Annotated in this window: 101 protein-coding genes and 2 pseudogenes (1 of these 103 only partly in view); 48 read left to right on the forward strand and 55 right to left on the reverse strand. The window is 69.7% G+C overall.

The genetic code is table 11. The annotated features are described in order from the left end of the window. Positions 1-123: 123 nt before the first annotated feature. The 6 genes from ABH920_RS42835 to ABH920_RS42860 form a co-directional block, all read right to left on the reverse strand. Positions 124-1,866 (reverse strand): ABC transporter family substrate-binding protein, encoded by a 1,743-nt coding sequence (locus tag ABH920_RS42835; protein WP_370355065.1) that lies wholly within the window; start codon positions 1,864-1,866, stop codon positions 124-126. Between the two features lie 58 nt (positions 1,867-1,924). After that, the gene (locus ABH920_RS42840; protein WP_370355066.1) at positions 1,925-4,216 is read right to left on the reverse strand and encodes a dipeptide ABC transporter ATP-binding protein; all 2,292 of its coding nucleotides are present in this window, start codon (positions 4,214-4,216) and stop codon (positions 1,925-1,927) included. After that, positions 4,213-5,151, reverse strand: coding sequence for an ABC transporter permease (locus ABH920_RS42845; RefSeq protein ID WP_370355067.1), 939 nt, complete (start codon positions 5,149-5,151; stop codon positions 4,213-4,215). The genes ABH920_RS42840 and ABH920_RS42845 overlap by 4 nt, the downstream gene beginning before the upstream one ends. Next, the gene (locus tag ABH920_RS42850; RefSeq protein WP_370355068.1) at positions 5,151-6,131 is read right to left on the reverse strand and encodes an ABC transporter permease; all 981 of its coding nucleotides are present in this window, start codon (positions 6,129-6,131) and stop codon (positions 5,151-5,153) included. Before ABH920_RS42850 ends, ABH920_RS42845 begins: the two co-directional genes overlap by 1 nt. Before the next feature lie 415 nt (positions 6,132-6,546). Beyond that, entirely contained in the window at positions 6,547-7,374 is an 828-nt protein-coding gene (locus ABH920_RS42855; RefSeq protein WP_370355069.1) for a class I SAM-dependent methyltransferase, read from the reverse strand. Between the two features lie 69 nt (positions 7,375-7,443). After that, positions 7,444-8,262 carry an HAD-IIB family hydrolase gene (locus ABH920_RS42860; protein ID WP_370355070.1) on the reverse strand — a complete coding sequence of 273 codons (819 nt, stop codon included), beginning with the start codon at positions 8,260-8,262 and terminating at the stop codon, positions 7,444-7,446. 81 nt (positions 8,263-8,343) lie between these two features. Between ABH920_RS42860 and ABH920_RS42865 the strand changes: the two genes are divergently transcribed. Next, the gene (locus ABH920_RS42865; protein ID WP_370355071.1) at positions 8,344-8,610 is read left to right on the forward strand and encodes an IclR family transcriptional regulator C-terminal domain-containing protein; all 267 of its coding nucleotides are present in this window, start codon (positions 8,344-8,346) and stop codon (positions 8,608-8,610) included. A gap of 56 nt (positions 8,611-8,666) precedes the next feature. Continuing rightward, positions 8,667-9,068 carry a hypothetical protein gene (locus ABH920_RS42870; RefSeq protein ID WP_370355072.1) on the forward strand — a complete coding sequence of 134 codons (402 nt, stop codon included), beginning with the start codon at positions 8,667-8,669 and terminating at the stop codon, positions 9,066-9,068. Here ABH920_RS42870 and ABH920_RS42875 read toward each other — a convergent pair. After that, on the reverse strand, positions 9,037-10,011 hold the full coding sequence (locus ABH920_RS42875; protein ID WP_370355172.1) for a bile acid:sodium symporter family protein: 975 nt from the start codon (positions 10,009-10,011) through the stop codon (positions 9,037-9,039). The genes ABH920_RS42870 and ABH920_RS42875 overlap by 32 nt on opposite strands. 125 nt (positions 10,012-10,136) lie before the next feature. Here ABH920_RS42875 and ABH920_RS42880 point away from each other — a divergent pair, with 125 nt between their 5' ends. The 6 genes from ABH920_RS42880 to ABH920_RS42905 all read left to right on the forward strand — a co-directional run bounded on the left by ABH920_RS42880 (position 10,137) and on the right by ABH920_RS42905 (position 15,861). Further along, on the forward strand, positions 10,137-10,874 hold the full coding sequence (locus tag ABH920_RS42880; RefSeq protein ID WP_370355073.1) for a GntR family transcriptional regulator: 738 nt from the start codon (positions 10,137-10,139) through the stop codon (positions 10,872-10,874). Positions 10,875-10,910: 36 nt separating this feature from the next. Beyond that, entirely contained in the window at positions 10,911-11,867 is a 957-nt protein-coding gene (locus tag ABH920_RS42885) for an STM4015 family protein (RefSeq protein ID WP_370355074.1), read from the forward strand. Continuing rightward, a complete protein-coding gene (locus ABH920_RS42890) occupies positions 11,864-12,868 on the forward strand; it encodes a hypothetical protein (protein WP_370355075.1) in 1,005 nt (334 codons plus the stop codon). Before ABH920_RS42885 ends, ABH920_RS42890 begins: the two co-directional genes overlap by 4 nt. A 68-nt stretch (positions 12,869-12,936) precedes the next feature. Next, positions 12,937-13,839: a serine protease gene (locus ABH920_RS42895; protein WP_370355076.1), complete on the forward strand. Its 903-nt coding sequence runs from the start codon at positions 12,937-12,939 to the stop codon at positions 13,837-13,839. Positions 13,840-13,980: 141 nt separating this feature from the next. After that, entirely contained in the window at positions 13,981-14,913 is a 933-nt protein-coding gene (locus ABH920_RS42900; RefSeq protein WP_370355077.1) for a helix-turn-helix domain-containing protein, read from the forward strand. A 102-nt stretch (positions 14,914-15,015) separates the two neighbouring features. After that, positions 15,016-15,861, forward strand: a complete 846-nt coding sequence (locus ABH920_RS42905) for a carbohydrate-binding protein (protein WP_370355078.1) — start codon at positions 15,016-15,018, stop codon at positions 15,859-15,861. A 202-nt stretch (positions 15,862-16,063) separates the two neighbouring features. On the opposite strand, the gene ABH920_RS42910 is transcribed toward ABH920_RS42905, so the two are convergent. Next, positions 16,064-18,205 carry a RecQ family ATP-dependent DNA helicase gene (locus ABH920_RS42910; RefSeq protein ID WP_370355079.1) on the reverse strand — a complete coding sequence of 714 codons (2,142 nt, stop codon included), beginning with the start codon at positions 18,203-18,205 and terminating at the stop codon, positions 16,064-16,066. A gap of 91 nt (positions 18,206-18,296) precedes the next feature. Here ABH920_RS42910 and ABH920_RS42915 point away from each other — a divergent pair, with 91 nt between their 5' ends. After that, positions 18,297-19,562, forward strand: a complete 1,266-nt coding sequence (locus tag ABH920_RS42915; protein WP_370355080.1) for a Shedu anti-phage system protein SduA domain-containing protein — start codon at positions 18,297-18,299, stop codon at positions 19,560-19,562. Between the two features lie 29 nt (positions 19,563-19,591). Here the strand turns inward: ABH920_RS42915 and ABH920_RS42920 are convergent, their stop codons facing one another. After that, positions 19,592-20,221, reverse strand: coding sequence for a TetR/AcrR family transcriptional regulator (locus ABH920_RS42920; RefSeq protein ID WP_370355081.1), 630 nt, complete (start codon positions 20,219-20,221; stop codon positions 19,592-19,594). Between the two features lie 393 nt (positions 20,222-20,614). Here ABH920_RS42920 and argS point away from each other — a divergent pair, with 393 nt between their 5' ends. After that, positions 20,615-22,435, forward strand: coding sequence for an arginine--tRNA ligase (gene argS, locus ABH920_RS42925; RefSeq protein WP_370355082.1), 1,821 nt, complete (start codon positions 20,615-20,617; stop codon positions 22,433-22,435). Between the two features lie 73 nt (positions 22,436-22,508). Here the strand turns inward: argS and ABH920_RS42930 are convergent, their stop codons facing one another. From ABH920_RS42930 to ABH920_RS42960, 7 genes are all read right to left on the reverse strand, one after another. After that, the gene (locus ABH920_RS42930) at positions 22,509-22,955 is read right to left on the reverse strand and encodes a DUF3224 domain-containing protein (RefSeq protein ID WP_370355083.1); all 447 of its coding nucleotides are present in this window, start codon (positions 22,953-22,955) and stop codon (positions 22,509-22,511) included. A gap of 27 nt (positions 22,956-22,982) precedes the next feature. After that, positions 22,983-23,636 (reverse strand): hypothetical protein, encoded by a 654-nt coding sequence (locus tag ABH920_RS42935; protein ID WP_370355084.1) that lies wholly within the window; start codon positions 23,634-23,636, stop codon positions 22,983-22,985. Then, on the reverse strand, positions 23,633-25,318 hold the full coding sequence (locus ABH920_RS42940) for a putative T7SS-secreted protein (RefSeq protein ID WP_370355085.1): 1,686 nt from the start codon (positions 25,316-25,318) through the stop codon (positions 23,633-23,635). Before ABH920_RS42940 ends, ABH920_RS42935 begins: the two co-directional genes overlap by 4 nt. A gap of 10 nt (positions 25,319-25,328) precedes the next feature. Next, positions 25,329-25,676, reverse strand: coding sequence for a hypothetical protein (locus tag ABH920_RS42945; RefSeq protein ID WP_370355086.1), 348 nt, complete (start codon positions 25,674-25,676; stop codon positions 25,329-25,331). A gap of 122 nt (positions 25,677-25,798) precedes the next feature. Continuing rightward, on the reverse strand, positions 25,799-26,515 hold the full coding sequence (locus tag ABH920_RS42950) for an HAD family hydrolase (protein WP_370355087.1): 717 nt from the start codon (positions 26,513-26,515) through the stop codon (positions 25,799-25,801). Positions 26,516-26,566: 51 nt separating this feature from the next. Continuing rightward, complete coding sequence (locus ABH920_RS42955) at positions 26,567-27,352, reverse strand: ABC transporter permease (protein ID WP_370355088.1); 786 nt, start codon at positions 27,350-27,352, stop codon at positions 26,567-26,569. Beyond that, the gene (locus ABH920_RS42960; protein WP_370355089.1) at positions 27,349-28,068 is read right to left on the reverse strand and encodes an ABC transporter ATP-binding protein; all 720 of its coding nucleotides are present in this window, start codon (positions 28,066-28,068) and stop codon (positions 27,349-27,351) included. The genes ABH920_RS42955 and ABH920_RS42960 overlap by 4 nt, the downstream gene beginning before the upstream one ends. A 70-nt stretch (positions 28,069-28,138) precedes the next feature. Here ABH920_RS42960 and ABH920_RS42965 point away from each other — a divergent pair. Then, positions 28,139-28,828 (forward strand): annotated as a pseudogene (locus ABH920_RS42965) (phosphotransferase family protein). A gap of 24 nt (positions 28,829-28,852) precedes the next feature. Here ABH920_RS42965 and ABH920_RS42970 read toward each other — a convergent pair. Continuing rightward, positions 28,853-29,575 carry a TetR/AcrR family transcriptional regulator gene (locus tag ABH920_RS42970; RefSeq protein WP_370355090.1) on the reverse strand — a complete coding sequence of 241 codons (723 nt, stop codon included), beginning with the start codon at positions 29,573-29,575 and terminating at the stop codon, positions 28,853-28,855. A 73-nt stretch (positions 29,576-29,648) separates the two neighbouring features. On the opposite strand from ABH920_RS42970, the gene ABH920_RS42975 reads away from it, so the two are divergent. Further along, complete coding sequence (locus ABH920_RS42975; RefSeq protein WP_370355091.1) at positions 29,649-31,157, forward strand: MFS transporter; 1,509 nt, start codon at positions 29,649-29,651, stop codon at positions 31,155-31,157. A 165-nt stretch (positions 31,158-31,322) separates the two neighbouring features. Here the strand turns inward: ABH920_RS42975 and ABH920_RS42980 are convergent, their stop codons facing one another. Genes ABH920_RS42980 through ABH920_RS42990 form a run of 3 tightly spaced genes read right to left on the reverse strand, consistent with a single transcriptional unit; the run spans position 31,323 to position 33,109 of the window. Further along, complete coding sequence (locus ABH920_RS42980; RefSeq protein ID WP_370355092.1) at positions 31,323-31,907, reverse strand: TetR family transcriptional regulator; 585 nt, start codon at positions 31,905-31,907, stop codon at positions 31,323-31,325. Between the two features lie 37 nt (positions 31,908-31,944). Further along, entirely contained in the window at positions 31,945-32,484 is a 540-nt protein-coding gene (locus ABH920_RS42985) for a hypothetical protein (RefSeq protein ID WP_370355093.1), read from the reverse strand. A gap of 16 nt (positions 32,485-32,500) precedes the next feature. Next, complete coding sequence (locus ABH920_RS42990) at positions 32,501-33,109, reverse strand: hypothetical protein (protein WP_370355094.1); 609 nt, start codon at positions 33,107-33,109, stop codon at positions 32,501-32,503. Positions 33,110-33,180: 71 nt separating this feature from the next. Between ABH920_RS42990 and ABH920_RS42995 the strand changes: the two genes are divergently transcribed. Beyond that, a complete protein-coding gene (locus ABH920_RS42995) occupies positions 33,181-33,927 on the forward strand; it encodes an aspartate/glutamate racemase family protein (protein WP_370355095.1) in 747 nt (248 codons plus the stop codon). A gap of 234 nt (positions 33,928-34,161) precedes the next feature. On the opposite strand, the gene ABH920_RS43000 is transcribed toward ABH920_RS42995, so the two are convergent. Continuing rightward, positions 34,162-35,334: an aminotransferase class V-fold PLP-dependent enzyme gene (locus ABH920_RS43000; RefSeq protein ID WP_370355096.1), complete on the reverse strand. Its 1,173-nt coding sequence runs from the start codon at positions 35,332-35,334 to the stop codon at positions 34,162-34,164. A 141-nt stretch (positions 35,335-35,475) separates the two neighbouring features. Here ABH920_RS43000 and ABH920_RS43005 point away from each other — a divergent pair, with 141 nt between their 5' ends. The 3 genes from ABH920_RS43005 (at position 35,476) to ABH920_RS43015 (ending at position 38,497) form a co-directional block, all read left to right on the forward strand. Further along, on the forward strand, positions 35,476-37,029 hold the full coding sequence (locus ABH920_RS43005) for an SPFH domain-containing protein (RefSeq protein ID WP_370355097.1): 1,554 nt from the start codon (positions 35,476-35,478) through the stop codon (positions 37,027-37,029). A gap of 191 nt (positions 37,030-37,220) precedes the next feature. After that, positions 37,221-37,547: a hypothetical protein gene (locus ABH920_RS43010; protein ID WP_370355098.1), complete on the forward strand. Its 327-nt coding sequence runs from the start codon at positions 37,221-37,223 to the stop codon at positions 37,545-37,547. Between the two features lie 215 nt (positions 37,548-37,762). Beyond that, positions 37,763-38,497: a hypothetical protein gene (locus ABH920_RS43015; protein ID WP_370355099.1), complete on the forward strand. Its 735-nt coding sequence runs from the start codon at positions 37,763-37,765 to the stop codon at positions 38,495-38,497. A 441-nt stretch (positions 38,498-38,938) separates the two neighbouring features. On the opposite strand, the gene ABH920_RS43020 is transcribed toward ABH920_RS43015, so the two are convergent. Then, positions 38,939-40,087 carry a hypothetical protein gene (locus tag ABH920_RS43020; RefSeq protein WP_370355100.1) on the reverse strand — a complete coding sequence of 383 codons (1,149 nt, stop codon included), beginning with the start codon at positions 40,085-40,087 and terminating at the stop codon, positions 38,939-38,941. Positions 40,088-40,235: 148 nt separating this feature from the next. Here ABH920_RS43020 and ABH920_RS43025 point away from each other — a divergent pair, with 148 nt between their 5' ends. Together ABH920_RS43025 and ABH920_RS43030 are read left to right on the forward strand one after the other, a co-directional pair. Next, positions 40,236-41,498 (forward strand): MFS transporter, encoded by a 1,263-nt coding sequence (locus ABH920_RS43025; protein ID WP_370355101.1) that lies wholly within the window; start codon positions 40,236-40,238, stop codon positions 41,496-41,498. 9 nt (positions 41,499-41,507) lie between these two features. After that, positions 41,508-42,602: a serine hydrolase domain-containing protein gene (locus ABH920_RS43030; RefSeq protein WP_370355102.1), complete on the forward strand. Its 1,095-nt coding sequence runs from the start codon at positions 41,508-41,510 to the stop codon at positions 42,600-42,602. Between the two features lie 94 nt (positions 42,603-42,696). On the opposite strand, the gene ABH920_RS43035 is transcribed toward ABH920_RS43030, so the two are convergent. After that, complete coding sequence (locus ABH920_RS43035; protein WP_370355103.1) at positions 42,697-43,176, reverse strand: YbaK/EbsC family protein; 480 nt, start codon at positions 43,174-43,176, stop codon at positions 42,697-42,699. A 50-nt stretch (positions 43,177-43,226) separates the two neighbouring features. Between ABH920_RS43035 and ABH920_RS43040 the strand changes: the two genes are divergently transcribed. Further along, positions 43,227-43,796: a GNAT family N-acetyltransferase gene (locus ABH920_RS43040; RefSeq protein WP_370355104.1), complete on the forward strand. Its 570-nt coding sequence runs from the start codon at positions 43,227-43,229 to the stop codon at positions 43,794-43,796. Positions 43,797-44,063: 267 nt separating this feature from the next. On the opposite strand, the gene ABH920_RS43045 is transcribed toward ABH920_RS43040, so the two are convergent. Then, positions 44,064-44,606 carry a methylated-DNA--[protein]-cysteine S-methyltransferase gene (locus ABH920_RS43045; RefSeq protein ID WP_370355105.1) on the reverse strand — a complete coding sequence of 181 codons (543 nt, stop codon included), beginning with the start codon at positions 44,604-44,606 and terminating at the stop codon, positions 44,064-44,066. Between the two features lie 55 nt (positions 44,607-44,661). Between ABH920_RS43045 and ABH920_RS43050 the strand changes: the two genes are divergently transcribed. Then, on the forward strand, positions 44,662-45,528 hold the full coding sequence (locus tag ABH920_RS43050) for an alpha/beta fold hydrolase (protein ID WP_370355106.1): 867 nt from the start codon (positions 44,662-44,664) through the stop codon (positions 45,526-45,528). Between the two features lie 147 nt (positions 45,529-45,675). Beyond that, on the forward strand, positions 45,676-46,104 hold the full coding sequence (locus tag ABH920_RS43055; protein ID WP_370355107.1) for a pyridoxamine 5'-phosphate oxidase family protein: 429 nt from the start codon (positions 45,676-45,678) through the stop codon (positions 46,102-46,104). 10 nt (positions 46,105-46,114) lie between these two features. Here the strand turns inward: ABH920_RS43055 and ABH920_RS43060 are convergent, their stop codons facing one another. From ABH920_RS43060 to ABH920_RS43070, 3 genes are all read right to left on the reverse strand, one after another. After that, entirely contained in the window at positions 46,115-47,761 is a 1,647-nt protein-coding gene (locus ABH920_RS43060; RefSeq protein ID WP_370355108.1) for a hypothetical protein, read from the reverse strand. Between the two features lie 94 nt (positions 47,762-47,855). Next, entirely contained in the window at positions 47,856-48,074 is a 219-nt protein-coding gene (locus ABH920_RS43065) for a hypothetical protein (RefSeq protein WP_370355109.1), read from the reverse strand. After that, positions 48,071-49,087: an ADP-ribosylglycohydrolase family protein gene (locus ABH920_RS43070; RefSeq protein WP_370355110.1), complete on the reverse strand. Its 1,017-nt coding sequence runs from the start codon at positions 49,085-49,087 to the stop codon at positions 48,071-48,073. Before ABH920_RS43070 ends, ABH920_RS43065 begins: the two co-directional genes overlap by 4 nt. A gap of 58 nt (positions 49,088-49,145) precedes the next feature. Between ABH920_RS43070 and ABH920_RS43075 the strand changes: the two genes are divergently transcribed. Further along, positions 49,146-49,604: an N-acetyltransferase family protein gene (locus ABH920_RS43075; RefSeq protein WP_370355111.1), complete on the forward strand. Its 459-nt coding sequence runs from the start codon at positions 49,146-49,148 to the stop codon at positions 49,602-49,604. 88 nt (positions 49,605-49,692) lie between these two features. Here ABH920_RS43075 and ABH920_RS43080 read toward each other — a convergent pair whose 3' ends face one another. From ABH920_RS43080 to ABH920_RS43115, 8 genes are all read right to left on the reverse strand, one after another. Beyond that, positions 49,693-50,454 (reverse strand): hypothetical protein, encoded by a 762-nt coding sequence (locus tag ABH920_RS43080; protein ID WP_370355112.1) that lies wholly within the window; start codon positions 50,452-50,454, stop codon positions 49,693-49,695. Next, positions 50,451-52,169, reverse strand: coding sequence for an Hsp70 family protein (locus ABH920_RS43085; RefSeq protein WP_370355113.1), 1,719 nt, complete (start codon positions 52,167-52,169; stop codon positions 50,451-50,453). The genes ABH920_RS43080 and ABH920_RS43085 overlap by 4 nt, the downstream gene beginning before the upstream one ends. A 6-nt stretch (positions 52,170-52,175) precedes the next feature. After that, positions 52,176-52,952, reverse strand: coding sequence for a protein DA1 (locus ABH920_RS43090; RefSeq protein ID WP_370355114.1), 777 nt, complete (start codon positions 52,950-52,952; stop codon positions 52,176-52,178). Continuing rightward, on the reverse strand, positions 52,949-53,869 hold the full coding sequence (locus ABH920_RS43095) for a hypothetical protein (protein ID WP_370355115.1): 921 nt from the start codon (positions 53,867-53,869) through the stop codon (positions 52,949-52,951). Before ABH920_RS43095 ends, ABH920_RS43090 begins: the two co-directional genes overlap by 4 nt. Beyond that, a complete protein-coding gene (locus ABH920_RS43100) occupies positions 53,862-55,217 on the reverse strand; it encodes a protein phosphatase 2C domain-containing protein (protein ID WP_370355116.1) in 1,356 nt (451 codons plus the stop codon). The genes ABH920_RS43095 and ABH920_RS43100 overlap by 8 nt, the downstream gene beginning before the upstream one ends. 1 nt (position 55,218) lies before the next feature. Next, the gene (locus ABH920_RS43105) at positions 55,219-55,950 is read right to left on the reverse strand and encodes a VWA domain-containing protein (RefSeq protein ID WP_370355117.1); all 732 of its coding nucleotides are present in this window, start codon (positions 55,948-55,950) and stop codon (positions 55,219-55,221) included. Between the two features lie 377 nt (positions 55,951-56,327). Next, positions 56,328-58,361, reverse strand: a complete 2,034-nt coding sequence (locus tag ABH920_RS43110) for a M3 family metallopeptidase (RefSeq protein ID WP_370355118.1) — start codon at positions 58,359-58,361, stop codon at positions 56,328-56,330. 50 nt (positions 58,362-58,411) lie between these two features. After that, positions 58,412-59,005, reverse strand: coding sequence for an Lrp/AsnC family transcriptional regulator (locus ABH920_RS43115; protein WP_370355119.1), 594 nt, complete (start codon positions 59,003-59,005; stop codon positions 58,412-58,414). A gap of 110 nt (positions 59,006-59,115) precedes the next feature. Here ABH920_RS43115 and ABH920_RS43120 point away from each other — a divergent pair, with 110 nt between their 5' ends. Then, a complete protein-coding gene (locus ABH920_RS43120; RefSeq protein WP_370355121.1) occupies positions 59,116-60,288 on the forward strand; it encodes a PLP-dependent aspartate aminotransferase family protein in 1,173 nt (390 codons plus the stop codon). A 122-nt stretch (positions 60,289-60,410) separates the two neighbouring features. After that, a complete protein-coding gene (locus ABH920_RS43125; protein ID WP_370355122.1) occupies positions 60,411-60,926 on the forward strand; it encodes a putative immunity protein in 516 nt (171 codons plus the stop codon). Here ABH920_RS43125 and ABH920_RS43130 read toward each other — a convergent pair. Continuing rightward, a complete protein-coding gene (locus ABH920_RS43130) occupies positions 60,881-61,525 on the reverse strand; it encodes an exonuclease domain-containing protein (RefSeq protein ID WP_370355124.1) in 645 nt (214 codons plus the stop codon). The genes ABH920_RS43125 and ABH920_RS43130 overlap by 46 nt on opposite strands. A gap of 99 nt (positions 61,526-61,624) precedes the next feature. On the opposite strand from ABH920_RS43130, the gene ABH920_RS43135 reads away from it, so the two are divergent. Together ABH920_RS43135 and ABH920_RS43140 are read left to right on the forward strand one after the other, a co-directional pair. After that, entirely contained in the window at positions 61,625-62,131 is a 507-nt protein-coding gene (locus ABH920_RS43135; RefSeq protein WP_370355125.1) for an N-acetyltransferase family protein, read from the forward strand. A 91-nt stretch (positions 62,132-62,222) separates the two neighbouring features. After that, on the forward strand, positions 62,223-62,690 hold the full coding sequence (locus ABH920_RS43140) for a hypothetical protein (RefSeq protein WP_370355126.1): 468 nt from the start codon (positions 62,223-62,225) through the stop codon (positions 62,688-62,690). 74 nt (positions 62,691-62,764) lie between these two features. Here ABH920_RS43140 and ABH920_RS43145 read toward each other — a convergent pair whose 3' ends face one another. Next, positions 62,765-64,441, reverse strand: a complete 1,677-nt coding sequence (locus ABH920_RS43145) for an amidohydrolase (protein WP_370355127.1) — start codon at positions 64,439-64,441, stop codon at positions 62,765-62,767. 274 nt (positions 64,442-64,715) lie between these two features. Between ABH920_RS43145 and ABH920_RS43150 the strand changes: the two genes are divergently transcribed. Continuing rightward, the gene (locus ABH920_RS43150) at positions 64,716-65,525 is read left to right on the forward strand and encodes a hypothetical protein (RefSeq protein ID WP_370355128.1); all 810 of its coding nucleotides are present in this window, start codon (positions 64,716-64,718) and stop codon (positions 65,523-65,525) included. Positions 65,526-65,560: 35 nt separating this feature from the next. Here the strand turns inward: ABH920_RS43150 and ABH920_RS43155 are convergent, their stop codons facing one another. Continuing rightward, complete coding sequence (locus ABH920_RS43155) at positions 65,561-67,045, reverse strand: MDR family MFS transporter (protein WP_370355129.1); 1,485 nt, start codon at positions 67,043-67,045, stop codon at positions 65,561-65,563. A 280-nt stretch (positions 67,046-67,325) separates the two neighbouring features. On the opposite strand from ABH920_RS43155, the gene ABH920_RS43160 reads away from it, so the two are divergent. Then, complete coding sequence (locus tag ABH920_RS43160; protein ID WP_370355173.1) at positions 67,326-67,904, forward strand: TetR/AcrR family transcriptional regulator; 579 nt, start codon at positions 67,326-67,328, stop codon at positions 67,902-67,904. A 17-nt stretch (positions 67,905-67,921) separates the two neighbouring features. On the opposite strand, the gene ABH920_RS43165 is transcribed toward ABH920_RS43160, so the two are convergent. From ABH920_RS43165 to ABH920_RS43175, 3 genes and pseudogenes are all read right to left on the reverse strand, one after another. After that, positions 67,922-68,314 (reverse strand): VOC family protein, encoded by a 393-nt coding sequence (locus ABH920_RS43165; protein WP_370355130.1) that lies wholly within the window; start codon positions 68,312-68,314, stop codon positions 67,922-67,924. A 71-nt stretch (positions 68,315-68,385) separates the two neighbouring features. Beyond that, a complete protein-coding gene (locus ABH920_RS43170; RefSeq protein ID WP_370355131.1) occupies positions 68,386-68,739 on the reverse strand; it encodes a DUF6401 family natural product biosynthesis protein in 354 nt (117 codons plus the stop codon). 578 nt (positions 68,740-69,317) lie between these two features. Next, positions 69,318-70,013, reverse strand: a pseudogene (locus tag ABH920_RS43175) (lysophospholipid acyltransferase family protein); the annotation flags it as partial. 141 nt (positions 70,014-70,154) lie between these two features. Between ABH920_RS43175 and ABH920_RS43180 the strand changes: the two are divergent. Then, complete coding sequence (locus ABH920_RS43180) at positions 70,155-70,679, forward strand: DUF402 domain-containing protein (protein ID WP_370355132.1); 525 nt, start codon at positions 70,155-70,157, stop codon at positions 70,677-70,679. Here the strand turns inward: ABH920_RS43180 and ABH920_RS43185 are convergent. Then, on the reverse strand, positions 70,636-70,848 hold the full coding sequence (locus ABH920_RS43185) for a DUF6191 domain-containing protein (protein ID WP_370355133.1): 213 nt from the start codon (positions 70,846-70,848) through the stop codon (positions 70,636-70,638). The genes ABH920_RS43180 and ABH920_RS43185 overlap by 44 nt on opposite strands. Positions 70,849-71,013: 165 nt before the next feature. Here ABH920_RS43185 and ABH920_RS43190 point away from each other — a divergent pair, with 165 nt between their 5' ends. Together ABH920_RS43190 and ABH920_RS43195 are read left to right on the forward strand one after the other, a co-directional pair. Further along, complete coding sequence (locus tag ABH920_RS43190) at positions 71,014-71,625, forward strand: hypothetical protein (protein ID WP_370355134.1); 612 nt, start codon at positions 71,014-71,016, stop codon at positions 71,623-71,625. Positions 71,626-71,651: 26 nt separating this feature from the next. Next, a complete protein-coding gene (locus tag ABH920_RS43195) occupies positions 71,652-72,224 on the forward strand; it encodes a GNAT family N-acetyltransferase (RefSeq protein ID WP_370355135.1) in 573 nt (190 codons plus the stop codon). Positions 72,225-72,452: 228 nt separating this feature from the next. On the opposite strand, the gene ABH920_RS43200 is transcribed toward ABH920_RS43195, so the two are convergent. Further along, on the reverse strand, positions 72,453-74,807 hold the full coding sequence (locus ABH920_RS43200; protein WP_370355136.1) for an ABC transporter permease: 2,355 nt from the start codon (positions 74,805-74,807) through the stop codon (positions 72,453-72,455). Between the two features lie 145 nt (positions 74,808-74,952). After that, entirely contained in the window at positions 74,953-75,699 is a 747-nt protein-coding gene (locus tag ABH920_RS43205) for an ABC transporter ATP-binding protein (RefSeq protein ID WP_370355137.1), read from the reverse strand. 142 nt (positions 75,700-75,841) lie between these two features. On the opposite strand from ABH920_RS43205, the gene ABH920_RS43210 reads away from it, so the two are divergent. Next, positions 75,842-77,059 carry a sensor histidine kinase gene (locus ABH920_RS43210; protein WP_370355138.1) on the forward strand — a complete coding sequence of 406 codons (1,218 nt, stop codon included), beginning with the start codon at positions 75,842-75,844 and terminating at the stop codon, positions 77,057-77,059. Further along, positions 77,056-77,739, forward strand: coding sequence for a response regulator (locus ABH920_RS43215; protein ID WP_370355139.1), 684 nt, complete (start codon positions 77,056-77,058; stop codon positions 77,737-77,739). The genes ABH920_RS43210 and ABH920_RS43215 overlap by 4 nt, the downstream gene beginning before the upstream one ends. 305 nt (positions 77,740-78,044) lie before the next feature. On the opposite strand, the gene ABH920_RS43220 is transcribed toward ABH920_RS43215, so the two are convergent. Continuing rightward, positions 78,045-79,214, reverse strand: coding sequence for an acyl-CoA dehydrogenase family protein (locus tag ABH920_RS43220; protein WP_370355140.1), 1,170 nt, complete (start codon positions 79,212-79,214; stop codon positions 78,045-78,047). Between the two features lie 108 nt (positions 79,215-79,322). Here ABH920_RS43220 and ABH920_RS43225 point away from each other — a divergent pair, with 108 nt between their 5' ends. Beyond that, positions 79,323-81,026, forward strand: a complete 1,704-nt coding sequence (locus tag ABH920_RS43225) for an AMP-binding protein (protein WP_370355141.1) — start codon at positions 79,323-79,325, stop codon at positions 81,024-81,026. 133 nt (positions 81,027-81,159) lie between these two features. After that, positions 81,160-81,963 (forward strand): PaaX family transcriptional regulator C-terminal domain-containing protein, encoded by an 804-nt coding sequence (locus ABH920_RS43230; protein WP_370355174.1) that lies wholly within the window; start codon positions 81,160-81,162, stop codon positions 81,961-81,963. On the opposite strand, the gene ABH920_RS43235 is transcribed toward ABH920_RS43230, so the two are convergent. Then, the gene (locus ABH920_RS43235) at positions 81,936-82,538 is read right to left on the reverse strand and encodes a TetR/AcrR family transcriptional regulator (RefSeq protein ID WP_370355142.1); all 603 of its coding nucleotides are present in this window, start codon (positions 82,536-82,538) and stop codon (positions 81,936-81,938) included. The two genes, ABH920_RS43230 and ABH920_RS43235, sit on opposite strands and share 28 nt — an antisense overlap. A gap of 54 nt (positions 82,539-82,592) precedes the next feature. On the opposite strand from ABH920_RS43235, the gene ABH920_RS43240 reads away from it, so the two are divergent. After that, on the forward strand, positions 82,593-83,459 hold the full coding sequence (locus ABH920_RS43240; RefSeq protein WP_370355143.1) for an alpha/beta fold hydrolase: 867 nt from the start codon (positions 82,593-82,595) through the stop codon (positions 83,457-83,459). A gap of 9 nt (positions 83,460-83,468) precedes the next feature. Here the strand turns inward: ABH920_RS43240 and ABH920_RS43245 are convergent, their stop codons facing one another. From ABH920_RS43245 to ABH920_RS43260, 4 genes are all read right to left on the reverse strand, one after another. Then, positions 83,469-83,852, reverse strand: coding sequence for a hypothetical protein (locus ABH920_RS43245; RefSeq protein ID WP_370355144.1), 384 nt, complete (start codon positions 83,850-83,852; stop codon positions 83,469-83,471). Positions 83,853-83,983: 131 nt separating this feature from the next. After that, a complete protein-coding gene (locus ABH920_RS43250) occupies positions 83,984-86,329 on the reverse strand; it encodes a bifunctional salicylyl-CoA 5-hydroxylase/oxidoreductase (RefSeq protein WP_370355145.1) in 2,346 nt (781 codons plus the stop codon). Further along, the gene (locus ABH920_RS43255; RefSeq protein ID WP_370355146.1) at positions 86,326-86,712 is read right to left on the reverse strand and encodes a RidA family protein; all 387 of its coding nucleotides are present in this window, start codon (positions 86,710-86,712) and stop codon (positions 86,326-86,328) included. The genes ABH920_RS43250 and ABH920_RS43255 overlap by 4 nt, the downstream gene beginning before the upstream one ends. A gap of 92 nt (positions 86,713-86,804) precedes the next feature. Next, positions 86,805-87,632 carry an enoyl-CoA hydratase family protein gene (locus tag ABH920_RS43260; RefSeq protein ID WP_370355147.1) on the reverse strand — a complete coding sequence of 276 codons (828 nt, stop codon included), beginning with the start codon at positions 87,630-87,632 and terminating at the stop codon, positions 86,805-86,807. Positions 87,633-87,850: 218 nt separating this feature from the next. On the opposite strand from ABH920_RS43260, the gene ABH920_RS43265 reads away from it, so the two are divergent. From ABH920_RS43265 to ABH920_RS43310, 10 genes are all read left to right on the forward strand, one after another. Continuing rightward, positions 87,851-88,549, forward strand: a complete 699-nt coding sequence (locus ABH920_RS43265; protein ID WP_370355148.1) for an RNA polymerase sigma factor — start codon at positions 87,851-87,853, stop codon at positions 88,547-88,549. Positions 88,550-88,931: 382 nt separating this feature from the next. Beyond that, a complete protein-coding gene (locus ABH920_RS43270) occupies positions 88,932-89,990 on the forward strand; it encodes a hypothetical protein (protein WP_370355149.1) in 1,059 nt (352 codons plus the stop codon). A 178-nt stretch (positions 89,991-90,168) separates the two neighbouring features. Next, positions 90,169-90,645: a hypothetical protein gene (locus ABH920_RS43275; protein WP_370355150.1), complete on the forward strand. Its 477-nt coding sequence runs from the start codon at positions 90,169-90,171 to the stop codon at positions 90,643-90,645. A gap of 211 nt (positions 90,646-90,856) precedes the next feature. Continuing rightward, a complete protein-coding gene (locus ABH920_RS43280) occupies positions 90,857-91,414 on the forward strand; it encodes an RNA 2'-phosphotransferase (protein ID WP_370355151.1) in 558 nt (185 codons plus the stop codon). Positions 91,415-91,471: 57 nt separating this feature from the next. Next, a complete protein-coding gene (locus tag ABH920_RS43285; RefSeq protein WP_370355152.1) occupies positions 91,472-93,385 on the forward strand; it encodes a 3' terminal RNA ribose 2'-O-methyltransferase Hen1 in 1,914 nt (637 codons plus the stop codon). Beyond that, a complete protein-coding gene (locus ABH920_RS43290; protein ID WP_370355153.1) occupies positions 93,378-95,948 on the forward strand; it encodes a polynucleotide kinase-phosphatase in 2,571 nt (856 codons plus the stop codon). The genes ABH920_RS43285 and ABH920_RS43290 overlap by 8 nt, the downstream gene beginning before the upstream one ends. Positions 95,949-96,172: 224 nt before the next feature. Further along, complete coding sequence (locus ABH920_RS43295) at positions 96,173-96,985, forward strand: GNAT family N-acetyltransferase (RefSeq protein WP_370355154.1); 813 nt, start codon at positions 96,173-96,175, stop codon at positions 96,983-96,985. A gap of 92 nt (positions 96,986-97,077) precedes the next feature. Beyond that, positions 97,078-98,223, forward strand: a complete 1,146-nt coding sequence (locus ABH920_RS43300) for an RNA ligase (ATP) (protein WP_370355155.1) — start codon at positions 97,078-97,080, stop codon at positions 98,221-98,223. 543 nt (positions 98,224-98,766) lie between these two features. Next, complete coding sequence (locus ABH920_RS43305; protein WP_370355156.1) at positions 98,767-99,855, forward strand: ImmA/IrrE family metallo-endopeptidase; 1,089 nt, start codon at positions 98,767-98,769, stop codon at positions 99,853-99,855. A gap of 9 nt (positions 99,856-99,864) precedes the next feature. Continuing rightward, entirely contained in the window at positions 99,865-101,046 is a 1,182-nt protein-coding gene (locus tag ABH920_RS43310; RefSeq protein ID WP_370355157.1) for a hypothetical protein, read from the forward strand. On the opposite strand, the gene ABH920_RS43315 is transcribed toward ABH920_RS43310, so the two are convergent. Together ABH920_RS43315 and ABH920_RS43320 are read right to left on the reverse strand one after the other, a co-directional pair. After that, entirely contained in the window at positions 101,043-101,681 is a 639-nt protein-coding gene (locus ABH920_RS43315) for a hypothetical protein (protein ID WP_370355158.1), read from the reverse strand. The two genes, ABH920_RS43310 and ABH920_RS43315, sit on opposite strands and share 4 nt — an antisense overlap. A gap of 524 nt (positions 101,682-102,205) precedes the next feature. Next, on the reverse strand, positions 102,206-103,480 hold the full coding sequence (locus tag ABH920_RS43320; RefSeq protein ID WP_370355159.1) for a tyrosine-type recombinase/integrase: 1,275 nt from the start codon (positions 103,478-103,480) through the stop codon (positions 102,206-102,208). Between the two features lie 306 nt (positions 103,481-103,786). Between ABH920_RS43320 and ABH920_RS43325 the strand changes: the two genes are divergently transcribed. Together ABH920_RS43325 and ABH920_RS43330 are read left to right on the forward strand one after the other, a co-directional pair. Further along, positions 103,787-104,053 carry a helix-turn-helix domain-containing protein gene (locus tag ABH920_RS43325; RefSeq protein ID WP_370355160.1) on the forward strand — a complete coding sequence of 89 codons (267 nt, stop codon included), beginning with the start codon at positions 103,787-103,789 and terminating at the stop codon, positions 104,051-104,053. Between the two features lie 519 nt (positions 104,054-104,572). Next, positions 104,573-106,630, forward strand: coding sequence for a DUF4209 domain-containing protein (locus ABH920_RS43330; RefSeq protein WP_370355161.1), 2,058 nt, complete (start codon positions 104,573-104,575; stop codon positions 106,628-106,630). A 689-nt stretch (positions 106,631-107,319) separates the two neighbouring features. On the opposite strand, the gene ABH920_RS43335 is transcribed toward ABH920_RS43330, so the two are convergent. From ABH920_RS43335 to ABH920_RS43345, 3 genes are all read right to left on the reverse strand, one after another. Next, entirely contained in the window at positions 107,320-110,802 is a 3,483-nt protein-coding gene (locus tag ABH920_RS43335; RefSeq protein WP_370355162.1) for an AAA family ATPase, read from the reverse strand. After that, positions 110,799-112,049 (reverse strand): exonuclease SbcCD subunit D, encoded by a 1,251-nt coding sequence (locus ABH920_RS43340; RefSeq protein ID WP_370355163.1) that lies wholly within the window; start codon positions 112,047-112,049, stop codon positions 110,799-110,801. Before ABH920_RS43340 ends, ABH920_RS43335 begins: the two co-directional genes overlap by 4 nt. Before the next feature lie 490 nt (positions 112,050-112,539). Beyond that, positions 112,540-113,937, reverse strand: the 3' portion of a protein-coding gene (locus tag ABH920_RS43345) for a hypothetical protein (RefSeq protein WP_370355164.1). It continues 60 nt past the right edge of the window; the window shows 1,398 of its 1,458 coding nt (coding positions 61-1,458); its start codon lies beyond the right edge, outside the window; its stop codon occupies positions 112,540-112,542.

Below are 113,937 nucleotides of genomic sequence, written 5' to 3' on the forward strand. Positions count from 1 at the left end.
ACCCGTCGCTGTCTCGAAGAACAGGAACACGCGCTCAACCTGGTTCCGAAACAGCATCAGAGCCTTGATAGCCTTCTGGGGTTAAACGGCAAGCTTAACTCCAGCCGTAGTTCCAACCCGACCTCAGCTCCCGCTCACGAAGCCCAAGTTCTCGTAGATCGTGTCCTGCACCCCCGGCGCCCCGTAGTTCGCCAGCTTCGAGTTCGTCGCCACGATCTGCGGCCGCTGGTACAGCGGCACGATCGTGTCCAGCTTCCAGATCGCCGCGTCCGCCTGGTTCGCGTAGGCGATGGCCTGCGTGCGGTCCAGTGAGCTCAGCGCCTGGGTGAACAGGGTGTCGATCGCCGGGTCGCCGATGCGGCCGTAGTTCTGCTGGATGTTCGTCGTGCCGCCGGTGCCCGGGGTCGGGTTGGCGAACTCCGGCTGTGCCGTGCTGATCGGGTAGGCGTTGCCGCCGAAGGTGACCTGGGCGACGTCGAAGTCGCCGACGTTCACGTACTTCGTGTAGTAGTCGGCGCCGGGGACCGGGACGATCGTGATGCCCACGCCGATGGCCGCCAGCTGGTTCTGGACGATCTCCGCCAGCTGCTTGTTGGAGTCGTTGGTGGAGTTGATGACGAAGCGCAGGTTCAGCGTCTTGCCGTTCTTCGTGCGGGTCTTGCCGCCGTCCGTGCTCGTCCAGCCGGCCTGGTCCAGGAGCGACTTGGCGCGCGCCACGTCCTGCTTGCCCAGGTCGCCGGAGTTGTCCTGGTAGCCCGCCTGGTTGGTGAGCAGGACGTGGTTGTTCAGCGGGTCGGTGCTCACGCCCAGCGGGCCGACCAGCGCGGTGTCGATCTGCTTGCGGTTGATGCCGACGGTCAGGGCGTTGCGGACCCGGATGTCGGACAGCGGGCCGGTGCCGGCGCCGTTGAAGGTCAGGTTCGACCAGACGGGCCCGGCCGCCTTGTGGACGGTGACGTTCGGCAGGGTCTTCACCCGCGCGTAGTACGACACGTGCGAGCCGATCCCGTACTGCAGGTCGACCTCGTTGTTGGCCAGCGCGTCGGTCTGGGCGTCCAGGTCGATCGACATGAACACGATCTGGTTCAGCTTCGGCGGGTCGCCCCACCACTTGTCGTTGCGCACCAGGGTCAGGGTCTTCGCGGTCTGGTTGATCGACCCCAGCTTGAACGGTCCGTCGCTGTTCGGGATCGCGTCCTTGAAGTCGTTGACGAACTTCTTCGGGTCGCTGTTGGTCGCCGCCGGGTACAGCGGCGAGAACAGACCCTGCCACTCGCTGTAGGGCTTGGTGAAGGTGATCACCGCCTCCTTCGCGTCCTTGCCCTGCTTGATGCTCTGGATCTGGTCGTAGCCGACCGTGCCGGAGATCTGGAACGCCGCGTTCGTGCCGTTCAGCGCCTTCCACTGCGCCTCGAAGTCGGCCTCGGTGACCGGGGTGCCGTCCTGCCAGACCGCCTTCGGGTTGATCTCCAGCGTCACCACCTGCTGCGGCGAGGCCGTCACGGTGTAGGACGCGACCAGGTTGACGTTGTTGTGCGGCACGCCCTTGGAGTCGGCGTAGAACGGCTGCTCCAGCACCGCGCCCATGATGTCCGACACCGAGCCGTCGGTGCCGTCCACCTCGTTGTAGTTCAGCTGGTCCGAGATCCCGGCCTCCGGCCAGCGCAGCGTGCCGCCGTCGGCGATCTTGGCGCGCGGCTGCGGGTTGATGTCGTTGCCCGGCTGGGTGTTGATGTTCTTCGACGAGCTGCCGGTGCTGGAGCTCCCGGACTTGCCGGACGAGGAACCGCCGCACGCGGCCAGGCCCAGCGCCAGCGCGGCCACCGTGGCCGTGCTCAGTACCAAAGAACTGGGAGAGCGTCTCACAGTGCTGTTCTCCTTCGGTGAGGGTGGTGAGGGTGTGAGTCGGTCAGCGCCGGGCGGATCACGCCACGGTGCTGTGCGGGATCAGGGTGGGCGCCCACGCGCCCAGGTGGTGGCACGCCGCCGAACGGTGGCCGCCGGTCACGACATCGGTCACGACATCGGTCACGACGCCCGCCTCGACGCCCGCCTCGACACCGGTCACGACACCGGTCTCGACGGCCGTCAGCTCAGGGTCCTGCGACTCGCAGAGCTCGCGCGCCGAGCCGTCGTCCAGCGCCGCGTACAGCGGACACCGGCTGCGGAACCGGCAGCCGCGCAACGCCTCGACGTCGCCGTCGAGCACCACCGGACTCGGCGGGTCGCCGGGCAGCACGATGCGCTCCCGCCGGCGCTCCACGACCGGATCCGGAACCGGCACGGCCGACAACAGCGCACGCGTGTACGGATGCCGCGGGTCTTCGAACACCGAGTCGGCGTCCCCGTACTCCACGACCCGGCCCAGGTTCAGCACCGCGACCCGGTCGGCGACGTGCCGGACCACGGCCAGGTCGTGCGACACGAACAGGTACGCCAGTCCCAGCTCGCGCTGGAGATCGGCGAGCAGGTTCAGGATCCCGGCACGCACCGAGACGTCCAGCGCCGACACCGGCTCGTCCAGCACCACCAGCCGCGGCTCCAGCGCCAGCGCCCGCGCGATCGCGACCCGCTGCCGCTGCCCGCCGGAGAACTCGCGCGGGAAGCGGTTCGCGTGCGACGCCTCCAGCCCGACCATCTCCAGCAGCTCGCGCACGCGCGGCGCGATCTTCGCGTACCCGTGCGTGCGCAGCGGCTCGGCCAGCAGGTCGCCGACCGGCAGCCGCGGGTCCAGCGAGGCCAGCGGATCCTGGAACACCGCCGCGATCCCGGCCCGCACCGCCTTGGCCCGGCGGCGCACGTTCCGGCCGCGGTTCAGCTCGTCCAGGTCGTGACCCAGGACGCTGATACTCCCGGCCTGCGGGGTGTGCAGGCGCAGGATCTCCATCACGGTCGTGGTCTTGCCGCTGCCCGATTCGCCGACCAGCGCCAGCGTGCGGCCCGCGGCGATGTCCAGGCTGACGCCGTCGACCGCGCGGACGGTGCCGATGCGGCGGCGGATGATCGAGCCCTTGGTCAGCGGGTGGTGCTTGATCAGGCCGCGGACGGTGAGCACGGGTTCTGCGACACCCTGGACGCGATCGGCGCCGGCTGTGGTCGTGACGTCGACCTCTGGCCCGCCGATCGGTTCGGCGGCGTCGGCGTCGGCCTCAGCCGCAACCGGCTCGGGCTCGTCAGGCGCGGCCATCAGATCCAGCCCTTCCCCGGTCCGATGACAAGCCGCCGCCCTCCCGAGCCCCACCTCCAGCAGCTCCGGCTCCGCCGTCCGGCACACGTCGATCACGAACTCGCACCGCGCCGCGAACGGACAGCCCGTTCCCAGCTCCAGCAGCGAAGGCGGCGAGCCGGGGATCGACCGCAGGCGCGCGCCGCGTCCGGCGTCGAGGCGGGGCAGCGAGCCCAGCAGGCCCGCGGTGTACGGCATCTTCGGCGCCGCGAACAGCTCCTCGACCGTCGCGGTCTCCACCGGCCGGCCCGCGTACATCACCGTGGCGCGGTCGGCGAAGCCGGCGACCACGCCGAGGTCGTGCGTGATCAGCACGATCGCGGCGCCGGTCGCCTGCTTCGCGGTGGCCAGCACCTCCAGGATCTGCGCCTGCACCGTCACGTCCAGCGCGGTGGTCGGCTCGTCGGCGATGATCACGTCCGGGTCGTTGGCGATCGCCATCGCGATCATCACGCGCTGCCGCATGCCGCCGGAGAACTCGTGCGGGAACGCCTGCGCGCGCCGTACCGGGTCCGGGATGCCGACCAGCTCCAGCAGCTCCACCGCGCGCCGCATCGCAGTGTCCGATGACACGTCCTGGTGCACCCGGATCGCCGCCGCGATCGCCTCGCCGACCCGGTACACCGGGGTCAGCGCGGACAGCGGGTCCTGGAACACCATGGAGATCCCGGCGCCGCGGATCCGCGACATCTCCTTGTCGCTCAGGCCCAGCAGCTCCCGGCCGCGGAAGCGCACCGAGCCGGTGACCGCCGCGTTCGTCGGCAGCAGCCCGATCGCCGCCATCGAGGACACCGACTTGCCCGAGCCGGACTCCCCGACGATGGCCAGTGTCTCGCCGCGCCGCACCTGGTAGCTCAGGCCTCTGACGGCCTCCAGCCGCTTGCCCTTCTCGCCGGGGAAGGACACCCGCAGGTCTGTGACCTCCAGCACTGCGTCCGTGTTCACGCCGCTCACGCCGCTCACGCCGCTCATGCCATTCACGCCGCTCATGCCGCACCTCCCGTGCCGGAGGAGGACGCGGTGCCGGCCGCGTCGTCCATCGCGTCGCGCAGCCCGTCGCCGACGAACGCCACCGCCATCACCGTCAGGATCAGCAGGATGCCCGCGGGGTAGAACAGCCACGGGAAGTTCAGCGCCGAGTCGGTGCCGTCGGCGATGATCGTGCCCAGCGACACGTCCGGCGGCTGCACGCCGAACCCGAAGTAGCTCAGCGAGGTCTCGGCGATGATGGTGCCGCCGACGTTCAGTGTGGCGTCGATGATGAGCAGCGAGGCCATGTTCGGCAGCAGGTGCCGGGTGATGATCCGCAGCGGGTGCACGCCCATGATCTCCGCGGCCGTCACGAACTCCCGCTCCCGCAGCGACCGCGCGAGCCCGCGGACCATGCGCGCCGTCACCATCCAGTTGAACGCCGCCAGCAGGATCACGAACAGCAGCCAGGTGCGGCCGTGGAACAGCGGCGAGGTGATCGCCAGGATCAGGAACGAGGGCAGCACCAGCAGCAGGTCCACGAACCACATCAGGACCCGGTCGGTCCAGCCGCCGAAGTACCCGGCGGTGGCGCCGACGATCCCGGCCAGGCCGGTCGACAGCACGGCCGCCAGCAGGCCGATGATCAGCGACTTCTGCAGGCCGCGCATGGTCTGCGCGTAGACGTCCGAGCCGATCTGCGTGGTCCCGAACCAGTGCGTGGACGACGGCCCGGTCAGGAAGTTGTTGTAGTCCTGGTCCTTGTAGTTCCACGAGGTCAGGTACGGCCCGATGAACGCCAGCGCGAACATCAGGACCAGGATCACCAGGCCGACCACCGCCAGCTTGCGGCCCAGGAACCGCCGCAGCACGATCCGTCCCCGGCTCAGCGCCTCCGGCTCGGCCGGCCTGGCCGCGTCCTCCTCGGCGACCACGAGCTCCATCCCGGCCGCCATCAGACACGCACCCGCGGGTCGAGCAGCGCGTGCGCGATGTCCGACAGCAGCCCGGCTATCAGCACCAGCACCGCGGTGAACAGCACCATCGCGGCCACCGAGTTGACGTCCTGGCGTCCGATCGAGTCCACGAACCACTCGCCCATGCCGTGCCAGCCGAAGATCTTCTCGGTGAACGTCACGCCGGTGAGCAGCAACCCCATTTGGTAGGCGAATAGCGTCGCCATGGGTATCAGGGCCGTGCGAAGGCCGTGTTTGACCAGCGCCGGCCCGCGCCGCATGCCGGTGGCCCGGGCGGTGCGGATGTAGTCGGCGCCGAGCACGTCGAGCATCGCCGAGCGCTGATACCGGCTGAACAGTGCCGCCTGCCCCAACATCAGCGACAAGGTCGGCACCACCAGGTGCTGCCCGCGGTCCACGAGATGGCGGAACCAGCCGCCGGCCAGCCCCGGCGTGGTCTCGTTGGTGTAGGGGAGCAGGGTCGTGCCGGCCGCCTGGTTGATCTTGACGGTGCCGATCTTCAGCAGCACCGCCAGCAGGAACACCGGCGTGGACAGCACCAGGAACGACAGGAACGTGATGGCGTGGTCCGATGGTCGGTACTGCCTGATGGCCGAGACGAAGCCGAGCGCCACCCCGACCAGCGCGCCGGTGAGGGTGCCGACCAGCACCAGGCGCAGGGTCACGCCGATGCGGCGGCCCATCTCCGCCGAGACCGAGGTGTCGTCGATGGTCTTGCCCAGGTCGCCGGTCAGGACGCCCTCGGCCCAGTGCCCGAACCGGTCCTCCAACGGCGTCTTGTCGTTGAGGTTCAGCTGGTTCAGCGTGGCGTTCACCGACGCCACCGGCGGCGGGGGCTGGCGCTGCGCGAAGTACTCGCGCGGACTCAGGCTGGAGGCCGCGAGCAGGTAGCCCAGGCACGTCGCCAGAGAGATCAGAACCAGATAGTTGACGATCCTGCGCAGCAGGAAAGGACCCATGGCGTCGTGTGGCTCCCGTATCAGGGCACGCTTATGCGTGTCGAAAGGACTTGGCAGGGCGCTGAGCGGTTCTCGGACCGATCGGTACCCGGGAATCACCGCTTATATGCAAAGCCCTCGTCTAAAGGACGGCATGCGGACGCCGGGGGAGGTCAGAACCTTTATCGGGAAAGCGGACACAGCGCGCTGGCCACGCGGCAGAAGTCCACGTGGCCGCGAGTCGTGAGCACCACGGCGCCGTCCATGGGCTGGAACCATAGCGGTAAAACCCTGACCGTGCACGAACAGCCCGGCCCTCTCGGCATACGAGAGGACCGGGCTGTGCAGGGAAATATCGGGATACCGAACGGTTCGGGGCCCGAATAACGTCGTCCGGCGGCGTATTCCGACGACTGGTAAGGCTATTCGTGCTATATCAGGCCACGCATACGATCTCGCCGTGTACGACGTTGAACCAGCCGTCGTGTTCGTCCGCCCAGGAGTGCCAGCCGGCCGCGACCGCGTCCAGATCCTCGACGTACGTGAAGCCCTTTTCGACGTACTGCGCGGCGGTCGAGGACTTGGTGGTGCGCTCGGCCCACAGATCCGCCCACCACCGGCGCTCGGCCGGGGTGGCGTACACCCAGGACGAGGCGCCGGTGGCGATCGCGTCCTCGGGGAACCCGGCTTCCAGCGCCCAGCTGCGCAGCCGCCGGCCGGCGTCCGGGTGGCCGCCGTTGGACGTCGCCAGGGCCTGATACAGGCGCAGCCACTCCTCGAGCGCCGGGACCTCGGGGAACCAGCGGAAGCCGCCGTAGTCGCCGTCGCGCGCCGCGATCACGCCGCCGGGCTTGCAGACCCGGCGCATCTCCTTCAATGCCAGGACCGGATCGGCGACGTGCTGGAGCACCTGGTGCGCGTGGACGACGTCGAAGGTGTGGTCGGGGAAGTCCAGGGCGTGGACGTCGGCGACCGCGAAGCGGACGTTGCCGATGCCGCGGGAGGCGATCTCCTCCTGCGCCAGGGCCAGCGCCTCGGCGGTGATCTCCACCGCGGTCACCGTCCCCGGGGCCACCCGCTCGGCGAGGTCGGCGGTGATGGTGCCGGGCCCGCAGCCCACGTCGAGCAGGCTCTGACCGGCCGCCAGGCGGGGCAGCAGGTAGGCCGCGGAGTTCTCGGCGGTGCGCGAGCGGTGCGAGCGGAGCACCGACTCGTGGTGGCCGTGGGTGTACGTGTTCTGGGGAGTCTCCGGCCGCGTCGTCATGCCGGAGACTCTAGTGAGGCGACCGCTATTTGAGAAGAAGTGTCTCGTTATATGGGACATCCCCGACGCTCAGGTATGGAAGAGCTCTTCGACGACCTGCGCCACACCGTCCTCGTCGTTGGCGGCCGCGATCCCGGTGGCGGCCGCCTTGGCCGCGTCGACCGCGTTCGCCACCGCCCACGAGCGCCCGGCCCAGCGCAGCATGGGGATGTCGTTCGGCATGTCGCCGAACGTCACCACGTCGGCGGCGCCGATCCCGCGCGCGGCACACCAGGCGGCCAGCGACGAGGCCTTGTCGACGCCGGGCGGGCCCAGCTCCAGCACGCCGCGGTTGGTGGAGTAGGTGAGCGCGCCGAGCGTGCCGATCGCGGGCAGCGCATCGACGTACATGTCGGCGCTGTCGCGCGAGCGGTCGACGGCGAGGATCTTCAGCAGCGGGGCGTCCGCCACCGCCGCGGGCAACTCCTCGTAGCGGACGACACGGCGCCCGGCGTCGTCGCCGTCCAGGTCGAAGGGCGAGAGTTCGTAGTCGGCCTCGCGCACCATCCCGTGCGGCGTCTCCAGCGCGAACCGCGCCCCCGGCAGCGCGGCCCGCACCTCAGCGAGCAGCTTCGCCACCGTCGCCGGCTCGAAGGGCCGAGGGTCGTACGCGACACCGGTCGCCAGGTCGTAGCAGACGGCCCCGTTGGAGGCGATGACATGCGGCAGCCGCCCGAAGCACGGCTTGAGCCGGTCCAGCCACCGAATCGGCCGCGCGGTCACGGCGATCACCTGCGCACCGCGCTCCATGGCCATGTCGAGCGCCGCGCGGGTGCGCGCGGAGGTGGTGCCGTCGCTGCGCAGGAGGGTGCGGTCCAGGTCGGTGGCGATGACTTGAGGTGGGTTCACACGATCAAGACTGGCATGCGGGGCGGGGGGAGAGAATTCGCCGGTGTCCACTCTGACACCAGGCCGCGGTTCAGGCCGATCATGCCGACCGGGCATATCAGGACCCGCACAGAGCTGATCGCCGAGTGCGCACGCATCAGGGCACGTGGATACGCCACGGTGGACGAGGAGTTCGAGCGCGGCCTGGTCGGCGCTTCCTCGGCGGTGTACGACTTCCGCGGGATCGCCGTCGCCTCGCTGAACGTGGCCGCGCCGAAGAGCCGGCTGGAGGGCCGGCTGGACGCCCTCGGGCAGCGGCTGGCCGGGGTCGCACGGCGGCTGTCGGGGGATCTGGGGTGGCGGGCTTAGGGGGCTAGCCTGATCCCGCGAGACATGGGTCGAGGCGACTGACGACAGGAGCGCACGTGGCCGCGGTGAGGTTTTTGTTTCCTTTCGCTTTCGCGGTGAGTGTCTGGACCGTGCTCATCACAGCGATCCGTTGGCGCCAGCGCCGCGCCGGGCTGACTGTGACCACGCTTCGGCCCGACGGTTCCGCAGTGGTCGTCGTGCGCTGCGGTGCGCGTGTCGGCTGGGTGAGCGCCACGTGGCCGCTGGCCACGCTCAGCTTCGACGAGTCGAGTGCGGAGCTGCGGTTTCCGCTGTTGTCACCGATGGTCGTCCGCCGCGACGAGGTCATCCGAGTCGCCCGTCGTCCTCGGAGGGCGTGGCGATTCGAGACGGCCTCGGGACGGTGGAACCACATCTCTTTCGGGGCCAGGGGCGTGGGCGACGCGCTCAGGCAGTCGGGATGGCCGGTCGAGCGGTGAGGATGGCAGCAGGCTGCGGCAACTCGGCCTCGTGCCCCCACCGCCGGGCCAGCACCGTGCACACCATCAGCTGGATCTGGTGGAACAGCATCAGCGGCAACACCATCAAGCTCAGCGCGTGCCCCGGAAACAGCACCGCGGCCATCGGCAACCCGGCCGCCAGGCTCTTTTTCGACCCGCAGAACACCAGCGTCACGCGCTCCGGCCGGGCGAACCCCAGCTGCCGCGAAGCCAGCCCGGTCAGCGTCAGCACCGCGGCGAGCACCGCCGCGCAGCACACCACCAGCGTCCCCAGCCGCGGCAGCGACACCGAATGCCAGACCCCTGAGACCATGCCCTCGCTGAACGCGCTGTAGACCACCAGCAGGATCGAGCCGCGGTCGACGACGGTCAGCAGCGGCTTGTGCGCGCCGATCCAGTCCGCGATCCAGCGGCGCGCGACCTGCCCGGCGATGAACGGCAGCAGCAGCTGCGCCGTCAGCGACGTCACCGCGCTGCCGTCCACCCGCACCGCGCCGCCGAGGACGACCGAGGCCAGCGCCGGCGTCACCACGATCCCGGCCAGCGAGGAGAACGACGCCGCGCACACCGCCGCCGCGACGTTGCCCCGGGCCAGGGACGTGAACGCGATCGAGGACTGCACCGTCGAGGGCAGTAGCGTCAGGAACAGCACGCCCTTGGCCAGATCCGGGCCGAGCACCGGCTCGGACGCCGCCTCGGCCGCCAGGCCCAGCAGCGGGAACAGCACGAACGTCGAGCCCAGGATCACCAGGTGCAGCCGCCACTGCTTCACGCCGTCCCACGCCGCCTTCGGCGACAGGCGCGCGCCGTACAGGAAGAACAGCAGGCCGATCACGAACACCGTCGCGTGGCTCAGGCCGGTCGCCGTGCCGCCGCGGGCCGGGAGCAGCGTCGCCAGCCCGACCGTGCCGAGGATCGCCATCAGCTGCGGATCGATCCCGACCGTGGCCAGAGCGCCGCGCGCGGTGCGCCCTCCCCGCTGTAGTACGTTCGCCACAGCCCTTCCTCCTCCTGGTCGGGCTCGATTGTATACAATCAAGGTGGCCGATGGGCAGCAGGGTTGGCAAGGACGGCGGCGGGGGTGTCAGCGGCGGGACCGGTGCCGCCGGGGCTGGTGCAGCCGGGGGCGCCGGCGGCGTCACCCGCGCCATCCGCGACGACATCATCCGCGGCGTCCACGCCCCCGGCGCCCGGCTGGCCGAGGAGGCGCTGTCGGCGCGCTACGGCGTCTCGCGCGTCCCGGTCCGCGAAGCCCTGCGCACGCTGGAAGCCGAGGGCTTCGTCGCCCGGCGCCCCTACGCCGGCGTGGTCGTCGCCGAGCTCGACGACGCCGAGGCCGAGGACCTGGTGGAGATCCGCTCCCTGCTGGAGCCGCTGGGCGCCGCGCGCGCCGCCGTCCGCCACACCCCCGAGCAGCTCGGCCGGCTCAAGGAGCTGGTGGCGCTGGCCGACGACGCGCTGGCCGCCGGCCGCCTGGAAGAGCTGGCCCGGCTGAACAGCCGGTTCCACGAAGTACTGGCCCAGGCTTCCGGCAGCCGGACCCTGGCCGAGCTGATCACCCAGCTCAGATGGAAGATGGAGTGGGTCTACACGGCCAAGCTGCCGCGCCGCGCGCAGGACTCCTGGCGTGAGCACCGGGAGATCGTCGAAGTCCTGGAATCCGGCGACCCGGACAAGGCGGCGCGGGTCGTCACCCGCCACATCGCCAAGGGCCGCGGCGCGCACCGTCCGCTGGACCCGCCGGATCCGCAGACGACCGCAGCGGATCAAAGCTCTGAGTCCTAGATTGTATACGATTACCGGCACCGATACCTTGCCCGGGTGATTCAGGATTTCCGACACGACGCCCTGACCACGTTCCACGGGCTGCCGATCTTCTCCTTCGCGGTCGGCGACGCCGCCGACCTGGAACCGGCCGGCATCCCGGAGGACGTCGAGGCCTGGGCCTGGCGCGTGGGCTGCGCAGACATGGACAGCGTCCCCGGCGACCGGATCTGGGCGTTGTTCGTCGCCTCGGTCGACACCGCGCGCGTCAGGGCCCTGACGCTCAGCAGCTGGGACGGCGAAGAGGCCATGTCGGGCTGGGACGACGCCCGCGACGCGCTCCTGGCCGACGCGAGCCGCTTCCCGAACCTGGAAGCGCTGTTCGTCGGCGACGTCTCCTCCGAGCTGACCGAAGTCTCCTGGATCGAGCAGGCCGACCCCGGCCTGCTACTCGCCGCCTTCCCGAACCTGCTCGTGTTCGGCATGCGCGGCGCCTCCGCGCTGGACATGAAGCCGCTGGTCCACGAAAACCTGCGCGAGCTGACGATGCAGACCGGCGGCCTGCCGCCGCGCGTCGTGCGCACTGTCGGGCAGTCCACCCTTCCGGCACTCACCGGCCTGGACCTCTACCTCGGCACCTCGATCTACGAAGGCGGCGCCGACGCCGACGACCTCGCCGACATCCTGTCCGGCGCGTCGTTCCCGGCCCTGCGGCACCTGGGACTGCGCAACGCCGAGGACACCGACGCCCTCGCCGCGCTGCTCGCGCACGCACCGGTGGTGGCCCAGTTGGAGTCGCTGGACCTCGCGCTCGGCATGCTCGGCGACGAAGGCGTGGCCGCGCTGCTGGCCGGACAGCCGCTGACCCACCTGCGCCGACTGGACCTGCACCACCACTGGATCAGCGACGAGATGATCGACCGGCTGTGGCAAGCCCTTCCCGAAGTGGACGTCAACGTGGACGAAGCGCTGCTGGGGCGTGACGGCGACCGGTTCATAGCGGTGGCCGAATGAGCACCCTGAGCTGGGCGGTCGTCGCCCTGGAGGACGAGCCGGCGCGCGCCGGGTGGACGCGGGCGGCGCAGGACGCCGACGTGGCGCCGCCGCGCTTCGTGGCGTGGTCGGCCGTGCTCGACGCCGAGGCCGGCGTCAAGGCCGACGCCGAGGCCGAGTTCAGCCCCGGCGAAGTGGTCTTCGCCGAGCGCCTGCATCCATGCGTCACCGACAACCCGGTCGGCGGCCAGCGTGCGCGGTATGCGGAGCTTCAGGCCGCTTTGGAGTATTTGGACGCCCAGGTGACGAAGGTCGGCGCGCGGCTGGCCGCAGCCGTCGAACCGACGCTGCTGGCGCTGGACCGCACGAAGCGTGACGGGTTCCTGAGCCAGAACGGCGTGCCGGTACTGGGTTTCTCCGGCTCGGCGGTGCGCGGCATCGTGCGTCCCCGGTTCGCCGGCTCCGACGACTGGCTGATCGACGGCTGGCGCACCCGGCTGTACCGGCACCGCACGCGCACCGGTTTCGAGGTGTGGCGCGCGCCCGGCGACGCGGCCGGCAGCCGGGACGAATGCGACGAACTGGCCGAGCTGCTCGCCGACGACGGGATCCACCGGATCGACTCGCTGCACCGCGTGCACCTGGGCAGCGCGTTCTACGACATCCGGTTCGCGGTCGTGGACGGCAAGGCCACGCACGCCGCCGGGATCAACCGGGAACAGGTGGTCCTGCGCGAGTGGTACGGCGGCAGGCGTCCGGAGATCGAGGCGTTCCTGGACCGGTTCGGGATGGAGCGCTGGGAACGGCTGGTGGCGCTGGCCGAGCGGACCGCTACGTACTTTCCCGGTATCCGGTCGCTGGGGGTCGATCTCATCATGGACAACGGTGACCTGGAGTACGTGTTCGACGTCGATCCGTTCGGCGCGTCCCTGCCCGGGCTTCTCGGAGCCATGCCGAACGCCTCGCGGGAGCCCGTTTCCGTGCGGGCCGCAGTGCTGCGCTCGCTATCTGTGGGATCCTGAGCCCCGTCGTCGCCGCCGGTATGCTGCGCGACTGACAACGTTCCGACACGGGAGGCATTCTCACCGCCATGAAGCACCGCCGCCATGGTCTCCTGCTCGCTATCACCGCCCTCGCCTTGTCGGTGTCGGCGACCGCCTGCTCCGGCGGCTCCTCCGGCCAGAGCGCGGAGGCCAGTTCGGCTTCCAGCAGTGCTGCGGCCGCGGCGAAGGTGGTCACGCATGTGATGGAGACCAGTCCCGTAGACCCGCACACGATTCTGCGCCCGGGGGCCCCGGGCACCGGCCTGATACCGACCGGCGCCGGAGCGGACGGGACGGTGTCCGCGCAGTCCTTCGACGGCGTTCCGAAGGTCGGCGCGGTGTTCTTCAGCGTCGGCGGCGTGGTGTCGGCGCACTACTGCACCGGCAGCGTCGTGCACAGCGCGTCGGGGAACCTGATCGTCACCGCCGGGCACTGCGTCTACGACAAGCTGTTCGCCGGGTGGCAGAACCACGTCGTGTTCGTGCCCGGGTACCACGACGACATCGCGCCGTACGGGCTGTGGGCGGCCACGACGGCGTATGTGGACGCGGGGTGGGTGAACAAGGAGGACCCGGATTCCGACATAGCGTTCCTCAAGGTGCGCAAGGTCGGCGGCGGGACACAGACGCTGGAGAGCGTCACCGGGGCGGACACGTTCACCACGTCGCCGGGGTACGAGAACGCGGTCAGCGTGGCGGCCTATCCGCTGACGGCCTCGAAGCCGGTCGGCTGCGCGAACAAGACGAAGAAGGCCTCCGACACGCAGCTGGAGCTGGACTGCGAGGGGCTGCCGGACGGCGCCAGCGGGAGCCCGTTCATCGCCTCGGGGGACCGGCTGGTCGGCGTGCTCGGCGGGTACGAACAGGGCGGGAACACGCCGAACACCTCGTACAGCATCTACTTCACGGACAAGATCGCGAAGATCTACCTGGCCACCGCCGGGTCTTGATCTCTGGTCGGCAGGTCGGCAGGTCGGCGGCTCGGCGGTCAGCGGGTCAGCGGGTCAGCGGGTCGGGCGGTCGGCGGGTCGGCGGTCGGGTTCGGGCGCCGGGCCTGGACGCGCGGCGGGGCGGCATCGCAGGATGCGGATATGGACGTTCGAGCTCCGTCGCCTCCCGCGCGCCGGCCGGCGGCCGGCCGGGGCGGACTGGACCTGCATGAGCTGGAGGTTCCGGAGGCCGCCGTCCTGCCGTTCGCGGTCGGGTCGTTCCAGCGCATAGGAGCGTTGTCGCTGGCCGATTTCCCGCATCGGCACACGTTCTACGAGATCGTGCTGGTGACGGCCGGGCGCGGGCGGCACGTCGTGGACTCCCAGCCGTGGCCGATCACGCCGCCGCACTTCGGGGTGATCGTGCCGGGGCAGGTGCACCACTGGGAGGGCGCGCGCGGCATCGAGGGCTCGGTGCTGCTGTTCAACGAGGACTTCCTGGTCCGGCATCCCGAGGACGTCGCGGTGCTGCAGGCGCTGCCCGGGCTGAGCTGGCTGAGCCCGAGCGGCGCGCAGATGGCCGGGCTGCTGGGGCTGGCCTCGGAGATGGAGCGTGAGCTGCGGGCGGGCGATCGCGGGCACGAAGGGGTGTTGCGGGCGTATCTGCACATTCTGATCGTGCGCGCGGCGCGGATCGCGGGGGCGCTCGATGCGTCGGCATCCGGTGCTGGAACCGGCGCGGTCTTGCCGGTGAGCGAGCTGGTCGACCGGTTCCTGCGGCTGATCGCGGCGCCGGGGCAGGGGAGCCGGACGCTGATCTCGTACGCGCGCGAGATCGGGGTGTCGCCGGGGTACCTGCACGAGCTGGTGCGGGAGCAGACCGGTCTGACGCCGGGGCGGCTGACGCGGCGCCGCCGGGTGCTGGAGGCCAAGCGGCTGCTGACCGGGACCGATCTGACCATCCGGCAGGTCTCGGACCAGGCCGGGTTCGGCGATCCGGCGTACTTCTGCCGGTTCTTCCGGCGGGAGACCGGGCTCAGCCCGGGGGAGTTCCGGCGGCGCGCCGGAGGAATACACCACGATCCCGTGGTCTAGTCCATTTCGGCGCCGGGGCGGCGTGCCTAGATTCAGCAGCGGATCAGGTTCGAATATCAGATCCCTGCCAAGGCTTCCACTTCCGCCACCGAAGGAGCCGCCATGTCCGTCCCCGGGGACCCGCCTGGAATCACCCGCAAAACCCTGCTGAAGGCCGCCGTCGCCACCGGCCTCGCCGCCCCGCTCGTCGTCGCCGGCGGCGCGTTCGGCACCGACGCCCCGACCGCCGGTCGCCGCACCGAGCAGGTCGCCTACGGCCCGAACGGCCCGCGTGCCGTCACCCCGGCCTGCCACGACGGCGACGCCCCGACCGTCGACCAGACCGAGGGGCCGTACTTCAAACCGGACTCGCCGCAGCGCACCGTGCTGGCCACCCCCGACACGCCCGGAACGCCGCTGACCGTGACCGGTGTGATCTACGGCCTGTCGTGCCTGCCGATCGCCGCCGCGCTGCTGGACTTCTGGCAGGCCGACGACGGCGGCAACTACGACATGTCCGGGTTCGACTTCCGCGGCCACCAGTACACCGACGCCAACGGCGCGTTCACGCTGACCACGGTCGTGCCCGGCCTGTATCCCGGGCGCACCAAGCACATCCACGTCAAGGTGCAGGCGCCGAACCAGCCGATCCTCACCACGCAGCTGTACTTCCCGGGCGTCCCGGAGAACGACACGGACAGCATCTTCGACGCGCGCCTGCTGATGGACGTCACGCAGCAGGGCGCGGGCGAGGCGGCCGCGTTCGACTTCGTTCTGAACGTGCAGCAGGACCCCGGCGGAGGCTCGCCCCCGCCGAGCACGAGCTGGGTCGCCGGCCACGCGTACAGCGCGGGCGACACGGTCACGTACAACGGCACGACGTACGTGTGCCTGCAGGCGCACACCTCCCAGACCGGCTGGGAACCCCCGAACGCCCCGTCGCTCTGGCAGGCCCAGCAGGCCTCCTGAGGAGCGACGTGGCTGGTGCCGCCGCCGGTGTTTCGCCGGGCGCCGGTGGCGGCACTTTTGGGGGCCCCGGGGAGAGGGAGCCCTCGACGCGCGCGCCGCGAGCGCCTCGCCTCGCTCGCGTCGCGCGCTTTCCGTCGGTTTTTGCGAGTTACGGGTGACCAGTGACCAGTGACAGGTGACCGGTGACCAGTTGCCTGTTGGCTCAGGCCTCCATCGCCAGCGCGAACGGCAGCACTTCGTCGGCGCCGGCCTGCCGCAGCATCCGGGCGGCCACTGTCATGGTCCATCCGGTGTCGACGCGGTCGTCGACCAACAACACCGGCCCCTCGGCCGCCGCGACCGCGGCGGCCAGCTCGGCGCTGATCGTGAAGGCGTCGTGGACCTGCTTGAGCCGCTGTGCGCTGTTGCCCCGGCGGGCCTGTCCCGGTGCCGGGGCCGGGTCCACCGCGCCGAGGTACTCCAGGCGTCCGATGGCCGCGATGCGGCGTGCGGTGTCGGCGATCAGGGTGGGCCGGCTGTGCGAGCCGATCGAGACCACTGCTGTCGGGCGCTGCTTCCAGCCCCAGGCCGCCAGCACCTTCACGATGCCGTCGACCATCGGCTCGGGCAGCGCGCGGTCGGCGGTGCCGTCGGCGAGCAGTTCGCGCAGCCGGGTGCCCCAGCCCAGATCGGTCAGGCGCCCCAGGGCCCGACCGGTCTCCGCGCTCTCGCCCGGCGGGATCTTGCCGGTCAACGCGACGCCCAGGGCCGCCATCCCGGTCGGCCACAGCTTGCGCGCCGCGATCTCTACACCGGGTTTGGCCAGGGCGGCGCGCGCCGCCGCCGCGCCCTCGCCGCTGACGCTCGCGTTGAACCGCGCGCCGGCGCAGTTGTCGCAACGCCCACACGGTCCTTCGATAGCGGGGTCGTCCAACTGGCGGCGCAGGAAGGTCATGCGGCATTCGTCGGTGGTCTCGTACTCGATCATCGAGCGCTGCTCGGTCTCGCGGGCCGCCGCGACGCGCGCGTAGCGTTCGCCGTCGTACTCCCAGCTCTCGCCGGTCGAGACCCAGCCGCCCTTCACCCGCCGCACCGCGCCGTCGACGTCGAGCACCTTCAGCATCGTCTCCAGGCGCGAGCGCCGCAGGTCGACGCGCGGTTCCAGGGCCGCGGTGGACAGCGGCCGGCCGGCGGCGGCCAGCGCGTCCAGCGTCGCGCGGACCTGCTGCTCCGGCGGGAAGGCGAGCGAGGCGAAGTACTGCCAGATCGCCCGGTCCTCCTGCCCGGGCAGCAGCAGCACCTCGGCGTGGTCCACGCCACGGCCGGCGCGCCCGACCTGCTGGTAGTAGGCGATCGGCGAGTTCGGGGCGCCGAGATGCACCACGAACCCCAGGTCCGGCTTGTCGAAACCCATGCCCAGCGCCGAGGTGGCGACCAGCGCCTTGATCCGGTTGCCGAGCAGATCCGCCTCGGCCTGCCGCCGCTCGGCGTCCTCGGTACGCCCGGAGTAGGAGGCGACCTCGAACCCGCGGGAGCGCAGGAACGTCGCGACCTCGTCGGTAGCCGCGACCGTCAGCGTGTAGATGATGCCCGAACCCGGCAGCTCCGGCAGATGCTCGGCCAGGAACGCGAACCGCTCCTCGGGGCTGCCGAGGCGCACCACGTGAAGCGACAGGCTCTCGCGGTCCAGCGTCCCACGCAGCACCAGCGTGTCGGCTTCGCTGTGCGTGCCGAGCTGTTCGGCGACGTCGGCGACCACGCGCGCGTTCGCCGTCGCGGTCGTGGCCAGCACCGGCACGCCGGGCGGCAGATCGGCCAAGAACGTACGAATACGGCGATAATCGGGTCTAAAATCGTGTCCCCAATCACTAACCGTGTGCGCCTCGTCCACGACCAGCAGCCCGACCTCCGAGGCCAGCTTCGGTAGCACCTCGTCCCGGAAATCGGGGTTGTTCAGCCGCTCCGGGGAGATCAGCAGCACGTCAACCTCGCCGGCCGCGACCTCGCCCTGGATCTCCTCCCACTCGTGCAGGTTCGCCGAGTTGATGGTCCGCGCCCGGATCCCAGCGCGCTCCGCGGCCTCGATCTGGTTCCGCATCAAGGCCAAAAGCGGCGAGACGATCACCGTCGGCCCCGCCCCCCGAGCCCGCAGCAAAGCGGTGGCGACGAAGTACACCGCGGACTTCCCCCACCCGGTCCGCTGCACGACTAGCGCCCGCCGCCGCTCCTCCACCAGCGCGTGGATCGCCGTCCACTGGTCCTCCCGCAGCCGCGCCGACTCCCCGGCCAACCGCCGCAGCAGCGCTTCGGCCTCCTCGCGGACGGCGGGGGACGAGTCGGGGGCGGGTGCGCTGGTGTTGCTCATGGTCTTATTTGTACAGGTTCGCAGTGACAGGGCGGACCGGAGTCCGTCGATCGGTCGAGTGCCTGCGGCGGCGTCGTACTAGCGTTGGCTCATGCCGCCGAGATCAGACTGGACACTTGAGCTCCAACTGGAGATCGTCCGCAAGCAATGCGTCGATGTACGCGTGGCGGCGGCGGTAGATGACGTGATCAAGCATATGAACGGCGGTCAGAGCCGGTCCCGACGCGGTGGTAAGCGGCTGACAGATCTGCTGGAAGCCGCTCGTCGGCTGGCTGCGGACGGCGACGAGTGGCATGTGGTCCGGCTGCTGCAAGACTCGCTCGACTACGCCGAGAACAGGATCTTGCTGCCAGACTTTGAAGAGCGCTACCGGCTCTTCCGCGATGGCGCACGTTCCGACACCTCGCGTGAGTTCCTTGGGCGAATGATGGCCGCCTCTTACATCTTTGCCGTGGACACCCTGCGAGACTTCGTGGACGAAAATCCCCAGGCGAACTTCAGTGACTTTATTGCGCACTTCGAGTCGATGCGTGACGACGCACGCTTGCTGGAGGCGCCGGAAGACCAGCCCGGACGGTATCGGCTGATACGCGGGAAGGCCGAGATGGCTCTCTGGATCGAGCGGAAGCTTCGGGATCGGGTCGACGTCGAAGACGTCCGGGACGTCGCCCGGCGTCTGGTCGCCACGCCGGAGGCCCTGTTGGCGCTCGCGGCGGATGAGGACGGGATGCTTCTTCTGCGTGCGGCCGAGCTCCAGCAGCGTATGGCGAAGCTGGGGGAGTTGCGGAAGCTCGCGGAGGATCCGGGTGCTTCCGAACACGACCTGCAGCAGGCGTTCGAGGCGCAGCCTTGGATCTTCGGTGGCCAGTTCATCGGCACGGCCGCTCGACGAAGCCTGGTTCTCGGAAGCGAGGTGGACGTACCGCTGCTTCGAGCCGACGGGTCGCTCCACATCGTGGAGCTCAAGCGCGCGATGGGGCTTGCGTCGCCTCTCGTGGTCCGGCAGGGCGCGTCATTCGTTCCCGCCGCTGACGTTCACCACGCGGTGATGCAGGCCGTCACGTATCTGGTCGGCCTCGATGAGAATCGCCACCAAATTCGGGCCGAGCTGGGTATTGAGGCGCGCCGGGCGAGTGCGACGGTACTCATCGGTCATCCGGCTCTGCATCCGGAGATTCCCGAAGAGCAGATCAACGAGACTCTTCGTACGATGAACGCGCACGTCAGTCGTGTCGACGTGCGGACCTACAAGGAACTGATCGATGACGCTGAGCGTGCTCTCGGTGGTCCTACGGCGAACGCAGGCCGGGAAGTGCCGTCTCCAGTTTTCGGAATGAACCGAACCTTCGACCGGTAGCACTTCGCCTCGATCTCAGCGACGAGCGCTCAAGCCCGCCCCGGCTCCCGCAGCAATCCCAGCAGCGTCCGACTCAGCAACTCCGCCGCCTCCTCGCGCCGCACGCGCCCGGCGTCCGCCTCGGCGAGGGCGGCGTGGGCCAGCGCGTAGATGGATGCGGTCAGCCAGGGGAGGGGGAGGTCGGTGCGGAATTCGCCGGTGGTGCGGCCGCGGGCGACCACGGCTTCGATGCGGGCGAAGACCTGGTCGTGGAGGCGGCGGACCTTCTCTGGGCCGAGGTGGGCGGTGGCGGCGGCGAGCAGGCCTTGGTAGCGGCCCAGGAGCCAGGGGGCGTGCAGGAGGCGGTTCATCGCTTCGGTGGCGGTGCCGGATTCCAGGTTCAGGGTGGCGAAGGTGGCGTCGGCCTCGGTCAGGGAGCGGACCAGGAGGGCGTCGACGATGGCGGGGAGGGAGTCGAAGTGGCCGTAGACCGTCACGCGGCCGATGCCGGCGGCTTTGGCGATCTCGGTGACGGTGGCGTCGGGGCTGGTGCCGAAGCACTCCAGGGCCGCGTCGAGGATGGCGGTGATGGTCCGCTCGGCGTCGGCGCGCTTGGCGGGACGGCCTTCGGCCGCCGGGGCGCCGCCGGAGCGGGGGCGCTTGTCGGTCTTGTCGGCCATGGGCAAAGCCTAGGGGCGGGGTGGGACGGCGTGGGGCGGCGTGATGCGGCGGGATGCGCGGCGGTAGCAGGCGCCGCCGGATCAACGTCGTGGTGACGATCGACAACGCCGCGGGTGACAGCAGCGCGGCGGCGTCCCAGGCCGTCGGCGAGCCGGCCGCCGAGCAGCAGCAGCCCGCCGAAGCACAGCGTGTACGCGGCCGGCACCCATGTCAGTGCCTGGCGCCCGAGGTCCAGGTCGCGGGCCATCGACTGCGGACGTGTTCCATCGGATTCCCCCTCCGATCGAAGAAGTCAAACGCCAGTGTTCGAGTTGTCCGAACGGCCCTGGACGATAGGCTTGATACACCCCCACCGAAACCCCGGCGAACCGGTCCGAGCAGCGAGGAAACCCATGGCCAAGGCACTGTCGGAGATCCTGGCGGACGACGTCCGCGCCGCGCTGACCGCGGTCCTGGGTGACGCGGCGCGCGACGCCGACCCGCTGATCCGACCCTCCGACCACGCCGACTTCCAGGCCAACGGGGTGCTGCCGCTGGCCAAGGCCGTGAAGGGGAATCCGCGGGAGCTGGCGACGCGGGTGGCGGCGGTGCTCGTGCCGGCGGCCGAGGGTGCCAACGGTGCCAACGGTGCTGACGCCCCCGACGCCCCCGCGACCGTCTCCACCTCCGGCGTGATCGCCGCCGTCGAAGTCGCCGGCCCCGGCTTCCTCAACCTCACCCTCACCGACGCCGCCCTGGCCGCGCAGACCGCCGAGCGCCTTGGCGACCCGCGCCTGGGCGTGGCGCCGACCGCCGTCGGCCAGACCACCGTCATCGACTACTCGCAGCCGAACATCGCCAAGGAGATGCACGTCGGCCACCTGCGCTCGACCGTCATCGGCGACGCGCTGGTCCGGCTGCTGGAGTTCGACGGCCGCACCGTGGTCCGGCAGAACCACCTCGGCGACTGGGGCACGCAGTTCGGCATGCTGATCCAGTTCCTGGTCGAGCACCCCGAGGCGCGCCCGGCTGAGGCCGAGCACTCCGGCGAGGTCGCCATCTCCTGGCTGACCGCCCTGTACCGGGACGCCCGCGCGCACTTCGAGTCCGACGCCGAGTTCGCCGACCGGGCCCGCAAGCGTGTGGTGACGCTGCAGGGCGGCGACGAGGAGTCGCTGGCGGCCTGGCGCGAGATGGTCGCGGAGTCCAAGCGCTACTTCGAGGACGTCTACGCCCGCCTGGACGTGCGCCTGGTCGACGCCGACGCGGTCGGCGAGAGCTTCTACAACCCCTACCTCGCCGAGGTCGCCGCCGACCTGGAGGAGCGCGGCATCGCGGTGTGGAGCGAGGGCGCGCTGTGCGTGTTCTTCGACGACATCAAGGGCCCCGACGGCGACCCGGTCCCGCTGATGGTGCGCAAGAGCGACGGCGGCTTCGGCTACGCCGCCACCGACCTGGCCGCCGTCCGCTACCGGGTCAACACCCTGAAGGCCGACCAGATCCTGTACGTGGTCGACAGCCGCCAGGCCCTGCACTTCCGCATGGTGTTCGAGACCGCGCGCCGCGCCGGCTACCTGCCGGAGGGCGTGGAGGCGGTGCACGTCCAGTTCGGCTCGGTGCTGGGCACCGACGGCAAGCCGTTCAAGACCCGCGCCGGCAAGACCGTTCGCCTGATCGAGCTGCTGGACAACGCGGTCGACCACGCGGTGGCCACCGTCGAGGAGAAGAACCCGGACCTGGCGGCCGCCGACGCCCGCGCCGAGGCGAAGGTCGTCGGCATCGGCGCGGTGAAGTACGCGGACCTGTCGACGTCCCGCACCAAGGACTACATCTTCGACCTGGACCGCATGGTCTCACTGCACGGCAACACCAGCGTCTACCTGCAGTACGCGCACGCCCGGATCCACTCCATCCTGCGCAAGCTCCCGGCGGGCACCCCGGCGCAGGTGCACCCGGAGCTGGCGCTGGAGCCGGCCGAGCGCAAGCTGGCGCTGCACCTGGACGACTTCGGCGCGACGCTGGCGACGGTGACGGAGAACTTCGAGCCGCACCGGCTGGCCTCCTACCTGTACTCGCTGGCGCAGACGTTCTCGGACTTCTACGAGAACTGCCCGGTGGTGAAGGCGCCGACCGACGCGGCACGGGAGAACCGGGCCGCGCTGGCGCGGCTGACCGGGGACACGCTGAAGCTGGGGCTGGCGCTGCTGGGGATCAGCGCGCCGGATCAGTTGTGAGTCGGGCAGAGCGGCTGTGAGCTGGCCGCGGCTGCTGTGAGCTAGAGCGGCTGTGCCTGGCGGCGATTGTGCGTTAGGACGGCGATTGCCCCGGCGCTTCGGCGACCGGGGCGATGTCGTACTCGTAGTCGAACCGGATGCGGTGCGTGCCATCGTCGTCGATCTCGATGCTCCCGGTACCGGCGATCCCGGCCAGCTCACCGGTCCCGCTGCCGGGCACGATCAGGAAGTACTCGTCGTCCCGGTCGGCCCCGCCGCTGGTCGCGGAGTGCACGAAGTTGAAGGTGCCGGCCCGTCCGTCGAGCGTCCCCTCGAACGACTCCAGCGCGACGTAGGTCCCCGCACCCCGATCCTGGTCGTAGGCCGAGGTGAACAGGGTCGCGGAGCGTCCGGCGACACCGCCCTCGAAGGTCTTCTCCATCGTCGCGACACCGGTCGGCGTGGCCGTGACGATGTCGAGCGACGGCTCGACGGCGACCGGCGCGAACGACGCCACGGTGAACGTGCCCTCGGTTCTCATGGGATGACGGTAGCGGGTCGGGGCGGGCTATTTCGGGGTCGGTGAGGTAGAGGTCGAGGTTGAGGTTGAGGTTGAGGTCGAGCTTGAAGCCGTGGCCGAGGTTCGAGACGGGGACGCGGTCACGATGCCGCCGAGGTCGCTTGCGTCCACGTTGTTGATCTCGAACTCAGGAAGCACGGGCTTGCTGTCATCGCCCGATATCGGCATGAAGAGCCCGATCCAACTACCGCCGGGCAGTGTGCGACCTCCGGCGCCGTCGCCGTTGTAGCTCGGATACTTCTTCGCTGTTTCGTACCAGAGGTTGATCGGGGCGGACGGGAACTGCCACCGGGCTCCGAGATCTTTAATGGTCTGGTATGCCTGGTCGATGGTTTGTGCCCCCAGGCCGACGCGGATCGCGACGATCCGCGTCGGGTCATGGAGATCGCCGTCAATCATCAGATCCACGTGTTGTGCCGAGTAGATCTCTCCGTCGGACAGTGTGATCGACACATTCACGTCCGATAGGTCGACGGTGTTCTCTGGAAGTCCCAGAGTCTTGATGTCGGCAGGCTTGCGGAGATCCCACACCACGCTTTTGATGTGATCCGTAGAGGTTGCCGCATTCGATGTGCAGCCGGCCACCGTGGCGAGCAGGCCGACGGAGGCGATCGAGGTCAGTAGCCTGACCGACGTTTTCATTCGAAGAGCCCATTCGCGACGAACTTGGCGATGTCGAACCGGTACTTGGCGGCCGCCTCGTCCAGTGGCTCGTTGATCGCCGCATTCAACTGGTCGGGGTGGTTGTGGAGCATGTCCTGGTAGCTCGGGTAGATGCTTTTCGTGACCCAGTCCCATCGGGGATCGGTCTTCGTCAGGCCGTTGCTGTAGAAGTCATGGAACGGTTGGCCGCCGGGAACTGGATTCTGCGCGCTGTCCGAGAGGAACGCATCGAACTCGAACCCGATGGCGCCGTTGTGGTAGATCGCTGACATGTATTTTGGGATGATGACCCGTTGCTCCCGGAAGGCGAAACGGAGGTTCGCCGCGGCGATTTGCTGAGGATCGCCGGATGCGAGTTCGCTCCATGCCTGGACATCCAGGCGGTCGATATGACCTGCTAGTCCCTGTATCGCTGGAAGTCCGCCTCGTAGATAGGCTTCGTGCTGACCTCCGATATCCGTGAATATGGCTTTCTGGGCTTGCAGTAGCTGCTCTTGCGTGAACTGGAGGGCGCTGCCCACGCCGACATCGCCCTTGTTGTCGTCCAGGTCCAGCATCCCGGCATAGACCGTCACGCCCGCGAGCCGACCGAGCCCCATCCACTGGAACTCCGGGTGCGCGTCGAACATCTCGCGATACCACTCGTACGACTTCCGCACGTTGTCCTTGTTCGCAGAGAAGCCCTTCGTCGGATCCCAGGATGCATAGTCGATCCCCGCATCCTCCGCTGCTCGCATCGCGTAGTACTCGGCGACCGACGGCACGCCCGGAAGCCCTTGCAGCATAGCCACGCCGACATCCAGGTACAGCGTGCGCTCGGCGTCCGGCAGCGCTGCCCACCAGGCCGCACGCGCCTGCGCATCCGTCGGAATCTGCTTCCGCAGTTCATCCGCGTGCTGGTTGTACCAGTCCTCCGGGACCAGCGTCTCGGTCGAGTCCGCCTCGTTGTTCAGTGCGGTGTCGAGCGAGGGATCGATGTATCCCGTCTGCTCCGCGTACAACACCTCGACCCGAAGGTTGTCGTCCTGGGCCGTCCATTGCTTGTCCGACAGCCCGTCCTGCCCGGCGAAGTCGAGGATCCTCGCCGCAGCCCGCTGCGCCGCGATGTCCTGCGTGTTCCGCGCGTCCTCCCACAGCCGCCGCGCCTGGTGCCAGCCGGCGTCGCCGTCGGCGAACGCGGCCTGTCCCGGCTGCCCCTGGGGCATCGGGTCCGGGACGATGTTGGCCGGCAGCGTCGGCGATTCGGACACGGTTACCGGGCCGTGCTGGTACCCCGCCGCCGCGAGCTGCTTCTCGGCGTCGTTCACGGTCAGCAGCGCCCGGAACGCGGTGTCCTGCGCGTGCTCGAGCTCGGGCACGTACGTGTCCAGCGCGTCGGCGGCGGCGACGTGCCGCGGAATGGTGCGTAGCAGCTCCGCCGCCAGGTTCTCGCAGCGGATGCGGAACTCCCCGCCGGCGCCGGAGTTCCAGAACTCGGCGCTGCACACGGTGCGCAGGTACTCCGCGGTGTCGAACGCCTGGCGGGCCAGTCGTCGGTACTCCTGCGCGTGGCAGCTCAGCTGGTCCGGGTCGCCCGGTGTCGGATTCGACCTGTCCAGCGGGTACCAGTCGATGTCGCCGTTCCCGCCGTCGATCGCCTTCGAGCTGTACCTGTTCGGCATCGGCTGCTCCTCAGTCCAGGGCGGGACGGATGTGGCCGCGCATGGCCGGCGGCGGCAGCACCGGCTCCAGCGCCCGCGTCAGGGCCAGGCTGAGGTCCTTGTCGGCCTGGGCATACGCCTCGGCGGCGGCGTCCGACAGGCGCGCCAGGTCGTCGAGATCGCTGAGGAGATTGCGGAGCCTGATGTTCCAGTCGTCGGCGAACTCCGCCAGCGCCTGGGCCAGCACCGGTACCCCGGCTTCGCTGAGGAACGTGCTCTGGTCGACCGCCGTGACCTTCGCGTACTGCCCTTGCAGGTTCCGAAGACCCGGCCCGATGTCCCGGATCTTGTCCAGGTCGGCGTGCAGCTGATCCCCCATCCCGGCCCCCCGGCTTCGGTGTGGTGCGTATGAGGGCTCTGATACTAGAGGGGTCGCCGACCTGCGTTCAACTCTTATCGAAACTCGATGGTCGCGGACAGTGACCGACGCGGTCGTCGGTTCTACCTCCGGGCCGCCGCCGTCGCCTCGGCGATGGCCGCCAGTACCCGGCCGGTGTCCGCGAGATCGTCGAGCACGACTTCCGCCCCCGCGTCCCGCAGGTCCGCGGCCGATGTCGTGCCGCTGGCGACGGCGACCACCGCGGCGCTGTGCGCGAGCGCCGCCTCCACGTCGCGGACCGTGTCGCCGAGGATGACGGTCTCGGCCGGCGCGTACGTTCGGCCGTAGCAGGCCTCGGTGCGGCGCCAGGCGTGGGGGATCAGGGCGTTGCGTTCGAGCTCGTCGTCGCCGTAGGCGCCGATGGGGAAGTCGATCCAGGAGTGCAGGCCGAACGCCTGCAGCTTCATCTCCGCGACGGTGCGGATGTTGCCGGTCAGTACCGACTGCCGGACGTCCGCTTCGGCGTCGAGTGCCTGGAGCGCCGCCAGGGCGCCGGTCAGTGCGTAGCCGCGGGCCTTGGTGGCTTCGGCTCGGCTCAGCAGCGAGCGCTCAAGGGTGGCCAGGAACCGGGTGAGCAGTTCGGGGTCCGGGTCGACGTCGTGCATGCGCAGGACGCGGACGGCCATCGCGCGCTCGGTGAGGCCGTTGAACGTCATGTCGCCGCGCCAGGGGCTGCCGACGGTCTCCAGTACGGCTTCGGCGTAGGCCTCCGTGGCGACGCCGTTGGTCTTGATCAACGTCTGGTCGATGTCCCACAGCACCAGCAGTCCGCCGCCCACACCCGGCTCCTTCTGTCGTCGGCCGTGACCGGCCTTCGTCGGCCGCGCCGCTCACTCCGTCCGGCGACGCAGCGTCACAGCGCCCAGCGCCAGCGCGAGCACCCCGGCACCGGCGATGATAGCCATGTCGGCGATCAGTCCGCCGCTCACCGCGGACCGCGACGTGATCTTGTCCATCGCGTCCACGGCGTACGACAACGGCATCACGTCCGACACCCAGCGCAGCACCGTCTGCATCCGGTCGCGCGGCGTGAACAGCCCGCAGAGCAGGAACTGCGGCAGTACGAACGCCGGCAGGAACTGCACCGCCTGGAACTCCGTCCGCGCGAACGCGCTCGTGAACAGCCCCAACGCCGTCCCCAGCAGTGCGTCGAGTACCGCGACCAGCACCACCGCCCACGCCGGCCCGGCCACCGACAGCCCCAGCGGTCCGATCGTCAGCGCCGACACCAGCAGCGCCTGCACCAGCGCGACCGTGCCGAACGCCAGCGCGTACCCGCCGAGCAGGTCGCCCTTGGCCAGCGGCATCGTCAGCAGCCGCTCCAGGGTGCCGCTGGTCCGCTCGCGCAGCATGCCGACCGAGGTGACCAGGAACATCACGATGAACGGGAAGATCCCCAGCAGTGCCGCGCCGATCGACTGGAACACGTGCGGCGAGGCGTCGAAGACCCACTTCAGCAGGCTGATCAGGACGCAGGGTACGACCAGCATCAGCGCGATCGTGCGCGGATCGTGCCGCAGCTGCTCCAGGACCCGGCGCGCGGTGGCGGTGGTACGCCGCAGGCTCATGCCGCCGCTGCCGTTCATGCCGCTCCGGCTCATCCCGCTCCCGCTCATGCCGCCGCCCCCACCAGCCGCAGGAACGCGTCCTCGACATCGCTCGCGCCGGTCCGGGCCAGCAGCCCCTCGGGCGTGTCGGAGGCCAGGATGCGCCCCTCGCGCATGAGCAGCAGCCGCGTGCAGCGCGAGGCCTCGTCCATGACGTGGCTGGAGATGAGGAACGTCACCGGATCAGCGCCGCCCGCCAGCCGATGGAACAGCCCCCACAGCTCGGCCCGCAGCACCGGATCCAGCCCGACCGTCGGCTCGTCGAGCACCAGCACCCGCGGCGTCCCGAGCAGCGCCGCAGCCAACGACACCCGCGCCCGCTGCCCGCCGGACAACCGGTCGGCCCGCGCGCCTTCCCTGCCCTCCAGCCCCACGGCCGCGATCACCCGATCGGGATCCTCGTGCGGCGCGCCCAGCACGGCCGCGAAGTAGCGCAGGTTCTCGATCACCGACAGGTCGCCGTAGACCGAAGGGGCCTGAGTCACGTACCCGATCCGGTCGCGCAGCGCCGCACTGCCCGCCGGCGCCCCGAGTACCCGCACCTCGCCGCCGGCCACCTTCTGCACGCCGACCACGGAGCGCAGCAGCGTCGTCTTCCCGCACCCCGACGGCCCCAGCAACCCGGTGACCGAACCGGCCTCCACCTGCGCGTCCACGGCGTGCAGCACCACCTGCCCGCCGCGCACGACGCGCAGCCCGCGCACCTCGACCGCGTAATTCATCATGCGATGAGTTTCTGCCCGAGACGGAACGGGTGTCAAGGACCGCCGAACTCATCTGTGCCACGATTCGGGGATGGACACGACCGACGTCGCACGCGCGATCGCAGCCGCGACCTCGGTCGCCGCATCGCTCGGCCTGCCGGCCGACGACGCCGTCGTCCTGCACGACTCGAACCGGCTGGCGTTGCGGCTGACGCCGTGCGACGTGCTTGCCCGGGTCGCCCCTGCGGGACATGACGCCGGGCAGTTCGAGATCGAGCTCACGCGACGGCTTCACGGTGACGCTGTGGACCTACTACGAACGCCAAGGCACTGGAGCAACTGCACGCCGGCATGCGCACCGTTGAGACGCCGAGCCCACGATTCACGGACCGCGCCGCGGAAGCGGAAGACATTCTCGCCGACACGGACCGCGCGTTCCTCAGCAGCAGACTGAGAAGCCTGCGACGTGCGATCGAAGACCGCGGCGCCGCAGAGCAACTGCTCCACGGCGAGCCGCATCCGGGCAACGTGCTCAGCACGAAGAACGGCCCGCTGTTCGTCGACCTTGAGACGTGCTGCCGCGGACCCGTCGAGTTCGATCTCGCGCACGTCGCCGAGGCGGTACGCGAGCTTTACCCGAACGTCGACCAAGAACTGCTCGACGAGTGCCGGCAGCTCGTTCTCGCGATGGTCGCAGCCTGGCGCACTGCTGCGTTCACTGCGCGAGGGGCCTCCTTGGCCGACGCTCAACACGGTCGTCAGACGACTGGACGCTCTGTAGAAGCGGAGAAGACAGCAGCGCCGCCTACAGCACCTCCGCCAACCCCCGAGCCAGCTGCTCGTACACCTGCTCCGAACGAGCGTCGGCGCGCGCCAGCAACTCGTCCTTGCCCATCCCCGCAGCCAAGTCCCTCTGGTAGCGCACCTGCGCCGCCTGCACCGCCCCCGCGATCTGAGCCGCCGCGATCTCCAGCTGGAAGCGGTCAGCCTGCGGGTACTGCTCGATCATCAACTCCGTGAGCAGGTTCTGCCGCTCGTACATGAACCCCACCGACCGCGTCCACAGCGTCGGGTACTCCCTGAGCAGCCGTGAGAACGTCCGTGAACGCTCCACCTGCTCCGGCGTCTGGACGTAGTACCGGTACATCTCCTGCTGCCACTCCTTCACCGCCGCCAGCACGCCGATCTCCGGCGCGCGCGAGCGCAGCGCGGTGCGCAGCCGGTCGTTGGCCTCGTGCCGCAGCTCCCAGACCAGGTCTTCCTTCGACGCGTAGTGCGTGAACACCGTGGCCGGGGCGACGTCGGCGGCGCGGGCGATCTCGGCCATCGTGACGTGGTCGTAGCCGCGCTCGGCGAACAGGGTCATCGCGGCGTCGTGGATGGCTCGGCGGGTGCGCTGCTTCTTGCGTTCGCGCAGGCCCAGCTGCGGCGGGTCGCTCTGGGGCGGGTCGCTGCGCGGGTCGAGCTTGCCGTGTTCAGGCGCGGCGAGCGCGTCGGCCGCGTCGGGTGCTCCAGCTCCGGTCTCCATGAAATAAATACTAGCTGGACTTCGTCTATCATTAGAGTCACTCTAAAATTAAACGCGCTCCGGGGAGGGTCCCTTGTCTTCGACCGATCAGATAGCCGACACGCCACCGTCGTCCGCGTCATCGGCGTCATCGGCGTCGTCCGCGCAGGCCGCGGCCGTGCCGGGCCCGCGCGCCGGCGGCTCGCGGGTGGGCAACAAGACCGCGCTGCTGATCATCGCGTGTGTCGCCCAGTTCATGGTGGTGCTCGACGTGAGCATCGTGAACGTCGCGCTGCCCGCCATGCGCGGCGCGCTGGACCTGTCGCCGACCGGCGTGCAGTGGGTCGTCAACGCCTACGCGCTCGGGTTCGCCGGCCTGCTGCTGTTCGGCGGACGTGCCGCCGATCTGTTCGGCGCCAAGCCGGTGTTCCTCACCGGCCTGGTCGGCTTCACCGCCGCCAGCCTGGCCGGCGGCATGGCCGACACCGGCACGCTGCTCATCGCGGCCCGCTCGGTGCAGGGTCTGGCCGGCGCGGTGCTCGCCCCGGCGACCATGACGCTGATCATGACCACGTTCACCGACCCGCGCGAGCGGACCAAGGCGCTGGGCGCCTGGAGCGCCACGATGGCGGCCGGCGGGGCGATGGGCGCCGTCGTCGGCGGGATGCTCACGCAGTGGGTGAGCTGGCGCTGGGTGCTGTTCGTCAACGTGCCGGTCGGCGTGGTGCTGATCCTGGCCGCGGTGCCGCTGATCGCCCGCACCCGGGGCCGCGGCGCCACGCTGCGGACGCTGGACCTGCCCGGCGCCATCACCGTCACGCTCGGCCTGACCGGCATCGTCTACGGCGTCGTCACCACCGACACGCACAGCTGGGGCTCCGGCGCGGTGCTCGCGCCGCTGTTCGGCGGCGTGGTGCTGCTGGCGCTGTTCGTCCTGCTGGAGGCGCGCAGCAAGCACGCCCTGGTGCCGCTGCGCGTGTTCCGGAACCGCTCGCTGGCCGTGGCGGACGTCGCCGCGCTGCTGATCGGCGCCGGCATGTTCGCGATGTGGTTCTACGTCAGCCTGTACCTGCAGCAGGTGCTCGGGTTCGACGCGCTGCGGGCCGGGTTCGCCTTCGTGCCCGGCTCGGCGATGATCGTGCTCGGCACCATGCTGGCCACCCGGGCGCTGCCCCGGATCGGCCCGCGTCCGCTGCTGCTGGTCGGCCCGGTGGTCGCGGCCGTCGGCCTGGCCTGGCTGTCGCGCTTCCCGGCCGGCGGCTCGTACACCGTCGACGTCCTGGGCCCGCTGATGCTGCTCACGTTCGGCATGGGCCTGGCCATGACGCCGCTGGCCGTCGCCGGAACCGCCGGCATGCCGCGGCACGAGGCCGGCCTGGCCTCCGGCCTGATCAACACCTCCCGCCAGGTCGGCGGCGCCATCGGCCTGGCCGCGCTGTCCACGGTCTCCGCGCACATCGCCGCCGGCCACGGCGGCAGCCCGAAGTCCGCGCTGGCCGCGGGCTACGGCGGCGCGATGATCGGCGCGGCGATCGCGGTGGCCGCGGCCGGCGTCGTGGCGGCGATGCTGCCGCGACGCGGAAGCGAGCCGGCAAAGGGGTAGGCGCCGACGCGCACGGAACCCGACCCCCTCGGACAGGCGGCGTGGTTCGGACCCGGAGACGGGTTCGGGCCGCGCCGCCTACTTTTTGCTGCGCTGATTCTTACCGCGCCGATTCTCGCTGGGCCGATTTTGCCGCGCTGATTCTCGCTGCGCTGATCTTTTGCGCTAGCCCAAAAGCCGCTGCAAAGCCGGAGCCAGCAACGCCACCAACTCCTCAGAACCCAGCGAAGCCACCGGCTCCACCCGGATCACATACCGCGCCATCGCCAACCCGATGATCTGCGCCAACGCCATCTCCACCCGCGCCTCGGCGTCCGCCCCGCCGACCCACGCCGCCAACGGCGCGATCAGCCGCGGCTGCGCGAACCCGCGCACCAACGCCGCCATCTCCTCGTTCGACGCGATCGTCCGCAGCACCGCCAGCAACCGCTCCCGCGCCTGCGGCACCTCCCACAGCCCGACCACGAACCGCGCCAGCCGCTCCCCGACCCCCGCCGCGTCCCCGGCCACCTGCTCCAGCACCACCGCCGGATCCACCGGGAACTCCAGCGCCGCCAGGAACACCCGGTCCTTCGACCCGAAGTAGTGGTGCACCAGCGCCGAGTCCACACCGGCCGCCCGCGCGATACCCCGCACCGTCGCCTTCTCGTACCCCCGCGAGGCGAACTCGGCGCGCGCCGCGTCCAGGATCTCGCCGCGGGTGTCGGCCGAACCGGGTCGGCGGCCCGGGCGCTTGGCGGGGGCGGTCATGATTCTCACAGTAGCCGCCGGGTGCGGGGGCGGGCCGCTACAGCGTGTCCCACCAGCGGACATCGGGCAGGTCCGGCGCGTCGGGGTGCTCGAAGTAGAACGGGACGCTGAAATGCTTCGCCAGCCCCGTTCCCAGCTCGGTGGCCTCCTCGGATTCCGTCCACGGCGGCACCCGGCCGTTGAACAGCCGGATGTCGCCTCCGTGCCGGATCATCGCCAGTTCGTGCTCGGCGCGCGGATCGGTGGTCACGGCCACGAGCAGCACCATCCAGCCGACGGAGTCGCCGTCCCAGATCGCTTCGATCGCGTCGGGACGGTCCGGCAGCTCGCAGACCTCGGCGATCAACGTCGCCAGGTCGCGGGGCGGCTCGGGCTTGGGCTGGACGCGGTCGGCAAGCGTGCTTCGCCGTCGGAACACGAGCCGTTGACAGTCCTGAAGCGAGATACGCTCCGCACCGCTGCGGCTGGTCCACAGCGTATGGACAGCGGCGAACCACTCGTCCACCAGTACGAACTCGTCCACTCGCGCTCGAAGTGCTTCCGGCAGCGCCTCCCACTCGACCTCGGCCTCAGTCACGGCCCAGACCGTAGCCCTACACCACGCCCGACAGCACGTCATAAAGCAGCGCCCGAAACGCCCGCACGTCCCGCAGCAGGTTCTCGCTCACCACCAGCGTGCCGTCGGCGAGCAGCCAGAACACCCGCCCGGCCACCGGCAGCACCGTGATGTCGAGCTCGAACTCCCGGGCCTGCCGGCCGAGTTCGGCCTCCAGCTGCTTCACCACCGCGCCGGGTTCGCGCGCGATGTAGGGCGGGGCGCCGCTGCTGCGCGGGGCCAGCGGGCGGTAGTCGGACGACCAGCGCGAGGCGTCGCGGAAGCCTGCTTCGACCAGCGTCTTCAGTTCCGGGGAGCGGACCAGGAGTTCGAAGCCGGGTGGGCCGAGCGTCTGTTGGGCGAACCAGTCCTCCAGCCGGCCCTCCCACAGGCCGAGCCACAGTCCGGTCCACTGCGCGGTGGCGTGGGGTCCGGCCAGCGCCGCCAGGTCCTTGTCCACCGGCACCGGTGGGTCCAGCGGTGGGATCGCGGGATCCAAGTCCGGGGCCATCCCCGAGGCGTCCCGCAGCCACAGTGCCATCGTCATCGTCCGCCGGTCGCCCACCGCGATCCGCCAGCCGGCGCCCCGTTCCCGTCGCAGCCGCACGCTTCCAGCATCGCCGACTACGCCGCCGAGCGGAACGCCCCGGGCGCCGGGACTGCCGGGACAATGGTCCGATGCAGAACCGCGACCACCGCCACCTTGGCATCCTCGCCCACTCCGCCGAAGGCGCCGCCCTGTCCTTCCAGACCTTCTGCCGCGAAGGCTTCGCCCGCCTCGGCCCGCACGACCACCCGGACGTCACCCTCGACCTGATCCCGCTGGCCCGCTCCATGCCGTACTGGGAATCAGGCGACTACCACGCCGTCCGGGACATCCTGCGCGAGAGCGCCGAGCGGCTCGCAGCCGCCGGCGCCGACTTCTTCATCTGCCCCGACAACACCGCCCACCTGGCCTTCGAGCTCGACGGCGACCCCTACCCGATCCCCGGCCTGCACATCGCCGAGGTCGTCGCCGACGAGGCCGCCGCCCGCGGCCACCGCAAGGTCGGCATCCTCGGCACCCGCTTCACCATGGAAGGGCCCGTGTACCCCGGGGCCCTGGCCGCGCGCGGCATCGACTCGGCCGCCCCCGACGCCGCCGACCGGGCCACCGTCGACACGATCATCTTCGACGAGCTCGTCAACGGCGTGTTCACCGACGGCAGCCGCGACGCCTACCGCCGCGTCATCGAGCACCTCTCCGCCGCGGGCTGCGACGCCGTCGCCCTGGTCTGCACCGAGATCCCGCTGCTCGTCACGCCCGGGATCTCGCCGCTGCCGACCCTGGACTCCACCCGGCTCCAGGCGCGCGCGGCGTTCGAGGTCGCGATCAACGCGCGCGCCCTGCCGACGTGGCGCGGCGGCCCGCCGGCCCGGCCCTAGTGAGCCGACTTCGAGATTCACCGGCACCACGTGAGTCGAGTTCCGCACCAACGCGCAGGTCGGGCGAGGGCACACCGCCGTAATTGCGCTCGCGAATCTCGAAGTCGGCTCACTGGCCCCGGCCGTGCTCCCGGGATTGGCCCCGCCGCCAGGTCGGGCCCGGCCCCCGCCCCGGCCCCGGCCCCCGCCCCAGCCCCAGCGCCGGCCCGGCCCGCCCCAGCGCCCGCCCGGCCCTCAGTCCTCCAGGACCGACCGGATCCCCGCCGCGAGCCGGTCGTACTCCGCCGGGGCGTTGTAGATGTTCGCGCTGATCCGCAGCAGGTGCCGGCCGTTCCACTTCGGCACCGCCACCTCCACGCCGAGCCGGTCGGAGATCTCGCCCTGCAGGTCGCGCGGGTCGTCCTCGGCGACGGGCAGCGGCACCAGGCGCATCGACACCCCGGGGTCGCCGGGCAGCGTGGCCGGGTCGAGGTCCAGGGCCGAGGCCAGCGCGGCCTGTCCGTACTCGGCGAGCTTCACGTTGTGCTCCCGCACCCGTTCCGGGCCCAGCGCGCGCAGGAAGGCGATGCCGTTCGGTGCGGCCAGACGGGACGTCGGGTCGTGCGTCCCGATCTCCTGCAGGTTCAGCGGGAACTGCTCGCCCTCGCCCCACGACACGATCGGGTTGCGCAGTGCCGGGCGCCACTTCGGCGCGGCCCAGAACGCCCCGGCCGAGCGCGGCGCGTAGCCCCACTTGTGCAGGTTCCCGCCCCAGAAGTCAGGGTTCAGCGCCGCCAGGTCGACCGGCACCATGCCGGGGGCGTGTGCGGCGTCGACGACGACGATCACGCCGCGTTCCCGCAACGCCGGCACCAGGTCCTCGACCGGGAACAAGCGCGCGGTCGAGGAGGAGACGTGGTCGATCAGCGCGACCTTCGTGCGCGGCGTCACTGCGGCCAGCACGGTCTCGGCGATCTCCGCGGCGTCGGCGGTCAGCGGGATCCGCGCGGTCACCACGCTCGCCCCGGCCTCCCGGGCCCGGCGCTCGACGGCCCAGGTCGAGGTCAGGTAGCCGTGGTCGGTGACCAGCACCTCGTCCCCGGCTGCCAGCGGCACCGAGCCGATGGCGATCGTGACGGCGGTGGTGACGTTCGTGACCAGCGCGACCTGGTCGCCGGCCGGCGCGCCGAGGAACTCCGCGGCGGCGCGGCTGGCCGTGGCCATCCCCGGTGCCAGCTCCCGGCGGAAGAAGCGGGTGGCGTTCGCGTTCATCCGGTCCTGCCACTGCTGTTGGTTGAGCAGGACGGTGCGCGGGGAGTTGCCGAAGCCGCCGTGGTTCAGGTAGGCGTGGCCCGGCTGGAGGGTGTCGAACAGGGCACGGATCTCGGTCCAGTCGTCGCCCCAGAAGGGGTTCTCGAGGGTCTCCATGCCCGACGAGCGTATCCGGCCGGACCGGACCGGCCCAAGGGCCACTTCGGCATCTCTGGCCCGCTGCCGCGTTCCGGCTCCGAGTGTCGTCGAGCCCTGCTACGGTTCCGACACCATCGCGACTATCCAGGGGGTGACATCGTGCCAGACCAAGGTCGCAACACCTATCTCGACGACGTCTTGGCCAATCAGGAGCGGCTGGAGTCGGACCTGCGCTCCAAGGGCTACGCGGCGACGAACGCCGGCCCCGGCGCCGTTTCGGCCTCCGGCAGTCCGCGCCCGCAGGTTCCTTCATCCGACCAGGTCCGGGGTGTGGCGGACGCGCGGCTGCCCGCGCCCTCGATGCCCGCGCCGCCCGCCCCGGCCGGCTCCGTCGCTCCGGCCGCGCCGAGCCGGGGCCGCGCCGCGCGCCTTGAACGTTTCGCCGCCGAGGTCGACGCGGGCCGGGGCGGCGGTGGTGGCGGTGGCGCTGGCGTCGGGGCGTCGGCCGCCGCCAACGGCGTCGAGGTCCGGATCACCGGCGTCGGACGCTGGAAGACGGTGCTGGTCCCGCCGAACGCCTTCGTCGTCCACACCCGCCGCGGCGAGACCGAGCCCCGGCACATCGGCCTCGGCGTGTCCTTCCGCTACCGGCCGGCGACCGACTCGTTCCTGGTCGTGCCCGGGGCGATGCAGACCATCCTGATGAACGCGTTCTGCATCTGCAGCGAGCTCCAGGGCATCCTTGTCCAGGCCTACGTGCAGTGGATCATCGAGGACTTCGGCATCGCCTACCGCCGGCTGGACTTCTCCGACCCGGAGGATCCGATGCGGCTGGTGAACCTGCAGCTGCGGGAGCAGGCCGAGGCGGCGATCAAGGACAAGGTCGCCACGATGAGCGTGCACGAGGTGCTCTCCGACCGGCAGCCGATCATCGAGGAGCTGACGGCGCGGCTGCGCGGCGTGGCCGAGGGCGCCGGGCAGGCCGAGGACGGCCTGGGCCTGCGGATCGTCACCGTGCAGATCAAGGAGGCGGTGGTCAGCTCCAAGACGCTGTGGGAGAACCTGCAGAAGCCGTTCCGTTCCGAGCAGGGGCGGCTCGCGGCGCTGGCGGAGCTGGCGGCGGACAGCGTCATCACCGACAGCCGCATGGCCGAGTCGCGCAAGCAGGAGACCCGGCGGCTGTCGGACGAGCGGGAGCTGTCCGAGCTGCGGGCGCTCAACGCGGCGCGCGAGTTCGACCGGGACGCCGCGGAGCAGTCGCGGCGCGACGAGCAGTCGCAGAACAACGCGCGCAAGGCCGCGGACGAGGCGCACCGGACGCGGCTGCACACGCTGGCCCTGGAACGGGAGCGGCACGAGCAGGAGAGCGTGATGGCCCGGCTGCGGTTGGAGGAGGAGCAGGAGCTGGCTCGGACGCGGCTGGACGCCGAGCTCGCGGCGGTGCGGGCGCGGCACGCCGCCGAGCACGACCGGCAGGTGCTGGAGCTGGAGCGCGAGCGGGTGCGGGCGGAGCTCGCGAACGCTCGGACGGCGGCGGCGTTGCAGGCCGAGCTGATCGGGCGGCTGCCGGAGATCGTGGAGAAGCTGCCGGTGCCTTCGGAGTACAAGGCGGTGACGGTCGGGGGTGCGGACGGCGGGTCGCTGGCCGGGGTGGTGGCGCAGGTTTCGGCGGTGCTCGGGGCGCTGAAGGTGGGGGATGCGGGGCGGGAGTAGGGCGCCGGTTCGGTAGAGCGTTGATTCGGTAGGGCGTCGATTTGGTAGGACGCTGATTCGGTAGGGCCTCGGCTTCGCAGGTCGGGCGGTTCGGGACGGGTGTCTCCGGGCCGCTCGACCGCTCAGGGTGATCACCTATTATGTTAGGATTGCCGATCGTAATGTAATTGATCCAGGGTGGGGAGTTCACCATGACCGAGTCGTTGCCCGCGACGGCGTTCGTCCGCGTCTCGCGGTTCACCTACGAGCCCGAGCGCTTCGCCGAGATCGAAGCCATGAACATGCGGATCTCGGAATACCTGATCCCGGCCATCAACCAGCTGCCGGGGATCCTGCACTTCTACGCGGCGGTCTCGCCGCAGGGCTCGGCCGTGCACGTCAGCGTCTGGGACACCGAGGAGCACGCCAAGCAGCTGGACCACTTGAAGGAGATGGTCGTCATCGCGCGCGGCGAGGCGGAGGCCGCCGGGGCGACGTTCCATCCGGTGGTCAACTACCCGGTCGGCTGGACCATCTGAGCCGACGCCGGATCCGGCCGGCGCTCTCAAGTGACTACTTCGAGCCCTCACCGCGTCGGCCAAATTACCTACATCCCATCGGGGCACTTCTGCCATCATCGTGCACACGCCACGGGCCCCGCCGACCCGTTCAACGGATTGTCGGCACCTGTCCATAGGCTCTGCATCAGAACAAATCAGATTAACGACATGCGCTCCGCATGGGGGGAACCATCATGGCCACGAAACTCAGCCAGATCATCGCCATCGAGAAGGGCGTCAAGAGCAAGTCCTACGCCGAACTCACCCAGGCCCACCACGACGTCCAGAAGCAGCCCCTGCTCACCGGGCTGAGCCGCACCTACCAGGCCAAGGACGAGGACGGCGAGCAGCTGCCGCCGGAGTCCACCCGCGTGCAGGTCAAGGCCGAGGACGTGCTGCGCCAGATCTCCGCCGGCCTGACCCGGCTGTTCGACGTCACCGCCACCAAGGACTGGGCGAACTGCGTGGCGCGCGCCGACGTCGTCGTCGAGGGCCGCACGCTGCTGCGCGACGTGCCGGTGTCCTACCTGTTGTTCCTGGAGAAGCAGCTCGCCGACCTGAACACCTTCGTCAAGAAGCTGCCGGTGCTGGACGCCGCCGAGTCCTGGACCGCCGACCCCTCCACGGACTGGTACCGCACCGAACCGGTGCGCACGCTTCGCACCAAGAAGGTGCCGCGCAACCACGTGAAGGCGGAGGCCACCGAGAAGCACCCGGCGCAGGTCGAGGTCTACTACGAGGACATCACGGTCGGCTACTGGACGCAGACCAAGTTCTCCGGCGCGCTGCCCGCGCAGCGGGTCAACGAGCTCGTGGAGCGCGTGGAGAAGCTGAGCCAGGCGGTGAAGTTCGCCCGCGAGGAGGCCAACACCTTCGAGGTCAGCGACCAGCGGGTCGGCGAGGCGGTATTCGGTTACCTGTTCGCCTGAGGTTTCGCTAGGATCGGCGGCGAGCGACCAAGCTTAATGTGACGCCTGAAACTGACGAACACTGTGACAGTGGGGGTTCGAATCCCTCTCTCCGCCAAACCGTGCGGAGGTAGCCCAAGCAGGTAGAGGCAGCAGTGATGAAGCTCAGACTCTCGCTCCAAGCTTAGCCCTCGCCGTCCATCGCCGGATCGACCGGAAGCGGGTCCAACACCGAGGTTGCAGGTTCGAGCCCTGTTCCCTGCTCTCTCATGCGGGGATAGCTCAATAGGAAGAGCGCGGTGCCTCAGATTTACCCGCTTTCTTAAACGCCATCGGCGTGCGCACTACGACGGCACCACACCTTTGAAGTGTGGAGAGGCCCAGGGCGGGCAAAACCCTGGGCCTCGCCCCTTTTCTGCATAAGGGCATAAGGGCACGAACTCCTCGGCCATGACAAACCCCTTACCCCACGGCAGGGCCCGCGTATTCCCGCCCTTCAGCCTCGGCCAGCTTGCGCCCGGCGTTGAGCTGGAACGGGCTGATCCCTCCAGCGTCCCACGGGCCGACGCTGCCCGCCGTGACCGCTTCCGCGCTCTTGGGCGGCAGCAGCAGCTCCTTGCGCAGTACCGCCACCGGCTTGTCGGCGACCGCGAACCAGTCGGTGGCCATGAAGTCGTTGCTGCCCGTGCACAGCGCCGCGCGGCGCAGCGCGTCGCCGAAGCGGACCGCCATGCCCGGCTGCGACAGGTGCCCGCGGTCGGCCTGGAACAGGCCGGCGCCGGCGGCCAGGGCGCCGGTCTCGAACAGGCTCACCACCATGGCCAGCAACGAGAACGCGTGCAGGTCGTCGTTCGCGCGGGCGATGAAGGCGAAGATCTCGATCTCTGACTCGACCCGGGTCCCGTAGTCGGCCAGGATGTGCACCCAGTCGTGCTGCGCCAGCAGCGGCGGGGCGGAGCCCGGGGCGCCGGGGAAGGTGAAGCCGCGCGTCTTGTAGAAGTCGTATACGCCGCGCCCGAGCGTCCCGGCCGGCAGCTCCCCGAGCGAGGCCCAGCGTGCGGCCAGCGCCGGGTCGTCCTCGACCGGGGTCCACGGTCCGGTCAGGGCGCCGTCGCCGACGTGCAGCTGCTGCGTGTGGCGGACGTCGAAGTCGTGCAGATACCCGTTGCGGTCGAAGTCGATCGCGGCCAGCCGGCGCCCGGAGTCGGCGTGGCCGAGCAGCACGTCCTCCAGGTCGTCGTGGACCGACAGCTCCGCGGCGAACTCCGCGACCCGGCTGGCCACCTCCGGCGGCAGCGGGTCCAGCACCAGCTCGGCGGTGACCATCGTCTGCACGATCCGGCCCCGGAACGCCGCGTTGCGCCGGTGCAGATCCTCGGCGAGATCCCTCGCGCCGTAAGGCTTCTCGGCCAGCTCGGCCTGCACCGCCAGCGGATCGATGTCGAACCCGGTCAGCGAGTGGAACATCGCCGCCAGCAGCGTCTGCTGCAGACCGGTCAGCCCGCCCCGCGGAGCGACGGCGGAAATGACGCCGCGCGCCACGCAGGCGACCTCGGCGGCGTCCGGCGGCAGCAACAGGACGGAGGCGTCGTCGGGCAGGGGGACGGGCATGCGGCGCTGCCTTCCGGTGCGGCGGGCTCGGGCAGCCCATTGTTCCGCGCCGCGGACGTCTGCGGGGAGATCGCGAAATACATTGCGAAGCCGATCACGTTCTCCCTACGTTGGCGACATTGGTCTAGACCCAAAGGGGTGGGGCGCCTTGACGACGGCGACCTGTGACGTCCGGCTGCCCGCGCACTCGCGCCTGTGGAACCGCGACTTCCGGCTGTACTTCACCGCACGCCTGGTCTCCCTCCTGGGCGACTCCATGCTCCCGGTCGCCCTGCTCTACGGCGTCGTCAGCCTCGGCTACGGCACCACCGGCGTCGGACTCGTGCTGGCCGCGCAGGTCCTGCCGTTCGCGGCGTTCGTGCTGTTCGGCGGCGTCCTCGCCGACCGGTTCACGCCCCAGCGGATGATGGTCGGCGCCGACGCCGCACGCTTCGTGCTCCAGGCGGTCACCGCGACCGCCTTCGCCGTCGGGCATCCGTCGCTGTGGCTGCTGATGGGACTCTCCGGACTGTCCGGGGTCGGGACAGCGGCGTTCCAACCAGGCCTGGCCAGCGTCATCACCCAGGTGTCCGGGGACTTACAGCGCGCCAACGCCGTCACACGCGTCGCCGAAGCCATGGCCACGCTCGGCGGACCGGCGATCGCCGGACTGCTGATCGCGGTCTCCGGGGTGCCCGTGGTCCTGGCTGCCGACTCCGCGACCTTCGCGATCAGCGGCATCTGCCTGCTGATGCTCCGGCTGGCACCCGCGGCCCGCCCCGCGACCCGCGAATCCACCTGGCGCAACCTGGTCGAGGGCTGGCACGAGTTCCGGACCCGGACCTGGATGCCGTCGGTCATCCTGGGCTGGATCGTGCTCGGCATCACCGTCTGGGGACCGATCCGGCCACTCGCGACGATTCTGGTCACCGACCGGCACGGCGCCTCCGGACTCGGGCTCATGTGGACCGGATTCGGCGCCGGCGGCGTGGTCGGCGGGCTGGCCGGCGTGCGCTACCGCCCCCGGCACCCGCTGCGCGCCGGCGCCGTCGGGCTGGTCGCCTGGTCGGCGTGGCCGCTGACGCTCGCCGCCGGACTGTCGCTGCCGATGGTGTGCGCCGGGGCGGCGGTCGGTGGCGCGACCACCGCGTTCTGGGGCGTGATGTGGTCCACCAGCGTGCAGACCCACATCCCCGCCGCCGTCCTGAACCGCATCTCCGCCTACGAGATCGCCGGCTCGCTGATCGCGTTCCCGATCGGCCAGGCGCTCGCCGGACCGGTGAGCGACGCGGTCGGTACCGGCGCCACCCTCTACGCGTCCGCCACGTTCCTGGTCGCGGTGCTGATCGCGATGCTGTGCGTGCCGGCGGTGCGCAATCTCGGGGCGCGCGCGGCGGAAAATGAGAATCGGCCGGAGCCCGCGCGGCTGTAGCGTCCGGCTATGACCGAAGTTCAGGGTACTTATACGAAAGAATTCTCCGCGGTCGCCCGCGCGCTGTCCGAACTGCTCGACACGCAGGACATCGGGGCCTCGGCGGCGGTCTTCCTGAACGGCGAGCCGGTGGTCGACATCTGGGGCGGCCACGTGGACGCCGAGCGGACGGTCGCGTGGGAGCGCGACACGATCGTGAACGTCATGTCCTCGACCAAGCCGACCACGGCCCTGTGCGCGCTGATCCTCGCCGATCGTGGCGAGCTCGACCTTTCCGCGCCTGTGTCGACCTACTGGCCGGAGTTCGCGGCGGCCGGCAAGGAGAACGTCCTGGTGCGGCATCTGCTGTCGCACACCGCCGGGCTCCCGGACTGGCCGGGGAAGCTCGTCGCCGAGGATCTGTACGACTGGACCGCCGTCACCGATCAGCTCGCCGCCCTGCCTACGCAGTGGGAGCCGGGGACGGCGGCCGGGTACCACTCGATCACGTTCGGGTTCCTCGTCGGCGAGGTCGTGCGGCGGGTCACCGGACGTAGTATCGGGCGCTTCCTCGCCGAGGAAGCCGCCGGGCCACTCGGCGCCGACTTCCACATCGGGCTCGGCGCTCAGGACGACGCGCGGGTCGCGCGCCTGTATCCGCCGCCGTCGCAGACCGACGACTTCGCCTCCAGCGGCCCCGACTACGACGCGACCGGCGGCATCCGGGTCAAGGACGCGAACACCGAGGCGTGGCGGCGTGCCGAGATCCCGGCGGCCAACGGCTTCGGCAACGCGCGCGGGATCGCTTGTATCCAGTCGGCGTTGAGCAACGGCGGGGTGGTCGGGGGAGTGCGGCTGCTGTCGGAGGAGGGCTGCGAGCCGGCCTGGCACGTGGAGTACTCCGGGGAGGACCGCGTGCTGGGGCAGCCGGCCAGCTACGGCGCCGGGTTCGGGGTGTTCGGCAACACCTTCGGGTGGGGCGGCTGGGGCGGGTCGCTGGTGATGAACGACCACGTGTCGGGGATGACGGTCGCCTACGCGATGAACCAGATGCTCGATCCGCGTGCGCAGCAGGACCATCGCGGCTTGGCGATCGTCGCGGCTGCCTACGAGGGGCTGGGCTGAGGCCGACGGCACCGGGGCCGCCGGTTCACGTCGGCGGCCGACGGTGCCGGGCCGTCACGCCGTCACGCCGTCACGCCGTCACGCCGTCAGGCCGTCAGTTCACGTCGACGACGTCGCCGCCGGTCACCCGCACCAGCTCCGCGAACGTGATCGCGAACACGGTGTGCGCGTGGCCCGCGGCGGCCCAGACCTCCGGATACGTCTCCAGCGTCCGGTCGATCAGCGTGCGCACCGGCACCGGATGGCCCAGCGGCGCGACGCCGCCGATGCGCTGGCCGGTGTGCTCGTGGACGAACTCCTTCGTGGCCCGCCCGACCTTCGCCACGCCCAGGTCGGCGGCCACCTTCACGGTGTCCACACGGTGCGCCCCGCTGGTCAGCACCAGCAGCGGCGCGCCGTCCGCCTCGAACACCAGGCTGTTGGCGATCGCGCCGACCTCGCAGCCCACCTGGTCGGCCGCGGCCTGCGCGTTCGGCGCGGACTCCGGCAGGACCACCACCTTCGGCTCGAAGCCCTTCGCCCGCAGTTCCTTCTGCACGGCCTGCACGGCCGGATGCTCAGCGATCCGTTCCATGCCGGGATATTAATCCGGACCGGCGCGGAAAGTCCGGCACAATACGCGGCATGGAAACGCTTGACCGTGTCGTGGAGCCCACCGAGATCGTGGCCGGCCGCCACCAGCTGCGGCCGCCGTCGTTGCGCGACGTCCCCGACATGATGGAGATCTCCCGCGACCCCGACGTCGGCCTGTGGAACCCCATGGCCTCCGGCGCCGACGAGGAGACCGCGCACGCCTGGGCCGTGCGCTACGCGGACTGGGACGGCGGCCAAAGCCCGACGTTCGGCGTCTACGAGGCCGTCGAGGGGCGGCTGCTGGGCCTGGTGTCGCTGCACAAGATCGACCTCGACCTCTCGGCGGGCGAACTCGGCTACCGCGTCGCGCCGTGGGCCCGCGGACGCGGCATCGCGACGATGGCGCTCGGCACGGTCAGCGAGTGGGCGTTCGGCGCCCTGGGGCTGACGCGGCTGCAGCTGATCCACGCGGTGGAGAACGCCGCGTCGTGCCGGGTGGCGGAGAAGTGCGGGTTCCTTCACGAGGGCACGACGCGCAGCTCGTACCGGTACGGCGACGGGGAGCTGCACGACGAGCACATCCACGGACGGCTGGTCGGCGACCCGGTGCCGGGGCGCTGAGCCGGACGAGCCGGGCCGGACGAGCCGCGCTGGCGAGCTGAGCCGGACGAGCCGCGTCGGCGAGCCCTGCTGCCTGCCAGCCGACCGGGCCGACCCTGCCTGCGGGCCAGCTGCCGCAGCCGGCTGAATCCAGCCGGCCGCAGCCAACTCGGCCGGCTTTGCCGGTCGCCCCAGCCGCCACCCCGCCCGCGGGCCAAGCCGCCGCAGCGGGCTGAATCCAGCCGGCCGTAGCCAACTCGGCGCCCCAGCCGCCACCCGCCACCCGCCCTACATCCCCCAATCCAGCGCCGGCGGCATCACACCCTCCCAGGCCAGCAGCCACTCCTTCGTCCGCAGCCCGCCCCCGAACCCGCCGAGCCCGTCGGCGGCGAGCACCCGGTGGCAGGGCACCACGATCGGCAGCGGGTTGCTGCCCATGATCCCGCCGACCGCCTGCGAGGCCGTCACCCCGGCGCCGGAGCCCTTCGCCAGGTCGCCGTACGTCACCGTCTCGCCGAAGGGGACCTCGGCCAGCAGCTTGAGCACCGTCAGGCGCAGCCCGTTCACGCCGTACCAGTCCAGCGCGATGTCGAAGCGGGTGCGGGTGCCCTCGAAGTACTCCGTCAGCTGCAGGACCGCCTCGTCCAGTTGGGCCTGGGCGACGCGGTCGTCCTTGACGTCCTTGGCGGTCCTGACCTTCTCCTCTTCCTCAATGGCCCTGGGCGAGGAGCTCTCCCCGCGATCGATCGGGAACTGCACGACTCGTAAGCCGCGGGTGGTCGTCCCGATGGTGAGCGTTCCGATCGGGGTGTCCAGCGACGCGGTCTGCATGCAAACATTGTGCCAACCGGGGCCGACAACCCGGTGCGACATTCAGGAGGACGGCATGCCCAAGGCCACCGCGAACGGCGTCGAGCTCGAGTACGACACCTTCGGCGACCCGAGCGCCCCGCCGTTGGTGCTGATCATGGGCCTGAGTACCCAGATGACGGCGTGGCCGGAGCCCTTCTGCCAGTCCATCGCCGACGCCGGATTCCACGTCGTCCGCTTCGACAACCGCGACTGCGGCCTGTCCACCATCCTGGACGTCCCGCCGCCCAGCTTCGGCGACCTGCTCGCCGGCGACACCTCCGGCGTGCCCTACCTGATGTCCGACCTCGCCGACGACGTCGCCGGCCTGCTCGACGCGCTCGGCTTCGCCGACGCGCACGTCGTCGGGGCGTCCATGGGCGGCATGATCGCCCAGCAGTTCGCCATCGACCACCCCGGCCGCCTGCGCTCGCTGTGCTCGATCATGTCCACCACCGGCGCCCCCGACGTCGGCCAGCCCGCCGCCGAGGTCCTGATGCTCCTGCTGAGCCCGGCGGCGACCAACCGCGAGGAGGCCGTCGACCGCGGGCAGAAGATGTTCGAGACCGTCGGCTCCCCGGCGTACCCGACGCCGACCGAGGACCTGCGCGCCCGCATCGGCAAGGCCTACGACCGCTCGTTCACGCCCGAGGGCTCGGCCCGCCAGCTCGCCTGCATCGTCGCCTCCCCGGACCGCACCGCGGCGCTGGCGGCCGTCAGCGTGCCCAGCGCCGTCATCCACGGCGACGCCGACAAGCTCGTCGACGTCAGCGGCGGCCGCGCCACCGCCGCCGCGCTCGGCGTCACGCCGCTGATCATCCCCGGCGCCGGCCACGATCTGCCCGAGGAACTGTGGCCGACCTACGTCGAGGCGATCGTCGCGAACGCCCAGAAAGCCGGCTGAACAGCCGACGACGCTCGCACACGGCGGCTGGATCAGGCGCCGGCGCGCGCCGCACCCCGCACCCCGCACTGGACCCCACACCGCACCCCGGATTCGGCCGGTCCCGAATCCGGGGCATCGCGGCGATCTCCTGTGTACAACTGAGCCATGGAACTTCTGGATCATCTCCCCGAGGCCGACCGGCAGCGCGTCCTGGGCCGCCTGAACAGCAACCTCATGGTCTGGCTGACCACCGTCCGCCCCGACGGCCAGCCGGTCAGCGTCCCGGTGTGGTTCCTGGCCCGGGAGGACGGGAGCATCCTGATCTACAGCCGCGCGAACAAGGCCAAGCTCGCCAACATCGCGTCCAACCCGAAGGTGAGCCTGGGCCTGGACGTCACCGACATCGGCCGCAACATCGTGCGCCTGGAGGGCGTGGCACGCCACGACCCGACCCTGCCGCCGGCCCACGAGCACCCCGCGTTCCTCGCCAAGTACATCGAGCGCATGGGCGCGATGTTCGACACGCCCGAGAGCTTCGGCGAGCAGTTCACCGCCGGTCTGGTGATCGAGCCGACCAAGGTCTACGTCGGTTAGGTTCGGCCGGTCAGGGCCCGACGCCGATCGAAGACGGATCCGACGGCGTGCACGCCGTGCCCTTCATCACGGTGAAGGCAGGGCAGCCGCCGTCCTCCATCGGCGTGGTGTGCGAGAACATCGTCAACGTCCCGGGGCCAGACGTGCTCGGCATGTAAGAGTTCGCCGTCGCGTCCCCCATCGACGCGGTGAGGAACAGCACGCCGGCGAGCACTCCGGGAACCATGGCGCGCCGCTTGAACGCGTCCAGCCGCACCGCCACGGTCTCCGACTTCAGCCCGACGACGACGAAGTGCCGCGCCATGTACGCCGACAGCACCAGCAGCCCGAACAAAATCTGCACGTCAGTACGCGGATACAGCCCGACGATCCCGCTCGCGTACATGTGCTCGGCGGTCCAGAACCGCATCAGCCACGCACTCAGCACCGACGTCGCCACCACCAGCACCAGCGTGTCCCGCCGCCGCAGTGCCACCGCCGCGGCGAAGCCGACGAACAACAGCAGCGTGAACAACCCCACGCCGCCGAGATCACCGACCGGCGGCCAGGCGCCGAGGCTCGCCGGCGGCTGGTCGGAGAACCAGTGCAGGAAGTACGTCGGCTCGGTCCGCACATCGAAGTAGACGTAGGTGTCGGAACCGGCCCCGGACGTCATCAACGGGATCAGGTTCCGGAACGTGACGGCGAACAGCGCCACCCCGGACACCCCGAGAAACACCGCCGCCCGCCCCCGCGCCCCCGGCTCCCACCACGGGAACACCGCGACGACCGCCACCGCGATCCCCAGCGCCGACCACAGGAACCAACCGAAGTAGAGCTCGAACAGCAGCCCCATGCCGACGCCGAACACCGCACCCCGCACGGCGTTGCGCCGGTAGGAGGACCGGCCGCTGTCCCGCAGCACCTCGACGAACTTCACCAGCACCGGCACCATCATGACGAGCACGATGTTCGTGTACGGCTTGTACAGGTCCATCAGCGGCAGCGCCGCCAGCACGCCGACCAGCAGCGCCGACACCGGACGCAGCACCAGCCGCCACGACAGGTACGCCAACGGGCCGTAGACGGCGGCGCCGAAGATCTGGAACGCCTTCATCGCATACGTCGGGCTCTCGCCGGTCCACCGCGAGACCGTGGCGATGATCTCGGCGGGCAGCGGCGGGTAGGTCTTCGGCAGCGCCTTGCCCTGCTGCGCGTCGGTGGCCCACTGGATCAGCTGCGCCATGTCGCCGTGCTTCGCGTAGATGCCGTACGGCGTCTTGTACAGCGCGACCATGAGCCCCGCGCCCACCAGCGCGCTGGCCAGCCCGGCGACCGCCGCGCACACCAGCCGCACCGTCGCGTCGGCCGTCCGCGTCCGCCGCGACCGCAGCCCGATCACCGCCGCGCCGACCGCGAGGATGCCGAAGACCGCGAACCGGAACTGGAGCCCGGCCAGCCCGCTCACCTGCCCGACCCGCGTGAGCGGATTGACCGCCACGCTCATGCTGACCAGCAGGAAAACAACCGCGGTGAGGAACGCGACCGCGACCTCCGCGGTTCGGAGCCCGAGGACCTCCCGCACCCGCCGGCCGTCCGACAGGCGATGCGTGCGGCGCGGCAACGCCAGCCGCGCCACGTCTTCGGCGGCGTAGCTTTCCGTTCCGGTGTCTATCACTCTCTACAGACGACGCAAGGCATGCGCAGTGTTGGTCGGTCGGCAGAAATTGACGGAGAATTCTTAGGATCGATTCAGGCGGGGTTCTGACAAGCTAGGACGTTTCGGCGTCCCGGGAAGCAGCACCCTGTGTCTCGGAACCCTGTGTCTCGGAATCCAGCGTCTCCCGAACCACCACGTAGTACAGCTGCTTGTGCTGCACCCCGGCCTCCATCGCCGCGACCGCGGCCTCGGCACCGTCCCGGTCGGCGTGCCCCGACACCAGGAACCGGTTCCCGTTGTCGTCCTGACGCCAGACCTCGAACCCGCTCACGCCGCACGCTCCCAACCGGCGTCCCACACGCCGCCGGCGCGCGCCAGGCGGTCGCGGTACTCGATCCGCTCGGGCCAGTCCGAAGGAAAGGCCTCGATCCCGTGGCGGGCGCCCACGAACGCACCGGCCAGGGCGGCGATCGAGTCCGAGTCGCCGCCGGTGGCCGCGGCGCGGCCGAGGGCGCGCACCGGCTCGTCGGGGTACATCAGGAAGCAGAGAAGCGCGGTCGCCAGCGCTTCCTCCGCGATCCAGCCCTCGCCGGTGTAGTCGCACGGGTCCAGGGCCGGGTCCGGGTTCTCGGCCGCCTTGGCCAGCACGCCGAGGACCATGCCGCACTCGACCCAGCCGTGCTCGATGAACTCCTCCGGGGAGTCGCGCAGCGGGACGCGCCACAGATCGTCGCCGAGCCAGTCACCGTGGTAGACGCGGCGCTGCTCCTGGCAGCGTTCGCGCAGGGCCGGGAGCAGGTCCGACGGCGCCATGCCCCGCAGGAGCCAGCGCGTGGCGAAGGCGGTCAGGTCCGAGGCGGCCAGGGCGGTGGCGTGGCCGTGGGTCAGGGCCGCTTGGAGCTGCGCTGCGCCGGCGACGGTGGTGTCCGGGACATGCGGCAGCAGTCCGATCGGGGTCACTCGCATGTTCGCGCCGCACCCCTTCGAGCCGCGCTGGCTTGCCTCCGGCCAGGGCAGGCCGTTGCCCAGGTGGCCGCAGGCACGAAGGCAGGTCATGCCCGGCGCGCGGTTGTTGTCCGGGGATATGGCCCAGGCCAGGAAGTGCTCGATCAGCGAGCCGGTGAGGGGTTCGACCGCCAGGTCGGTGCCCTCGGGCTGGTCCAGCAGTGCCTCGGCGACGGCCAGCGCCATCTGCGTGTCGTCGGTGACGTAGCCGCCCTGCGACAGGTCCTTCGGGCCGGCCGGGCCGTAGAGCCGCACGATCTCCTCGAACCGCTGGAACTCCGTGGGCTTGCCGACGCAGTCCCCGAACGCGAGCCCGAACATCGAACCGGTCGCTGTCATATGAGATCCCCTCCCCGCTGGCGCGATCGTGCCAGTGTGCCAGCTACAGTGCCGGTCTATGACCGAGTCCTTGATCCTTCGTGACGCCACCGCCGCCGACCTGCCCGAGATCGTCGCCATGCTCGCCGACGACAAGCTGGGCTCCACGCGGGAGGACCCGGAGGACCTGGCGCCCTACCTCGCGGCCTTCGCCGAACTCGAAGCCGACCCGAACCAGCGCCTGATCGTCGCCGAACGGGACGGCACGGTCGTCGGCACGTTCCAGCTGACCTTCATCCCCGGGGTGGCGCAGCGCGGCCTGAAGCGCGCCATGATCGAGAGCGTGCGCGTCGCCACCACCGAGCGTGGCAGCGGGCTCGGCACCCGGATGATGGAGTGGGCCATCGAGCAGGCACGGCAGGCCGGCTGCCTGCAGGTGCAGCTGACGTCGAACACCGAGCGGCCCGACGCGCACCGGTTCTACGAGCGGCTCGGGTTCGTCCCCTCGCACGTGGGGTTCAAGCTGAAGCTGGGCTGACCGGCGATCGCGCCGGTCGGGCCGGTCGTGCCGGTTGTGCTGGTCACGCCGGTCACGCCGGTCGGGTGCCAGCGGCCGGCGCGACGCGTCAGGGGCGCCAGAGCTCGGTGAAGACCTGCTGTTTCCGGATGACCCGGCCGCCCTCGATGTAGCCGGGACGGATGACGTACTTCGCCAGACCGTCGGCCGGGCAGTCGTTCCAGGCCTCCTGGCCGGACCGCAGCGGCTCGCCCTCGATGATCGCGAAATCCCACGAGTGCAGGGGCGCGCACGCCGTCAGCCGTTCTCGGATCTCCCGCGTCTTCCGGACGACGTCGCCGAAGTGCTGGTCGCCGAGGTTCCGGACCAGGAGCCGGTCGTCCATGTCCGCGACCCCGAACAGGATCTCGACGGTCTCGGCGAGGACCGGCACGACGTCGACCTCTTCGGCGTGCCTGCGCCGGCTGCTCATCTGCTGCTTGATGATCGCCCACAGCGAGGAGATCAGGGCCTCCATGTCGTCCAGCGCCTCGTCCCGGCTGAAGCCGACGGCCGTCGCCGCGTTCGGGTTGTCGTTGCGGTAGTCGCGCTCCAGGACCTCGGTGAGGCGTTCCTGCACGATGGCGTGCTCCTCCTCGGACCGCGCGCGGACCTGTCGGAGGCCGAGCTCGAGGTTCTGGATGGACTTGCGCTGGCCCTCGAGTCGCTTCTCCGCGTCGGTCAGGCCGTAGATCAGCGACTGGACGTTCTCTTCGAGCCTGCGGACCCGGTTGCGCTGGTCGTCGATCGCGCCCAGGAACAACCGGACGAGCTCGACGGCCTGCCGCTGGGCCGCGACCCAGTCGGTCGGTTCGGGAATGGGGGAGTTCACAGCCGGTCCTCCTCGACGAAGTCAATGAACAGGCGCTCTTCCTCACCGGTCCGGGGATCGCGTGCCACGGTCTCCACCTCGGTCCCGCCGAACACCATGTTGATCTCGATCATTCGTTCCGCGGGCGGCAGATCGAGGGTCTTCGACATGTCGATCTCGATGACGCCCAGCTCCCGGCACCCTTCGTCGGTCACGTACCGGGGGGTCTTCTCCTCGGTCACCACGACCTTGAGACCCATCGAGCGCTGACCGGCCAGGATCGGGAACGCCCGCACCGGCACCCTGGTCCCCGGTTCGACGACGTCGCCGGCCCGCACGAACGCCTTGAACCGCGCGGAGCACAGCTCCTGGCCGTCGTACTGGATCATCAGCGTCGACTCCGGGTCGATGCCGCGCTCGAAGGGTTCCGCGAAGGAGATGCCGTAGGTGAGCTTCGTGGTGCGGCCCCGGATGAGCGTCGGGTCGTTGGCGTAGAACACCGCGCCCAGCAGGATCGCCGCCGCGGGCGTGGTCGGCACGACGACCTGCATCCGCCTGCTGTCGAACGCCTTTCTCAGCTGCTCCTGCAGGTACCTCGACTGTGCGAAGCCCCCGACCAGCAGGATCTGGCTGACCGACTTCGGCCCCACGGTCTTCAGCTGCTCGCGCACCAGCTCCAGCAGCGGATGGATGGTGTGGTCGAAGGCCTGCTTCACCTCCTTGGGTGTCAGCACGAACTGGTCGTCCACTCCGCCCTGCGCCTTGGCCAGCCGGGAGCGTGCGCCCTCGGCCGCCGAGATGGCCCTCAGCATCGGCGAGGAGATGTCCAGCACGACGGGATAGGTCTGCTCGGGGTCGAACGTCCGCTTGGCCAGCTCCCACTGTGCCGACACCTTGTGCAGCAGCTCCGGGGAGTTCCGCACGATCGTCGACAGCACCTCGGGCCCGATGCGGTCGGCCAGGATCCGGTCGACGAGGTACGCGTCGGAGTACGTGGCACCGTGCTTGCCCCCGGTGGACAGCCCGATCTCGGTCAGGCCGGCCGGCGCCACCTCGTAGGAGGTCAGGTCCACGGTGCCGCCGCCGGCGTCGACGACCATGAACCGGCTGCCCGGCTCGTTCAGCTTCGCCTCGCCAGCCTGGCGCGCGTAAAGTGCGGCGACCTCGGGCTCCACCGCGATCAGCAGCCGCTCCGGCGAGCCGGGCAAGCCGGCCTGCTCGGCGCAGGACCGCATCATGCGCCGTTCCTGGTCCCGCCAGATCGCCGGCACCGTCAGGCACCACAGGATCTCGTCGGCACGGACCTTGGACCGGGTGAGGACTTCGTTCAACGCGTGCTCGCAGAACGCCTTGAGGTACTGCGTGACCAGGAACTCCGGCGGGTACCCCGGCGTCTGGGCGCCGGAGGCCGGACGGTCGGGCCGGGCCTCGGCCCGGGCCGCGAGCGCCGACTCGCGCAGCAGGCCCATCTTGAACCGCACGTGGTACGTGTTCTGCGAGTCCCGCTCCTGCATGTGGCGGTTGTGCGCGCGGTAGCCCCAGTCGGCGACCTCGCCGACCTCGTCGAGCAGCAGCGCGGTCAGGTTCTTGTGGTACGGCACCGCGGCGCCCGGCCACGAGTCGTACAGCTGGATCGCTTCCGGGACGAGCGGACGGTCGCGACGCTTGTAGGCCCACGCGAACCCGGTCGCGTAGGTGCCGAAATCGATCGCCGCGACGACGCGGACCGTGGACATCGGATCTCATTCCTGGTTGGGGTCGGGCGGGAGCTGTCCGGTGCGGCGCACGTGCTCGATCACCGCGGCGGCGCTGAGCCGCTGGGCGAGGCCGCGGACCCGGCGGAAGCCGTCGCCGTAGACCGGGTCGGGGTCCCGGCGCATGGCCTGCGCGGCCAGGCAGGCCCGGGGATCGGGGGAGTGTCGGACGAGGTAGCCGTAGGCGACGAGCTGGCAGATGCCCTCCAGCACCGCGTCCGGCGCCGGCGGGAAGGAACGCTGGGCCAGCCAGGCGTGCATGCACTCGTGCGCCACCGTCGCGCCGAACCGGCACGGCGTCAGCCCGGCCGCCACCCGCAGGCTCAGGACCTCGGCGCCGCGCGTGACGGTCAGCCCGGTGCGCTGCCGGCCCGAGTCCGAGACCGCACCGAGCCCGTCGGGGGCCAGGGTCACGCGGACCGGTGTCAGGAGGCGGATTCCCATGGCGTGCAGCGTCGCTCGGACCTGCGGGACCTCGCGGCGTACGTCGTCCTGGGTCCAGACCGCGCCGGCCTGGCACGTGCCGCACAGCGCCGGCTGCTTCGGGTACTCGGACGAGCCGGCAGGCGAGGAGCCGGCCGGCCGGCCGCGCGCCAGGCGTTCCCGGCGCGAGGCCTTCCGGGACGCGGCGGTCGCGGCGGTCGTGCCGGTCGCGCTGGTCGCGCTGGTCGTGCCGGTCGTGCCGGTCGTGCCGGTCGCGCTGGTCGCGCTGGTCGCGCCGGCCGTGCCGGTCGCGCCGGCCGCGCCGGACCATTGGCCGGTCATCGCGCGGGCGGGAGCGGTCCGAGGCGGAGGTGCTGCCGCCAGTACCGGGTCCAGGTGCCAGCCGTGGGACGGTCGGCGGGGCCGCCGTCCAACGCCGAGCGCAGCAGCCCGGCCCCTTCCGGGTCCAGCATGCCGACCGAGGCGTCGACGTCCCGGTTCGACGCCCCGCCGCGCCCCGGCGCCAGGCAGCGCAGGATGAACAGGCCGAGCTTGTACCGGTCGGTCTCCAGGCTCTGATGGCGCAGGCCGCCGCTGTCGTCGTCGTGCTCCGGCGGGTCCCAGTCCGGGGTGTTCTGCTGCCGCACGCCGCCGCTGGCGCCGTTGGGACGGGCCGCGTCGCAGTCGACGAGGTAGACGTCCGGCCGCGGGTCGGTCTGGTACAGGACGTTGCGGACCGACAGGTCTCCGTACACCAGGTTCTCGTAGTGCAGCGCGGCGACGATGAACGAGAGCCGCTCGCAGATCAGCATGCGGCTCCTGACGTCGTGGTCGGCCGGCACATCGACGCCGCGCCGCCGGGCCACATCGGCGGCGAACAGCAGGTGCTGGATGTCGCGGGGTTTGACGGTCGCCGAACCGTCCGGCAGGTCGATCTTCTGCATGAATCCCGGCGGTATCAGCGGCATCAGCACCCCGATGGCCTGGTTCGCGGCGCTCGACGCCCCCGACCGGTCGTCGAACACCACCCGGGTCGGCCACGCGGTCATGTCCTTGATGTCCTCGCCCCGCTTGGCCTGCCGCCGGATCTGGATGAGCTGGCGCAGCGGCGCGGCCGGGACGGCGGTGTTGAACTCCTTGAAGACCACGGCGGGACGGTCCTTGAGCCGGTGTATGCGGCCGTTCGCGCCTTTGTTGATCTCTTCGAGGGGGCCGAGCTGGGACCAGGCCACGTCGAAGGGGAGCTGGGGATCAGCCATCGGCGGTGGCCTCCTCGTGGTGTGCGGGGTGCTCGGGGCGGTCGGCTTGCGCAGGGTGCCCGGGGCGCCCGGGCTGGTCGGCTTGCGCAGGGTGCCAGGCGTGCTCGGCGTGTCCGGTGTGCTCGGGCTGCTCGGGGTGCCTGGCGTGCCCGGCGTGGTCGGGCTGCTCAGGGTGCCCGGCTTGCGCAGGGGGCCCGGGGTGCTCGGCTTGGGCAGGGTGCCCGGGGTGCCCGGGCTGATCCGGGTGGTAGGGGTGCGCAGGGTGCCCGGAGTGCCCGGGCTGCGTGGGGCTCTCGGCATAGGCGACGTGCGCGGCCACCTCCGCTTCGGCTTCTCGCGGTGGGGCTTCCGCAGCTTCCGGTTCCGGCACCCCGCTCGCGAACGCGCCGCCGTCCGCCCAGACGCCGACCACGGTGCGGTCGTCGTCGAAGCCTTTGCGCCCGAAGCCGATCTGCGCCGTGAACTGGTGTTGCAGCGGCGGCCGGGCCCAGGCCCGCCCGAGGGTCAGGGCCACGTCGTCATCGGCCTCCCAGAGCGGGTCGCCGACGCCGTCGCTCATCAGCAGCAGCGTGCAGTCCGGCGGCAGGATCTCGGTGGTCACCGAGTGGGTTCCGCGTTCGGCCGGCAGCATCGGCAGCGCGAGGACCTTCGACGTCGCGAGCCCGTCGGCGCCGACCGACTTCGGGCCGGCCAGCCTGCGCCAGCTGCCCCCGGCGCTGAGCGCCCAGACCGGAGAGTCACCCTGGCTGGCGACCGTCACCTTCCAGCCGTCCTGCACCGAGGGCGCGGTGTGGCAGATCGCGAACGTGGCGGTCGAGGCCATCTCGCTGGCGACCTCGCGGGCGGAGGGCACGGTTCCCCGCGTGCCCCCGTTGCTGGACGGCGTCTCCAGGGTCTGCTGTCCGTGCTTGACGATGATGGTCGCCAGCTGCTCGAACACGCTCCACCAGTCGAGGTTCGACGGGTCGATGGAGGCGGCGGAGGCGGAGGCCAGCTGTTCGCGGATCAGCCTCGGGCCGTGCCGGCTGACCAGCGCGGCCGCGTCCTGCGACTTCGAACCGTTGCCCACACCATCGGCCACGACCGCAATGAGCCACTGGCCGTCGTCGCTGAGCGCCGCACCGTACGAGTCCTGCCGCGGCTTGCCGTCGTAGCGGTGATGCAGGCCCCGCACGCTCGCCGCACGGATCGCCAGGCCGCCGGCCGTCCCGCCGTCGGACACGCTGTCCGGCCACGCCGGGAAGAACGGCAGGCTCGGACGCACCTGCCGGAACGCCTGACCGGGCTCCCCGATGGAGAACTCGAACTGCCCCTCGCTCTGCCAGCCCGGCTCGATGTCCGCGGCCATGTCAGTTCAGGAAGTCGTCGTCGATGACGAGCGCGTCGGTCGGCCCGACCGCGGTCAGCTGCCCGCCGTCGCCGCTGTCGGACACCGGCGGCAGCGTGAAGGCGCCGGTGTTGCCGGACGACAAGGCTGACGAGACGAGGATCTCCGCCATCTGCTTGATCGCGTCAGCGGCCTTGCTGCCGCTGGACATCATGTAGCACCGGCTCTTGCCGATCGGCTGGACCAGGCTCTCCATGGTCACCTGGTTCGCGTCCTCCACCCCGAACGGAACCATGATCGGGTGGTTCTTGTTGCCGACGCCCGACTCCTGGTCGTACCCGGTGAGGTCGGCGAACTTCTTCTCCCAGCCCACGTCACCCGGCTCGCCGTCGCTGAGGAAGAACACCGCCGGCCGGAACACCCGGAAGTTGTCCGTCTTCAGCTGGCTGACGTCCTTGTCGATCTGCGTGCGCAGGAACTCGAAGCAGGAGCCGTAGTCCGTCCCGCCCTCGACCGCCAGCGTCGGCAGCGGCCCGACGAACGTCGACATGTCGCACAGCGGGACCACCGACTTGGTGACGTCGGAGAAGCTGACGAGGCTGAGCCGGATCTTGTCGTTGACGACCGGGTGCAACGCCAGCGCGTTCGCGACCTCCGGCAGGATCCGGTTGGCGGTCCCGATGCTCTCGCCGATCATCGAGTAGGACACGTCGACGACGACGTAGAACGGGATGAGCGGACTCTTGTTGGCCATGCTTCGCTCCGAATGGGTCGGTACCGTCGTGGAGCGCGGCCCGTGGTGGCGGAGGCTGCGCTTGGTTGTCCGGGTACTGACGGACGGCGGTCCGGAGCGAAGTCGGTGGGGGCGAGCAGGCATGCCTCGACCCCGAGGTACCTCGTCATCGATATACCTCGATGCCGAGGTATATCGATTCGAGGTGCCGCGATTCGAGGCATCTCCACCCGGGTGTACATCGAGGCCGAGGTACCTCGTCGGCGAGATACCTCGGCGCCGAGGTATCTCGAATCGAGGTGCCACGATTCGAGGCGCCTCCACCCGGGTGTACATCGACGCGGAGATACCTCGTCAGCGAGGTACCTCGGCGCCGAGGTATATCGAATCGAGGTAGCTCAGCCGGCGAGCCCCCGCGCCCGCAGCATCGGCTCCACCTCCGGCGCGCGCCCCCGGAACTCCGCGAACGCCGCCATCAGGTCCACACTCCCGCCGCGCGAGAGCACCGCGCGCCGGAACGCCTCGCCGCTCTCGCGGATCGAGCGCCCCTGCGACACGCCCTCCTTGAACCAGTCGACCGTGTCCTTGTCCAGGACCTCGCTCCACAAGTACGAGTAGTAGCCGGCGCCGTAGCCGTTGCCCCAGATGTGCGCGAAGTAGCTGCTCCGGTACCGCGACGGGATCTCCGGCACCAGCAGCCCGTACCGAGTGAGCGCGGCGGCCTCGAAGTCCTTGGCGTCGCCGGGCTCCGCGCCGGCCGGCAGCGTGTGCCAGGCCCAGTCCAGCATTACCGCGCCGAGGATCTCCACCGTCGCGAAGCCCTGCCCGAACTTCTCCGCCTCGGCCATTCGCTCCAGCAGGTCCGCCGGCACCGGCTCGCCGGTGCGGTAGTGCTTGGCGTAGTTCGCCAGCACCTCCGGCCATTCCGCCCACATCTCGTTCACCTGCGAGGGGTACTCGACGAAGTCGCGCGGCGTGCTCGTACCGGAGAACGTCGGGTGCTCCACGTCGGAGAACAGGCCGTGCAGCGTGTGCCCGAACTCGTGGAACAGCGTGCGGACCTCGTCCCAGGTCAGCAGCGTGGGCTCGCCGGCCGGGGGCTTGGCCACGTTCAGGTTGTTCACCACCACCGGCGCCTGCCCGAGCAGCCGCGACTGGTCGACGTAGTTCGTCATCCACGCCCCGCCGCGCTTGGAGCCGCGCGCGTAGAAGTCGCCGAGGAACAGCCCGATCCCGGAGCCGTCGGCGTCGAACACCTCCCAGATCCGCACGTCCGGGTGGTACGCGACCAGGTCCGGACGCGCCTCGAACGTGATCCCGTACACCAGCTCCGCAGCGTGGAACACGCCGTTGATCAGCACGCTGTTCAGTTCCAGGTACGGCCGCAGGGCCTCGGAGTCGACGTCGTACTCGGCCCGACGCACCTTCTCGGAGTAGTACGTCCAGTCCCACGCCTCAAGGCTCTGCCCGGACGGCAGGAGCGCGCGCAGCGCCTCGGCCTCCTTGGCCGCGTTGGCCACGGCGGTCGGGATCAGCCGCGCCATCAGGTCCTCGACGGCCGCGGTGGTCTTGGCCGTCCGGTCCTGGACCGCGTACTCGGCGTACGAACCGAAGCCCAGCAGAGCCGAGCGCTCGGCCCGCAGCTTCGCCATCTCCACCGCGATCGGCCCGTTGGTCTCCCAGGCCCGCTCCAGCGACGCCGCCAACAGCGCGCGCCGTGCCTCCCGGTCGTCGAGCGAGGCCAGCTGCGTCTGGTTGGAGAAGTTCTTCAGCGAGATGACGTACTTGCCGGGCAGCCCGACCGCCTCGCCGTTCTCCTTCGCCGCCGCGACCGCGTCCGCCGACAGACCCGCCAGCTGCTCGGCGGAGTCGAACACCTGCTGTCCGGCCTTGTTCGCGGCCAGCAGGTTGCGGTCGAAGTCCGTGGACAGCGCCGCCAGTTGCTCGTTGAGTTCCTTGAGCCGGTCCTTGTCGGACGGCGAGAGCTTCGCGCCGCCCCGGACGAAGTCGCCGTGGATCTTCTCCAGCAGGTGCAGCTCCACGTCGGTCAGTCCCAGGCGCGCACGGCGCTCGTAGAGGTCGTCGATCCGCGCGAACAACGCCGCGTCCAGGTTGATCGTGTCCAGGTGCGCGGCCCGGCGCGGACTGATCTCCTGCTCGATCGCCTGCAGGGCGTCGGAGGTGTCGGAGGACGTCTGCGGGAAGAACACCGCCTGGACCCGGTGCAGCAGCGTGCCGGAGCGTTCCATGGCGACGATCGTGTTCTCGAACGTCGCCGGCTCCGGGTTCTCGGCGATCGTCTTGATCTCGGCCAGGTGCTCGGCGAAGCCCGCGTCGAACGCCGGGAGGTAGTGCTCCTCCCGGATGTCCGCGAAGGGCGGCAGCTCGTAGGGCAGCGTGCTGGCGACGTAAAACGGATTCTCGGTGGTCACGCTCCCGACTCTAACGCTCGGTAGGTAGTGGGTCGAAAGCGGTTTGGTCGTTACCGCTGCCGTGCTTGGTGGGACGTCGGCGGGGCGGGGGCTGTTGCCGCCGTCGATGCCGCGGCCGTTGCAGCCTTCGCGGCCGCCGTTGCCGCCGCGGTGCCAGCCGGGCTCGCCGCACCGCCGGCGCCGCGCAGGTGGCCGAAGATCAGGCTGGTCTCGGTGTGGCCGACGGCCGGGTGTGTCGTCAGGTGCTCCAGGACGAAGTCGCGCAGCGCGTCGGAGTCGGCGACGGCGATATGCAGCAGGTAGTCGTCGGCCCCGGCGACGTGCCAGACCCCGACGACGTCCGGCAGCGCCGGCACGTCCCGGATGAACTCCTGCACGCGCTCCCGGGTGTGTGCCCGCAGCCGTACCGCGATCATCGCCTGAAGCCCGCGCCCCAGCGCCGTCGGATCGATGTCGGCGTGGAAGCCGCGGATCACGCCGCGCTCGCGCAGCTGCCGGATCCGCGCCAAGCACGTGGACGGAGCGATGCCCACCGCGTCGGCGATGGCGTTGTTCGGGGTGCGCGCGTCGGCCGCCAGCACCGCCAGGATCGCGCGGTCGACGTCGTCCAGGACCGGCCTGGGGGCTCGCAGATCGTTCGGCATACCGCTCAGTGTTACCGATGCCACTGAATCTTTCAATGAACAGAGCGACAGAGGCAGAATCTTGTTCGCGATACTTTCCATCTTGCCGATGTATCTTCAACAATGACCGCATGCTCCCCGCCTCCGCGCTCCCCGACACCATCGCCGTCCACGCCGGCCGGGACGATCTGACCGCCCTCGGCGTCCACGTCCCCCCGATCGACCTGTCGACCACCAACCCGCTGCCGAACGTCGGCGTCGGCGGCGACAGCTACGAGACGCTGGCCACCGGCGGCACCCCGATCAGCGGCGGCAGCCACGTCTACCAGCGGTTGTGGAACCCGACGACCGCGCGGTTCGAGGAAGCGCTGGCGCGGATGGAGAACACCGAGGCCGCGGTCGCGTTCGCCTCCGGCATGGCCGCGATCACCGCGTGCCTGCTGGCCGCCGCGGCCGAGGGCAAGCGGCACGTCGTGGCCGTACGGCCGCTCTACGGCGGCAGCGACCACCTGCTGGCCAGCGGTCTGCTCGGGACCGAGGTGACGTGGGCCGCCGCCGACGGCATCGCCGCCGCGCTCCGTCCCGACACCGGCCTGGTGATCCTGGAGACGCCGGCGAACCCGACACTGGAGCTGCTGGACCTAGCGCGCGTCGCCGAACAGTGCGGCGACGTTCCGCTGCTGGTGGACAACACCTTCGCGACACCGGTCCTGCAGAAGCCCGCCGACTTCGGCGCGACGCTGGTCGTGCACAGCGCCACGAAGTACCTCGGCGGCCACGGCGACGTCCTGGCCGGCGCGGTCGCGACCACCGCGGCCTGGGCCGAGCGGCTGCGCCCGGTCCGCGCCATCACCGGCTCGGTACTGCACCCGCTGTCGTCGTACCTCCTGCACCGCGGCCTGCAGACGCTGCCGCTGCGCGTCCGGCACCAGTCGCAGAACGCCGAGAAGCTGGTCGACCGCCTGCTGGCCAACCCGGCGGTCGAGCGCGTGTACTACCCGGGACTCGCCGAGTGCGACCCGCAGCAGCTGGTCGGACGGCAGATGGCCGGCCCCGGCGCCGTGTTCGCCATGGCGGTGCGCGGCGGCTACGACGCGGCGGCGCGCGCGGCGGACTCGGTGCGGCTGATCACGCACGCGGTGTCGCTCGGCGGCGTGGACACGCTGATCCAGCACCCGGCGTCGCTCACGCACCGGCCGGTCGCCGCGGACGCCAAGCCGCACGCTTCGGTGCTGCGAGTATCGGTCGGGCTGGAGGATCCGGAGGACTTGTACGCGGACCTGGAGCGTGCGCTGCGGTCCTAGGGACGACGTGGCTGCCGCGCGCTGTCCGGGCGTCGGCTGGGCCGCCGTCGCGCGACGGTCGAGCCGCCGTCGCGCGCTGTCCGGGCGTCGGCTTCACGGCGCCGGAGCGCGAAGATGGAGACATGATTCTGCCCTCCGAACGCGACCCCCGACTGATCACCATCCGACGCGGCGGAACGTTGACCGACGAGCACCACCAACTGCTCGCGGAGTGGGCGGCACAGTGTGCGGAGCACGTACTGCCCCTGTTCGAGCAGGAAGCGCCCGAAGACCCGCGGCCCCGCGACGCGATCGCGGTCGGCCGCGCCTGGATCCGCGGCGAGGTACGTATGACGGACGCGCACAACACCGCGTTCGTAGCCAACGCCGCAGCCAAGGGCCGACCGGCCCCGGCGAAGTTCGCGGCGCTCGCAGCCGGCCAGGCAGTGGCGGTAGCGCACGTCGCGGCACACGATCTGGGCGCCGCGGCGTACGCGATCAGGGCGGCGGTCGCAGCGGCCCCGAAGGCGGACGCGGAGTCGGCGCGCCTGGGGGAGCGCGACTGGCAGCGGGACCGGATCCCCGCCGAGCTGCGGGAGCTGGTGCTTGAGGATCAGCGGCTGCGGAGCCCGATCTGCTGGAACGTGTTCGACGACTGATCGGGTGACCGGTGAGCGCCTGGCAGGGTGGAGTTCGCCGCCTCCGGCCAAGCGCGCCGCGCCATCATCAGCAGCACCAGCGCCGCGATGTTCCAGGCGTCGTCGGCGCCGCAGTGGTGCCGGCCCTCCATCGGGAGTCGTGCGACGTCCAGCGCCCGGTGCATGCCGACGCCCTTCGGCCAGCCGTTGGCGAGGGCGAACTGCTGTTTGGCATTGGTGTGCGCAGCGGCGAAGGGGTAGCGCACGGCCGTCGCGTCGCATTGGCGCTGGAACTGCTTGCGGTCGTAGTCGCCCCAGCTCGCCCACGGCCGCGAATCCGCGTAGTGCTGCCGGCGCAGCTGGTCGCAGGCCTCGGCGAAGGTCACTCCGGTGTCGACCTGCTCTTGTGTCAGCCCCGTGAGCTCCGTGCAGAACTCGCTCACCGTCGAGCGCTCCGGCCGGACCATGATCTGGTGCTTCTCGACGCGGACGCGTTCCTGGACGTCGACGACCGTGAGGCCGACCTCGATGATCTCGGACACCTGGCCCGGCGGTGTCTTGCCGACCCAGCACGTGGCCTCCACGTCGACCACGTTCAGGTACCGTCCGTACGTCTCCATGCTGGGGAGGGTAGATCGGAGCGGGCATGGGGCGCTGTCGATTATTAGCTGGCCATGCGCCGAAACATCGGGGAAACGACGCGGTTTTAGCCTGCGATCATGACCGCGCCCATCAGGACTGTGCCCATGACGTCCGCCCACGCCGCCGACGTCCTGCGCATCTACCAGCACGGCATCGACGAGGGGAACGCCACGTTCGAGACGGCCGCGCCGACCTGGGACGTCTTCGACGCCGGGAAGATGGCCGAGCACCGCTTCGTGGCGCTGGCAGCGGCCGCGCCCGCAGTACTCGGCTACGTCGCCGTCTCCGCCGTCTCGAAACGTCCCTGCTACGCCGGCGTCGTCGAACTCACCGTCTACGTCGCGCCCGAAGCCCGCTGCCGAGGCGTCGGCAACAGGCTGCTCAGCACACTGATCGCATCCACCGAGGCGGCCGGGATCTGGACCATCAACGCGGGCATCTTCCCCGAGAACACCGCGAGCCTCGTCCTGCACGAACGCCACGGCTTCCGCGTCCTGGGACGGCAGCAACGCATCGGCAAGACCGCCGCCGGAGTCTGGCGCGACGTGGTGCTCCTCGAACGCCGCAGCCCGCTCGTCGAGTAGCTGCACGCTTGTTACCCCGACCCTTACCGCGTTGATATCTTCCGCCCGCATGCTGGTCTCACCACCACGCAGGAACGGGGAGAGCAGCGCAGTGAGATTCGTCGACATCGAGGTGACCGGGACCGGCAACTCGATCAACCCCCTGGCCTACCTGGACCAGCTCGCCGACCTCGCCCCGCAGCTCCCGCCCGGCGCCCGGGCCTTCGCCACGGACCCGGACCACTACGACTTCCACGGCGAGCGCTGCGTCAAGGACCTGAAGATCGAGCAGCTGCGCTTCGGCGCGGACGACGACGGCGCCACCTTCGAGATCCACTTCCGCCACAACTGCTGGAAGCACGAGGAGGACCTGCGGATCACCTACCGCCGCCTGTCCGCCCTCACCCTGGGCAACGACCCCGACGACAAGTGGGGCGACCAGATCGTCATCCTCGACGAGGTCCTCCCGCACGAGCGCGGATGCAGCCACGAGATCGCCTGCCACACCGGCACGCTGACGATCGTGTGCGGGGACCTGGACGCGGTGTGGGTCCCGGCCGACTGCCCCGAGCAGGAGTAGCAGGCGCGCCGGCAGTAGGAGGCTGTCCAGTAGGACGCCGTTCAAGCAGTAGCACGGGGAGCAAGACACCGACTCTAGGCGTCGGCCGCGTACACCTCCACCCCTTCGACGAACGTCCGGAGTACCCGCGCCTCACCGATCTCCCACGCCGGTCCCTCGAACGGATCCCGATCCAGCACCACCAGGTCGGCGAGCTTCCCGACCTCGACCGAACCGGTCACATCATCCAACCGGTTCACGTATGCCGACCCCGCCGTATAAGCAGCGATCGCCTGCCCCAACTCCAGCCGCTCCGCCGGGTAGAACACCTTGCGCGCCGCGAACTCCTCCGCCGACAGCCCCGGCTCCACCCGGTTCACCGCCGTGTGAATCCCCCACAACGGGTTCGGCGACGTCACCGACCAGTCCGACCCCGCCGCGATCGTCGCCCCCGCACGGCTCAGCGACCCGAACGGGTACTGCCACCCGGCCCGCTCCTCACCCAGGAACGGAATGGTCAGCTCGTCCATCGACGGCTCGTGCGCTGCCCACAACGCCTGGATGTTCGCTGTGGCACCGAGCCGGCGGAAGCGTTCGATGTCCTTCGGGTGCACGACTTGCAGGTGCGCCAAGTGATGACGTCCACCGGGGCCGTTCGCGGCGCGCGCCGCCTCCAGCGCGTCCAGGGCGTTGCGTACAGCGCGGTCGCCAAGGGCGTGGAAGTGGACCTGGAAGCCCGCGGCATCGAGCTCGGTGACGTACGTCTTCAGTTTGTCGGGGTCGATGAAGTCCAGGCCCGCGTTGTCGGTGCTACAGCCGCAGCCGTCCAGGTACGGGCTCAGGAGAGCGGCGGTGTGGTTCTCGGCGACGCCGTCGAGCATGATCTTCACGGTCCGAGCGCGGAAACGTCCCGCCCCGGCTGCCTCGGCCGCCTCCCGCCGCTCCCGGAACAGCTCCAGCTGCTCCAAGCCGCTCTTGCGCTCCCACCACAGCGCGCCGGCGACCCGCGCGGTCAGAGCATCGGAAGTCGCCGCGTCCAGGTACGTCTCGAACACATCACCGACGCCCAGCCCGTCGCCGATCCATGCGTCCTGCCACGCCGTGATCCCGAATGAGTGCAGGTACGCCTGCCCGGCCAGCAGCCCTTCGGCCATCTCGTCCTTAGCAGGAACCGGCAGATGAGCGTTGACCAGCGCCATCGCGCCTTCCTGCAGGCAGCCGTTGGGTTCGCCGTCGGCATCGCGTTCGATCCGGCCGTCGAACGGGTCCGGCGTGTCCCGCGTGATGCCGCAGACCTCCAGCGCCTTGCTGTTGACCCACATCCCATGGACGTCCCGGTTCGGCAGGGCCACGGGCCGGTCCGGGACCACTGCGTCCAGCATTTCCTTGGTCGGCATCCCGCCGGGGAAGGTGTCCATGCTCCAGCCGCCGCCGCGGATCCACGTGGCCTGCGGATTGCGCGCCGCGTAGTCCGCGACGGCGGCCACGAACTCCTCCGCGGTGTGCAGCTCGTGCAGGTCGCACTGGCGAAGGGTGGTGCCGCCGAGGACGGGGTGGACGTGCGCGTCCTGGAAGCCCGGGAGCAGGAGCTTGCCGGCCAAGTCCACGACCTCGGTGCCCGGGCCGATCAGGTTCTTCACGTCCGCGTGCCGACCGACCGCGGTGATCCGGCCGCCGGCGACGGCCACCGCGCCGGCCCAGGAGCGTGCGGCGTCGACGGTGTAGCACGGGCCGCCGGTGAAGACGAGGTCTGCGAACGGCGATCGGGACACCGGGTCCTCCAGGGCGGATGAACAGAGGGGTCAACCAGAAGTCTGGGCCGTGCCGGCCCGCAGCGACATTGGCAACGTGGCTGGCGCTGCCTCCGAATCACGCCACAGTGCTGGGGGTGCGGCCGCCGAATTCGAACACACACTCGGGGTGCGGCCCGGCTCCCGCCACCTGACCGGAGTACCACGCCCAGCCTTCTGAAGTGCGGCGTCCAAATACGGGTGTTACGAACTATGTGGGGATCTGCCCCGTCACCGCATCGATGGAGGAACCTACATGGGACCGAGACTCGCACTATCGGTCGACTGGGGCTCGGGCATCACGAACGCCTGGACCTCGGTCACAAGAATCATCCCGAAGCTGATCGCGTTCGCCGTGATCATGTTCGTCGGCTGGCTGATCTGCAAGGCGATCGCCAAGGTGCTGGACGCGGTACTCCGTCGGATCGGTGTCGAGCGCATGGCCGAGCGGGCCGGCGCCGGCCGGTTCCTGTCCAACTCCAAGTGGGACACCACCGCGATCCTGGTGAAGGTCGTGTACTACGGCCTGCTGCTGGTGTTCCTGCAGCTGGCATTGGGAGTCTTCGGGCCGAACCCGATCAGTACCATGATCCACAGCGTGGTGGCCTGGATCCCCAAGGCGATCGTCGCACTGGTGATCGTCGTCGTCGCGATGTGGCTGGCCAACGTGGCGAAGGAGTTCATCTCCAACATCCTGTCCGCGGCCTCCTACGGCAAGGTGCTGGGCTGGGTGGCGTGGGCGTTCATCGCGTTCTTCGGCGCCATCGCGGCGTTGGCCCAGATCGGGGTGGCCACGTTCGTGCTGGGGCCGATCCTCAACGCGGTGCTGTTCACCTTGGCGGGCGTCGCGATCGTCGGCGTCGGCGGCGGCCTGATCCAACCGATGCGCTCCCGCTGGGAGCGCATGCTGACCAAGGCCGAGTCCGAGACCACGCGAGTCCAGGCCTCGGTGCAGCAGAATGCGCTGGCCTACCAGAAGGGTCGCGCCGACGCCCGCGCCGGGCAGCCCGCGACCGAGACGCAGTCGCAGATGCCGTACGGCCGGGAGCCCGGCACGACCGCGTGAGGTTCCGGCGTCAGCGCGCGGCTGACCTGGTGACGTCAGCGGACCGCTGACGCGGCGACGCCAGGGTGTGGGTCCGGCGAGTCCGGCCCCGCGCCCTGGCGCTTCTGGCTGCGCAGCGGCACTTCCTTCAGCGCTAGCGCGGCCACGAACGCGACCGCGCAGACCACGCCGGCGATCAGGAAGATCAGGTGCGAGCCGTTCGCGGCGCCCTGCACGGCCGAGCCCTGATGGCTGATCTGGTGGCTGATCTGCCGGTTGTAGAGCGAGCCGAAGACCGCCACGCCGATCGACCCGCCGACCGTGCGGAACAGGTTCAGGCTCGCCGAGGCGGCGCCCATGTCGCGCATCTCGACGCTGTTCTGCGCGATCGTCGTGACCATCTGCATCTGCCCGCCGAGCCCGATGCCGACGACGGCCACGTAAAGGCTTGTGGTCGTACGGGACGTGGAGACGTCCATGGTCGACAGCAGGATCAGCCCGACCGCCATCAGCGCCGCGCCGACGACCGGGAAGATCTTGTACTTGCCGGTCGTGGACATGTAGCGCCCGCCGATCTGGGACACGATCACGATCGGGATCATCAGCGGGAGCAGGAGCAGCCCGGAGCTGGTGGCCGTGGCGTGCTGCACGCTCTGCTGGAACAGCGGGAGGTAGAGCGTGGCGCCGAACATCACCACGCCGGAGGCCGTGATCAGGGCTATGGCGAGCGGGAAGTTGCGCTGGCCGGTGAACACACGCGGCGGCAGCACCGGTTCGGGGGAGCGGCGCTCGACCGCGATGAAGGCGGCGACGCCGGCCACGGCGAGGGCGAAGAGCCCGAGGACCTGCCAGGACGCCCACGCGTAGGTGGTGCCGGCCCAGTTCGCGGCCAGTGTGACGGACGTGATCACCAGGGTGAGCAGGCCGATGCCGGGCCAGTCGATCCGGGCCTGGCGGCGCAGGCGCGGCAGGTCGAGCATGACCTGGCACCAGACCAGGGCGAGCAGGCCGAGCGGCAGGTTGATGTAGAACGCCCAGCGCCAGCCGAAGTGCCCGGTGACGAAGCCGCCGAGCAGGGGCCCACCGATGGTGCCGATCGCCATGACCGAGGCGGTCATGCCCTGGTAGCGGCCGCGCTCCCGGGGCGGCACGAGCGCGGCGATGAGGGCGAACGCGCCCGCACCGATGCCGCCGGCGCCGATGCCCTGGAACGCGCGGGCCGCGATGAGCCAGCTCATCGACTGTGCGGCCCCGGACAGCGCGGAGCCGGCCAGGAACAGGACGATCGAGATCAGGTAGACGTGCTTGCGGCCATAGAGGTCGCCGAGTTTGCCCCAGACCGGAGTCGAGGCCGCGGTGGCCAGGGTGTAGGCGACGACGACCCAGGACAGGTGGTCGAAGCCGCCGAGGTCGCGGACGATCGTCGGCATCGAGGTGCCCACGACCGTGTTGTCGAGCATCGAGAGCAGCATCGCGAGCATGACGCCCAGCAGGGCCCAGCGGACGTGGCGCGGGGCTGCGGGTTCGGGGTTCGTGGTCATGGGGCCCAGAAAAGCACACTCATTTCAAAAGTGCAACGAGTAAACTTTGCCATCGAGTCCACCGTGGTCGTAGGATGGGAGCATGAGCGGTGGTGGCGCGGGATCCCGGCAGATCGAACGGCCTGAGTGGCCTGACCAGGAGGAACGGTCGGAGCAGGCGGGGCGGTCTGAACGTCCCGGGCAGCCTGGGCAGCCTGGGCAGCCTGGGCGTCCTGAGCAGCCTGGGCAGCCCGAGCCGCCGGGCCGGCGCGAGCGGAAGAAGGCGGCCACGCGGCAGGCCATCGCCGACGCCGCGCTGGCCCTGTTCCTCGAGCGCGGCTACGACCAGGTGTCGATCCGCGAGATCGCCGACGCCGCCGACGTCTCGACGACGACGCTGTTCAAGCACTTCAGCGGCAAGGAAGCCCTGGTCTTCGACGAGGACGCGCAGATCGAGGCGCGGCTGGTGGCCGCCGTGCGCGACCGGGCTCCGGGGGCGTCGATCCCGCAGGCGTTGCGCGACCTCACGCTGGAGCGCCTGAAGTTCCCGACCGAGGACGAGGCCTTCGCCGCGTACACGCGCTTGGTGGAGAGCACGCCGGTGCTGCGCGAGTACTGGCACCGGATGTGGATGCGGCACGAGGGAGCGTTGGCGGCCGCGATCGCCGCCGAGGTCGGGGCGGCGCCGGAGGACACGGCGTGCGCGGTGCTGGCGCACTTCGCGCTGGAGACGGCGTCACTGGCTCGTGCGAGCAAGGACCCGAAGGGGACGGTCGACGTGGCGTTCGCCGTCCTGGAGGACGGCTGGGCCGGAACTGGTGCTGGTGCTCGTACTAGCGCTAGTACCAGTGCGGGGCTCGGCGTCAGCGCGGACGGATAGTCCCGGCGGACGTGCGACTAGCTGTCGCCGTCGCCGTCGTAGCACAGGCAGAACGGATGCCCGGCCGGGTCGATGAGTACGCGCACGTTCTCCTGCGGCTGGTGGGAGGCGAGCGTCGCGCCCAGCTCGATGGCCTCGGCGACGGCCTCGTCCAGGTCGCCGACCTGGAAGTCGAAGTGCGTCATCGGCCGCTGCTCGCCCTCGATCGGCGGCCACACCGGCGCGCGGAAGCCCTCGGCCTGCTGGAACACGAAGTACGGGCCCTCGGGGGCGGGGGCGACGATGGCCGTCCCGGGCTCCTCGTGCCCGATCGGCCAGCCGAGCAGCTGGGAGTAGAAGCGGGCGAGGGCGGCGGGGTCGGGCGCCTCGATCGCGGTGCCCCACCACATGCCGGAACGTCGGGATCGCATGCTTGATCGTGACTGATCAAGTCCCGACCCGCCACAGGAGAATCCCCTCAGGGATCGTCTTGCCGGGACCGTCAGAACGCCAGCAGGTCTTGCTCGCGCACCAGCCAGCAGATGGCGGTCAGGCGCAGCGTGGCGAAGTCGTAGCCGACCGGCTCCTGCCAGCCGCGCTCGGTCAGCACGTCGTTGAAGCCGAGCACGTAGTCGCTCAGTTCCTCGCGTCCGACCGTGCGCTGGGCCGGGATCGGGACCGGGGTGCCGGGCGGGTCGAGGCTCAGGGTGTCGCAGACCGCCGCCGCGTGCTGGTCGATCGCCGCGAGCAGGCCCGGGTCGAAGGCGAACTCGGCCAGGCGCGGCATGAACGCGGCCACGACGCCGGCCAGCGGGGAGGCCATCGGGGGCGCGTCGTCGTACGGCGGGAAGTCCATGCGTTGACGGTAAAGTGCCAGGTCATCGCACGTCAAAGGAAACTTTACTGGGTAACGGGACGGGTGCCGACGGTAGCTGGGAACAGCAGTTTCGGCCGGCACCCGGCGCACGCTCAGTCCTCGGAGGCGGCGTCCTTGGCGGCGGTCGCTGCCGCGGTCGCCGTGGCTGCTGCCTTGTCCGGCTCCGGCTCGGTCTTCGTCGCTTCGGTCTTCGTCGCCTCGGGCTCGGATTCCGGCTGGGGCTCGGCCTTCAGTTCGGTCCCTGCCGACGCCTCAGGCTTGGGCTCTGCCGTTGCCTCAGGCTCTACCACCGGCTCGGGCTCAGCCTTCGCTTCGGGTGCTACCTCAGGCTCTACCTTCGGCTCGGGTTCGGTCGTCGTCGTAGGCTCTACCACCGGCTCGGGCTCAGCCTTTGCTTCGGACTTTGCCTTCGCTTCGGGCTCTGTCTTCGCTTCGGGCTCTGCCTTCGGTTCCGGCTCAGCCTTCGCCTCCGGCTTCGTGCCCGGCGTCGGCTCCGCCTTCAGCTCAGGCTTTGCCTCGACGGACGTTGTCGTCTCCGCCTCTGCCTTCTTCTCGTCGCGGCCGCGAGCGTCCATCTCGGCCGCCTGCTCCAGGGTCGGCGCCGTGCCGCCGAGGTGCGCCGGCAGCCACCACGAGTCCGCGGGGCCTGACGGCTTGTCCGGGTAGTTCGCCTGCGCCTCGTCGAGCAGGGCGCTCAGGCGGGCGTGCAGCTCGGCCGACAGCTCGGCGGAGTTCTGGCCCTTCTTCGGGTACATCGGCTCGCCGACCAGGACGGTGATCGGCACGTGCCGCTGCCACAGTCGGCGCGGCCGGCCCTTCGTCCACAGCCGCTGCGTGCCCCAGAGCACCACCGGGATCAGCGGCACGTCCGCGGCCTGCGCCATCCGCACGGCGCCGTTCTTCAGGTCCTTGATCATGAAGGAGCGGCTGATCGTGGCCTCGCCGAACACGCCCACGATCTCGCCGGACTTCAGGTACTCCAGCGCCTGGCGGTAAGACGACAGGCCGGCCTCGCGGTCCACCGGGATGTGGCGCATGCCCCGCATCAGGGGTCCGGAGATCCGGTTGTCGAAGACCTCCTTCTTGGCCATGAACCGCACTCGGCGGCGTGCCGGCAGTGCTGCCGCCCCGGCGAAGATGAAGTCCAGGTAGCTGATGTGGTTGCTGGCCAGCACCGCCCCGCCACTGCGCGGGATCCGGTCGGCCCCGTGCACGTCGACCTTGAGGTCGAGCGCTCGGAAAGCACCCTTCATGGCCCGGATCACCGGGGGATAAACGTATTCGCGTTCGGCCACAGGAGGACCCTAACCTACTTCACCGTAAGTTATCGCCACTCGCTGAGGGCCGAGACTTACCTCGACCCGCGGGAAAACGATAAGGAATATGAGGAAGACGTGAGTGACGGAAAAACCCAGCTGAAGCCCGGTACTGCCATCACCGTCCGGCTGCTGAAGGCGCCGCGGCCGGACGTCGAATACCCGGCCGAGGTCCGGTCCGACGACGGCGAGCACCTGGTGGTCGTCGCCCCCTGGTTCGGGGACGGCCCGCGCGACATGGGCTTCGCAGTGTTCGAGCCCGGCGACGTCTGGACCGAGCACTACTGGCGCTCCCGGTGGTACTCGATCAAGGAGGTCCGTACCGCCGCCGGCAAACTCAAGGGCTGGTACTGCGACGTCACCCGGCCCAGCACCGTCCTGTTCGAAGTCCCGGACGGTCCGCGGCTGGAGGTCGCCGACCTGGACCTGGACCTGTGGTTGTCCGCCGACCAGACGCAGATCCTGCGGCTGGACGAGGACGAGTTCGAGGACAGCGGCCTGCGCGAGCGCGAGCCGGAGACCGCGGGGCAGGCCGTGGCGTCGCTGGACGAGTTGGAAGCTATGGCTCGCTGTGGCGGGTTCCCTTCGCTTCTGGCCTGGTGACCTGCGGTTGGCTGGCCGGCGCCTTGATGCTCACCACACCGCCGTCCAGGTCGATCGGACCGCGGTGCGGATCGCCCTCGCCCTCCTCGTCGCGGGTCCACTCGAGCCGGTTCCGCTCGTCCTCGACGTGGCGCCGGCTCGGGACGAACATGTCGAAGAAGACGCTCATGATCGGTTAACGCACGGCGCCGTCGAGTCGTTCCAGGCCGCGACACGCCGAAAACGTGGGGCCGACCGGGTGAATTATCCGTACTCTGAGTTGCCCGCACTATTCGCCCCGATTCATCCTGGTGCCTTCGCATTCCTGAGGGGACAGGAGAAAGGGGGCGCCATCATGGCACCACGCACCATCAGTCCCACGAGCACCACCACCGGTTATTTCAACGCCACCCAGCTCGCAGCCCGCGGCTGGACACCGGCGATGATCCGAGACTTCCTGGGCCGTCCCGACCACACCGAGTTCATCCCGCGCTTCCGGAACGCGGCCCCGATACTGCAGTTCGCGGTGGCGCGCGTCCAGGCCGCCGAGCGCACGACGAAGTTCGTGCAGCGCCTCGAGCTGGCGGCCCGAAGGTCGGCGGCGGCCCGGGAGGCGGCCAACCGGCGCCGCGAGGAGATGCTGCGCCTGGTGGCCGCCGACGAGGTCCCGATCCCGGAGCTGGCCCCGGACGTCCTGACCGACCGCGCGATCCGGCACAGCGATCCCCGCGACGCGGTGGACGCGGCGAAGGCCGACCGCAGTACCCTGAATCGCTGGAAGGTCAACTACCTCCGGCACCAGCTGACGCACTACGACCCGATGATCGAGGGGATGTTCGGCCCGGTCGGCCGCGCCGCAGCGGAGAAGCTGCTACGCCGACGCGTGCTGGAGGCGATCGGGAAGACGTACCCTGATCTGCTCGACGAGTGCCAGCGGCAGCTCAGGGTCAGTGAACGAAGACGCTGACGAAAACTGACGACGGGGGATTCACCATGTCGAGCTACACCATCCGCAACTACACGCCGGCCGACGAGAAATCCTGGCTGCGCTGCCGGGTTCTGGGCTTCCTGGACACCGCGTACTACGACTCCGTCGAGCGCGTGAAGCCGCCTGTTTCCGCCCCAGGCTTCGAACTCGTCGCCACCGACGAGGACGGGACGGTTGTCGGCGTCCTCGACGTCTCGGTCGACGGCGAACTGGCGACCATCGAGACCGTCGCGGTCCACCCCGACCGCCGCCGCCGCGGCCTGGGACGTGCCCTGCTCGCCGAGGCGACCGCCCGGGCCGCCGCCACCCCGGCGACCACGCTCGACGCCTGGACCCGCGACGACCCGGACACGCTGACCTGGTACCGCGCCATGGGCTTCGCCGAGAGCGACCACTATCTGCACGTCTACGCCAACTTCTATACCGACAACACCGAGCCGAAGCGAGCGATCGCCGAGCGCAGGCCCGACCTGAGCCCGATGGTCCTTTTCCTGCACGCGAAGCTCGCCGAGGAGGAACAGCTGCGGAAAGAGTTCGCGCGGGTGCACGTCTGCCGGCGGTTTGCCATGCCGCTGTGACGACCTCGCGCAGCGCACAGCGCCAGATTGAAGATCCACCATTGTGAAAATGGCTGATCGGCCGTGGCGGCACGGCAGGGTTCGTCGGTGCTCGCCAATGCCGACCTCCCGAGGGCGTCAACCGGGGGAGGCCGGCATTGGCGTTCTTGCCGCGCCGTGCAGTGCCCAGCACCGCTTTTGCTACGGCGACCAGCGGCTCTGCACGGTTCTGCTCGGCTCTACCCGCTCCTACTCGGTCCGCAGCGCGGTGGCGGTCCGCGACCGGGCCGCCCAGCTGGCCGGCAGCAGTGCCCCGAACAGGGCGATCACGATCCCGCCGGCCAGCAGGGGGATGAGCAGCCCGGCGGTGTAGGTGTGGGTCACGCTCGGCGGCAGGTGCCGGCCGATCGCGTTGCCCATCGGGGTCAGCGTCGCCTTCTCCACCGCGACGCCGAGCGGGACGCCGATCAGGCCGGCGATCAGGCCGGTGAGGGTCACCGAGGTCAGGACCATCGCGACGGTCTGCTTGGGGGTCATCCCGAGGGCCTTGAAGATCCCCAGATCGTGAGCCCGCTCGCGGGTGTCCTGCGCCACCATGCTCAGCACCCCGAGTGCGGCGACCGCCATCAGCATCAGCGTGAGGATGGCCACCAGGGTGCCCATGGTGATCACCACGATGTTCTTGCCGCTGTCCGAGTTCGACTGGACCGAGGCGTTCAGCGGGGTCAGTGCGGCGGCGGCCGAGGCGGACCAGTCCTTTCCGCTGACGTTCGAGGCCAGCTCGACGTTGTACTGGTCGATGTGCGGGGTCAGGCCGGCGGCGGTGAAGGTGGCCGCGTCCGTCATGACCGTGTAGTCGCCCACGTTGGTGTCGTAGTTGATACCGACGACCTTCAGCGTCAGCTGCTTGTTCTGCTTCGCCACGGTGACGTTGTCACCGACGTGGATCCCCACCGCCGAGGCCAGCTTGTCGCCGACCACGGCCTCGTCGGGCGCCGAGTACCAGCGGCCGGACACCAGCTGCATGTTCGTCCAGGAGAAGTCGCCGGTGACCGTGAACACCCTCGGCGTTTCGCCGCCGGGCGGGGCACCGACGATGGTCGCGCCGCTGTCGCCCCAGCCGAACGCGGCCTTCGTGCCCGGGGTCCTGGCGAGCACGGCGGCCACGTTGGCGGCGTCCAGGTGTGGGTTGCGCGGGTCGTTGGGGCCGTAGAGACCCCAGGGCACGCCTACGTCGGCTGTGGGTTCCACGATCTCCGACCCGACGCTGAAGCCTGAAGTGCTGGCGTCCAGGTACTTGTTGAACCCGGTCTCCAGTCCCACTGCGAACGTGGCACTCACCACGCCGAACAGCACCGCCGCACCGACCACCACAGTCCGGGCCGGCCGGGCGAACGGCTGGGCCAGTCCCAACGACACGGCCCGGGGCAGCGGCAGCCGCGAGGCCAGACGCTGTGCCGCGTGACCGCCCCCGGCCCTGGGGGAGCGGCCGACCACCAGAGCCCGCACCGTCGGCATCCGGCCGGCCCGCACTGCCGGGATCAAAGCCGTTCCGCCGACGATCAGCAGGGCGCCCAGCGACACCACGGCGCTGACCCACAACGGAATCGAGGAACTGGCCGCGTTGGCCGCGCCGAGCTGCTTGGTGGCCCCGCCCAGGATCGGCACGGCCAGGAGGTTGCCGAACACCGTGCCGAGCACCACACCGAGGGTCGCCGGGATCATGGCCTGCGCGACGTAGGCACGGGCCACCTGCGAAGGGGTGAAGCCCAACGACTTCAGAATCCCGATGCGTCGGATCCCCGCGGCCACAGCCCCGCTGACCACGATCGAGATGATCAGCACCGCCATGAACAGCCCGAGGATCCCGAAGCCGACCAGGAACGGCACGTAGGCCTTGGCGTTGCCGGTCGCCTGCTGCTCCGCGGTCAGGTACGACTGTCCGCTCTCGACCGCGCCGGCCGGCACGGCGGCGGCCACCGCCTGCTTGTCGGTCGCGATGTCGGCGGCGGTCCCGGCTTTGGCGAATCGGTAGAGCATCTGCTCGTCGGACTTGGCGCCGGCAGCGGTGAGCCGCGCGAAACCGTCTGCGGTGGCGAAAGCGGTCGCGCTGCTGGTCACCGAGTTGGCGAAGCCGACGACCTTGAACGACGGCTTGCCCGGCAGGGATGAGAACACCACCGAATCACCGAAGCAGTCGGTCGCATATTGCTGCCACGGCAGGGCGATCTCGCCCGGGCCCGCCGGCCAGCGCCCCCGGGTCAGCGCCAGCTGGTCCATCCCGGAGGTGCCACCCAGGTCGGGCCGGGTGGTGACGGTGATCGGACCGTTGTCGTGGCCGGCCCAATCCTTCGTGGTGCAGTCCGTGCCGATCGTCGTGTCCAGGGCGGCGGCGACCGGGTACGGCCCGGCCGCCTCGGTGACGCCGGCGACGTGCGCGGTGGCGGCGGCCTGCGCGGCCGTGACCTGCGAGCTGTCGAACTGGACCGCCAGATGCGCCCCGTGCCGGGCCTTGAAGGCGTGCTCGAACGGAGCCTGCACGACAGCCAGCAGACCGAGCGACAGTACCGAGGAGGTGACGGCGGCAAAGGTCGTCAGGGCCATGACGAAAGACTGCACGCGGCGCCGGCCCACGCCGGAGCGTACGACCTTGCCCAGGGCGCTCACCGGCTCACCGCCAGCAGCAGGCGGGCCACGGCCCGGAAGGAGGCCTCGAACAGGCGCCGGGGCATCGGCGGCTTACGCAGTGTCATCGGACCTCTCCCGCCGAACGGGTCAGCAGCGTGCGGGCGGCCAGGCCGGCCCCGCTGCCGTCGTTGACGACGTCCCGCTCGACCGCGCCGTCCACCAACTCGATCGTGCGGCGCGCGGTGCTCGCGGCCAGCTGCACGTCGTGGGTGACCAGCAGGATCGTCTGGCCCGCGCTGTTCAGGTCCAACAACAGCCGGCGCACGTCCTCAGCCGAGTGCGAGTCCAGAGCGCCGGTCGGCTCGTCGGCCAGCAGCAGTGCCGGGGAGTTCATCAGAGCCCTGGCCACCGCCACCCGCTGCCGCTGCCCGCCGGACAGCCGCTGCGGATAGGCCCCGGCATGCCGGTCGATGTCCAGCGAGCCGAGAAGCTCGGCGGCCCGGCGCTTCGCGTCGCCCTTGCCCATCCCGGCCAGCTGCGCCGGAACCAGGACGTTGTCCAACACGGTCAGGTCGTCGAGCAGGTTGAAGAACTGGAAGATCATGCCGACGGAGGCCCGGCGGTACTTCGCCGAACCGGCCTCGCTGAGCTGGTCGACGCGGGTGCCGTCGACGGTCACGGTGCCGCTGGAAGGCTTGTCCAGCCCCGCGATCAGGTTCAGCAGCGTGGACTTGCCACTGCCGGAATGGCCGAGGATCGCCACGCACTCACCAGCCGCCACGGACAAGGTCACGCCGGCCAGTGCGGGCGGGCCGTCGTCGTACTTTTTCGTCGTGTCGCGAAGATCGATCATCGGTGCATTCGTCATGACCATGAACCTAGGAACGGGCCACGATCCGCCGCGTCGGCCGACGGATGTCACCTCTTCCCAGGCCATCGCCCCGGGGACGTATCCGCCGTACATCCCCGGGGCGACGCGCAGAGCCGACACCACTGAATACGATCTCCCTATGGAAGAGCTTCTTCAGCGTCGTCTGTCGACATCGGAGCGCATGAGCTGGCTGCAGGTCCAGGCCGTGGTGCTGACCGCCGCCTGCTTCTCCGCGCTGATGCTCAGCGTCACGATGCCGGTCCCCGAGGTTAGGCACTTCGACGGCCTGGCCCGGTTCGCCGGCCTCGGACCCTTCCAGATGACGAGTCTCTACCTCGTGCTCGCCCTTCCGGTCCTGCTGGTACGCCGTCTGCCGGCGGCGGTCTACGCGGCGTTCCTGGGCGAAGCGGTTCTCAGCGACATCGTGGGCACCCAGCCGTTGCCCGTGTTCATCCTGCTCATGGCTCTGACCGGGTACCTCGCCACCCGGCGGCCGATAGCTGCCGCCGTCGGCTCCGTCACGGCCGTCGCGGTCGTGTTCGTCAACTTCACCCACGTCGGTCCCGAGGGCTCCATCGGCGACGCGATCGGGTGGGCCGCACACTACGCGTCGTGGATCGCGGTCGCGTGGGTGGCCGGGGGCGCGTATCGCAAACGCCGTGAATACCTCGAAGCCCTGCGCGAGCAGACCGCGGCGCGCGTCGTCATGGCCGAGCGGCTGCGGATCGCCCGCGAGCTGCACGACAGCGTCGCGCACAGCATCGGGATCATCACGGTGCTGTCCGGAGCGGCGGCGCGGGTCGTGGAGACCAAGCCCGAGCAGACGCGGCAGGCGCTGACCGGCATCGAGACCACCAGCCGGGAGACGCTGCTGGAGCTGCAGCGCATGCTCGGGGCGCTCCGCCGCGCCGAGCCGGACGACGCCACGCCGCAGGCCGCTCCGCTGGCGCCGGCCAGCAGCCTGGCCGACCTCCCGCAGCTCGCCGAACGCACGGCCGGCGCCGGGGTGCGGGTGCTTGTGACCTGGCGGGGCGAGCAGCGTCCGCTGCCGCCGGAGATCGAACTGTCGGCGTACCGGATCATCCAGGAGTCGGTGACGAACGTGGTGCGGCACTCTGGGGCGCGGACCTGCCGGGTCGTGGTCGGTTACGAGCCGACAGGCGTGAGGATCGAGGTCGTGGACGACGGGGACGACGGTTCGGCCGGGCCGGGCCGTCCGAGGTTCGCGGCGGGGGCCGGCGGCAGCGGCTTCGGCCTGCTCGGCATGCGCGAGCGGGTGACGCTGCTGTCCGGCCAGTTCAGCGCGGGCCGGCGTCCGGAGGGCGGATTCATGGTGACGGCGAGCCTCCCGGCATGAGCGTGCGCGTGCTGCTGACCGACGACCAGCCCTTGATGCTGGTCGGGCTCGCGATCCTGATCGGCGACACCGACGACCTGGAGGTGGTCGGCCAGGCCGGCGACGGCCGCGAGGCCGTGCGCCTGGCCCGCGAGCTGCGGCCGGACGTCGTGGTGATGGACATCCGGATGCCGGGCATGGACGGGATCGAGGCGACCCGGCAGACGACCGCCGAGCCGGACCCGCCCAAGGTGCTGGTGCTGACGACCTTCGACGACGACGAGTACGTCTACGGCGCACTGCGCGCCGGGGCCAGCGGCTTCCTGCTCAAGAGCATGGCCCTGGACGCGATCCTGGAAGCGATCCGCGTGGTCGCCGCGGGCGACGCGCTGATCGCGCCGAGCGTGACCCGGCGGCTGATCGCGGACTTCGCCGGCACCTCCGGCCCCGCCGCCCCCGAACCGGACCCCGGGCCCGCCGTGGACTCGAGTCCCATCGCGGGGATCACCGACCGGGAGCGCGAGGTGCTGGCGCTGGTCGGACAGGGACTGTCGAACGCTGAGATCGCCGAGCGGCTGGTGATCAGCGCGGCGACCGCGAAGACCCATGTCGCGCGCCTGTTCGCCAAGCTCGAGGCTCGGGACCGCGTGCACCTGGCGATCATCGCCTTTGAAACCGGACTCGTGCCGCGTAAGCGGTAGCTGCTGCCGGCAAGGCTGCCTTCGGTCCGACGCTCCTCAGGCCGCCGAAGCTGAGCGCGCGAACGCCAGACTCACCTCGATGATCGAGAGCACGATCGCCGCCCCACCCCCGCCTCGGTCAGCGGCCCGTAGACCGTGTACTCGGTGCCGTCGTCAGCGAACTGGTGGGGTTCGGCGCACCCCAGCTCCACCAGCCGTGCGCCTCGTCCGGCGCTGGTCATACATGCGCCGGACGTTAGCCGACGCAGCATGGCCCAAGCACCGGGGTTTCGACGTGCTGGTTCGCTGATCGACCCGGACAGGTGTTAGCTCCGATACAACTCCCGCCCGATGATCGTCCGCTGTACCTCCGAAGCCCCCTCGTAGATCCGTGGCGCGCGCACCTCGCGATACAGGTGCTCCAGCAGGTGGCCGTGCTGAAGAGCTGCGGCGCCGTGGATCTGTACGGCTGCGTCGACGACGTACTGCGCGGTCTCGGTGGCGAACAGCTTCGCCATGGCCGAGCGGCCGGCGATGCGCTTCTCGCCGCTGTCGTAGGCTTCGGCGGCGCTGTAGACGAGCAGGCGCGCGGCTTCGATGCGGGTCGCCATCTCGGCCAGGCTGTGCGAGACGGCCTGCAGGTCCTTCAGGACGCCGCCGAAGGCTTCGCGCTGTCCGGCGTGCGTGACCGAGGCGTCGAGCGCGGCCTGGGCCATGCCCACGGCGAAGGCGCCGACGCTGGGGCGGAACAGGTCCAGGGTGCGCATCGCGACGCGGAAGCCCTGGTCCACCTCGCCGAGGAGGTCTGCGCGGGTCACCGGGACGTTGTCGAAGGTGACGCGGCCGATCGGGTGCGGGGAGATCATGTCCAGGTGCTCGCCGCCGAGGCCGGGGCGGTCGGCCGGGACCAGGAACGCCGTGACGCCGCGTGATCCCGCCTCGGGCGTCGTGCGTGCGAAGACGCTGTAGAAGTCGGCTTCGGGGGCGTTGGAGATCCAGATCTTCTCGCCGCTCAGCGTCCAGCCGTCGGCCCCGTCGGCCCCGCCTGACCCCGCGGTCGGCGTCGCCGCCAGGGACAGTGACGCCGCGTCCGAGCCGCTGCCCGGCTCCGACAGCGCGAACGCCGCGACCGCCTCGCCGGCCACCACCTTCGGCAGCCAGTGGGCGATCTGCTCTTCGGTCCCGTTCTGTACGACGGGATAGGTGCCGAGGCCTTGCAGCGCGAGCGCCGTCTCGGCCTCGGTCGAGACCTGCGCGAGCGATTCCCGCAGCAGGCACAGGTCCAGGGCCGCGGCCTCGGCGCGGCCGTCCGCGCCGCCGGGGAACAGCCGGGCCAGCAGGCCGTGCCGGCCCATGGCGGCGAGCAGGGGGCGGTTGACGTGCCCGGGGGCGCCGGCCGTGGCCAGCGGCGCGAGGTCGGTCTCGGCGAGCGTGCGGACCTGGGCGCAGAAGGCTGACTGGGCCGGGGTCAGGCGGAACTGGGAGCCGGATTCCATACCTGTCAATGTAACAAAATCTTGACTGCCGTCACAGAAGTCGTACGCTGGAGCCGTCGAGCTCCAGCCAGCACCCAGTCACAGCACCACGGAGTCCCGGAGGACCCGATGGACCTGCTCCCGTCAGCGCACGTCGACAGCTTCGCCCGGGACCGCCTGCCGGCCGCGGACCGGTGGCCCGAGCTGCGCTTCGACCTCGGCGAGCTGCGCTACCCCGAGCGCCTGAACTGCGCCGCGCACCTGCTGGACAGCGCGATCGCCCGCTTCGGGACGGACCGCAGATGCCTGATCGGCGTCTCGGACAAGTACGGCGAGCCCGGCATCTGGACCTACGGCGACCTGGATCGGCGCAGCGACGAGATCGCGCACGTCCTGACCGCCGACCTCGGCGTCGTGCCCGGCAATCGCGTGCTGATCTGCGGCCCGAACAGTCCGTGGACCGTGGCGTGCTGGTTCGGGGTGCTCAAGGCCGGCGGCGTGGTGGTGACGGTCGTGCCCCTGCTGCGCAGCGAGGAGATCGCCACGGTCGCCGAGATCGCGCAGGTGAGCGTGGCGCTGTGCACGCCGGGCTGCGACGAGCAGGCCGCGAAGGCCGGCGTGCCTGGCATGCGGGTTGTCACCTTCGGCGGGACGGGGCCCGAGGATCTGGTCGCGCGCTGCGAGCAGGCCCCGGAGCAGAAGTTCGACGCGGTCCAGACGTCGCAGGACGACGTCGCGATGATCGCCTTCACCTCCGGCACGACCGGCCGTCCCAAAGGCTGCCTGCACTTCCACCGCGACGTGTTGGCGATCGCCGACACCTTCGCCAAGCACGTCCTCAAGGCCGGCCCCGACGACGTCTTCGCCGGCAGCCCGCCGCTCGGCTTCACCTTCGGCCTCGGCGGCCTGGTCATCTTCCCGCTGCACGTCGGAGCATCGACGGTGCTGCTGGAGCGCGGCAGCCCCGAGGCGCTGCTGGGTGCCATCGCCGAGCACGGTGTCAGCGTGCTGTTCACGGCGCCGACCGCCTACCGCGCCATGCTCACGATGCTGGACTCGGACAAGTCCGACGGCGGCAGTGAGCGCGACGGTGCGGGCGATGGTGAGAGCCAGAGCGAGCGCCACGGCGACGCGCGCCTGAGCACCCTCCGCCGCTGCGTCTCAGCTGGCGAAGCCTTGCCGGCCGAGACCTGGCGCGCCTGGCACGCGGCGACCGGCGTCAAGATCATCGACGGCATCGGCGCCACCGAGCTGCTGCACATCTTTATCTCGGCCGCCGACGACGACATCCGTCCCGGCTCCACCGGCCGCCCGGTGCCCGGCTGGCAGGCCGCGATCCTGGACGCCGACGGCAACCCGGTCGCGGACGGCGAACCGGGCCTGCTGGCCGTGCGCGGCCCGGTCGGCTGCCGGTACCTGGCCGACGAGCGCCAGGGCACGTACGTGCGCCACGGCTGGAACTACACCGGCGACACCTACATCCGCGACGAGGACGGCTACTTCTGGTACCAGGCGCGCTCCGACGACATGATCATCTCCTCCGGCTACAACATCGCCGGGCCGGAGGTGGAGAACGCGCTGCTGCGCCATCCGTCGGTCCTGGAAGCCGGTGTCATCGGCATGCCGGACCCGGACCGCGGCCAGCTGGTGACGGCGTTCGTGGTGCTGGCGGCCGAGGTGCCGGCGGGAGAGGCGACCGTCAAGGAGTTGCAGGAGTTCGTAAAGGCGCGCATCGCTCCGTACAAGTACCCGCGGTCGGTGCACTTCGTCCCGGCCCTGCCACGGACCAACACCGGCAAGCTTCAGCGGTTCAAGCTCCGAGATCTGGCCTGAGCCGGGGCGGACGGCGCGGTATCTTGCCGCTGTGCCGCCCGAGTCCGCCCAGCCTGTCGATCGAGCCCAGAGGAAAGTCCAGCCTGTGAGCACACCGTCGAAGACCGAGGGGACGGCGTCCGAGGCCCCCGCCATGAAGGCGCCGACGCCGCGCTCGCTGATCGTGTCGTTCTTCGGCGCCTACGGCCGCGAACTCGGCGGCTGGATCGCGGTCGCCGACCTCGTCACCCTGCTGGGCCGGCTCGGCGTGGACGCCCCCGCGGTCCGCTCGGCCGTCTCCCGCCAGAAGCAGCGCGGGTTCCTGCAGGCCCGCCAGGTCGGCGGCGTCGCGGGCTACTCCCTGTCGGAGCAGGCCCAGGAGATCCTGGCCGACGGCGACCGCCGGATCTACGTACGGCAGGACGTGAAGCTGTCCGACGGCTGGGTGCTGGCCGTGTTCTCGGTACCGGAGACCGAACGGCACCGGCGCCACCTGCTGCGCTCGCGGCTGTCGCGGCTCGGCTTCGGGGCCACGGCGCCCGGGGTGTGGATCGCGCCGTCGCACCTGGCGGAGGAGGCACGGCACACGTTGGAGCGGCTGGAGCTCGCCGAGTACGTCGACCTCTTCCGCGCCGACTACCTCGCCTACGGCGACCTGCGTGAATCGGCGGCGCGGTGGTGGGACCTCGGCGCGGTGCAGGCCGGATACGCAGAGTTCTCCGAACAGTTCCTCGCCACCGAGAAGAACGCCGACACCGCCGACGACGCCGACGCGTTCGCGACCTACCTGCTCGCCCTGGACGCCTGGCGCCGCATGCCGTACCGCGATCCCGGACTCCCGCCCGAACTACTGCCTGAGGACTGGCGGGGGACGCAGGCCGCGGACATCTTCTTCGGGCTGCACGACCGCCTGCGCGGACGCGGGTTGAGCTACGTGAAGAGCGTGGTGTCCAGGTAGTAGGTCAGGATCGCCAGCGCTTCCTCGCCACTTCGCTGGCCGCCCAGGACGCTGGAGCCCAGGCCGTTGACCATCGCCAGCAGTCCGGCTGCGGCCATCTCCGGGTCCTGGTCCGCCGTGACGTCGCCGGCCTGCTGCGCGGCCCGGATCTGCTTGGCGAGGAAGCCTTCGAACACGGCCGGCTGGGCCGCTCCGTGCTTCTCCAGGACGTCGGGGTCGCTGAGCACCAGGGTGTAGTAGCCGTTGTAGGTCCGGGCGATGCGGCTGCTCTCGGCGTCGGTGGGCACGATGCAGGACAGGATCGCGGTGATCACCGTGCGTGGGGTCGGTGGTGCGCCCGCGGCGGCGATCCAGGTGTTCATCCGGGCCTGGAGCTGGCCCTGCAGGCGTCCCAGGGCGTCCAGGAGCAGGGCTTCCTTCGTCGTGAAGTAGTACTGCACCAGGCGCAGGGACACGCCGGCCTCGGCAGCGACCGCCCGCATGCTCGCCGACTGCAGTCCCTGTGTGTCCGCGATGCGCAGCAGCGCCTCGGCGATCTGGGTTCTGCGTTCCTCGTGGTCGACGCGCGCGGCCATGGTGTGACCTCCCTCTCGTGGTACACCCGTATCATGTCGTGATACACATGTATCATGACAGTAGGCGAGTTCAAGAACGCGAAGGCCGCTGAGCGCTTCCAGGGTGTGTACGAGCAGCTTCTGGACAAGCTGTGGCCGGCTTCGCGCAGCGTGCTGGACGTGCCGACACGCTTCGGGACCACCCGGGTCGTGCGCACCGGCCCCGACGACGGCGAACCGATCGTGTTGCTGCCGGCATCTGGCGGGAACGCCCTGATGTGGCACCGGTATGTCGAGGCTCTGAGTCACGACCACCCCGTTTACGCCGTGGACACCGTCGGCGAGCCTGGCGGCAGCGTGCAGACCGCACCGATCACCGACGGCGGCGACGTCGCGGCGTGGCTGGAGGAGGTGCTGGCGGGGCTCGACGTGGCAGGCGTGCACCTCGTCGGGTGCTCGTACGGCGGCTGGATCGCGCTGAAGCACCAGATCCACCACCCGGGACGCACCGCGCGGCTCACGCTGGTCGATCCCGCGGGCTTCGCCGAGGTCGGGTGGCGGTTCTACCGGTGGGTGATCGTCGGGGGACTGGCCGGCCTCGCCCCGCGTGCGCTGCGGCCACGGCTGGCACGTGCGGTGCACAACAGTGCGATCCTCGACGACGACCTCATGGCGCTGATGCGGGCCTCGATGGGCTTCCGGCGACGGCTGCCGAAGACCGACGTGTTCACCGACGAGGAACTACGACAAGTGCTAGTTCCGGTGCAGTTCCTGCTCGGCGCACGCAGCGCGATCCACCACTCGGATCAGGTCGCTGATCGCATCAGCCGACTGATGCCGACGGCGCGCGTCGAGGTGGTTCCGGGAACCGGGCACGCGCTGTCGACCGACGCCCCTGAGCTGGTGACCGACCGCGTTCTCAACGCCGTGGCGTCCAGGTAGTACGCCGGTCTAACCGCCGAGCATCGCACGGAGCAGAAGCACTGCCAGGACGACCGTCAAGACGACAATGGCGAGCCACTCGCCGTTGTCGGTCAGCCCGCGTCTCCGGCCCTGCTGCGGAGTGAAGTCGCTGAACTCCTGCGACAGAATCTGGGCTCGGAGCCAGTCGGCGCATTCCGGACGGCCTTCGAACTGGCACGCCAGGACGCTCATACCGTGCGGGCAGGTCTCCACGCTTTCGCAGTGTTCCACTCGGCGCCGGAACTGCTTTGCCCAGTGGTCTGTAAGCCGCTGCTGCGGTCCCTTGACCAGTGCGTTGATCACACGGACCAGCGTCCAGGACACCGCGAAGGGCGGCAGGAGGTACATCGTGCCGAACAGCAGCAGCGGCATGGCGCGCCTCCCCCGGACCTGGCCGCAGACCTGCGCTGTCGGCATTTCACATCATCGTGGCATCGGCTGTGGCACGGTTGATCAGCGGGGCGGGCAGGTGGGGGAACGGCGGGGCCTCAAGCACAGAATCCTTACGAGCCGGGGCGCCACCGAGCGTGTGCTGTCTCCTCCGCTCCTTCCCGAATCAGCTCCAGCCGCGGCCGGGGTCCGTCCGTACGTCCCGAAGCCGGCTGCCGGGCGCCTGCGCGGAACGGGTCTGGCCACTCGCTGCCAGGGCCCCTGTACTCCTGTTCGACGGCCGCGTGGAGCGTCCACTGCGGGTCGTACAAGTGCGTACGGCCCAGGGCGCACAGGTCTGCGCGGCCGGCGAGCAGGATCGAGTTCACGTCGTCGTAGGAGGAGATGGCTCCGACGGCGATCGTGGCCAGGCCGGTCTCGTGACGGATGCGGTCCGCGTACGGGGTCTGGTACGAGCGTCCGTACTCCGGCTGTTCGTCGGAGGTGACTTGGCCGGTGGAGACGTCGATGGCGTCGACACCGAGGTATGCGAAGGATTGGGCGATCTTCACCGATTCGGCGGCGTCCACGCCTCCGGGGGCCCAGTCGGTCGCCGACACGCGCACGCTCATCGGGCGCTCGGCCGGCCATACCGTGCGTACGGCGTCGAAGACCTCCAGCGGGAAGCGCAGCCGGTTCTCCAGCGGGCCGCCGTACTCGTCCGTGCGCTGGTTGGCCAGCGGGGACAGGAAGCTGGACAGCAGGTAGCCGTGCGCGCAGTGCAGCTCCAGCAGGTCGAAGCCGGCTCGGGTGCCACGTTCGGCGGCGGCGACGAACTCGGCCTTGATCGCCTGCATCTCCGGGACGGTCAGCTCGTGCGGGACCTGGTTCACGCCGGGCTTGTACGGCAGCGGCGAGGGGCCGACCACCGGCCAGTTGCCCTCCGGCAGCGGCTCGTCGATGCCCTCCCACATCAGCCTCGTCGAGCCCTTGCGGCCCGAGTGGCCGAGCTGGAGCCCGATCGCCGCGGTCGACTGCGCGTGGACGAAGTCCACGATCCGCCGCCACGCCGCCTCCTGCTCGTCGGTGTACAGACCGGTGCAGCCCGGGGTGATCCGGCCGTCCGCCGAGACGCACACCATCTCGGTCATCACCAGCCCGGCGCCGCCGAGCGCCTTGGAGCCCAGGTGGACGAGGTGGAAGTCGGTCGGCAGGCCGTCGCCCCGGGCCGAGTACATGTCCATCGGCGAGACGATCACACGGTTCTTCAACGTCAGCTCGCGCAGGCGGAACGGCCGGAACATCGGGGGAGTGGCGTCGCCGTTCACCTCCGCCACGAACTCCGGGTCGCGCAGCTTGAGGTTGTCGTACGTGACCCGGCGCGAGCGGGTGAGCAGGTTGAACGCGAACTGCAGCGGCTGCTGGCCGGTGTAGCGGCCCAGGTCCTCGAACCAGCGCAGGGAGGCCGCCGCGGCGCGCTGCGTGGAGGCGACCACTGGTCGTCGTTCGGCCTCGTACGCCGCCAGGGCCGAGGCGATGTCCGGGTTCTCGTGCAGGCACGCGGCCAGCGCCAGCGCGTCCTCCATGGCCAGCTTCGTGCCCGAGCCGATGGAGAAGTGCGCGGTGTGCGCGGCGTCGCCGAGCAGCACGACGTTGCCGTGCGACCAGTGCGCCGTGGTCACGGTCGCGAAGCTGAGCCAGCGGGAGTTGTTGGCGATCAGCCGGTGGCCGCCGAGCATGTCGGCGAAGAGCTCGCCGATCCGCGTGATGCTCTCGTGGTCGCTCTCGCCGGGGGCGAAGTCGCGCGCCGCGAACCGGTCGAAGCCGGCCTCGCGCCAGACCCGTTCGTGCATCTCGACGATGAACGTCGAGCCGTGCGCGTCGTAGGGGTAGCCGTGGACCTGCATGACGCCGTACTTGCTCAGCAGGACCTGGAAGCGGAAGGCGTCGAAGACCAGGTCCGTGCCGAGCCACATGTAGCGGCAGTCGTGGGTGCGGATCGAGGGCTTGAAGGCGTCGGCGTACTTGGTGCGGATCGCCGAGTTCACGCCGTCGGCGGCGACCACGAGGTCGTACTCGGCGGACAGCTGCTCGGTCGGCGGCGCGGTGGTCAGGTAGCGCACGTCGATGCCCAGGCCGGCGCAGCGCCGTTGGAGCATCTGGAGCAGCCGGACCCGGCTCAGGGCCGCGAAGCCGTGCCCGCCGGAGGTCACGACCCGGCCGCGGTAGTGCACGTCGATGTCGTCCCAGCGGGCGAACTCGGCGGCCATCGCCTCGTGGATCTCGGGGTCGGCGTGCTCGATGCCGCCGAGCGTCTCGTCGGAGAAGACCACGCCGAAGCCGAAGGTGTCGTCGGCGGCGTTGCGCTCCCAGACGTCGACGACCGCCGCCGGGTCCAGCTGCTTGGCCAGCGCCGCGAAGTACAGGCCGCCGGGGCCGCCGCCGACGACCGCGATCCGCGGGGCCCGGCCGACCCTCACGGCACCACCGCGACGCCGGTGAGCTCCACCTGCGCCGCCGGGTCGAACAGGCCCTTGACTTCGAAGAACGCCATCGCCGGGTAGTGCCTGCCCAGGTGCCGGCGCCAGATCGCGCCGAGCTCCTTGAGGTCCGCGCGGTACTGCTCGGCGTCGGTGGCGAAGACCGTGACGGTGACCAGGTGCTCCGGCGAGGCGCCGGCCGCGGTCAGAGTCGTGACCATGTTGGCCAGCGCCAGATCGAACTGCTCGATCAGGGTGGACTTCGGATCGACCGTGCCGTCCGGGTGGAGCGCGGCCTGGCCGCCGAGGTAGACCGTGCGGCCGGGGCCAGCGGCGACGGCGTGCGAGAAGCCGATCGCCGGTGCGAGCTCCGGCGGGTTCACCAGCTCGTGCGGGGTCGTCGCCGAGTGCGAGGTCGCTGGTGCTGGTACCGGTGTTAATACGGGAGCCGGGGTCGGCGTCGTCGGCTGCGTGGTCATTGGCCCTCCCACTTCGGCGTCTCCTTGGCGTTGAACGCGCGGTGGAACTCGGCGTGGTCGCGGGTGTTCATCAGCAGCGCCTGGACCGCCGCGTCCATCTCCAGGGACGGCGACAGGCCCATGTCCAGCTCGCGCGTCAGCAGCATCTTGGTCTGTGCGTAGGCCAGCGCCGGGCCATCGGCCAGCCGCCGGGCCAAGGCGTCGGTGGCGATCTGCAGGTCGTCGTCCTCGACCAGCTCGCTGACCAGGCCGTACCGGTCGGCCTCGGGGGCCTTGACGGTGTCGCCGAGCATCAGCAGCTTGGTGGCGTTGCCCAGGCCGACGATCCGCGGCAGCAGGTACGCCGCTCCCATGTCCGAACCGGACAGGCCGACCTTGGTGAACAGGAAGGCGAAGCGTGCCGAGCGGGCCACGATCCGGAAGTCGGCGGCCAGCGCCAGCACCGAGCCGGCGCCGGCGGCGATGCCGTGGATCGAGGCGATCACCGGGATCGGAACCTCGCGCAGCGCGCGCACCACGTCGCCGGTCATGCGTGTGAAGGACAGGTGCTCGTCCGGGCGCATCTTCAGCAGTTCGCCGATGATCTCGTTGACGTCCCCGCCGGAGCAGAAGCCGGGGCCCTCGCCGCGCAGCACCAGGACCCGGGTGTCGCCGCGGTGCGGCAGCTCGGCGAGCAGGTCGCGCAGGTCGGCGTAGGCCTCGAAGGTCAAGGCGTTGATCTTGTCGGGACGGTTGAGGGTGACGGTCGCGACCCCGTCGGCGTGTTCCACGCGGAAGTGCTCCCACGTGTCGGTGAACGGGACCGAACCCCGGAACGGGCTCATCGGTGTCCTCCCGGTGCTGTGCCTCGGCCGGCGCGGTCCGTCCGGTCATCACCAACATATGACTGTCGTCAAGGAAACGCCATACCCGGCGGGGCGTGTCGGAGGTCGCGGTCTTGTCGGGGCATGTCGGTGCATCACGTCCTCGGATCAGGTCGGGGGTCGGGCAGGAAGGCGCGATCCGTGTATCGTTCGGGCGGCGACAAGCTGTAGCAGTGGCGATGGTGCACGCACGGTTCGAGGAGGGGTACGGCTTGGCCTGGGGCGATCTGGATTCCGCCCTGGCCGCGGCCCGCCGCGGCGAGGAGACGGGATTCGCAGAGCTTTGGCACGCCCTGCATCCGCCGCTGCTGCGCTACCTGCGTGCCGTGGTCGGCGACGCCGCCGAGGACGTGGCCAGCGAGACCTGGCTCCAGGCCGCCAAGGACGTGCGCGGGTACCGGGGCGACGCGGCCGGCTTCCGGGTCTGGCTGTTCCGGGTGGCGCGCCACCGCGCCCTGGACGAGCTGCGCAAGGCCTCCCGCCGCAAGGAGGACAACGGCGACGTCGCCGAGTACGTCACCGACTGGCCGGCCCCCGACGACACCGAACGCGCCGCCGCCGAGCGCGAGGACACCGAGCGGGCCCTGCGGCTGATAGCCCGGCTGCCCAAGGACCAGGCCGAGGCGGTGCTGCTGCGGGTGGTCGCCGGGCTGGACGTGGCGCAGACGGCGAAGGTGCTGGACAAGCGCGACGGGGCGGTGCGCATAGCGGCGATGCGCGGACTCAAACGGCTGGCGGCGATCCTGGCCGAGCAACAGGCCGACGGGGAGGCCGGCCGTGATGTCGACGATGCGGGGGGAATGGAGGAGACCGGCGAGACGGGATCCGGCCGGAACGGCCGGGGCTCGCGCACGGTGAAGGGTGCGGAGTATGGCTGAGCTCAGCGACGATGAGGCCGAGCGGCTTTTGGCCGCTTTCCATGCGTCCGGCCTGGTTCCGGCCCCCGTTCCCACTCCGGATCGACAGTCCGGGGTCGGAGCCGGGGACCGGCTTCCCGCGCCCGGACCTGCGGCGCTTCCGGGTACGGGAATTTCTGCCGTCGCCGGATCACCCTCGCGGATGCCATACTCGGCCGGCTGGGACGGCGCTGGAGATGCCACCGACGGCGCACACCGCCCGGCACGGTTCGACGGACGAGACGCAAGCGACGCACGAGTACGAGACCTACCAGAGGCAGGACGCGGCGGTTCGGCGGCCCCGGAAGGGGCCCGGACGCCGGACTCGGACGCAGGCTCGGGGGACAGTGGAGGTGGCACGACCGTGAGCAGCGTGGACTTCCTCGCCGACCTCGGGCAGTCGGCGGAGGCGCGGGCGGTGGCCCGGGTGCTTTCGGCGGCGGCCGCGCCCCCGTGGCCGCACGAGCTGCGCGGGTACGAATCGGCGCGGCGGGCGTTCGAGAACGCCGGCGCGGCGTCGGCGCGCGGCGGTACGCACAGCGCCGGCACCAGGGCCGGAGCGGCCCGGGCCGGCGCGGTCGCGGTGCCGCTGCGGCGGCTGATCGGCGTGAAGCTGGCCGCGGTGGCCGGGGCGCTGACCGTCACCGGCGTGGCGGTCGCGGCGGAGGCCGACGTGCTCCCGTCGCCGATCCAGCGGGCCGCGCACCAGGTGCTCGGCGGGGTCGGCGTGCCGGACCCGGATCCGGGTCCGCGCGGGGAGCAGACGATGGCGTCCTCGCCGGGGTCGTCGGGCGTTCCCGGGTCGCCGGGAGGCCCGGAGTCGCAGGGTTCGCCGGGTTCGCAGGGAGTGCAAGGTTCGCAGGGCTCTCAGGGCTCGCATCCGGGGCAGCTGCTGACGCCGAACTCGCCGGGAACGGACCAGACGTCCGACGGCGACTCCAGCAGCGCCGGTTCGCTGCCGGGGACGCCGGTCGGGACCGCCGACACGCCGGGACAGAGCCCTACTTCCACGGCGGCCTCGGACGCGCTGGCGCTGTGCCGTGCCTACGTCGCGCACCAGGGCAACGGCGACGCGAACGGGAACGGCAACGGCAAGGGCAACGGCGGCCTCAACGACCACGACCGGCGCCGGCTCGCCGCGATGGCCGGGGGCGAGGACAAGATCGGCGCCTTCTGCGCGCAGGTGCTCGCGGCGGCCTCGAGTGCTCCGGTCCCGAAGCCGACCGGCGCGTCGACGTCGACGACGTCGCCCACGTCCACGCCGACCTCGCCGTCGACGAGCCCGGATCCCTCGCACGATCACAAGCCGGCCGCCAAGCCGTCCAGCAGCGCCCCGGGTTTCGGCCCGGTCAGCACGTCCTCGCAGGGCGGTGGCGGGGGTAAACACCGTCGGGCCCCGAAGCAGCCCCAGGCGGGCACCTGAGCACGTGTGCTGACCTGCTGCGGTAACGGCACGCGGGTTTCGTACGCCTCTTCCGACAAGAGGGATTCGCGGCATGCGAGCCCGGCCGTACCCATCCCTGCTGGCCGGTCCTCCAGGTTGTGCCCCGCTGCGACGCGGCGGGGCACAACCATCATCGGATGGCGAAGGACGACGAACGGTGCAGACCCCGACTGGACGGCACGCGGTCCGCGGTACGGGCCGGCTCGCCGGGCGGGTCTCCGGGGCAGAGCGCGCTGTCGGAGCCTCGTCTGACGAGTTCGGGGCCAGGTCGGAGTACGGGTCCAGGTACGAGTACGGGAACGAGTACCGGCACCTGTTCAGGTACGAGTACGGGGTCGAGTACCGGTACGAGTACTGGAACGAGTACTGGCGCGTGTTCCGGTACGAGTACGGGAACGAGCTCCACCACGAGCCCCGCGATGCCTCCGGCCCCTCGCCCCGCCCGCATCCCGGCGACGGCCCGCCGCGAGGTCCCTTCCCGCCCGGTGTCTATCCGCCGAGCCCCGACGGCTATCCCGGGCACGGAGTCCGTCCGGCCGGTGCGCCGCCGCCTCCGCCGGGACCCGGCCGGCCGCCGCGGCGTCCCGGGGCCAGCCGCGGTGCGGTGATTTGTTGCAGGTCAGACTGGGTGTAACGCCAGAGAAGGCTGTGACGCCTGTATTAACGGCGAGAAGGTGGCATCTCGTACAGCGTTCGGCTCCGGAACCCGTCGCCCATTCCCGGCGGGGCCCGGAGCCGAATGCATTTGGCGGCCGGTGTTGGGCGGGCCGCTCGGCAGCCGGGTCGGCGGGTTCCCCAAACCCTGTTGCGATCTGCGGCGCCGCTGCGGGACCTTGGTCGCCGACATGAATGAGAAGAACATGATCCGCTTGTCGAAGCGGATGTCGAGCTGGCTGCGCCACCATCCCGAGGCGATCGGCCTGACGATGGACGGCGCCGGCTGGGTGCGCGTCGACGAACTGCTCGCCAAGGCCGCCGCGCACGGGCAGGCGTTCAGCCGGGCCCAGCTGGACGAGGTCGTGGCCGAGAACAACAAGCAGCGGTTCGAGATCGACGACACCGGCGAGCTGATCCGGGCGCGGCAGGGGCATTCGGTGCCGGTCGAGCTCGGCTATGCGACGGCCGAGCCGCCGGAGGTGCTGTTCCACGGCACCGCGCAGAACACGCTCCCGCTGATCTGGCGCGACGGGCTGCTGCCGATGAAGCGCCATGCCGTGCACTTGTCGTCGGAGAAGGACACGGCGGTGAAGGTCGGATCCAGGCACGGCAAGCCGGCGGTGCTGGCCGTCGCCGCCGCACGCATGCAGACCGACGGCTACACGTTCTACGTGACGGGGAACGGGGTGTGGCTGACCGATGCCGTGCCCGCGGAGTACCTGCGCGAAGTTTCCACCTTCGAGTGATACATCTTACGAAATACCAAGTTGCCCTGGCCGCGGCCGGTCCGTCACGATCGTGCAATGCTCCTGACTATTACCGCGACGCCGCCGCCCGGCGCCGACTGGCCGGCCACTGACCTGGGCTTCCTGCTCCACAAGAACCCCGAGCGGGTTCAGGCCTTCGATGTGACCTACGGCAAGGCCCATGTGTTCTATCCGGCCGCCGGCCCCCAGGAGTGCACCGCCGCGTTGCTGCTCGAGGTCGATCCGATCGCCCTGGTCCGCGGCCGCGGCCGCAACAGCCCGGACTTCGCGCTGTCGCAGTACGTGAACGACCGGCCGTACGCGGCCTCCTCGCTACTGGCGTCGGCCCTCGGCCACGTCTTCCGCTCGGCCCTGCGCGGCCGCTGCGACCAGCGCCCGGAACTCGCCGCCACCGCCCTGCCGCTGCGCATCGAGGTGCCGGCGCTCATCTGCGCCGACCCGGAGCTCGCCGCCGCGCTGTTCGAGCCGCTGGGCTGGACGGTCGAGGCCGAGCCGGTGGCGCTGGACCCGGCCTTCCCGGCCTGGGGCGCCTCGCGCTACACGAAGCTGACGCTGACCGGCACCCACCGCCTGTCCGACGCGCTGTCGCACCTGTTCGTGCTGCTGGCCGCGCTCGACGGCGCCAAGCACTACTGGGTCGCCAGCGACGAGGTCGACAAGCTGGTCCGCGTCGGCGAGGGCTGGCTCGGCACCCATCCCCTGCGCGCCATGATCGCCCGCCGCTACCTGGCCCGCCGCCAGCCGCTGGTGCGCGAGGCGCTGGCGCGGCTGGCGGAGGTGGACGACGTGGAGCCGGAGGCGCTGGACAACGCGGTCGGGTTCGAGGAGGACGGAACCGAGCTGATTGGTGGCGCGAATGCCGATCCGGCTGCTGCGAAGGCGACCGGCGCTGCGCTGACCATCACCGATGCTGCCGCTCCGACGACCGAGACCGCATCCGTCCGGGCCACCGACGCCGGTGCCGCGACCGCCGATCTGGCTACTGCGAACGCGACCGGCGCTGCGCCGACCACCGAGACCGCATCCGCTGCTCCGACCGCCGATCCGGCTGCTGCGAAGGCCACCGCCGCTGCGCCGACCATCACCGACGCTGCCGCCCCGACCACCGACACCCCTGCCGCTCCGACCACCGAGACCGCATCCGCGTCGACCACCGAGACCGTATCCGTGTCGCAGAACGCACCCCACCCACCCAGGGGGCTCACCCACCGACAAGAGGAAGGCGCGCCAGGCGATTACGCTCAAGAATCCGCCGCCGCCCCGGCCGCGGTCAACGAATCCGAGTCGAAGTTGGGCCACCCGAGCGAACGCAAGCTCTCCCTGGCCACCGCACGCCGCGAGGCCGTCGTCGAGGCGCTGCACGAGGTTGACGCCGCGCGCGTCCTCGACCTCGGTTGCGGCGAGGGCGCGCTGCTGCGCGACCTGCTCAAGGACAAGGCGTTCAGCGAGGTGGTCGGTGTCGACGTGTCGGCGCGTGCGCTCCAGATGGCCGCGCGCAAGCTTCGCGTCGATCGGCTGCCGGACCGCGTCAGGGCGCGCCTGACCCTGCGTCAGGGTGCGCTGACGTACACCGACGCGCGGCTCGCCGGCTACGACGCGGCCGTTCTGATGGAGGTCATCGAGCACGTGGACCCGCACCGCCTTCCTGCGCTGGAGCACGCCGTGTTCCGTGCCGCGCACCCTCGCGCGGTCGTGGTGACGACGCCGAACGTCGAGTACAACGTGCGCTACGAGACGCTCGAGGCCGGGCGCTTCCGGCACTCCGACCACCGGTTCGAGTGGACGCGTGCGGAGTTCCGGGACTGGGCCGAACGGGTTGCGGCAGTGCACGGCTACGACGTGCGGTTCAAGCCGGTCGGCGAGATCGACCCCGAGCTCGGGCCGTCCACCCAGCTCGCGCTGTTCACCGTTGCCAAGAACGAGAAGAAGGAGGAATCGGCCGATGTCTGAGCTGGCCGTTCCGGAACTGTCCCTGGTCGTCCTCATCGGCACCAGCGGCTCCGGCAAGTCCACCTTCGCCCGTGAGCACTTCCGCCCCACCGCGATCGTCTCCTCCGACGCCTGCCGCGGCATCGTCGCCGACGACGAGAACGACCAGTCGGCGACCCCCGAGGCCTTCGCCCTCCTGCACCACATCGCCGGCGTCCGCCTGCGCCGCGGTCTGCTCACCGTCGTCGACGCCACCAACGTCCAGACCAAGGCGCGCGAGGCGCTGGTCAAGCTCGCGCGCGAGTACGACGTCCTGCCGGTTGCGATCGTCCTGGACATCCCCGAGCGCGTCTGTGTCGACCGCAACGCCCAGCGCGCCGACCGGGCCGACCTGCCGGCGCGCGTCATCGCGCGGCAGCGCCGGGAGCTGCGCAACGGGCTGCGGAACCTGTCGCGCGAGGGCTTCCGCAAGGTGCACGTCCTGAAGAGCGTCGAAGAGGTCGACCAGGCCGTCATCACCTACGAGAAGGCCTACAACGACAAGCGCGACCTCACCGGCCCGTTCGACGTCATCGGCGACGTCCACGGCTGCCGCGCCGAGCTCGAGACGCTGCTCGGCACCCTCGGCTACGTACTCACACGAGACGACCGCGGCCGCCCGGTGGACGCCGTGCACCCCGAGGGCCGCACCGCGGTCTTCGTCGGCGACCTCGTCGACCGCGGCCCGGACACCCCCGGCGTGCTGCGTCTGGCCATGGGCATGATCGAGGCGGGGCACGCGCTGTGCGTCAGCGGCAACCACGAGAACAAGCTGGTCCGCGCGCTCGACGGCCGCAACGTCAAGGTCGCGCACGGCCTGGCCGAGTCGCTGGCGCAGCTCGAAGGCGAGGACGAGGACTTCCGCAAGCGTGTCCGCACCTTCTGCGACGGCCTGATCAGCCACTACGTCCTCGACGGCGGCAACCTGGTCGTCGCGCACGCCGGCCTGAAGGAGGAGTTCCACGGCCGCGCCTCGGGCCGTGTCCGCTCCTTCGCGATGTACGGCGAGACCACTGGCGAGACCGACGAGTTCGGCCTGCCGGTGCGCTACCCGTGGGCCAACGACTACCGCGGCAAGGCGATGGTCCTGTACGGCCACACCCCGGTGCTGAACCTGGAGTGGGTCAACAACACGCTGTGCCTGGACACCGGCGCGGTGTTCGGCGGCCGGCTCAGCGCCCTGCGGTACCCGGAGCGCGAACCGGTGTCGGTCCCGGCCGAGAAGGTCTGGTACGAGCCGGTGCGGCCGCTGGAGGCCACGACCTTCGCCTCCGCCGACGGCGTGGTGCGCCGCGACCCCGGTGTGCTGGACCTGGACGACGTCCTGGGCCGTCGCACCGTCGAGGCGCGCCACCTGGGCCGCGTCACGGTGCAGGAGGAGAACGCCGCCGCGGCGCTGGAGGTGATGAGCCGGTTCGCGGTGGACCCGCGCTGGCTGGTGTACCTGCCGCCGACGATGGCGCCGTGCGCGACGTCGACGCTGCCGGGGTTCCTGGAGCACCCGGCGCAGGCGTTCGCGGCGTACCGGGACGAGGGCGTCAGGGAGCTGCTGTGCGAGGAGAAGCACATGGGCTCCCGCGCGGTGGTGGTGATCGCCCGCGACGCGGACGCTGCGCGCAACCGGTTCGGCATCGAGGACGGCAGCACCGGCGCCGTCTACACCCGGACCGGTCGGCCGTTCTTCGACGAGCCGGCGAAGGTCGAGGCGGTGCTGGCGCGGGTGCGCGCCGCGATCGACACCGCCGGCGTGTGGTCGGAGCTGGAGACGGACTGGCTGCTGCTGGACTGCGAGCTGCTGCCGTGGTCGGCGAAGGCGATGGGCCTGCTGCGGGACCAGTACGCCGCGGTCGGCGCGGCGGCGCGGGCCTCGCTGACCGCCGCCACCTCGGCGCTCGGTGCCGCGGCGGCCCGTGGTTTGGACGTCGCCGACCTGGCCGCGCGCCAGGACCGGCGCCTCACCGACGCGCTCGCCTTCACCACCGCCTACGGTCGCTACTGCTGGCCGGTCGAGGGCCTGGCGGGGCTGCGGCTGGCACCGTTCCAGATCCTGGCCTCGCAGGGCGCGAACCACGCCGTGACCAAGGGCAACGACTGGCACATCGCGCTGGCCGACAAGCTGGTCGCCGCCGACCCGGAGTTCTTCACGCGCACCGAGCGCCGCGTCGTCGACCTGGAGGACGAGGCCTCGGTCGCCGAGGCGACGGCCTGGTGGCAGGCGATGACCGCGGCCGGCGGCGAGGGCATGGTGGTCAAGCCGCGGCACGGCTTCACAGCGGGGCCGCGCGGCCCGGTGCAGCCGGGCGTGAAGTGCCGCGGCCCGGAGTACCTGCGCATCATCTACGGCCCCGAGTACCTGGAGCCGGCGAACCTGGACCGGCTGCGCAACCGCGGCCTGGGCCGCAAGCGCTCGCTCGCGAGCCGCGAGTACGCGCTCGGGCTGGAGTCGGTGGAGCGGTTCGTGGGCGGGGAGCCGCTGTGGCGGGTGCACGAGGCGGTGTTCGCGGTGCTGGCGCTGGAGTCGGAGCCGGTGGACCCGCGGTTGTAGGTCGGTGAGTCGGGCTGGTACGAGCTCGGCTGGTAGGTCGGTGAGTCGAGCTGGTACGAGTTCGGCTGGTAGCTCGGTGAGTCGGGCTGGTACCAGCCCGACTGGTAGCTCGGGCTCCGGTCTCGGCGGCGGTTGGACCTGCCGCCGGGACCCGAGCCCAGCTCGGGTGAAACGTGGGTGCGAGCGCGCGCCGGCGTGTGCAACGGTAAGACATGACCTGGCATGTGACAGCTGACATCGACGAGTTCGAGAGCGCGGCCGGCGACTTCCTGCGCGCCGATCCTGTACGGAACACCGTGCTGCTGACGGTGGTCGCATCGCTGAAGACCTCCGGAGCTACTACTTACAGCGACACCCCGCCCTACTTCGGTTGGTACGCCGACTCCGAGGTCCGTGCCGCGTTCTTGCGGACGCCGCCGATGCCGGCCATCGTGACCGACGCCCCGGCCGACGCCGCGCGGGAGTTGGTCGAGGTGCTGGACGGTGTGCCCGGGCTCCACGGCCCCGCCGAGACTACGGCGGCTTTCGCGCAGGCCTGGCACGCCGCGAACGGCCACGAGCCGAAGGTGGCGTCGAACCGAAGGCTCTTCCGCCTGGCAGAGCTGATCCTGCCGCAGCCCGCGCCGAAGGGCTGCGCCCGGCTGGTGACGGACGCCGACCGGGACCTGCTGGTCGAATGGTTCGCGGCCTTCGGCATCGATGTCGGCGATCCGAAGGCGGACCCGGTTCGTGCCGTGGATCGGCGCCTGGAGAACGGCGAACTCCTGCTGTGGGAGCTGGACGGCGTCCCCGTCTCGCTGGCCGGCGCCACGACGCCGATCGCGGGCGTGATGCGCGTGGCTCCCGTCTACACGCCGGCCGCGCTACGCGGACACGGCTACGCGGCCGCCGTCACCGCTGCCCTGAGCCGGCGCGGTCTGGACGCCGGCTACGAGGTGGTCTTGTTCACCGACCTGGCCAATCCCACCAGCAACGCGCTCTACCAGCGCCTCGGCTATCGTCCCGTCGGGCAGTGGTCGGCTTTGGATCTCGCTTAGCCGAGAATAATCACTTTAACCACGGGTTTCTCGCCCCTACCGTCGTCGTCGAGTCCATATCCGGACCCTGACCACCACGAGACGAGAAGCCCATGTCCACCCTGCGCGTCACCGCCGAACCCCTGACGATCCACGTCCATCCCAACGCCGACGCGTTGGAGCTGGCGCAAGTCGGCCTCTACCGGGCCGTCGTCGCCAAGGGCGCGTTCCGGTCCGGTGATCACGCCATATACGTCCCCGAGCAGTCGGTCCTCCCGGGCGGACTGATCGAGGAGCTGGGGTTGACCGGGCGGCTGGCCGGGTCCGGCAAGGACCGGGTCAAGGCCGTGCGGCTGCGCGGCGAGCTGTCGCAGGGCATCGTGTGCCGTCCCAAGGTGCTGGACGGCGTCGACCTCGCCGCGGCCCACGCCGCCGGGGAGGACTTCGCCGAGCTGCTGGGCGTCGTGAAGTGGGTGCCGCCGGTGCCGGTCAGCATGTCCGGGGACGTCGTCTCGGCCGCCGACCTGCTGCCGTGGACCGAGATCGAGAACATCGCGCGCTACCCCGGGATCTTCGAGCCCGGCGAGCCGGTGTCCGCCACCGAGAAGGTGCACGGGACCTGCTGCATGCTCACGTACCTGGCCGAGACCGGTGAGACCCGCGAGATCGGCGATCCCGGCGGGGTTGGCGGGACCGGCGCGGCCGGCGAGCACGGCAAGTACCTGGTGTCGTCCAAGGGCTTCGGATCCAAGTACTTGGCCCTGGTCGAGAGCGACAAGAACCTGTACTGGCGCACCGTGCGCGCCCACCGCGTCCCCGAGGCCGCCGCGAAGATCGCCGAGGCCTACGACGCGCGCCGCGTCGGCATCTACGGCGAGGTCTACGGCAAGGGCGTCCAGGACCTGGCCTACGGAGCCAACGCGCAGGACACGCCGGGCTTCGCCGCGTTCGACGTCTGCGTCGACGTCGACGGCGTCGTCCGCTGGCTCGGCGCTCCGGAGTGGTCGCGGGCGCTGAAGGACACCGGCCTGGAGATCCCCCAGGTGCCGACGCTTTATGAGGGCCCCTACGATGAGGCCCTGTTGCTGGCCCTGGCCTCCGGGGAGGAGACCGTCAGCGGCACGGGCGCGCACATCCGGGAGGGCATCGTCGTGCGTTCGCAGCGGGAGCACGCGAACGCTGTGGTGGGGAGTCGCACGATCGGCAAGATCGTGTCGGCGGAGTACGTGACGAGGAGCGGGGGAACCGAATATGAGTGAGCAGGTAACCGTGGGGAGCGCCCGGAGCGTCCCCTGCTGTCCGAGGTCCTGGACCCGGAGGAGCTGGCGCGCGAGATCGCCGCCGACAAGGTCACCCGCCGCACGCACCCGACGCTGCCGCTGTCGATCTACTCCTACAGCCGCGCCTGCCAGTACGAGCAGGACTAGCTATCGAACTTTGTCCGTTCGAAGGCACGCCCGAGTCTTCCTGCCACCGCGCTCACATATCTGCCTGCTGTGATGCGGAGATTGGAGTGCCCGGTGAGTTCGGAGACGTCGGTGAGATCGAGGTACCACTGGATAAATGCGGTGGCGCAGAGCACGTGTCGCAGCGTGTGACAGGTCCAACCACTTCCGGATCGCGGCGTTGCGCCGCCCGGTTGCCACGAACATCGGCTGTGCGATGGTGTGCGCGGTATCTGAACGCTGCGAACCAAGGGATGCCATCTAGATTTGCCGAATAATTTGAGGTGGCTATCTGAGGTGAGTCTCTGGGGTATGATTGGCGTCAGCAGGATCCTGACGATCGAGAGCGGGTGAGCTATGAGCACGTCGTTGCCGGTGGCGAACCCGGCGATGCTTGTACTTGCCCGCGAGTCGCGTGGCAAGCGACAGGGGCAGGTAGCCCAGGAGATGTCCGAAGTCTTGGGCGTCGCGGTGTCGCAAGGGTACGTCAGCCGCGCTGAGGCCGGGCGGTTGAACGTGGCCGAAGACCGCCTCGATGCGATGGCCAAGGTGCTTGGCTACCCGGTCGCGCTGCTGTGTTCCGACCCGGCTGCGGACGGCGTGGGCGTCGGGCTGGTCCACCATCGAAAGAAGGTGTCGCTGGGCGCCCCCGCTCTTCGGCAGATTCACTCCGAACTTGCCCTGGCACGCCGTCAGACCGCAGCCCTCGTCGCGGCGGTCGGGGGTCGGCACCACAGTTTCTTCCGCGCGGAACTCACCGAGATTGACTCGCCGGAGGAGAAAGCGATCGAACTCCGTGACAGGTGGGGGGTGCCGCCCGGGCCGATTGCCAGCCTGGTCCGTGTCATTGAGGATGCTGGCGGGATTGTTCTCGTTCGCGATCTCGGCACCTCTGAGATCGATGCGGTCAGCCAATGGCCAGATGACGGGTTGCCGTTGTTCCTGCTGAGCTCGCGGGCGCCCGGCGACCGATTTCGGTTCAGCCTGGCGCATGAACTAGGCCACTTGCTGCTTCACCGCGAGCCCGGGGGTACGCAGGACCAGGAAGGTCAGGCCGATCGTTTCGCCAGCGAGTTGCTGATGCCTGCCGGGGTCATCCGCGGGCAGCTATCGGGTGCGGACATCGCGCGTGTGACCGAACTGAAGCCTCGCTGGGGCGTGTCAATGGCAGCGCTCATCCGGCGGGGTCTTGACCTTGGCGCGCTCAGCGACTGGCAGTACCGCAACCTCATGATCGAGATGTCGGTCATGGGATACCGGGCTCAAGAGCCGGCCGCGATCGCCCCTGAATCCCCGGCAGCGATCGCAGACATCGTGACCGGGCTCCTTGGGCGTGGACACACCAGGGCGCAGCTCGCCGCAATGGCTGGGCTGCTGCCTGCCGAGTTCGAGCAGCAATACCTCAAGCAATTGACGTCGATCCAAGAGCTTTCAATGCAATCCTGAGGTGATGCAGTGACGCAGCCATCCGAACAGCCGCTCCGCAGGCGGCAGGTGACTGCCGCAGTGGGTGCGACGGGTAGGCCCACCGCTCTTGAGGTGCTTCGCGACCGCGGAATGCACCTTGCTAGACCGACCGGCACCCACAGCAAGGTCGATCCGGAATTCGATCCTCCGGCGAGCGGCGGGATTGCCCTGTGCGGGGAGAAGGCGAGGGCTGGCCTGCTAACTCTCAAGGCCTCGGCCGCCGTCCTCGTCCTGGCGGACACCGCGGTGTATGAGAGCTACATCGCTACGGCTCAGTCGCCATTGCGCGTCCCCGACATCAGCGACACGTTGTTCGCTGATGACGATCCCCTCGACAGCCTGCTCAACGATCTAGTCGCCAGTCAGGCGCCGTTCGCCTTCACCCCGTCGGGGTATATAGCCCCTGGCGACTTCGCCGCCTTCAAAGCTCTGGTGAACGCCCTAGCGGGCATCGTTCGAGCCGATGTCGTCGCCGTGATCCCCATGGCGGTGACCTGGCTGCGTAAGGAGACTCTCGGCCAAGTCATTGCCTGCCTGAAGCAGATCCCGCACCCGATCGCGCTGGTGTTGGGCGGCCAGTACAACCCGACTGATCACTACGCCGACGTCGCGGGGAACCTTCGACGCCTCTACCGGGAGATCCCCAACCTCGGCCTGTGGCGCACCGACGTGGTCTCGGGCCTGGACTGCATGGCGCACGGCGGTCTGTTTGCCGGGATCGGCAGCAGCAGCGCGCTGCGCCACTGCGTACCGCCAGGTGAGATCACCCAGCCGAGCGGCGTCCGCCTCAAGCCGTCGGTGTTCATGGCGGATCTTCTGAGCTACGCCCGTGCCGACAAGCTCGCCCGGCTATACGCCAACGACGACCCCCCGCAGTGCTGGTGTACTGAGTGCCGCGGCCGCGGGCTTGACCGCTTCGACAGCTTCGACACCGAGGTGGCGCAAAGCGCTGCGGCTCACAACACCGCCGCTTGGATCGAGCTGTGGTCGGACATGTACGCGACGCCGTTACCGGAACGATCGAGAACGTGGACTTCAAGGGTCCAGAAGGCGGTTTCCGAGCACAGGCTCGAGAGCGAGAGGATCGAACAGCCGCAAGCGTTCGTGCCGTCGAAAACGCTCACGCGGTTGGCCAAGCTCGCGGCGGCCGACTCGGCGGCCCAAGGCTAGAGGTGCTGGGGCTGCACCTGCTGGTACACCTGCTCCACGAACTGCCAGCCTGCCGCGGTGTGGCGGCGGCGGATAAAAGGCCGCGGAGGGACGAGCACTTCTTGGTCATCGCCATCTGCTACCAGCACACCGATACCGTAGTAGCTGGCTTCCAGCACTAGGCTCTGCACGTCAGAAGGTGCCGATGTCAAGGACATCATGCGCATTGCGAAGGGCGCGAAGCGCCCCGCGTCCTGCAGACCCGATCGCCAGCCGCGTACGGGGACCAGCACCATATCGACCATCAGCGGCTGCACGGCGTGGCGTTGAACCAGGTGGCCGCTTCGCTCAAGCGCACCGGATGGGATCCTGCGCAGGGTTCTGCGCTCACGCGCAGTCAGCGACTCCACCGGTACCGGGAGACCTGACGGCAGTCCCAGCAGCATATCGAGTTGGTCTGAGGCGCACAGGCTGCCAAGGCCGGCATCAAGACGACGTGAATGCTCCTGCTGGTTCAGCCGATAAGCCACCTCCACACTTCGGCCCACCAGTTCTGCGGTTCGCCAACACGTCTCGGCGGGGACGAAATCGCGGATCGCAGAACGCGAGAGCGCCCCAAAGGTATGAAGGGACGAACCCGCCGCCGATCCAGTCATCGCGCACCTTGCCTCGTCTGCCCGCCATCTCCAACACCGATTAACCGCATCAGTGTCAATAGCTTCGAACTGCATGTTACAGGTAAACCAATTGATGGTTCTGAGTTGAGTGGCCCGCTCCAGGCTGCGAGGCGGGCAGGCTGAAGGCTATCGGCTGGCCCAGCCCTGAGACCAGAGGGGATGATCAGGTTGTAACCGAAAGAGTCGCTGGCGCGACCCGAGCGGCACAGCAGCAACCGGGCTACGCGGTGGCTTCGTTGACACAGATGAGGAGCGATCGGGAGGCAGGTACCACGCGTCCCGTTCGGCACCTGTGCACCCGGTGTTGTCTTCAATCCTTCTGACGGATCTCAGTGCTGACGCCGAACGGGCCTCAGCAACAGCCATTGGTTCCACCGCGCGGCTCCGGTTGAGGGCTTCTGCCCCCGTCTGGCAGTCGGCAAGCCTGCGAGTAACAACTCCCTGCAAACCGTATACCCCAGCCCAAGTACTAACTATTGGACTGAGCTGATGTCGGTACTTTGTCATTCCATCGCCTGCTTGACTCGAGTTCGTTCGAAGGCTCTTTCAAGTGTCCCAGCCACAGCACCGACGTACCTGTCCGCTGTGATGCGGATGGTGGAGTGACCGGCGAGCTTGGAGACGTCGGTGAGGTCGAGCTTCCATTCGACGAGCGCAGTGGTGCAGAAGACGTGCCGGAGCGTGTGCCAAGTCCAACGACTGCCTGACTCGGGAGTGCGCCATCCAGCCGCCGCAAAGGCTGGCTCTGCGATGGACGAGTAGAAGCTGCAGGCGTACATGTACTTGCCGCCTCTGGCGGGGAAGAGTCGCGCGTTGGGGTTGGAACCGGCGTCCCGTTCAGTCCTCGCTTCGTTGATACGACGGGCGAGCATGTCGGCGAGACGGTAGCCGTCCGGCGCAATCTCAGGGAACAGGGTCGTGCGGATGATGCCGTTCTTGGGTAGTTCGATGGTCTGCTTGCCATTGACTTCGATGACCTTCCGCAGGACCGTGATCGTGCGTCTTGTCGAATCCACATCGTCGGCCGAAAGCGCGAGCATTTCTCCGCGCCGGATACCTGAGTAGGCCGCGACGTACGGCATCAACTCACGCCACCAGCGGCATAGCCTCTTCTGCTGTGTGGCCAAGGCGAGCGCTGACACATCCCGATGGCGCGGTAGCGAGGCCATGTCGATGAAGTCGGTGCTCTCTCCGCAAATCCGCGCTTTCAGGGTCGGGCGAGGGCGATCGCCGGCCTGCCAGTGGACGACGGCCGGCAATGGCTCAGTGAGAAACCCCATGCTGCCGCCGATCTTGATCAATCCTGAGATGAACGTCCGCAGCCGGGCGCCTGATGTGGCAGTATTTGCGCGGTTGACGATCTGCTGCATATGCCACGTTTCGATGGCTCCGCACGGTACATCTCCGATGACCTCGAGTGTCTTCCTGCCGAATCGTTCCTGATCTGCTCGATAGGAGCTTGACCACTGCCTGTCAGCCGGTAGCCGGTCTGGAGAAAGGTAGTAAGCGATGAGGTCGGCGCCTGATGCTGTCTCGAAGCGGTTGAGGTCGGGGAGGCCTGCGAGCCGGCGCTTGACTGGATCGAGCTTGCGTGCCAGGCCGTCCTCGTCCGCGGCCTGACGGTACTTACGCTTACCGTCGCGATCGTAGAAAGCGGCGCGCCACGGGTCGCCAGGCTGTGCTGGGGGATAGACAGTGATGCCATCGAGGGTCTTAATGATCCCACTGACGCTTCGGATGCCGCTCACTGTGCGCCTCCCGCCGACGATGTCGAGCACTTCTGGACGTGTGGGAGCGCGCCGACGAACCGGGGCAACCGCTTGAGCTTCGTCAGGACCTGCTGCGGAGTATTCACGTAGGGGACGGTCCACAGACACCTGCAGTCCCGCAAGGGGCACATGGTCTGACGAACGGCGGTCGCGCTGAGACTGTCGCGGCAGCCAAAGCGGTTGCAGCGTGGTGTCCATGTCCCGGATGCCCTTCGGTCGTGCATTCGCATCTAAACGGCGACGTGGGAGCCGCGTCGGATCGATTATGCACAACTGCTCATGGTTCGCTGATCTTCGCGCCGATTCAGTCGAGTCGTGTCATCTGCCGGCGAACCACCCGACCCGCGACTGCTGGCGCTCGGCCTGCGCATCCGGAAGCTTCGCGAGGCACGGCAGTTGAGTTTGGAGGAGCTCGCCCACCTCAGCGACCTGAGTTTTCGTGGACTGATCTATATCGAGCACGGACGTCGTAATCCGGGCGTGCTGACGCTCCTAAAGATCGCCGACGGGTTAGGTGTGTTACCCCAGGACCTGTTCGACGATGAAGCTCGCGAATGCCAGAACGAGGGCGGGTCCTCCTAGCGGATCGTCGGTCTCCCCAATGAGGGCGTTTCGCAGTCCCGTGCTTCCTGGCAGTCCGTATCCGCGCACGGGAGGGGTATCTGACATGACCGCCATCACCACCGCTATGAATACCGCCGTGCTGGACGGCGCGCCCGTGGCTGTTCAGGTGCCCGCTGGGTCGTGATTGACGCGGTCCGGGCCCGCCAGGCACGCCCGGCCGAGGTGATCGTCGAGGATGTCTCCCCCTGGCCGACGCGGTCGGCGACGTCAAGGAGGTCGCGAAGGCGCACGACGTGCGGGTGGCGCTGCGGCGGCTCAGCCCGGACCACCGGGCCACGCTGTTCGAGATGCACTACCGCGACTTTACGGCGCGGCAGGGCCGCCGGCGTGCTCGGGGTGCCCGAGGGGACGGTCAAGTCCCGCGTGCATTACGCGTTGCACGCCTTTCGGGAGGCGGAGCCGTTGCTGAGGGCGGAGGCCTTGGCGGCGGCCTGATAAAAGGCATCGCCAGCGCCGGGCGGCAAGCTAAGATTGGCTATGGACGAAAGCTCCGATGAATTCAATCCCGCTGAACCTACCGGCGTGACAGGCCGGCCCTTTGAGTCGTATGTCCACGATCAACAGAATGCCGAAATACTGGCTTTGGTGCTCGACGGTGCGCATGCGACGAGCACCCTGCGATGGAATGTCGTCGACGACATTCGGCGAGAGGGGTCAGACGCCGGTCTGGATCCGGAAGGTCCGGAGATCAGAGAGCTGGTACTCGCGACGGCTTACGGTCTTCGGTTGTCGGCCAGGGGCGAGCCGTCGGGCTGCGCTTTGGGCCCGCTGTCGGGATCGGGGGCGAACGCCTACCCACCGGCCGTGCCGGACGTGGACGATGAGGTCGTCTCGCTCTGGCGTGACCTTGCCGAGAAGGTGCAGCATCCGGGCGCCAAGGCCCGTCTCAACGACCTGCTGTTCCTGCGGCGCGACGGCAACCCGTATGTCCGGGCCACGGCAGCGATCGACGCGTACTTGGCCGATGTCGATGTCACCGCCGAAACAGATCTGACCCAAGCCCAGGGGCTTGTGCGTGCATGGGACCTTACTCGTAGCGTCGGTGACCTGGCTCGCGAGGTCACGGTGCGGGGCGCGATGCTGAGCGCGGCTGAGAACACCATGAAGGGTGAGTCGAAGTGGCCTGGTGTCGTGCTGCCGCTTATCGGAGCGCTGTCCACCAAGCCGAAGGAATCCAAGAAGGCCTCGCGCGGTGGCCCGGCCGGTGCAGGAGATGACGCACGTGTCGACGCCTTGTTGGAGGCGGCGTGGCGGGCTTATGACGAGGGCTGGCTTCGGTCTGAACTTGCCGACTATTTGCGTAGGCGTGTCCAGACGCCGGATGAGACGCAAGCCGTCAATCGGCGTGAGGCTCAGGCGTATATTGATGAAGCATTGTCCCGTCCAGGCCTTGTCCGGCTTTCTATCCTTGAGTCTGCGGTGCGGGTCGCGCGTGACTACGGGCTGACAGATTTGGTCGAACGGGCGACCGCTCTCATGCAGGCGATCCCTAAGGCTGACCTGGGTCTCGTGGCCATGTCCACGTCCGTATCGATCCCTCCTGACTACATCGAGCGGTGGCTTGCGCCCTTCACCACCTGCTCGGATTGGCGTTTCGGGCTCGAATACTTTCTGAAGACGGACTGTCCTTCCGGTGATCTCGTGACATTGAAGAGCCAAACCGAGCAAACCGCCAAGACCACTGGCTTTCTCTTGGCGATTTCCAGCATGAAGTTGAACGCCGATGGCCTTCCCCGATGGACCTCGACGCCGGATGACGGGGGATATTCGGATCGGCTTGCCGAGACGGCGAACCACTATGCGATGAATCGCGGCCGGCTTCTCGCGACGGGCCTTGTTCGCATGGCGGATCGATACGGGGTGCCGGGTGAGTCTGAACTCATGGTGACGCTTTCGCGTCGCGGCGCGGCTGATCCGACGATCGCGGCAAGCGTGGCGAGGGCATTTATCCATTTCTGGAACGAAGATTACGAAGCCTGCGTTCATATCGCGGCGGCAAGATTCGAATCCGCGGCACGGCTTCTACTCCGAGAGCTCGACGAAGGCATCTATCGAACGCAGGCTGCGGACACGCCGGGCGGATACCCGGGACTGTACGTTCTCCTGAAGAAGCTGGACGAGCTGGCCCTCGACGAGTCGTGGGCCTACTTCCTCCGCTGGTTGTTGGCCGCGCCCGAAGGCCCGAACCTTCGGAACGAGATCGCTCACGGGTTCGTGACCAGGATCGGTCCCGGGTACGCGGCGCTGATCCTTCGTGCATTGACTCTATTGTCCACGGTTGTCGCGCCACAGCCGCAGGAATGGGCGGAGGAAAAGGACGGTATTCATCCGCTGGTGACGAGCATCGCCGACCCGGTGGCACCGCGAAGCCGCGAGGACTTGCTCAAACTGCTCGGTAGGCCGGTGCCGGACCCGGCGGCCTGGTCGGCGCGACCAGGCGTTGTAGGGCGCCTCGCCCGAGGAGGCGCGACGGCGACTCGCGTGGCAGCCGTGGCTCTGGCGGCGCTCTCCCGTCGGCTGGAGGGTGGAGGCTGAGCGCTTCTGGGACATTGATCCCTGATCCGTGCAGGTGCGGTACCGGGCGACCGAAGCGGTCCGGTACCGCGCGTAGGTCAGGCCTCGCCCACCGAGACCCTGTAGACGTAGTCTCACGTAAGCTCCAGCGCCTGGCTCGCGGCCGACAGAGAGTTCTCGGCATGGAATGTCTGCCGGCGCCGCCTGGGTCTCTGCCTGGCCCACCAGCGCGGGCGTTCTCGATCGGTCCCTGGACGTAGGGGAGAAGGGGTGCAGGAGGGATCCTGAATCTCGGTCTGGGCGGTGGCCAACTCGTCAGTCCAGGGTCGGCCCTTGTCAGGAGGTAGCTTGCCGGGCTGAGGTCGCCCTAGGCTCGTTCAACACGCCAAGGAACATGGGCTCGCCGTTCGGTCCGCTGTACGTAAGGCATTGCGGAACAGCGGGAATGCTCGACGGGGTTCGACTGCCTCAAGGGGCACGCTCCAGAGAAGTGGTGGCAGGATTGGTCTCCGCGGGAGAAGCCAGATAAGCGCGAGCGCGAACACGCCGCCGAAGTCAAAATGCTCTCCCAAAGAGGTGCGACGCTTAGAACGGCTGCTCGCCGAGTGTGATGAAGCTCCCCTCGCGAAGTGAAAACTGCTTATCCAGCTACGGATTAGGGCACGCTCTGCCCCCTGTTCAGGGTGTGTGAGAAATTCTGAGCTTCGCTCTCAGCGTTCGGAAGCCGGGACGAGGTCGTGGACATGAATCCGCCCTGCTGCCAGCGCGTCCTGTGCGATCCGGCCGATGTGTTCATGATGGGTGAACACGATCACCTGGAACCGGTCCGCCATCTCATCGAGCAGGCTCAGACCGGCGCCAGTGCGTCCATCGTCGAATGTCATCAACACGTCGTCCAGCAGTAGCGGCATGGCGCGGCCTTCGTCGGCGTAGCGGTCGAGTGACGCTAGGCGCAGCGCCAAGTAGAGCTGGTCGCGCGTGCCCTCGCTCATGTCCTCCACGTCTACGAGCGGTCCGGACCCGCGACGGGCTCGTAGCACGGCTTTGCCGTCGGCGTCAGTGTCGTCGACGAGTTCGGGATACTCGCCGTGGGTGATCCGGGTGAAGATGTGCTGGGCTTTGCGCAGGACGGGGGCCTGATTCTCTTGGCGGTAGGTCTCGATGCTTTTTAGGAGGATCTGCTCGGCGAGGCGCAGTCGCAGGTAGTCGTGGGCGTGGTGCACGATGCCAGCGCGCTGCTCTTCCACGGCGTCTGCTGCGATCGCCGCGGCGTCGGAGCCGTTCATCTGCTCCAACGTGTTCTTACAACGCGCGAGTTCGGCGGCCCTGGTGCCGAGATCGCCCTCCAGCTGAAGGATCCGCGCATCGAGATCGGCGATGAGAGCCGTGAGCTCGTCGGGATCGTGGTCTGCTACTTCCTGCTCGAGTTGAGCGATGCCGACGCCAGCCCCAGCGAGGGAGTTCTCAACGGCTTTAAGCTGCTTATCAAGCCCCCGTATCGCGTCAGTGCGTTCGATCGCTTCCACCAGCTCATGCTCATCGTGCATCAAGCCCTCAGCGAGCATCACGGCGACGCTCTTGTCCGCCTCGGCGCGGTTGTTCCGGGCGCTTTCCAGTTTGCCGCGCAGCGTGGCGAGCCGATCCGTCAGCCGGGTGATCTCATCCTGCGACGCGCTCTGGCGGTCGAGGTATTCCTTGAGGCTGCGCACCACGGCGTATCGGCGGTCTGGTGTGGTGAGGGGCGGCCGCCCGGCGTCTGCGAGGGCTTGGTCAAGTCTTGAGGTGAATGTAGAGACCTGGTTGTCGGCTTCGTCGGCCTGCTCCTGGAAGCGGAGTGCGTCTGCGTGGAGGCGAGCTATCTCGTCGAGCTCGCTCAGAGACTCGGCCACCTGGGCGGGGGTGCCGGTGAGCTGGTTGTCGGCGAGCTGCCGCTTCCACTTCTCGTCCCAGTCCGCGAGTTCGGTTTCCAGCCTCGTGACCTCTGATTGCGCGTCGGTGAGTTCGTTGCGGAGGTTCTCTGCAGCTGCGGTGATCCTGGCCCGCTTCTTTGCCGTCTCGGCGAGTGTTGTGTGAAAGGCGCTGGTTGCTTCGATCAGTTCGTTGAGGGACGCTGGCTCCGGAGGGGCAGAGTAGCCAGCATCTGCAAGCGCCTCACGCAAGCGCGTCGCATGGGCGTTGGCGGCGGCACGATCAGAGTCGAGGGTTAGAAGCAGGGCGTCGCGTTCATCGGTCTGCTCGCGTAGTGTCTGTAAGGCTGTGAGCAGGTCGGTAGCTGCTTCGACTGCGGGAACGGGTAGACCGCTGGGGGTCCAGAGTTCGGTCCATCGCGTTTCAAGGGCTTGTCTGTCCTCGACCGCGACCTTGTGTTCTTCCTGCGCCTCGGAGAGCAGGCGTTCGGTCTTTTCGACCGCCTCTTCGAGCTGCGAGCGCTCGGCCATCCGCTGAGCGTCGCGGCGCATCCGGTCGACGGTCTCATCACTGGCGGCCACAGCCGTCTCGTATTCGCTGACTGGCAGCGGAGCAGTACTCGCCGAGTGAGGATCGACGAGCCCGGAGTGTAGTTGTCCCCAAAGCTCCTGCCTGTGTGCACGACTGACTGCGAGATCTGTCTCGCTTGGAGGCGGATCCTGGCGTAGGAAGTTTTCTAGATCGCGGCGGTGCCCGGCGAGCTCGGTCGTGCGAAGCGCTACTCGCTCTCCACAGCGGGCCACAGCCTTGTCGGTGTCGTCGATGCGCTTCCTGTACGCTGCGATCTCCTCGGCGCCGGGTACCGTCAGATCGCCGACATCCTCGGGCAGTGCGAAGCGCGCATAGCGCTTGCGTGCCTTCGCAAGTTTCGCCTGTGCGGCCGTGTACTGCTTCTCCAGGGCCAGGATCTGACTCGACAAAGATGAGGGTACGGCCTTGACGACGGCCGCCAGCGGCGCATGATCGACCGGTTCGGTGTGCGCCGGAAGCTTTGCCAACTCCGCGTCCAGGGCACGGTTCCTGCTCTTCACCTGCTTGCGCGCAGCACCCAGTTCGGTAGCCAGAACTGTCTGCTCGTTGATCATCTCGCCCACCCGCGCACGCAAGGTCGGCGCTACTGTCTCGACCTCTGGAGCCCTGCTGGCGTCAGGCCGCAGCCTTGCAAGCCTCGATGATGCCTGGCCGCGCAGTTCGTCGGCTGAACGCGCTGCCTTCAGCCCTGCCTTCTCCGCCTTCTCGACTCCATTGGCATCTGCATGAAGCACCGTAATCGTTTCGGCCACTGCCAGCACTGCGAAGTCCGGATTGTGTTCGCGGAGTTCGTCCTCGACCTCCCGAACATCGTCTACGAAGCCTCGGAGAATGGTCTCGGCCTCTCTCCGCTCCGAGCGCAACGTGTCGTACCGATAGCCGACGTCTCCTGCGACCAGGGGTCCCGCAGCCAGCAGCTGAGCGCGCTCCTCCAGCAACTGCCTACGCTGCTCCATCCCCGCGTAAGCCTGTTTGATGCGGGTCAGCCGCGACTGTTCGGTACGGGCCCGCTTCAGATCCTCGCTGATCCCCTCGTACTGCTTCGTCGCATCATCGACGGCGCGTTCTGACTCCCGGTAGGTTTCAGGCCGCAGGATCTGTTCGTCCAGCTCCCGGCGCGCTTGCGACAGGGACCCCTCCGGGCCGATGGCGGCGTTGAGGACGGGAATCCTGCCACGCGGTACGTATAGCTGGCTGTGCTCCTCCCTCAGACGAGCCAGCAACGTCGTTAGCTGAGCGCTCGACCGGCTCTCGAACAACGCCTTGGCCAGATCGCCCTTGCCCGCCAGCAACGCGGCTCCGCCGGCGCGCAGCTCCTCGTGGTCGATCGCGAACACATCGGTGAAGTCGTCCTTCGTCACACCGGCCAGGATCGACTGAAGTTCCCGGGGATCGAGGACCTTGTCGCCGACAGTACGCAGAGGATCCTTGATCTTCTTCAGGCGCACGATCTCGAGCTCGCTGCCGTCACTTGCGCGGAGCAAGGCGCCGATGCGCAGATCCTGCATTCCGTGCAGATAGCCGTAGGTCGTGCGAGCCGGTATGCCGTACAGGAGATCGGTGACGGCGTTGCGCATCGTCGACTTGCCGGCCTCGTTCGGGCCGACGACCAGGTGTACTCCGGGAGCGGAGAAATCGAGAACGTGGTCGGTGAACCGTCCGTACTTCACCAGATCCAAGCGGTCCAGCCTCATCGGGCGCCCTCCTGCAGCATCGAGACCAGCAGATCCGATGCTTCGCTGAGCAGCTGTGCGCACCACTCGGCGCTACTGCTGTTCAGCCTGTCCTCGCCGCGCACATCACCGCTGAGCTTGCTCCACAGAGGGTCCTTCTCGACGAACCTGCGTACCGCGTCCTCGTCGGTGCCGAGCTCCTTCGCGGTGCGCAGCAGCCCTGCGATCATGTCGGTGATGTCATTTGCACCGTCACCGGTCCCCACATCCAGCGGGCTCGTTCCAGGGCCGACCTTCTCGACCCACACCTCGCCGAGGTCCACCGCGATGGAGCGGACTTCGACCGTCAGACGCTCGCGCTCTCGCCACAGCTCGGCGTGCGCAGCCGAACGACCGGTCACAGTTACCCGTGCCGCCACCAGCCGACCGTCACTCTGATCGCGCTCCGCGGCGAGTTGCGTGCGGACGAGCTCACACACGTCGTCGAGGTCATCGGCGGACGCGGCGTCGACGCGGAGATGAGCCCACCGCACCACGTCGAGGTCACGGTGCTCCACGGCCACCGAGCCCTTGTCGGTCACGGTGACCAGGGTGCAGCCCTTCGGGCCGGTCTCGCGGATGCTGCGTCCCTGGATGTTGCCGGGGAACACGATATGCGGCTCCTCGGAGACCACCTCGCGAGTGTGGACGTGCCCGAGGGCCCAGTATCCATAGCCGCGAGACACGAGCTCTTCGACACTGCACGGCGCGTATTTGGTGTGGCCGGCCCGGCCAGTGAGAGCTGTGTGCAGTAGACCTACGTTGAACATGCCGGGCGCTGCCTGGGGATAGTCGGCGGCGAGGTTCTCCATCACGTCACGGCGCGCGTAGCCCTGCCCGTGCACGATAAGCCCCACATGGGGATCTTCAATGCTCTGACTCTGATGGGTATCGAACTTGCGTACGTTATTCGGGAGGCGAAGGTTCTTGGTGATCTGGCTTTGGGCGTCGTGGTTACCGGAGACCAAATAGACCCGGATCCCTGCATCCCCAAGTATTCCTAGCTGGCGTTGAAAGAACAATCCCGTGTCATAGCCGCGCCAGTCGCCGTCGTACACGTCGCCCGCGAGCAGCACCGCGTCCACTTGCTCGTCCAGGGCGAGTGCGACCAGGTTCTCTGTCGCCCGGCGCGTGGCCGCGCGGATCATGTCAACTGGCGCGTCCGGATACTTCTCCAGGCCATGCAACGGGCTGTCTATATGCAGGTCTGCGGCGTGGAGAAGCTTCAACGGTGGGACCCCCAAGCGGTTCAGTGCGCTGCTTCAGTGGGAAAGAGGTCTCACCATAGCTGAACGCTGAAACGCACCGCAGGGAAACGAGCGATTGAACCTGCGATCGCGAATCGCGTTCTATATCCATCAATTGAACACATATCCCCGATCGAGGTCTACCGCTCGTTGGAAACCGGCTCGAGGTCAGGCCAGGAACTCGATCTTGGGGAAAGCGGGGGACGGCTGTTCGAGCAGGTGGTTGTCACACTCGCGGATGCGGTCGAAGGGCGCTCTACGCAGGTCCGCACGGGGAGCATCGACCGGATTGGGTCAATCGTGCCGATCGGCTGCTCCACCGTACTCGGCGGGAAGCCGATCACGCTGCCGGCCTCGTCGGATCCGGGCCCTGAGACGAAACCTTTTTAGGCGAACACATCGAACTCGCCGTTCTCCACGCCGATGAGGAACGCGGAACGTTCGGCGCGAGCGTGACGGCGTGGCAGTGGGATCACGGACTATACGGTGTCCAGCCCTTCAGATGGGGTTCAAGATCCTTCGGACTGGGCTCGGGGATGTCCGGCATGCGCAATAGCCCGGCCAGCGGGTCCAGCTCGCCGGCGTAGACTGCGACCCACGCCAACCACTCCTCGGCCGTGACGCGATCGGACCCGGACGACATGTTCGTCACGACGTCCTGTGCGTGGCTGAGGAATTCTCGAATCTCCTGCGCCTTCCGCCAGTCGGCGATCTGCTGGTGGAGAGCCTTGACCTTGTAGGACTCCTGGTAAGCAACTCGTGCCTGGGACATCGCGGCTTCCCACTGCCGACGTTTGAGAGCGGCGGCCTCCTCATCGGCTTTCCGCTTCGCCTCAGCTGCCGTCGATCGGAGCCTCATCTCCTGCAGGATCTGCGGCAGAGCGTCTTCGAGCACCGCCGCCTTGTTGTCCGACCACTCCGTTGCCCAGTGCGACTGCCCGCCGATCAGGCGGATCGACAGACGCGTAGACGGCACGTGGTCGTAGCGGGGAATTCTCCTTCCCCAGCCCTTTGCGGCGTCCGCGAGTTCGCGAGCGGTGGGATCATGCTCGACCCGATCATTCTGCTGGGAGATGGCGACGCCGATGGCGACTTCAGGCGTCTGAACCGTGAACTGGTCGATGAGCTGGAGGCGACCCTGTTTGTAACGCGGTTTGTCGTCGGGGGTGAGTCTCGCCTTGTAGCCGTGACGTTCAGACTCCGCAACGAGAGCCTGCAGCAAGCGCAGTGCCCGGGAGAGGACTGGCTTGGTTAGCGGCAACGTCCGCTTCCCGTCGCGGAAGGCCGCCACGACGGGATGGGGATTCGTTAGACGCTCCGGAACCACGATCGGCGCGAGGACTTCGGTGCGCCACGCGGGGATGTCTTTCAGGGTGATCTCGGTGTCGCGTCCGACCATGATCCAGTCGTGGGAAATGTATTTGCCGTCGGGAAGTAGTTTGGACCGGGCTGCAGACGCGATGCGGGCAGACCAGCTGGGGGCACCCGGTCCGTATTCCTGGCGGACCACAATGCGACCGCCGGCCGCGAGGAGTTCGGTGATCAGGAGGTCTCCCTGGTTCGGCGGCGGAGCCGGCCGGACCTTCGGTTTGGCGGGCGACGAGTGGACCAGAGCCGTGGTCTCAACCGGAGCGTCCAGGCGCTGATTCGGTGCCGGCTTCTCCACGGGCTGCGCTGCGGTAGTGGTCTTGCGAACTCCCGTTGCTGCCGGAGCTGGTGGATAGTCTCCGTGTTCCAGGTAGTGTCGGCCGTCGTCGGTCAGTTCTGCGGTCCAGATGCCCTGCCGTCGGGACACCTTCGCCAGGCTGCGACTCTGCAGCGCCTGCGCACTCAGTTTATAGCCGGCGCCGGGCTGCTCCCCGTCGGGGCA

It is taken from the genome of Catenulispora sp. EB89, from assembly GCF_041261445.1.
GTDB lineage: Bacteria > Actinomycetota > Actinomycetes > Streptomycetales > Catenulisporaceae > Catenulispora.

Excerpts from the sequence above, each read along its gene's own strand:
- ABH920_RS43225 (WP_370355141.1), top strand. The coding sequence starts at position 79,323 with ATGGACCTGCTCCCGTCAGCGCACGTCGACAGCTTCGCCCGGGACCGC.
- ABH920_RS43090 (WP_370355114.1), bottom strand. The coding sequence starts at position 52,952 with ATGACCGGCCAATGGTCCGGCGCGGCCGGCGCGACCGGCACGGCCGGC.
- ABH920_RS43315 (WP_370355158.1), bottom strand. The coding sequence starts at position 101,681 with ATGACTGGATCGGCGGCGGGTTCGTCCCTTCATACCTTTGGGGCGCTC.
- ABH920_RS43040 (WP_370355104.1), top strand. The coding sequence starts at position 43,227 with ATGGAAACGCTTGACCGTGTCGTGGAGCCCACCGAGATCGTGGCCGGC.
- ABH920_RS43130 (WP_370355124.1), bottom strand. The coding sequence starts at position 61,525 with ATGGAGACGTACGGACGGTACCTGAACGTGGTCGACGTGGAGGCCACG.
- ABH920_RS43300 (WP_370355155.1), top strand. The coding sequence starts at position 97,078 with ATGTCCACCCTGCGCGTCACCGCCGAACCCCTGACGATCCACGTCCAT.
- ABH920_RS43085 (WP_370355113.1), bottom strand. The coding sequence starts at position 52,169 with ATGTCCACGGTCCGCGTCGTCGCGGCGATCGATTTCGGCACCTACGCG.
- ABH920_RS43305 (WP_370355156.1), top strand. The coding sequence starts at position 98,767 with ATGAGCACGTCGTTGCCGGTGGCGAACCCGGCGATGCTTGTACTTGCC.
- ABH920_RS43015 (WP_370355099.1), top strand. The coding sequence starts at position 37,763 with ATGGCCACGAAACTCAGCCAGATCATCGCCATCGAGAAGGGCGTCAAG.
- ABH920_RS43150 (WP_370355128.1), top strand. The coding sequence starts at position 64,716 with ATGGGACCGAGACTCGCACTATCGGTCGACTGGGGCTCGGGCATCACG.
- ABH920_RS43135 (WP_370355125.1), top strand. The coding sequence starts at position 61,625 with ATGACCGCGCCCATCAGGACTGTGCCCATGACGTCCGCCCACGCCGCC.
- ABH920_RS43330 (WP_370355161.1), top strand. The coding sequence starts at position 104,573 with ATGGACGAAAGCTCCGATGAATTCAATCCCGCTGAACCTACCGGCGTG.
- ABH920_RS43240 (WP_370355143.1), top strand. The coding sequence starts at position 82,593 with ATGACAGTAGGCGAGTTCAAGAACGCGAAGGCCGCTGAGCGCTTCCAG.
- ABH920_RS42875 (WP_370355172.1), bottom strand. The coding sequence starts at position 10,011 with ATGGCGATCCTCGGCACGGTCGGGCTGGCGACGCTGCTCCCGGCCCGC.
- ABH920_RS43200 (WP_370355136.1), bottom strand. The coding sequence starts at position 74,807 with ATGGCCCTGACGACCTTTGCCGCCGTCACCTCCTCGGTACTGTCGCTC.
- ABH920_RS43045 (WP_370355105.1), bottom strand. The coding sequence starts at position 44,606 with ATGCAGACCGCGTCGCTGGACACCCCGATCGGAACGCTCACCATCGGG.
- ABH920_RS43235 (WP_370355142.1), bottom strand. The coding sequence starts at position 82,538 with ATGGCCGCGCGCGTCGACCACGAGGAACGCAGAACCCAGATCGCCGAG.
- ABH920_RS42880 (WP_370355073.1), top strand. The coding sequence starts at position 10,137 with ATGGGCAGCAGGGTTGGCAAGGACGGCGGCGGGGGTGTCAGCGGCGGG.
- ABH920_RS43195 (WP_370355135.1), top strand. The coding sequence starts at position 71,652 with ATGTCGAGCTACACCATCCGCAACTACACGCCGGCCGACGAGAAATCC.
- ABH920_RS43170 (WP_370355131.1), bottom strand. The coding sequence starts at position 68,739 with ATGGACTTCCCGCCGTACGACGACGCGCCCCCGATGGCCTCCCCGCTG.
- ABH920_RS43245 (WP_370355144.1), bottom strand. The coding sequence starts at position 83,852 with ATGCCGCTGCTGCTGTTCGGCACGATGTACCTCCTGCCGCCCTTCGCG.
- ABH920_RS42955 (WP_370355088.1), bottom strand. The coding sequence starts at position 27,352 with ATGAGCGGGAGCGGGATGAGCCGGAGCGGCATGAACGGCAGCGGCGGC.
- ABH920_RS43055 (WP_370355107.1), top strand. The coding sequence starts at position 45,676 with ATGGAACTTCTGGATCATCTCCCCGAGGCCGACCGGCAGCGCGTCCTG.
- ABH920_RS43220 (WP_370355140.1), bottom strand. The coding sequence starts at position 79,214 with ATGGAATCCGGCTCCCAGTTCCGCCTGACCCCGGCCCAGTCAGCCTTC.
- ABH920_RS43010 (WP_370355098.1), top strand. The coding sequence starts at position 37,221 with ATGACCGAGTCGTTGCCCGCGACGGCGTTCGTCCGCGTCTCGCGGTTC.
- ABH920_RS42980 (WP_370355092.1), bottom strand. The coding sequence starts at position 31,907 with ATGACCGCCCCCGCCAAGCGCCCGGGCCGCCGACCCGGTTCGGCCGAC.
- ABH920_RS42935 (WP_370355084.1), bottom strand. The coding sequence starts at position 23,636 with ATGAAAACGTCGGTCAGGCTACTGACCTCGATCGCCTCCGTCGGCCTG.
- ABH920_RS43030 (WP_370355102.1), top strand. The coding sequence starts at position 41,508 with ATGACCGAAGTTCAGGGTACTTATACGAAAGAATTCTCCGCGGTCGCC.
- ABH920_RS42945 (WP_370355086.1), bottom strand. The coding sequence starts at position 25,676 with ATGGGGGATCAGCTGCACGCCGACCTGGACAAGATCCGGGACATCGGG.
- ABH920_RS43165 (WP_370355130.1), bottom strand. The coding sequence starts at position 68,314 with ATGCGATCCCGACGTTCCGGCATGTGGTGGGGCACCGCGATCGAGGCG.
- ABH920_RS42995 (WP_370355095.1), top strand. The coding sequence starts at position 33,181 with ATGCAGAACCGCGACCACCGCCACCTTGGCATCCTCGCCCACTCCGCC.
- ABH920_RS42970 (WP_370355090.1), bottom strand. The coding sequence starts at position 29,575 with ATGGAGACCGGAGCTGGAGCACCCGACGCGGCCGACGCGCTCGCCGCG.
- ABH920_RS43155 (WP_370355129.1), bottom strand. The coding sequence starts at position 67,045 with ATGACCACGAACCCCGAACCCGCAGCCCCGCGCCACGTCCGCTGGGCC.
- ABH920_RS42940 (WP_370355085.1), bottom strand. The coding sequence starts at position 25,318 with ATGCCGAACAGGTACAGCTCGAAGGCGATCGACGGCGGGAACGGCGAC.
- ABH920_RS43290 (WP_370355153.1), top strand. The coding sequence starts at position 93,378 with ATGTCTGAGCTGGCCGTTCCGGAACTGTCCCTGGTCGTCCTCATCGGC.
- ABH920_RS43075 (WP_370355111.1), top strand. The coding sequence starts at position 49,146 with ATGACCGAGTCCTTGATCCTTCGTGACGCCACCGCCGCCGACCTGCCC.
- ABH920_RS43285 (WP_370355152.1), top strand. The coding sequence starts at position 91,472 with ATGCTCCTGACTATTACCGCGACGCCGCCGCCCGGCGCCGACTGGCCG.
- ABH920_RS43115 (WP_370355119.1), bottom strand. The coding sequence starts at position 59,005 with ATGCCGAACGATCTGCGAGCCCCCAGGCCGGTCCTGGACGACGTCGAC.
- ABH920_RS43230 (WP_370355174.1), top strand. The coding sequence starts at position 81,160 with ATGAAGGCGCCGACGCCGCGCTCGCTGATCGTGTCGTTCTTCGGCGCC.
- ABH920_RS43215 (WP_370355139.1), top strand. The coding sequence starts at position 77,056 with ATGAGCGTGCGCGTGCTGCTGACCGACGACCAGCCCTTGATGCTGGTC.
- ABH920_RS43120 (WP_370355121.1), top strand. The coding sequence starts at position 59,116 with ATGCTCCCCGCCTCCGCGCTCCCCGACACCATCGCCGTCCACGCCGGC.
- ABH920_RS43100 (WP_370355116.1), bottom strand. The coding sequence starts at position 55,217 with ATGGCCGCGGACATCGAGCCGGGCTGGCAGAGCGAGGGGCAGTTCGAG.
- ABH920_RS42890 (WP_370355075.1), top strand. The coding sequence starts at position 11,864 with ATGAGCACCCTGAGCTGGGCGGTCGTCGCCCTGGAGGACGAGCCGGCG.
- ABH920_RS43095 (WP_370355115.1), bottom strand. The coding sequence starts at position 53,869 with ATGGCTGATCCCCAGCTCCCCTTCGACGTGGCCTGGTCCCAGCTCGGC.
- ABH920_RS43335 (WP_370355162.1), bottom strand. The coding sequence starts at position 110,802 with ATGAGGCTGGACCGCTTGGATCTGGTGAAGTACGGACGGTTCACCGAC.
- ABH920_RS42840 (WP_370355066.1), bottom strand. The coding sequence starts at position 4,216 with ATGAGCGGCGTGAATGGCATGAGCGGCGTGAGCGGCGTGAGCGGCGTG.
- argS (WP_370355082.1), top strand. The coding sequence starts at position 20,615 with ATGGCCAAGGCACTGTCGGAGATCCTGGCGGACGACGTCCGCGCCGCG.
- ABH920_RS43210 (WP_370355138.1), top strand. The coding sequence starts at position 75,842 with ATGGAAGAGCTTCTTCAGCGTCGTCTGTCGACATCGGAGCGCATGAGC.
- ABH920_RS43020 (WP_370355100.1), bottom strand. The coding sequence starts at position 40,087 with ATGCCCGTCCCCCTGCCCGACGACGCCTCCGTCCTGTTGCTGCCGCCG.
- ABH920_RS43280 (WP_370355151.1), top strand. The coding sequence starts at position 90,857 with ATGAATGAGAAGAACATGATCCGCTTGTCGAAGCGGATGTCGAGCTGG.
- ABH920_RS42930 (WP_370355083.1), bottom strand. The coding sequence starts at position 22,955 with ATGAGAACCGAGGGCACGTTCACCGTGGCGTCGTTCGCGCCGGTCGCC.
- ABH920_RS43000 (WP_370355096.1), bottom strand. The coding sequence starts at position 35,334 with ATGGAGACCCTCGAGAACCCCTTCTGGGGCGACGACTGGACCGAGATC.
- ABH920_RS43265 (WP_370355148.1), top strand. The coding sequence starts at position 87,851 with ATGGTGCACGCACGGTTCGAGGAGGGGTACGGCTTGGCCTGGGGCGAT.
- ABH920_RS43050 (WP_370355106.1), top strand. The coding sequence starts at position 44,662 with ATGCCCAAGGCCACCGCGAACGGCGTCGAGCTCGAGTACGACACCTTC.
- ABH920_RS43190 (WP_370355134.1), top strand. The coding sequence starts at position 71,014 with ATGGCACCACGCACCATCAGTCCCACGAGCACCACCACCGGTTATTTC.
- ABH920_RS43185 (WP_370355133.1), bottom strand. The coding sequence starts at position 70,848 with ATGAGCGTCTTCTTCGACATGTTCGTCCCGAGCCGGCGCCACGTCGAG.
- ABH920_RS42915 (WP_370355080.1), top strand. The coding sequence starts at position 18,297 with ATGCCGCCGAGATCAGACTGGACACTTGAGCTCCAACTGGAGATCGTC.
- ABH920_RS42900 (WP_370355077.1), top strand. The coding sequence starts at position 13,981 with ATGGACGTTCGAGCTCCGTCGCCTCCCGCGCGCCGGCCGGCGGCCGGC.
- ABH920_RS42850 (WP_370355068.1), bottom strand. The coding sequence starts at position 6,131 with ATGGGTCCTTTCCTGCTGCGCAGGATCGTCAACTATCTGGTTCTGATC.
- ABH920_RS42895 (WP_370355076.1), top strand. The coding sequence starts at position 12,937 with ATGAAGCACCGCCGCCATGGTCTCCTGCTCGCTATCACCGCCCTCGCC.
- ABH920_RS42910 (WP_370355079.1), bottom strand. The coding sequence starts at position 18,205 with ATGAGCAACACCAGCGCACCCGCCCCCGACTCGTCCCCCGCCGTCCGC.
- ABH920_RS42865 (WP_370355071.1), top strand. The coding sequence starts at position 8,344 with ATGCCGACCGGGCATATCAGGACCCGCACAGAGCTGATCGCCGAGTGC.
- ABH920_RS43260 (WP_370355147.1), bottom strand. The coding sequence starts at position 87,632 with ATGAGCCCGTTCCGGGGTTCGGTCCCGTTCACCGACACGTGGGAGCAC.
- ABH920_RS43205 (WP_370355137.1), bottom strand. The coding sequence starts at position 75,699 with ATGACGAATGCACCGATGATCGATCTTCGCGACACGACGAAAAAGTAC.
- ABH920_RS43125 (WP_370355122.1), top strand. The coding sequence starts at position 60,411 with ATGATTCTGCCCTCCGAACGCGACCCCCGACTGATCACCATCCGACGC.
- ABH920_RS42845 (WP_370355067.1), bottom strand. The coding sequence starts at position 5,151 with ATGGCGGCCGGGATGGAGCTCGTGGTCGCCGAGGAGGACGCGGCCAGG.
- ABH920_RS42855 (WP_370355069.1), bottom strand. The coding sequence starts at position 7,374 with ATGACGACGCGGCCGGAGACTCCCCAGAACACGTACACCCACGGCCAC.
- ABH920_RS43105 (WP_370355117.1), bottom strand. The coding sequence starts at position 55,950 with ATGGCCAACAAGAGTCCGCTCATCCCGTTCTACGTCGTCGTCGACGTG.
- ABH920_RS42905 (WP_370355078.1), top strand. The coding sequence starts at position 15,016 with ATGTCCGTCCCCGGGGACCCGCCTGGAATCACCCGCAAAACCCTGCTG.
- ABH920_RS43070 (WP_370355110.1), bottom strand. The coding sequence starts at position 49,087 with ATGACAGCGACCGGTTCGATGTTCGGGCTCGCGTTCGGGGACTGCGTC.
- ABH920_RS42920 (WP_370355081.1), bottom strand. The coding sequence starts at position 20,221 with ATGGCCGACAAGACCGACAAGCGCCCCCGCTCCGGCGGCGCCCCGGCG.
- ABH920_RS42960 (WP_370355089.1), bottom strand. The coding sequence starts at position 28,068 with ATGATGAATTACGCGGTCGAGGTGCGCGGGCTGCGCGTCGTGCGCGGC.
- ABH920_RS43035 (WP_370355103.1), bottom strand. The coding sequence starts at position 43,176 with ATGGAACGGATCGCTGAGCATCCGGCCGTGCAGGCCGTGCAGAAGGAA.